At 67.0% G+C, this 113,224-nt stretch carries 102 protein-coding genes and 2 riboswitches (1 of these 104 running past the window's edge); of the genes, 66 read left to right on the top strand and 36 right to left on the bottom strand.

Features of this window, described 5'->3' with window-relative positions:
- Positions 1-807 carry the 5' end (the start) of a poly-beta-1,6-N-acetyl-D-glucosamine N-deacetylase PgaB gene (gene pgaB, locus ACSFBM_RS22805; protein WP_435486405.1) on the bottom strand. It extends 1,245 nt beyond the left edge of the window, so only the first 807 of its 2,052 coding nucleotides appear in the window; it begins with the start codon at positions 805-807; the stop codon falls past the left edge of the window.
- An 8-nt stretch (positions 808-815) separates the two neighbouring features.
- Positions 816-3,251 (bottom strand): poly-beta-1,6 N-acetyl-D-glucosamine export porin PgaA, encoded by a 2,436-nt coding sequence (gene pgaA, locus ACSFBM_RS22800; protein ID WP_435486404.1) that lies wholly within the window; start codon positions 3,249-3,251, stop codon positions 816-818.
- A 453-nt stretch (positions 3,252-3,704) separates the two neighbouring features.
- On the opposite strand from pgaA, the gene ACSFBM_RS22795 reads away from it, so the two are divergent.
- Positions 3,705-4,532, top strand: coding sequence for a creatininase family protein (locus tag ACSFBM_RS22795; protein WP_435486403.1), 828 nt, complete (start codon positions 3,705-3,707; stop codon positions 4,530-4,532).
- Here ACSFBM_RS22795 and ACSFBM_RS22790 read toward each other — a convergent pair.
- Genes ACSFBM_RS22790 through ACSFBM_RS22745 form a run of 10 tightly spaced genes read right to left on the bottom strand, consistent with a single transcriptional unit; the run spans position 4,529 to position 12,830 of the window.
- Entirely contained in the window at positions 4,529-5,497 is a 969-nt protein-coding gene (locus tag ACSFBM_RS22790; protein ID WP_435486402.1) for a threonine dehydratase, read from the bottom strand. The two genes, ACSFBM_RS22795 and ACSFBM_RS22790, sit on opposite strands and share 4 nt — an antisense overlap.
- A 19-nt stretch (positions 5,498-5,516) precedes the next feature.
- Positions 5,517-6,149, bottom strand: a complete 633-nt coding sequence (locus ACSFBM_RS22785) for a LysE family translocator (RefSeq protein ID WP_435486401.1) — start codon at positions 6,147-6,149, stop codon at positions 5,517-5,519.
- A gap of 2 nt (positions 6,150-6,151) precedes the next feature.
- Positions 6,152-6,844 carry a VOC family protein gene (locus ACSFBM_RS22780; RefSeq protein ID WP_435486400.1) on the bottom strand — a complete coding sequence of 231 codons (693 nt, stop codon included), beginning with the start codon at positions 6,842-6,844 and terminating at the stop codon, positions 6,152-6,154.
- Between the two features lie 26 nt (positions 6,845-6,870).
- Positions 6,871-7,794, bottom strand: coding sequence for a PhzF family phenazine biosynthesis protein (locus tag ACSFBM_RS22775; protein ID WP_435486399.1), 924 nt, complete (start codon positions 7,792-7,794; stop codon positions 6,871-6,873).
- A gap of 5 nt (positions 7,795-7,799) precedes the next feature.
- Complete coding sequence (locus ACSFBM_RS22770) at positions 7,800-8,441, bottom strand: glutathione S-transferase family protein (RefSeq protein ID WP_435486398.1); 642 nt, start codon at positions 8,439-8,441, stop codon at positions 7,800-7,802.
- A 29-nt stretch (positions 8,442-8,470) separates the two neighbouring features.
- Positions 8,471-9,304 (bottom strand): PhzF family phenazine biosynthesis protein, encoded by an 834-nt coding sequence (locus ACSFBM_RS22765; protein ID WP_435486397.1) that lies wholly within the window; start codon positions 9,302-9,304, stop codon positions 8,471-8,473.
- A 13-nt stretch (positions 9,305-9,317) separates the two neighbouring features.
- Entirely contained in the window at positions 9,318-9,956 is a 639-nt protein-coding gene (locus tag ACSFBM_RS22760) for a LysE family translocator (protein ID WP_435486396.1), read from the bottom strand.
- Positions 9,957-9,996: 40 nt separating this feature from the next.
- The gene (locus ACSFBM_RS22755) at positions 9,997-11,199 is read right to left on the bottom strand and encodes an aminotransferase-like domain-containing protein (RefSeq protein WP_435486395.1); all 1,203 of its coding nucleotides are present in this window, start codon (positions 11,197-11,199) and stop codon (positions 9,997-9,999) included.
- A 51-nt stretch (positions 11,200-11,250) separates the two neighbouring features.
- Positions 11,251-12,234 carry a DMT family transporter gene (locus ACSFBM_RS22750; protein ID WP_435486394.1) on the bottom strand — a complete coding sequence of 328 codons (984 nt, stop codon included), beginning with the start codon at positions 12,232-12,234 and terminating at the stop codon, positions 11,251-11,253.
- Complete coding sequence (locus ACSFBM_RS22745; RefSeq protein ID WP_435486393.1) at positions 12,231-12,830, bottom strand: LysE family translocator; 600 nt, start codon at positions 12,828-12,830, stop codon at positions 12,231-12,233. The genes ACSFBM_RS22750 and ACSFBM_RS22745 overlap by 4 nt, the downstream gene beginning before the upstream one ends.
- Positions 12,831-12,964: 134 nt before the next feature.
- Here ACSFBM_RS22745 and ACSFBM_RS22740 point away from each other — a divergent pair, with 134 nt between their 5' ends.
- The 4 genes from ACSFBM_RS22740 (at position 12,965) to ACSFBM_RS22725 (ending at position 18,162) form a co-directional block, all read left to right on the top strand.
- On the top strand, positions 12,965-14,410 hold the full coding sequence (locus ACSFBM_RS22740) for an aminotransferase-like domain-containing protein (RefSeq protein ID WP_435486392.1): 1,446 nt from the start codon (positions 12,965-12,967) through the stop codon (positions 14,408-14,410).
- A 69-nt stretch (positions 14,411-14,479) separates the two neighbouring features.
- Positions 14,480-15,220, top strand: a complete 741-nt coding sequence (locus ACSFBM_RS22735) for a PhaM family polyhydroxyalkanoate granule multifunctional regulatory protein (RefSeq protein WP_435486391.1) — start codon at positions 14,480-14,482, stop codon at positions 15,218-15,220.
- A gap of 45 nt (positions 15,221-15,265) precedes the next feature.
- Positions 15,266-16,546, top strand: a complete 1,281-nt coding sequence (locus ACSFBM_RS22730) for an FIST signal transduction protein (protein ID WP_435437888.1) — start codon at positions 15,266-15,268, stop codon at positions 16,544-16,546.
- A gap of 209 nt (positions 16,547-16,755) precedes the next feature.
- A complete protein-coding gene (locus tag ACSFBM_RS22725; RefSeq protein ID WP_435486390.1) occupies positions 16,756-18,162 on the top strand; it encodes an RtcB family protein in 1,407 nt (468 codons plus the stop codon).
- Between the two features lie 19 nt (positions 18,163-18,181).
- Here the strand turns inward: ACSFBM_RS22725 and ACSFBM_RS22720 are convergent, their stop codons facing one another.
- A complete protein-coding gene (locus ACSFBM_RS22720) occupies positions 18,182-19,489 on the bottom strand; it encodes a D-amino acid dehydrogenase (protein WP_435486389.1) in 1,308 nt (435 codons plus the stop codon).
- A gap of 92 nt (positions 19,490-19,581) precedes the next feature.
- Positions 19,582-19,697, bottom strand: a riboswitch (glycine riboswitch).
- Positions 19,698-19,704: 7 nt separating this feature from the next.
- Positions 19,705-19,800: riboswitch (glycine riboswitch) on the bottom strand.
- Positions 19,801-19,913: 113 nt separating this feature from the next.
- On the opposite strand from ACSFBM_RS22720, the gene rfbB reads away from it, so the two are divergent.
- From rfbB to ACSFBM_RS22625, 19 genes are read left to right on the top strand one after another with little or no spacing between them, the layout of a single operon-like run.
- Complete coding sequence (gene rfbB / locus ACSFBM_RS22715) at positions 19,914-20,993, top strand: dTDP-glucose 4,6-dehydratase (RefSeq protein ID WP_435486388.1); 1,080 nt, start codon at positions 19,914-19,916, stop codon at positions 20,991-20,993.
- Positions 20,990-21,880 (top strand): dTDP-4-dehydrorhamnose reductase, encoded by an 891-nt coding sequence (gene rfbD / locus ACSFBM_RS22710; RefSeq protein ID WP_435486387.1) that lies wholly within the window; start codon positions 20,990-20,992, stop codon positions 21,878-21,880. The genes rfbB and rfbD overlap by 4 nt, the downstream gene beginning before the upstream one ends.
- A gap of 27 nt (positions 21,881-21,907) precedes the next feature.
- The gene (gene rfbA / locus ACSFBM_RS22705) at positions 21,908-22,804 is read left to right on the top strand and encodes a glucose-1-phosphate thymidylyltransferase RfbA (RefSeq protein ID WP_435486386.1); all 897 of its coding nucleotides are present in this window, start codon (positions 21,908-21,910) and stop codon (positions 22,802-22,804) included.
- Positions 22,801-24,150 (top strand): glycosyltransferase family 2 protein, encoded by a 1,350-nt coding sequence (locus ACSFBM_RS22700; RefSeq protein ID WP_435486385.1) that lies wholly within the window; start codon positions 22,801-22,803, stop codon positions 24,148-24,150. The genes rfbA and ACSFBM_RS22700 overlap by 4 nt, the downstream gene beginning before the upstream one ends.
- Positions 24,151-24,178: 28 nt before the next feature.
- On the top strand, positions 24,179-24,952 hold the full coding sequence (gene rfbF / locus ACSFBM_RS22695) for a glucose-1-phosphate cytidylyltransferase (RefSeq protein WP_435486384.1): 774 nt from the start codon (positions 24,179-24,181) through the stop codon (positions 24,950-24,952).
- Positions 24,949-26,019, top strand: coding sequence for a CDP-glucose 4,6-dehydratase (rfbG, locus tag ACSFBM_RS22690; protein ID WP_435486383.1), 1,071 nt, complete (start codon positions 24,949-24,951; stop codon positions 26,017-26,019). The genes rfbF and rfbG overlap by 4 nt, the downstream gene beginning before the upstream one ends.
- On the top strand, positions 26,006-26,560 hold the full coding sequence (gene rfbC / locus ACSFBM_RS22685; RefSeq protein ID WP_435486382.1) for a dTDP-4-dehydrorhamnose 3,5-epimerase: 555 nt from the start codon (positions 26,006-26,008) through the stop codon (positions 26,558-26,560). The genes rfbG and rfbC (ACSFBM_RS22685) overlap by 14 nt, the downstream gene beginning before the upstream one ends.
- Before the next feature lies 1 nt (position 26,561).
- Entirely contained in the window at positions 26,562-27,788 is a 1,227-nt protein-coding gene (locus ACSFBM_RS22680) for a methyltransferase domain-containing protein (RefSeq protein WP_435486463.1), read from the top strand.
- Positions 27,785-28,639, top strand: coding sequence for an NAD-dependent epimerase/dehydratase family protein (locus ACSFBM_RS22675; RefSeq protein WP_435486381.1), 855 nt, complete (start codon positions 27,785-27,787; stop codon positions 28,637-28,639). The genes ACSFBM_RS22680 and ACSFBM_RS22675 overlap by 4 nt, the downstream gene beginning before the upstream one ends.
- Positions 28,629-29,690, top strand: coding sequence for a class I SAM-dependent methyltransferase (locus ACSFBM_RS22670; protein WP_435486380.1), 1,062 nt, complete (start codon positions 28,629-28,631; stop codon positions 29,688-29,690). The genes ACSFBM_RS22675 and ACSFBM_RS22670 overlap by 11 nt, the downstream gene beginning before the upstream one ends.
- The gene (locus ACSFBM_RS22665) at positions 29,687-30,427 is read left to right on the top strand and encodes a cephalosporin hydroxylase family protein (RefSeq protein ID WP_435486379.1); all 741 of its coding nucleotides are present in this window, start codon (positions 29,687-29,689) and stop codon (positions 30,425-30,427) included. The genes ACSFBM_RS22670 and ACSFBM_RS22665 overlap by 4 nt, the downstream gene beginning before the upstream one ends.
- A 23-nt stretch (positions 30,428-30,450) precedes the next feature.
- Positions 30,451-30,993 (top strand): dTDP-4-dehydrorhamnose 3,5-epimerase, encoded by a 543-nt coding sequence (gene rfbC / locus ACSFBM_RS22660; protein ID WP_435486378.1) that lies wholly within the window; start codon positions 30,451-30,453, stop codon positions 30,991-30,993.
- Positions 30,994-31,010: 17 nt separating this feature from the next.
- Positions 31,011-32,474, top strand: a complete 1,464-nt coding sequence (locus ACSFBM_RS22655; RefSeq protein ID WP_435486377.1) for a UbiA family prenyltransferase — start codon at positions 31,011-31,013, stop codon at positions 32,472-32,474.
- Positions 32,471-33,793 (top strand): FAD-binding protein, encoded by a 1,323-nt coding sequence (locus tag ACSFBM_RS22650; protein ID WP_435486376.1) that lies wholly within the window; start codon positions 32,471-32,473, stop codon positions 33,791-33,793. The genes ACSFBM_RS22655 and ACSFBM_RS22650 overlap by 4 nt, the downstream gene beginning before the upstream one ends.
- A 10-nt stretch (positions 33,794-33,803) precedes the next feature.
- Positions 33,804-34,553 (top strand): SDR family oxidoreductase, encoded by a 750-nt coding sequence (locus ACSFBM_RS22645; protein WP_435486375.1) that lies wholly within the window; start codon positions 33,804-33,806, stop codon positions 34,551-34,553.
- A 17-nt stretch (positions 34,554-34,570) separates the two neighbouring features.
- A complete protein-coding gene (locus ACSFBM_RS22640; protein ID WP_435486374.1) occupies positions 34,571-36,601 on the top strand; it encodes a hypothetical protein in 2,031 nt (676 codons plus the stop codon).
- Between the two features lie 33 nt (positions 36,602-36,634).
- Positions 36,635-37,564, top strand: coding sequence for an NAD-dependent epimerase/dehydratase family protein (locus ACSFBM_RS22635; RefSeq protein ID WP_435486373.1), 930 nt, complete (start codon positions 36,635-36,637; stop codon positions 37,562-37,564).
- Between the two features lies 1 nt (position 37,565).
- Positions 37,566-38,900 (top strand): NAD(P)/FAD-dependent oxidoreductase, encoded by a 1,335-nt coding sequence (locus tag ACSFBM_RS22630; protein WP_435486372.1) that lies wholly within the window; start codon positions 37,566-37,568, stop codon positions 38,898-38,900.
- Positions 38,897-39,298, top strand: coding sequence for a GtrA family protein (locus ACSFBM_RS22625; RefSeq protein WP_435486371.1), 402 nt, complete (start codon positions 38,897-38,899; stop codon positions 39,296-39,298). Before ACSFBM_RS22630 ends, ACSFBM_RS22625 begins: the two co-directional genes overlap by 4 nt.
- Here the strand turns inward: ACSFBM_RS22625 and ACSFBM_RS22620 are convergent.
- From ACSFBM_RS22620 to ACSFBM_RS22605, 4 genes are all read right to left on the bottom strand, one after another.
- On the bottom strand, positions 39,291-40,169 hold the full coding sequence (locus tag ACSFBM_RS22620; protein ID WP_435486370.1) for an NAD-dependent epimerase/dehydratase family protein: 879 nt from the start codon (positions 40,167-40,169) through the stop codon (positions 39,291-39,293). The genes ACSFBM_RS22625 and ACSFBM_RS22620 overlap by 8 nt on opposite strands.
- Positions 40,166-41,203, bottom strand: a complete 1,038-nt coding sequence (gene gmd, locus ACSFBM_RS22615) for a GDP-mannose 4,6-dehydratase (protein WP_435486369.1) — start codon at positions 41,201-41,203, stop codon at positions 40,166-40,168. Before gmd ends, ACSFBM_RS22620 begins: the two co-directional genes overlap by 4 nt.
- Before the next feature lie 67 nt (positions 41,204-41,270).
- Complete coding sequence (locus ACSFBM_RS22610; protein WP_435486368.1) at positions 41,271-45,026, bottom strand: glycosyltransferase; 3,756 nt, start codon at positions 45,024-45,026, stop codon at positions 41,271-41,273.
- Positions 45,026-46,324 carry an FkbM family methyltransferase gene (locus tag ACSFBM_RS22605; RefSeq protein ID WP_435486367.1) on the bottom strand — a complete coding sequence of 433 codons (1,299 nt, stop codon included), beginning with the start codon at positions 46,322-46,324 and terminating at the stop codon, positions 45,026-45,028. The genes ACSFBM_RS22610 and ACSFBM_RS22605 overlap by 1 nt, the downstream gene beginning before the upstream one ends.
- Positions 46,325-46,548: 224 nt before the next feature.
- On the opposite strand from ACSFBM_RS22605, the gene ACSFBM_RS22600 reads away from it, so the two are divergent.
- Positions 46,549-48,645: a glycosyltransferase family 4 protein gene (locus ACSFBM_RS22600; protein ID WP_435486366.1), complete on the top strand. Its 2,097-nt coding sequence runs from the start codon at positions 46,549-46,551 to the stop codon at positions 48,643-48,645.
- A 30-nt stretch (positions 48,646-48,675) separates the two neighbouring features.
- On the opposite strand, the gene ACSFBM_RS22595 is transcribed toward ACSFBM_RS22600, so the two are convergent.
- From ACSFBM_RS22595 to ACSFBM_RS22585, 3 genes are read right to left on the bottom strand one after another with little or no spacing between them, the layout of a single operon-like run.
- Positions 48,676-49,377, bottom strand: coding sequence for an ABC transporter ATP-binding protein (locus ACSFBM_RS22595; protein ID WP_435486365.1), 702 nt, complete (start codon positions 49,375-49,377; stop codon positions 48,676-48,678).
- A 3-nt stretch (positions 49,378-49,380) separates the two neighbouring features.
- Positions 49,381-50,184 carry an ABC transporter permease gene (locus tag ACSFBM_RS22590; RefSeq protein ID WP_435486364.1) on the bottom strand — a complete coding sequence of 268 codons (804 nt, stop codon included), beginning with the start codon at positions 50,182-50,184 and terminating at the stop codon, positions 49,381-49,383.
- The gene (locus ACSFBM_RS22585; RefSeq protein ID WP_435437911.1) at positions 50,181-51,599 is read right to left on the bottom strand and encodes a mannose-1-phosphate guanylyltransferase/mannose-6-phosphate isomerase; all 1,419 of its coding nucleotides are present in this window, start codon (positions 51,597-51,599) and stop codon (positions 50,181-50,183) included. The genes ACSFBM_RS22590 and ACSFBM_RS22585 overlap by 4 nt, the downstream gene beginning before the upstream one ends.
- Before the next feature lie 213 nt (positions 51,600-51,812).
- On the opposite strand from ACSFBM_RS22585, the gene ACSFBM_RS22580 reads away from it, so the two are divergent.
- Positions 51,813-53,675 carry a glycosyltransferase family 2 protein gene (locus tag ACSFBM_RS22580; RefSeq protein ID WP_435486363.1) on the top strand — a complete coding sequence of 621 codons (1,863 nt, stop codon included), beginning with the start codon at positions 51,813-51,815 and terminating at the stop codon, positions 53,673-53,675.
- Positions 53,675-54,658, top strand: a complete 984-nt coding sequence (locus ACSFBM_RS22575) for a glycosyltransferase family 2 protein (RefSeq protein ID WP_435486362.1) — start codon at positions 53,675-53,677, stop codon at positions 54,656-54,658. The genes ACSFBM_RS22580 and ACSFBM_RS22575 overlap by 1 nt, the downstream gene beginning before the upstream one ends.
- Here the strand turns inward: ACSFBM_RS22575 and ACSFBM_RS22570 are convergent, their stop codons facing one another.
- Complete coding sequence (locus ACSFBM_RS22570; protein WP_435486361.1) at positions 54,659-55,417, bottom strand: glycosyltransferase family 2 protein; 759 nt, start codon at positions 55,415-55,417, stop codon at positions 54,659-54,661. It lies immediately after the preceding gene.
- A 45-nt stretch (positions 55,418-55,462) separates the two neighbouring features.
- Between ACSFBM_RS22570 and ACSFBM_RS22565 the strand changes: the two genes are divergently transcribed.
- The 3 genes from ACSFBM_RS22565 (at position 55,463) to slmA (ending at position 58,251) form a co-directional block, all read left to right on the top strand.
- Positions 55,463-56,560, top strand: coding sequence for a glycosyltransferase family 4 protein (locus ACSFBM_RS22565; RefSeq protein WP_435486360.1), 1,098 nt, complete (start codon positions 55,463-55,465; stop codon positions 56,558-56,560).
- A gap of 59 nt (positions 56,561-56,619) precedes the next feature.
- Positions 56,620-57,513 (top strand): acetylglutamate kinase, encoded by an 894-nt coding sequence (gene argB, locus ACSFBM_RS22560; protein WP_435486359.1) that lies wholly within the window; start codon positions 56,620-56,622, stop codon positions 57,511-57,513.
- 87 nt (positions 57,514-57,600) lie between these two features.
- Complete coding sequence (gene slmA, locus ACSFBM_RS22555; RefSeq protein ID WP_435437917.1) at positions 57,601-58,251, top strand: nucleoid occlusion factor SlmA; 651 nt, start codon at positions 57,601-57,603, stop codon at positions 58,249-58,251.
- A gap of 117 nt (positions 58,252-58,368) precedes the next feature.
- Here slmA and ACSFBM_RS22550 read toward each other — a convergent pair whose 3' ends face one another.
- The 8 genes from ACSFBM_RS22550 to ACSFBM_RS22515 all read right to left on the bottom strand — a co-directional run bounded on the left by ACSFBM_RS22550 (position 58,369) and on the right by ACSFBM_RS22515 (position 67,344).
- Positions 58,369-59,430, bottom strand: coding sequence for a malate/lactate/ureidoglycolate dehydrogenase (locus ACSFBM_RS22550; RefSeq protein WP_435486358.1), 1,062 nt, complete (start codon positions 59,428-59,430; stop codon positions 58,369-58,371).
- A 3-nt stretch (positions 59,431-59,433) separates the two neighbouring features.
- Positions 59,434-60,375, bottom strand: a complete 942-nt coding sequence (locus ACSFBM_RS22545) for an SMP-30/gluconolactonase/LRE family protein (RefSeq protein WP_435486357.1) — start codon at positions 60,373-60,375, stop codon at positions 59,434-59,436.
- Positions 60,376-60,412: 37 nt separating this feature from the next.
- Positions 60,413-61,408, bottom strand: a complete 996-nt coding sequence (locus tag ACSFBM_RS22540) for an ABC transporter permease (RefSeq protein WP_435486356.1) — start codon at positions 61,406-61,408, stop codon at positions 60,413-60,415.
- On the bottom strand, positions 61,405-62,358 hold the full coding sequence (locus ACSFBM_RS22535) for an ABC transporter permease (protein ID WP_435486462.1): 954 nt from the start codon (positions 62,356-62,358) through the stop codon (positions 61,405-61,407). Before ACSFBM_RS22535 ends, ACSFBM_RS22540 begins: the two co-directional genes overlap by 4 nt.
- Positions 62,359-62,369: 11 nt before the next feature.
- Positions 62,370-63,881, bottom strand: a complete 1,512-nt coding sequence (locus ACSFBM_RS22530) for a sugar ABC transporter ATP-binding protein (RefSeq protein WP_435486355.1) — start codon at positions 63,879-63,881, stop codon at positions 62,370-62,372.
- 6 nt (positions 63,882-63,887) lie between these two features.
- Positions 63,888-64,916: an ABC transporter substrate-binding protein gene (locus ACSFBM_RS22525; RefSeq protein ID WP_435486354.1), complete on the bottom strand. Its 1,029-nt coding sequence runs from the start codon at positions 64,914-64,916 to the stop codon at positions 63,888-63,890.
- A 128-nt stretch (positions 64,917-65,044) separates the two neighbouring features.
- Positions 65,045-66,571 carry a UxaA family hydrolase gene (locus ACSFBM_RS22520; RefSeq protein ID WP_435486353.1) on the bottom strand — a complete coding sequence of 509 codons (1,527 nt, stop codon included), beginning with the start codon at positions 66,569-66,571 and terminating at the stop codon, positions 65,045-65,047.
- 35 nt (positions 66,572-66,606) lie between these two features.
- Entirely contained in the window at positions 66,607-67,344 is a 738-nt protein-coding gene (locus ACSFBM_RS22515) for a FadR/GntR family transcriptional regulator (protein ID WP_435486352.1), read from the bottom strand.
- A gap of 150 nt (positions 67,345-67,494) precedes the next feature.
- Between ACSFBM_RS22515 and ACSFBM_RS22510 the strand changes: the two genes are divergently transcribed.
- The 17 genes from ACSFBM_RS22510 (at position 67,495) to ACSFBM_RS22430 (ending at position 84,883) form a co-directional block, all read left to right on the top strand.
- The gene (locus tag ACSFBM_RS22510) at positions 67,495-68,229 is read left to right on the top strand and encodes an SDR family oxidoreductase (protein WP_435437925.1); all 735 of its coding nucleotides are present in this window, start codon (positions 67,495-67,497) and stop codon (positions 68,227-68,229) included.
- The gene (locus tag ACSFBM_RS22505; RefSeq protein WP_435486351.1) at positions 68,226-68,972 is read left to right on the top strand and encodes an SDR family NAD(P)-dependent oxidoreductase; all 747 of its coding nucleotides are present in this window, start codon (positions 68,226-68,228) and stop codon (positions 68,970-68,972) included. Before ACSFBM_RS22510 ends, ACSFBM_RS22505 begins: the two co-directional genes overlap by 4 nt.
- Positions 68,973-68,999: 27 nt before the next feature.
- Entirely contained in the window at positions 69,000-69,848 is an 849-nt protein-coding gene (locus ACSFBM_RS22500) for a fumarylacetoacetate hydrolase family protein (protein WP_435486350.1), read from the top strand.
- Positions 69,849-69,966: 118 nt separating this feature from the next.
- Positions 69,967-70,749, top strand: coding sequence for a GntR family transcriptional regulator (locus ACSFBM_RS22495; protein WP_435486349.1), 783 nt, complete (start codon positions 69,967-69,969; stop codon positions 70,747-70,749).
- A gap of 20 nt (positions 70,750-70,769) precedes the next feature.
- Entirely contained in the window at positions 70,770-71,972 is a 1,203-nt protein-coding gene (locus ACSFBM_RS22490) for an ABC transporter substrate-binding protein (RefSeq protein ID WP_435486348.1), read from the top strand.
- 150 nt (positions 71,973-72,122) lie between these two features.
- Complete coding sequence (locus ACSFBM_RS22485; RefSeq protein WP_435437930.1) at positions 72,123-72,995, top strand: branched-chain amino acid ABC transporter permease; 873 nt, start codon at positions 72,123-72,125, stop codon at positions 72,993-72,995.
- On the top strand, positions 72,992-73,972 hold the full coding sequence (locus ACSFBM_RS22480; protein WP_435486347.1) for a branched-chain amino acid ABC transporter permease: 981 nt from the start codon (positions 72,992-72,994) through the stop codon (positions 73,970-73,972). Before ACSFBM_RS22485 ends, ACSFBM_RS22480 begins: the two co-directional genes overlap by 4 nt.
- Entirely contained in the window at positions 73,965-74,735 is a 771-nt protein-coding gene (locus ACSFBM_RS22475; RefSeq protein WP_435486346.1) for an ABC transporter ATP-binding protein, read from the top strand. Before ACSFBM_RS22480 ends, ACSFBM_RS22475 begins: the two co-directional genes overlap by 8 nt.
- Positions 74,732-75,442, top strand: a complete 711-nt coding sequence (locus ACSFBM_RS22470) for an ABC transporter ATP-binding protein (protein WP_435437933.1) — start codon at positions 74,732-74,734, stop codon at positions 75,440-75,442. The genes ACSFBM_RS22475 and ACSFBM_RS22470 overlap by 4 nt, the downstream gene beginning before the upstream one ends.
- A gap of 32 nt (positions 75,443-75,474) precedes the next feature.
- Entirely contained in the window at positions 75,475-76,440 is a 966-nt protein-coding gene (locus ACSFBM_RS22465; protein WP_435486345.1) for a tripartite tricarboxylate transporter substrate binding protein, read from the top strand.
- Entirely contained in the window at positions 76,437-77,735 is a 1,299-nt protein-coding gene (locus ACSFBM_RS22460; RefSeq protein WP_435486344.1) for a 3-isopropylmalate dehydratase large subunit, read from the top strand. The genes ACSFBM_RS22465 and ACSFBM_RS22460 overlap by 4 nt, the downstream gene beginning before the upstream one ends.
- Positions 77,732-78,253, top strand: coding sequence for a LeuD/DmdB family oxidoreductase small subunit (locus tag ACSFBM_RS22455; RefSeq protein WP_435486343.1), 522 nt, complete (start codon positions 77,732-77,734; stop codon positions 78,251-78,253). Before ACSFBM_RS22460 ends, ACSFBM_RS22455 begins: the two co-directional genes overlap by 4 nt.
- Positions 78,246-79,943: a hydantoinase B/oxoprolinase family protein gene (locus ACSFBM_RS22450; protein WP_435486342.1), complete on the top strand. Its 1,698-nt coding sequence runs from the start codon at positions 78,246-78,248 to the stop codon at positions 79,941-79,943. Before ACSFBM_RS22455 ends, ACSFBM_RS22450 begins: the two co-directional genes overlap by 8 nt.
- Positions 79,940-81,994 carry a hydantoinase/oxoprolinase family protein gene (locus ACSFBM_RS22445; protein ID WP_435486341.1) on the top strand — a complete coding sequence of 685 codons (2,055 nt, stop codon included), beginning with the start codon at positions 79,940-79,942 and terminating at the stop codon, positions 81,992-81,994. The genes ACSFBM_RS22450 and ACSFBM_RS22445 overlap by 4 nt, the downstream gene beginning before the upstream one ends.
- Positions 81,991-82,614, top strand: coding sequence for a cysteine hydrolase family protein (locus tag ACSFBM_RS22440; protein ID WP_435486340.1), 624 nt, complete (start codon positions 81,991-81,993; stop codon positions 82,612-82,614). Before ACSFBM_RS22445 ends, ACSFBM_RS22440 begins: the two co-directional genes overlap by 4 nt.
- Positions 82,611-84,023, top strand: a complete 1,413-nt coding sequence (locus tag ACSFBM_RS22435; protein ID WP_435486339.1) for an FAD-dependent oxidoreductase — start codon at positions 82,611-82,613, stop codon at positions 84,021-84,023. Before ACSFBM_RS22440 ends, ACSFBM_RS22435 begins: the two co-directional genes overlap by 4 nt.
- A complete protein-coding gene (locus tag ACSFBM_RS22430; RefSeq protein WP_435486338.1) occupies positions 84,020-84,883 on the top strand; it encodes an isocitrate lyase/PEP mutase family protein in 864 nt (287 codons plus the stop codon). The genes ACSFBM_RS22435 and ACSFBM_RS22430 overlap by 4 nt, the downstream gene beginning before the upstream one ends.
- Before the next feature lie 9 nt (positions 84,884-84,892).
- Here ACSFBM_RS22430 and ACSFBM_RS22425 read toward each other — a convergent pair whose 3' ends face one another.
- Entirely contained in the window at positions 84,893-85,780 is an 888-nt protein-coding gene (locus ACSFBM_RS22425; protein WP_435486337.1) for a LysR family transcriptional regulator, read from the bottom strand.
- Between the two features lie 109 nt (positions 85,781-85,889).
- Here ACSFBM_RS22425 and ACSFBM_RS22420 point away from each other — a divergent pair, with 109 nt between their 5' ends.
- From ACSFBM_RS22420 to ACSFBM_RS22370, 11 genes are all read left to right on the top strand, one after another.
- Positions 85,890-86,648, top strand: a complete 759-nt coding sequence (locus ACSFBM_RS22420; RefSeq protein WP_435486336.1) for an SDR family oxidoreductase — start codon at positions 85,890-85,892, stop codon at positions 86,646-86,648.
- A 153-nt stretch (positions 86,649-86,801) separates the two neighbouring features.
- Positions 86,802-87,497, top strand: coding sequence for a TetR/AcrR family transcriptional regulator (locus ACSFBM_RS22415; protein ID WP_435437944.1), 696 nt, complete (start codon positions 86,802-86,804; stop codon positions 87,495-87,497).
- A gap of 76 nt (positions 87,498-87,573) precedes the next feature.
- Positions 87,574-89,370 (top strand): acyl-CoA dehydrogenase C-terminal domain-containing protein, encoded by a 1,797-nt coding sequence (locus ACSFBM_RS22410; RefSeq protein WP_435486335.1) that lies wholly within the window; start codon positions 87,574-87,576, stop codon positions 89,368-89,370.
- Between the two features lie 60 nt (positions 89,371-89,430).
- The gene (locus ACSFBM_RS22405; RefSeq protein ID WP_435486334.1) at positions 89,431-89,865 is read left to right on the top strand and encodes a DUF2147 domain-containing protein; all 435 of its coding nucleotides are present in this window, start codon (positions 89,431-89,433) and stop codon (positions 89,863-89,865) included.
- 121 nt (positions 89,866-89,986) lie between these two features.
- Complete coding sequence (locus tag ACSFBM_RS22400; RefSeq protein WP_435486333.1) at positions 89,987-92,386, top strand: 3-hydroxyacyl-CoA dehydrogenase/enoyl-CoA hydratase family protein; 2,400 nt, start codon at positions 89,987-89,989, stop codon at positions 92,384-92,386.
- A 61-nt stretch (positions 92,387-92,447) separates the two neighbouring features.
- Positions 92,448-92,867: an endonuclease domain-containing protein gene (locus ACSFBM_RS22395; RefSeq protein WP_435486332.1), complete on the top strand. Its 420-nt coding sequence runs from the start codon at positions 92,448-92,450 to the stop codon at positions 92,865-92,867.
- Complete coding sequence (locus ACSFBM_RS22390) at positions 92,864-94,066, top strand: acetyl-CoA C-acyltransferase (RefSeq protein ID WP_435486331.1); 1,203 nt, start codon at positions 92,864-92,866, stop codon at positions 94,064-94,066. The genes ACSFBM_RS22395 and ACSFBM_RS22390 overlap by 4 nt, the downstream gene beginning before the upstream one ends.
- A 46-nt stretch (positions 94,067-94,112) precedes the next feature.
- Positions 94,113-94,943, top strand: coding sequence for an acyl-CoA thioesterase (locus ACSFBM_RS22385; RefSeq protein ID WP_435486330.1), 831 nt, complete (start codon positions 94,113-94,115; stop codon positions 94,941-94,943).
- A gap of 5 nt (positions 94,944-94,948) precedes the next feature.
- Positions 94,949-95,695, top strand: a complete 747-nt coding sequence (locus tag ACSFBM_RS22380; protein ID WP_435486329.1) for an SDR family oxidoreductase — start codon at positions 94,949-94,951, stop codon at positions 95,693-95,695.
- Between the two features lie 23 nt (positions 95,696-95,718).
- Positions 95,719-96,315, top strand: a complete 597-nt coding sequence (locus ACSFBM_RS22375; RefSeq protein ID WP_435486328.1) for a 2-hydroxychromene-2-carboxylate isomerase — start codon at positions 95,719-95,721, stop codon at positions 96,313-96,315.
- A 37-nt stretch (positions 96,316-96,352) separates the two neighbouring features.
- Positions 96,353-97,117 (top strand): enoyl-CoA hydratase, encoded by a 765-nt coding sequence (locus ACSFBM_RS22370; RefSeq protein WP_435486327.1) that lies wholly within the window; start codon positions 96,353-96,355, stop codon positions 97,115-97,117.
- A 176-nt stretch (positions 97,118-97,293) separates the two neighbouring features.
- Here ACSFBM_RS22370 and ACSFBM_RS22365 read toward each other — a convergent pair whose 3' ends face one another.
- Positions 97,294-97,722 (bottom strand): acyl-CoA thioesterase, encoded by a 429-nt coding sequence (locus ACSFBM_RS22365; protein WP_435486326.1) that lies wholly within the window; start codon positions 97,720-97,722, stop codon positions 97,294-97,296.
- A gap of 41 nt (positions 97,723-97,763) precedes the next feature.
- Here ACSFBM_RS22365 and ACSFBM_RS22360 point away from each other — a divergent pair, with 41 nt between their 5' ends.
- Together ACSFBM_RS22360 and ACSFBM_RS22355 are read left to right on the top strand one after the other, a co-directional pair.
- Entirely contained in the window at positions 97,764-99,605 is a 1,842-nt protein-coding gene (locus ACSFBM_RS22360) for an ABCB family ABC transporter ATP-binding protein/permease (protein ID WP_435486325.1), read from the top strand.
- A gap of 151 nt (positions 99,606-99,756) precedes the next feature.
- The gene (locus ACSFBM_RS22355) at positions 99,757-100,695 is read left to right on the top strand and encodes a 2-hydroxyacid dehydrogenase (RefSeq protein ID WP_435486324.1); all 939 of its coding nucleotides are present in this window, start codon (positions 99,757-99,759) and stop codon (positions 100,693-100,695) included.
- Between the two features lie 169 nt (positions 100,696-100,864).
- On the opposite strand, the gene ACSFBM_RS22350 is transcribed toward ACSFBM_RS22355, so the two are convergent.
- Positions 100,865-102,310: an amidase gene (locus ACSFBM_RS22350; RefSeq protein ID WP_435486323.1), complete on the bottom strand. Its 1,446-nt coding sequence runs from the start codon at positions 102,308-102,310 to the stop codon at positions 100,865-100,867.
- Positions 102,311-102,370: 60 nt separating this feature from the next.
- Here ACSFBM_RS22350 and ACSFBM_RS22345 point away from each other — a divergent pair, with 60 nt between their 5' ends.
- From ACSFBM_RS22345 to ACSFBM_RS22320, 6 genes are all read left to right on the top strand, one after another.
- The gene (locus ACSFBM_RS22345) at positions 102,371-103,378 is read left to right on the top strand and encodes a LysR substrate-binding domain-containing protein (RefSeq protein WP_435486322.1); all 1,008 of its coding nucleotides are present in this window, start codon (positions 102,371-102,373) and stop codon (positions 103,376-103,378) included.
- Positions 103,379-103,555: 177 nt separating this feature from the next.
- Entirely contained in the window at positions 103,556-105,046 is a 1,491-nt protein-coding gene (locus ACSFBM_RS22340) for an aspartate ammonia-lyase (RefSeq protein ID WP_435486321.1), read from the top strand.
- Positions 105,047-105,215: 169 nt separating this feature from the next.
- On the top strand, positions 105,216-106,115 hold the full coding sequence (locus ACSFBM_RS22335) for an amino acid ABC transporter substrate-binding protein (RefSeq protein ID WP_435486320.1): 900 nt from the start codon (positions 105,216-105,218) through the stop codon (positions 106,113-106,115).
- A 93-nt stretch (positions 106,116-106,208) separates the two neighbouring features.
- A complete protein-coding gene (locus tag ACSFBM_RS22330) occupies positions 106,209-106,940 on the top strand; it encodes an amino acid ABC transporter permease (protein WP_435486319.1) in 732 nt (243 codons plus the stop codon).
- A gap of 1 nt (position 106,941) precedes the next feature.
- Positions 106,942-107,631 carry an amino acid ABC transporter permease gene (locus tag ACSFBM_RS22325; protein ID WP_435486318.1) on the top strand — a complete coding sequence of 230 codons (690 nt, stop codon included), beginning with the start codon at positions 106,942-106,944 and terminating at the stop codon, positions 107,629-107,631.
- 39 nt (positions 107,632-107,670) lie between these two features.
- Complete coding sequence (locus tag ACSFBM_RS22320; protein ID WP_435486461.1) at positions 107,671-108,408, top strand: amino acid ABC transporter ATP-binding protein; 738 nt, start codon at positions 107,671-107,673, stop codon at positions 108,406-108,408.
- Between the two features lie 71 nt (positions 108,409-108,479).
- Here the strand turns inward: ACSFBM_RS22320 and ACSFBM_RS22315 are convergent, their stop codons facing one another.
- The 4 genes from ACSFBM_RS22315 to ACSFBM_RS22300 all read right to left on the bottom strand — a co-directional run bounded on the left by ACSFBM_RS22315 (position 108,480) and on the right by ACSFBM_RS22300 (position 112,442).
- Positions 108,480-109,418, bottom strand: coding sequence for a nucleoside hydrolase (locus ACSFBM_RS22315; protein ID WP_435486317.1), 939 nt, complete (start codon positions 109,416-109,418; stop codon positions 108,480-108,482).
- Between the two features lie 49 nt (positions 109,419-109,467).
- Positions 109,468-110,505, bottom strand: coding sequence for a DctP family TRAP transporter solute-binding subunit (locus tag ACSFBM_RS22310; RefSeq protein ID WP_435486316.1), 1,038 nt, complete (start codon positions 110,503-110,505; stop codon positions 109,468-109,470).
- A gap of 69 nt (positions 110,506-110,574) precedes the next feature.
- On the bottom strand, positions 110,575-111,873 hold the full coding sequence (locus ACSFBM_RS22305) for a TRAP transporter large permease (RefSeq protein WP_435486315.1): 1,299 nt from the start codon (positions 111,871-111,873) through the stop codon (positions 110,575-110,577).
- On the bottom strand, positions 111,870-112,442 hold the full coding sequence (locus ACSFBM_RS22300) for a TRAP transporter small permease (protein ID WP_435437966.1): 573 nt from the start codon (positions 112,440-112,442) through the stop codon (positions 111,870-111,872). Before ACSFBM_RS22300 ends, ACSFBM_RS22305 begins: the two co-directional genes overlap by 4 nt.
- Positions 112,443-113,224: the final 782 nt, after the last annotated feature.

The following is a 113,224-nucleotide window of genomic DNA, read 5'->3' as shown; positions in this document are numbered from 1 at the left end:
CAGCGTGAAGGTGATGGGCATGCCCGCGCGCTCGGAGGCCTTCAGCGCCGCGGTGTTGTAGGCGCCGTAGGGCCACACGGTGGCGCGCACCTTGGCGCCGGTGCGCGCTTCGATGATCTCGCGGCTGCGGCGCAGGTCGGTCTCCACGCGGCGTGCGTACGCGTCGTCGCTTTCGTAGCGGCCGGTGGCGTTGTCGTAGCGGTGCGTGGCGGCCGAAGGCAGCAGGTTGCCCTGCGGGTTGGCGGCGATGCCGGTGTGCATCGCATCGGTGTGGCTCGCGAACTCGACCAGACCCGAGCGCGCCATCTCGGCGGCTTCGGACCACAGCAGGAAGTTCTCGCGCGGCGCGGGCTTGTCGCCCCAGTGCACCAGCTGGCCTGCGGGTACGTCGAGCCAGCTGGTCACCAGCGCCATCAGCGCCGGGTAGTTGTAGCGCTTGAGCAGCGGAAACACCTTGGTGTAGGCGCTGCGGTAGCCGTCGTCGAAGGTCAGCAGCACGGCCTGGGCCGGCAGCGGCTTGCCGCCGGCGCGCGCGTCGACGATCTGCTGCAGGCTCACCGGCCGGTAGCCGCTGTGCTCGAGCCAGGCGAACACCTCGGCGAAGGTGCGTTCGTCCACGGCGGTCTCGTCGGGCGAGTCCGCAAAGGTGGCGCGCACGTTGGTGCGCACGTCGTGGAAGGACAGCACGCGAAAGGTGAGGCCGTCGCTGGGGTCGGCCGGCGGCAGCGGCTGTGCCGGCGCGGGCAGCGCCACGGCCAGCAGCAGCCCCAGCAAGGCGGTGCGCCACAGGGAAAGGAAGTTCTTCATCGTTCGCATCACGGCAGGGGCATCGAGAGGTTCAGGAAGACGCCGCGCTGTCGCTCGCGCACGCCGTCGTAGGGATGGCTGGAAATGCTCAGGCCGTAGCGCAGCGTGAGCTTGGGGCTGAGCTCCCAGCGGTGCTCGTAGCGCAGGCTCCACAGCGGCCCGCTGCCGAAGCCGGCCTGCCGGTAGGTGCCGCCGCTCAGCCCCACCACCTGGAAGAACTGACGGTCGTCGCGCTTCCAGTTGAGCCATTGCGCGCGCACGCCGAGCTCGGTGCTGCTGTCGCTCGACGGGTTGAAGTAGGGCGCGTCGACGGCGCGCCCGCGGCCGGCGGCGGTGGTCAGCTGGGTCTCGAGCTGGAAGGCCGGCGTGCTGATCCAGCGCTCGCGCCAGCCCAGTTCCAGGCCGTTGCGCACGTTGCCGTCGCTGAAGTCCATGCGCTGGTACTGCAGGTCGAAGCGGCGCGACTCGTTCACCACGTAGCCCACGCTCGCGCCGGTCTCGCGCGCGCCGATGCGGGCCACGCGCGCCTTCCACGGCAGCTCCTTGCTGTCGCCGTCGTAGGTGGCCGACAGCCGCCAGGCATCGCTGGCGCGGTAGTCCACGCGGCCCGCCACGCTGTTCTGGTAGGGGCCGCCGTTGGAATGCTGCAGCGCGCCTTCGGCCAGCCAGGGGCCGCGCTGCCAGGCCAGGCCCAGCCCGCCGCGTGCCCAGTTGGCGTTGCCGATGTCGGTGTTGCCGCGGCCGAGCGACTGGTCGTAGAACAGCCGCCATTCGTCGTTGACGAGGCCGGAGCTGAGCCGGCTGTCGACGCGCCATTCGCGGCTTGCAATGGCCGCGCCGCCGCGCGAGGCTTCGGCATCGACGTCCAGCCGGGGCCCGGTGATGGCGCGCCGCTTGCGCTCCATCTCGCGCACCTCGGCCGTGTCGGGTGCGTCGGCCATCACCGATTCGGCCCGGCGGCGGGCCTCGGCGAATTCGTCGGCGTCGAGCAGGGCTTCCACGTGGCCGGTGCGCGCGCTGATGTCTTCGGGGTGGTCGGCCGCCAGCGCCTCGAAGCGCGCCACGGCGGCCTCGGGGTGCTCGCGCATCCGCTCGGTGAGCGCCGCGCCGTAGGCGTAGCCGGCGTTCAGCGGCGCCTCGCGCGTCAGCACGTCGAACTGCTGTTCTGCCAGCGCATGCCGGTCGCTGTACAGCGTGAGCAGGCCGCGCAGGCCGCTCACGTCGCTGTACTGCTCGTTGGGGCGGCGCGCTTCGGGCGCCAGCCGCAGGTAGGTCGGGGTGGCGCCTTCGAGCCGCGCGAGCAGCGCCTGTGCGTCGTCGAAGCGGCCGGTGTCCTGGTAGGCGTACACCAGGCCGAAGTACAGAGGGTCGGGCATGGGCAGGTCGTCCCCGCCCTTGCTCACCGCCGCCTCGAACAACGGCACGGCCTCGGCCGAGCGGCGCTCCTGCGCATAGGCGCGGGCCGCGGCGCCCAGGCCGTAGAACGGCAGTTCGGTGCCGGCGGCGCGCATCGACTCGTACAGCGCGATGGTGTCGGCGGGCCGGCCGCGCTCGACCAGCGCCAGCAGGCGGTCGCTCAGCAGCCGCACGCGCAGGGCGCGCCAGGCCGGCGCATCCGCGGGGTCGGCCTTCAGGGCGGCCGCATCGGCGCGGGCCAGTGCGGCTTCTTGAGCGGCCAGCACGCGGTCGAGTGCAACCACGCGTTCCGCGCCCAGGCGCTGGTCGCGTTCCTGGATGGCCCAGCGCAACTGCTGGCCCAAGGCCTCCTGCTGCAGCGTGGACAGCGCCAGCGGCGAGAAGCTGCCGGGCGTGGCGCGCTCCGCCGCTTCGGCGTCGTCGGAGGCGCTCGATGCGGCGCCGCTGCCGGCGAGCAGAAAGTCGGCCTCGCGGCGCAGGTCGGGGCGCTCGGGCCGCAGGGCGCCGGCTTCGGTGTAGGCGGCCAGGGCCTGCAGCGGGTCGTTGTCGGCGCGGGCCACGGCGGCGCGCAGTTCCAGCAGCGAGACGCGGTCGTCGATCTGCTTCGAGGGCTGTGCGGCCAGGGCGGTATAGATCGCCTTCGCCCCCGCGATGTCGCCGCTGTCGAGCCGCCAGTAGGCCTCGTGGATGCGCGGCTCGCGGGCGTCGGGCTGCCGTGCGCGCCAGAGCTTGACGGTGTCGCCCTGCAGCGAAGGATCCTTCGTGCGCCGGGCGGCCACGGTGAGCGGGCCCAGCGCGTAGTCGCTCAGCCCTGCGGGCGGGAACCGGCGCGCCAGCGCCACGGCTTCGGCGAACTGCCCGTCGGCGACCGCCACGACGACGGCGTCGGACGCGGCGCGCCGCCGTTCGGCCTCGCCCAGCGGCGATGCGAGCCATGCCTCGAGCTGCTGCAGCGCCTGTGCCGGTGTCACGCGGCCTTCGCGGCGCGCGGCGATCAGCGCATCGTGGCGTTGCGGGCTGTAGGCCATCGTGCTCGCGTCGGACGCGGGCGCCTGGGTGACCGAAGGCTGCGCAAGGGCCGCCGACGTGTCGAGGGCCAGGACGCAAACGATGGGGAATCCTCGTGCTGCTTTGGCGAGGCGATGAGACAACGACCCTGCGGGTGCCGATTGGCGCCCGAACGTGACCGTGCCTCCAGCTTTTTTCTGGATATGCACACTGCTCCCTTGAACCGCATCTCTCATGCGGCGAAATGCCTGCATGAAAGCCGAACTACCGTGCGGATCGATGCCGCAAGCTGGTAGTTCTTAAAAAGTGACTCTGGAAAGGACTCTATGGAGAATGGTTAACAAACGCAAACCTTAGTACCAGGTTCTCGTTATAAACGTGAACATGTTTACGTTTTCGGCGTGGTCAGGCCGCCGCCATGTCAGACAAAGGCGTTCGGAACGCACGCCCGGGGAGCCCACTAAGATCGCGCGATGAACGCTACTTCGGCTTCCTTTCCCCGCTTCTGGTCGCAGCTCACCACGCGCGACTTCGCGTCGCTCGACGCGGCGGCCACGGTCGCGGTGCTGCCGCTGGGCGCGACCGAGCAGCACGGCCCGCACCTGCCGCTGGGCGTGGACACGGTGCTGGCCGACGGCATCGTCGCGGCCGCGCTGCCGCTGCTGCCGGCCGAATTGCCGGTGCTGTTCCTGCCGACCCAGCAGATCGGGCTGAGCCCGGAGCACGCGCGCTTCGCGGGCACGCTCACGCTGTCGGCCGAGACGCTCATCCGTGTATGGAACGAAATCGGCGCGGGCGTGGCGCGCGCCGGGGTGAAGAAGCTGGTGCTGTTCAACGCGCACGGCGGCCATGTGGGCGCGATGGACATCGTGGCGCGCGAGCTTCGCGCGGCGCACGGGCTCATCGTCTACAGCGTGAGCTGGTTCAACCTGCCGCTGGGCGACGCGAACGCGCGGTTCAGCGCGCAGGAGCATCGCTTCGGCGTGCACGCGGGCGAGATCGAGACCTCGATGATGCTGGCGCTCACGCCGCAGCTGGTGCGCATGGGCGAGGCGAAAAACTTCGGTTCGACTTCGCAGCAGCGCGCGGCCGACTACGCGATCCTTGGCAACGGCAAGAGCGCCAAGCTCGGCTGGGCCATGGAGGACTACAACGCGCACGGCGCCGCAGGCAATGCGGCCGCTGCGACGGCCGAGAGCGGCCAGGTCGTGATCGATGCGGCCGCGCAGCAACTGGCGCTGCTGCTGGCGGAGGTGTCGCGCTTGCCGCTGAGCACGGCCAATACGGGGCCGCTGCCTTAGGCGGCGCCCCTCAGCACCCCGGCGAACATGTCCGAGTCGACATTCCCGCCACTCACGCTGATACCCACCGTCTTGCCGCGCCAGCGCTCCTGCTGCTGAAGTGCGGCCGCCAGCGCCGCGGCCCCCGCGCCCTCGGCCACGTTGTGCGTGTCGCTGAAGAGGATGCGCATCGCGTTGGCGATCTCGTCGTCGGTGACCGTGACCACGTCGTCGGCCTCACGCAGGATCACCTCCACGGACTCGGGCACCGGCGTGCGGCACGCCATGCCGTCGGCCAGCCGCGTGGTGACCGGCGCTTCCACCGGCTTGCCGGAGCGAAAGGAATCGCGGTACGCCGTGGCATGGGCGGACACCACGCCGATGAGCCTGGTCGACACGCCGCAGTGCGCGCGCGCGGCCGCCGCCGCGGCAAAGCCCGAACCCAGGCCGATCGGCACGAACAGCACGTCGGGCGGCGTGCCCGACAGCGCATCGAAAAATTCGACATACGCCGTCGACACCCCGCGCACCAGCTCGCGGTGGAACGAGGGCACGCGGTGCAACCCGTCGCGTTCGGCCAGCAAGCCCGCATGTTCGGACGCCGCCTGGAAGTCGTCGCCGTGCTCGACCAGCGTCACGCCCAGCGCGCGCATCGCGGCGTTCTTTTCGGTCGAGTTGCCGTGCGGCACCACGATGGTCGCGGCCAGCCCGTGGCGCCGCGTGGCGAAGCCGACCGACTGGCCGTGGTTGCCGCGCGTGGCGCTGACCGCATGGCGCACCTCGGGATGCTCGCGCGCCAGCGTTTCGAAGTACGTCAGGCCGCCGCGGATCTTGAAGGCGCCGGCCGGCGTGTGGTTCTCGTGCTTGGCCCACACCGTGGCGCCCAGGCGCTGCGACAGCAGCGGCCAGGCGTACTGCGGCGTCGGGGGCATGGCGGCGTGCACGGTGCGCTGTGCGGCTTCGATGTCTTCGCGGGTGAATTTCACGGGGGCCCTTGTTCGATGTTCACTTGCGCTCGGTGAGCGCCACGCGCACGGCCAATGCGGCGAGCACGCTGCCCATCACATAGCGCTGCGCGCGCAGCCAGCCCGCGCTTTGCGACAGCACCGCCGTGATGCTCGCGGCGCCGAGGATCATTGCCGTGTTGACCGCGGCGCTGGTCGCCATCTGCGCCACGCCCAGCTGCATGCTCTGCAAGAGCACCGAGCCGCGCTCGGGGTGGATGAACTGCGGAAAGAACGACAGGTAGAACATCGCCACCTTCGGGTTCAGCAGGTTCGTGAGAAAGCCCATGCGAAACAGCCTGGCCGGCGGGTCGGCCGGCAGCACGCGCGCCTCGAAGGGCGCATTGCCGCCGGGCTTCACCGCCTGCCATGCGAGCCACAGCAGGTAGGCCGCGCCGGCCAGGCGGATCGCGTCGAAGGCCAGCGGCACCGCCAGCAACAGCGCGGTGAGCCCGAGCGCGGCGGCGAACAGGTGCACCAGGAACGCCGTCAGCACGCCGCCCAGCGAGATGAGCCCGGCGCGGCGGCCCTGGATCAGCGTGCGCGAGACGCAATAGATCATGTTCGGCCCCGGCGTGAGCGCCAGCAGCAGCGAGGCCAGGGCGAACCAGGCGATTTCGGTGAGGCTCAGCATGGTCAGAGTCCTTTGGATTCGAGCGTGACGGGGCCGCGTGGCGTGTCGAGCACGGCAATGAGGTTCGGCGGGCCGGCATCCACCGGCATGGCTGCCATGCCCACGGCCGACAGGGCGGCCGCCAGCGCCGGCGCGCGCGGATGCACGGCGCGCAGCGCACGCATTGCCAGGCCGGACTTCGGCATGGCGTCGGTCGGATGCACCGGCCCCCACTGAATGAGCGTGGGCAGCGCCCCGTAGAACAGCCGCTGGCCGTCGTCGCGCACCGTGATCTGCCATTCGAGCCGGCCGGCCGGCGTGTCGCGCGAGGCCTCGAGCAGCGTGCCGCGGTCGATGTGCGCATGCTCCTCGTGCGCCAGTGCGCGCGCGGCGGCCTGCGCGTCGGGCACCCGGGCCACGAAGTGAATCAGCCGGGGTCCGCGCTGCGCGAGCCCGGCCTGCAGCGCGGCGTCGTCCAGGTCGAACCAGCGGTGCGTCTTGGGGCGCGAGGGCTGCTTGCCCGGCTCGATGGCGATGATTTCGAGGTAGGCCGCCGGAAAGTCGTCGCTCGCGATGTTCAGCAGGCGGTTGTGCGTGCCCATCAGCGGGTGCGTGCCGCCCGGCCCGGGCGCGACGCCGAGCGTGGCTTCGCACCAGGCCACGCCCTCGTCGAGCGAGGCGGCGGCAATCACGAGGTGGTCGAGTTGCGCGTGCATGGCGTGGTGGTCTCCTTTTGGCGGGGCTACAGCGTGACGTGGCCGTCGACGCAGGTCACGGCGTCGCCGCCGACCCAGATCTTTCCGGCGGCGTCGCGCTCGATGTACACGCGGCCCGCGCGGCCCAGGCACTGGCCCTGCGCGGCCAGGTAGCGCTCGGGCATGTGGCCGTCGGCGATCAGCCATTCGGCCAGGCTCGCGTTGAGGCTGCCGGTCACGGGGTCTTCCTGCACGCCGACGGGTTCGGCGAAGGCGCGCACTTCCAGGTCGATCTTCGCGCCGTCGTCGTTCGGCGTGGCGGGCCGGTTGCCGAAGGCGCGCGCCTCGCGGTTCGAACGGCCGATGAGCAGCGCGGTGTCGTGCGCCGCGGGCACGCCCGCCACGCCGGCCTTCACGCCCAGCTCCTTGAGCGCACGGTGGTCGGGCTGCAGCGCCAGCACGGCGTCGGCGTCGTTGACCAACAGGCCGAACCAGACCGGGCCGTTGTCGAGCACCTGCGCAGCGACGATCTGCTGCGCCTTCAGGCCCAGCGCGCCCGCCACCTTGGCCAGCAGCGCGGGGCTCGGTGCGCTGCGCTTGAGCGGCGGCGCGGCGAAGGCCAGGCGAGCGCCGTCGCGCCGCAGCGGCACCAGCCCGGCGCCGCACTGCTGCACCACCTGGCCGGCCGCCTTGGGCTTGCCGCCGGCCTGCAGCCACGCATGGCAGCTGCCGATGGTCGGGTGGCCGGCAAAGGGCAGCTCGCCGCCGGGCGTGAAGATGCGCACGCGGTAGTCGGCGGCGGGGTCGGTCGGCGGCAGCAGGAAGGTGGTCTCGGACAGGTTGGTCCACTGCGCGAAGCGCTGCATGGCCTCGTCGCCGAGGTCCTGGCCGTCGATCACCACGGCGAGCGGGTTGCCGTAGTACGCGGTGGCGGTGAAGACGTCGACTTGCTTGAAGGGGCGGGATTTCATCGGATTCATTCGAGAGGCAGGTCGAGCACGCCGCGCGCGCCCGGACGGGAAAGCAGGTCGGCGTACCAGCGCTCGACGTTCGGCCAGGCCGGCCGGCGGTATTCGGCGGCCGGCAGGCCGAACCAGCGGTGCGCCTCGCAGCCGAGCGGAAAGTCGGCCATGGTGAAGCTGTCGCCGCCCATGTAGGCGTGCTTGCCGAGGTGCGCGTCGAGCATCGCGAACAGCGCCTCGCTCTCGCGCACCGACGCATCGATGAGCGCGTTCTGGCGCTCCGAAGGCGGCGTGCGCACCCACTGGATGAAGGCGTCGCGGCTCGCGCGGTTGAGCGTGGTCTGCTGCCAGTCCATCCAGCGCTCGGCGGCGAAGCGCGCGGGCAGCTCGCTCGGGTAGAAGCTGCCGTGCGAGTGCCTGGCGCAGAGGTAGCGCACGATCACGTTCGACTCCCACAGCGTCACGCGCTCGGCGCCTTCGCCGTCGTCGATGGTGGGCACCATGGCGTTCGGATTGAGCGCCAGGTATTCGGGCGTCTGCAGCACGCCGAACCTGCCGCCGGCCTCGGTGCGCTGGAAGTCGAGCCCGAGCTCCTGCGCGCACCACACCACCTTGCGGACATTGATCGAGCTGATGCGGCCCCAGATATTGAGCATGGTCGTGGTTCTTTCGTTGATTCTTCGGTTCACGCCGCCATGAGCCGCGCGGTGCCCGACACGCGGACCGAGCTGCCCGTGGCGGGCGCGATGTCGGCATGCAGCTTCGACAGCATGCCCATGTCCTCGCCCTGCACCACGTCGATGGCGCCGCCGTGCGGCCAGCCGATGTCGCGCAGGTAGCCTGCCAGCGCGGCGGTGGCCGCGCCGGTCGCGGGGTCTTCGTGGACGCCGCCGGAGGCGAAGGGGTTGCGGGTGTGGAACCGCTGCGCCGTCTCGGCGTGGAGCAGCAGCACGGTCGTGAGGCCGGCGCCGTTCATCAGCGCGCGCCCGGCTTCCAGTTCGTAGTGCATGGCCGACAGCAGGGCCCGGCTGTTCAAGGCCAGCACCAGGTGATCGGCACCCGCGTGCGCGACGGCCGGCGCAATGCGAGGGTCCAGGTCGCCGGCCGCGTAGCCGAACAGGGCCAGCGCGTCGGACACCAGCGCGGGCGCCGCAGCCGCGCTGCGCGTGGGTGGCGACTGCAATGCCGCGGCCACGAGCTTGCCGTTGCGCCGGCCTTCGACGGTGATCCGCGCATGGTTGAGTGCCAGCGCGAACACGCCGTCGCCGTGCTGCAGCGCGAGCGCGGCGCCCAATGCGATCGTCGCGTGGCCGCAGAACGGCACCTCGGACTGCGGCGAGAAGTAGCGCACGCGCCAGCCGTCGGCGGTGCGGGCCGCGAACGCGGTCTCCGAGAAGCCGACTTCCGCGGCGACGGCCTGCATCCGTGCCGCGTCGGGCAATGCGTCGCCGATGACGACGCCGGCGGGGTTGCCGCCCGTCTCGCCGTCGGAGAAGGCTGCGATCTTCAGGACATTCATGAGGGTGTCTTTCTCAGCGCGGCGCGGGCCGGTCGAGGAACAGCAGCCGCACGGCCAGGCCCAGCATCACGGCGGCCAGCAGGCTGCTCTGCAACCGCGCCGCGCCGGGACGGCGCTGCAGCCAGCGGCCGACCTGGCCGCTGCATGCGCCCAGCAAGGTGTTGAAGGCCAGCGCGGCCAGCGACAGCACCACGCCCAGCTGCACCAGCTGCAGCGGCACGCTGCCGTGCGCGGGGTCGACGAACTGCGGCAGGAAGACCATGAAGAACAGCAGCGCCTTCGGGTTGACCAGGTTGTTCAGCAGCGCCATGCGCACGATGCGGCCAAACCCTGCCGGCTGCGCCTGCGCGCCCATGCGCAGACCGCCACCGCTTCGCAGGGCCTGTACCGCCAGCCACACCAGGTACAGCGCGCCCGCATAGCGCAGCACGTCGAACGAGGGCGGCCACGCGGCCACCAGCGCGGTCACGCCCGTGGCCGCGAACAGCGTGTGCACCAGGTCGGCCGCCGAGATGCCCAGCGCCGCCGCAAAGCCGCCGCGCGGGCCATGGGCCACGCCGTGCGAGAGCACGAAGGCCATGTTCGGGCCCGGCGACAAGAATAGCGCCAGCACGGCGAGCAGGAAGAGCGAGAGCGTGGCGAGGCCGATCAAGGAAGGCTCCTGGTGGGAGGGGGTAGGGTGGGCGGCTGCCTCAGATCTGCGCGGCCGCCAGCGTCTTGTCGCCGAGCAGCACCAGCTCTTCGCGCAGCGTTTGCGCCAGCGCGGCGATGGCGATGTCGATCTGCTCGACGCTGGCCGTCACGAACGACAGGCGCAGCGTGCGCGGATCGCCTTCGCCCGCGTAGAACGGCGCGCCCGGCACGAAGGCCACGTTGCGTTCCACCGCCTTGGGCAGCAGCGTGACGGTGTCGATGCCCTCGGGCAGGCGCGCCCACAGGAACATGCCGCCCTTGGGGGCGTTGAACTTCACGTCCAGGCCGGCCATCTCGCGCTTGAGCGCGGCGATCATCGCGTCGCGCTGGCTCTTGTACAGCGCGCGGATGGTGGGCACGTGGCGGTCCAGAAAGCCGTCCTTCATCACCGAGGACACCATGCGCTGCGTGAAGATCGGCGTGTGCAGGTCGACGGCCTGCTTGGCCTGCAGCAGCTTCGGGTAGATGGACTTGGGCGCCACCAGGAAGCCCAGGCGCAGGCCGGGTGCCAGCACCTTGGAGAACGAGCCCAGGTAGATCACGCCTTCGGGGTTGCGCGCGGCCAGCGGCAGCGGCGGGGCTTCGTCGAACCAGAGTTCGCCGTAGGGGTTGTCCTCGACGATCGGCAAATCGGCTGCAGCGGCGGCTGCCGACACGGCGGCGCGGCGCTCCTCGGTCATGGTGCGGCCGGTGGGGTTCTGGAAGTTGGGCAGCAGGTAGACGAAGCGCGCGTCGCGGGCCTTGGCGACCAGGTCTTCGACGATCACGCCGTCGTCGTCGCTGGCCACGCCCACGGGGTTCGGCTCCATCGGGCCGAAGGCCTGCAGCGCGCCCAGGTAGGTGGGCGTCTCGACCAGAACCTTGCTGCCCGGATCGATCAGCACCTTGGCCACGAGGTCGAGGCCCTGCTGCGAGCCGGTGGTGATGAGCACCTGCGAGGCATCGACGTCCCACGGCAGCATGTCGGCCACGGCCTGGCGCAGCGGCGCGTAGCCTTCGCTGGCGGCGTACTGCAGGGCAGCCTGGCCGTCGGTGTGCAGCACTTCGGCGCAGGCGTCGGCAAAGGCCTGGATGGGGAAGGTCTTGGGCGAGGGCAGGCCGCCGGCCAGGCTGATGATGCCGGGGCGCTCGGTGACCTTCAGGATTTCACGCAGCACCGAGGGATTCATCTTGGCGGCACGTGCGGCGAGTTTCCAGTTCATGGGGTTCTTTCAGGCGGTGAGGTGAGATTCGAATGAGAGGGTACAGGCGGATCAGCGTCCGTGCGGGCCGGCCTCGCCGGCGGCGGCTGGCGCTATTTTCGGCGCGGCGGCCTTCATGGGGTTGGCCGCGTTCGCCGGCTGCGACAGCCGCTTGCCGACCACCACCGTGGCCACCACGGCGACGGCGAAGCCCAGCGTCACCAGGTCCAGCGGCTCGCCCAGGATCGGGATCGACGCGAGGATCGACAGAAAGGGCTGCAGCAGCTGCGTCTGGCTCACGCGCAGCGCGCCGCCCAGGGCCAGGCCGCGGTACCAGGCGAAGAAGCCGATCCACATCGAGAACATGCCCACGTACACGAAGCCCAGCCACGACGCCGTGGCGATGGGTTGCGTCGGCCACAGCGCCAGCGTGGCCGGCAGCGTGAAGGGCAGCGCCATCACGCAGACCCAGCAGATCACGCGCTCGGCGCCCAGCGAGGGCGTGACCTGCGCGCCATAGATGTAGCCGAACGATGCGGCGATGACGGCGCCCACCAGCAGCAGGTCGGCCCACTCGAAGCCGAAGCCGTGCCCCGTCTGGCTCGCGCGCAGCACCGAGAACACCACCACCAGCAGGCTGCCCGCGACGGCGCACAGCCAGAAGCCGAGCCGCGCGCGCTGGTGCAGCACCCAGGCCGCGACCGCGGCCGTGACCAGCGGCAGCAGCGCCGTCACCACCGCCGCATGGCTGGCCGTGACCACGCGCAGCGCATAGGCCAGCAGGAGCGGAAAGCCGATGCAGTTGCCCAGCACCGCGATGCCCAGCGACTTCCACTGGTGCGGGGCCGGACGCCGCGAGCGCGTGACCAGCAGGAACACGGCCGACAGCAAGCCCGCCAGCGCCGCGCGACCGAGCGTGACGAACCACGGCGACAGCTGCGGTGCGTCCTGCGTGCCGGTGGCCAGGCGCGTCATCGGCAGCGTGACGGCGAACATGGCCACACCGACCACGCCGAGCCACATGCCCAGCGTCTCGTCCCTGATGTCGAGCTTCATACGCGCACCATCCACCACGCCGTGAGCACCAGCACCAGCCCCATCGCGCGGTTGAACCACAGCAGCCGCGCGCCCCTGGCCAGCCAGTCGCGCAGCAGCGCGCCGACCAGCGCATAGGTGAAGTTGCTGGTGAAGGCGAAGAAGAGCATCACCGGCGCCACGATGGCGAAGCGGCCCAGCGCGTCGGGCTGGCCGGCGATCCAGCCCGCCACCAGCGTGAGCGCCAGCAGCCAGGCCTTGATGTTCACGAACTGCAGCATCACACCCTGGCCGAAACCCACCGACAGGCTGGCGCCATCGGCCTTGCCGAGCGTGGCGCTGCCGCTGAGCTTGTAGGCCAGCCACAGCAGGTAGCCGATGCCCAGCACCTTGATGGCCACGCGCAACGGGGGCACCGCCACCACCAGCGCGCCGATGCCCGCGGCGCACAGCGCCAGCAGCAGGGTCCAGCCGACCGGCACCGCCACGATGAAGCGCATGGCGCGCGGCAGGCCGCCGTTGGCGGCCAGGGCGGTGGACAGCGTGGTGTTGGGTCCGGGCGAGAAACTCATCGCCGTGGCCAGCACCAGCAGCGCGGTGAATTCTTGCCAGTTCATGGCACACACTCTAAACTTCAGACCATTACAGTGCCAATACAGATGATCGAACAATCCCGGAATCTGTATTGGTCAATCCTTCGACACAGCGCCCCTTCAAGAGAGACGGCGCTCCTGCCGCGAGTGAACCACGCATGCTGACACGCACCTCCACCCAGTCGCTGACCAGCCAGCTCGCCGACCGCCTGGCCGAGCGCATCCGCACCCGGCTGCTGCCGCCCGGCGCCCGCCTGCCCTCGGTGCGCGAATGCGCGCGGCAGCAGGGCGTGAGCCCGTACACGGTGGTGGCGGCCTACGACCAGTTGCTGGCGCAGGGGCTGGTCGAGGCCCGCCGGCAACGCGGCTTCTATGTGCGGGACTCGGCACCCGTACAGGACGGCCGCCCGGGCAACGGCCCGGACGCCGGCACCGTGAACGGCATGCCCGCCGCGATGGCCGTGCAGATGATGGCCTCGCGCGTGCCGGCCGACGCCAGCTCGCTGATCCGCAGCATGTTCCACCGTCCGAGCGACAAGCCGCAGCCGGGCATGGGCGTGTTCCCGCCGGACTGGATGGCGTCGACCTTCATGCCCACCGCCGTGCGGCGCATGACCAGCACGGCCGTGCTGCAGGAGCTGTCGCTGCAGTACGGAGAGCCTGCGGGCGACATGGCGCTGCGGCGCAGCCTGTCGCAGAAGCTGGTGGGCATCAACGTGCCGGCCTCGCCCGAGCAGATCGTGACCACCATCGGTGCCACGCATGCGCTGGACATCGTGAGCCGCACGCTGCTGCGCGCGGGCGACCCGGTGATGGTGGAGGAGCCGGGCTGGGCGCTGGAGTTCGCGCGGCTGGAGGCGCTGGGCATGCGCATCCTGCCGGTGCCGCGGCGCGCCGACGGGCCCGACCTGGAGGTGATGGCGCAGTACTGCAGGCTGCACAGTCCCAAGCTCTTCGTCAGCGTGAGCGTGCTGCACAACCCCACGGGCTACAGCCTCACGCCCGGCAGCGCGCACCGCGTGCTGCAACTGGCCAACGAGCACGACTTCCACATCGTCGAGGACGACACCTACAGCCACCTCGCGCCCGAGCACGCCACGCGCCTGAGCGCGCTCGACGGGCTGCAGCGCACCATCTACGTGAGCGGCTTCGCGAAGATCCTGGCGCCCAACTGGCGCATCGGCTTCCTGGCCGCGGCGCCCGCGCTGAAGGAGCGGCTGCTGGAGACCAAGCTGCTGGCCACGCTGACCTCGCCCACGCTGTTCGAGCGGGCGCTGTCGTGGTGCATCGACCAGGGGCAACTGCGGCGCCACGCCGAGCGCATGCGCGTCCGGCTGGACGGTGCGCGCAGCCGGTCGGTGAAGCTCGCGATGTCGCACGGCTGCACCTTCGCGTCGGAGCCGGCGGGGCTGTTCGGCTGGGTCGATACCGGGGTGGACACAGATGCGCTCACGCAACGCATGCTCGACCAGGGCTATCTGCTGGCGCCGGGGTCGCTGTTCCATGCGCGCCGGCCGCCGAGCACCATGATGCGGATCAACTTCGCGACCTCGCAGGACGCGACGTTCTGGAAGGTGTTCAGCAAGGTGCGCGGCGAACTCTGACGGGCGCGAAAAGCCCGGGGCCTTGGAGTAAGCTGGCAACACAAGAAAACCCAGCCTGGAGACCCCCCAATGAGCAACGCCAACAAGCCCTTCGACTTCAGCCAGTTCGTCCCCGGCTTCGACTTCCTGAAGAACCTTGCCGGGGGGGCGGCCGCAGGGGCCGGCGCCGGCGCGGTGCCCGGCATTCCGAGCCTGGCGAGCTGGGTGGCGCCCACGCTGAGCGTGGAAGAGGTCGACAAGCGCATCCAGGAACTCAAGACCGTGCAGTACTGGCTCGAGCAGAACGGCCATGCGCTCAAGGCCACGATCCAGGCGCTCGAGGTGCAGAAGATGACCCTGTCGACGCTGCGCGGCATGAACGTGCGCATGGAAGACATCGCCAGCGCCTTCACCAAGCAGGCCGCCGCGATGGCGCCGGCGGCTGCAGCCGGTGCCGCTGGTGCAACCGCCTCGGCACCCGAGCCCGAAGAGGCGGAAGAAGCTGAAGCCGAATCACCCGGGGAAGAAGCCTCGGCACCGGCGAAGTCGCGCGCCAGGCCAAAGGCCGGCAATGCCGGCGTGGTCGACCCCATGCAGTGGTGGGGCGCGCTCACCGAGCAGTTCCAGCAGATCGCCAGCACGGCGCTGCAGGACGCGGCGCAGCTCAAGGTGCCGGCCATGGCCCAGCCGCTGGCCGATGCCGTCAAGGCGATGGGCGCGCCGGCCGCGCGCAAGCCCGCCGCCGCAAAGAAGGCGGCCGCAAGCAAGGCCCCGGCCGCCAAAAAGAAGCCCGCCACCGCCGCCCGCAAGCGAACCTCCGCGCGGCGCTGACGTCATACACGGATATTTTTTGAAGAGAACGGGTCGGCACGCATCATGAAGTTGTTTCCCTCCGGTCATGCCACCCATCCGCAGTGGCGCATGGCAGCCGGCCTCGTGCTGGCGCAGTTGCGCGCACAGATGGCCCTTCCCGACTACGCGTCGGCGCCCACCCTGGGGCTGCTCTACATCACCGACCACTACGCCACCGACGCGCAGGACATCCTCGACCACCTGAGCGCCGAGCTGCCCGAGGTGACCGACTGGTCGGGCACGGTCGGCATCGGCGTGTCGGCCAACAACGCCGAGTACTTCGACGAACCCGGCATCAGCCTGATGCTGTGCGCGCTGCCGAGCGACCAGTACCGCGTGTTCTCGGGCGTGGCGCCGCTGGGCAACTCCGAGATGAGCGGCTTCGAGGCGCACACGGCGCTGGTGCATGCCGACCCCGCCACGCCCGACCTGACCGAACTCATCGGCGAGATGGCCGGGCGCACCGACACCGGCTACCTGTTCGGCGGGCTGTCGTCGGGCCGCCACGGCTCGCTGCAGTTCGCCATCGGCGGCAACGGCAACATCCGCGGGCACGGCGCGGCGGGCGGCGTGTTTTCGGGCGGGATGTCGGGCGTGGTGTTCGGCGAGGGCGTGCGGGTGGTGTCGCGCGTCACGCAGGGCTGCCAGCCGCTGCGCTCGGGCGCGGTGCGCGAGCGCGAGATCACCGAGGCCGACGGCAACCTGCTGCTCAGGCTCGACGGCGAACCCGCGCTCGACGTGCTGCTGGCCGACCTGCAGGTGTCGCTCGAGCGTCCGCAGGAGGCCATCGACGCGGTGCGCAACACGCTGGTGGGGCTGGCCGACGCGGGCAGCGACGGCATCCGCCGCACCGGCGACCTGGGCGCCGACGTGCTGGTGCGCCACATCATCGGCCTGGACCCCACGCGGCGCGGCATCGCCATTGCCGACACGGCCGAGGCCGGCATGCGCCTGACCTTCTGCCGCCGCAACGCGCAGGCCGCGCGGGCCGACCTGATGCGCATCTGCGCCGAAATCCGCGAAGAGCTGGAACCTGAAGAGCAGACGCTGGCCACCGCGCGCGCCGTGGCCGCAGGCGAGGCCGAGGCCGCGCCCCACCCGGCGCGGCGCATTGCCGGGGCGGTGTATGTGAGCTGCTCCGGACGCGGCGGGCCGCACTTCGGCGCGCCGGGCGCGGAGCTGCAGATCGTGCGCCATGCGCTGGGCGATGTGCCGCTGGTCGGGTTCTTCGCGGCGGGCGAAATTGCCCGCCACCATCTGTATGGCTACACCGGTGTGCTGACGGTGTTCACCAGCAACGACTGATTCGCCTCGACAGGCGACGTGCGAAAAAACGACGGGCGGGTTTCCGGCGGCGGCATGCCTCGCTAGAATCCGCCCGCTTTCTTGAATCTCTGCTGCTGCAAGAAAGAGCCAGCCGCGCGTCCCTGAACGCGCGGTCGATCTCTTTCGCCTTGCCACGCGACGTGGGCCGGGCTGGAAACCGACACGGTTTCCGCAATGGAACAGCAGCCATGAGGAACCCTCATTTCACTCGGCTCCAGCGCGCCTTTTCGCGCGCGGGCATTGCCGTCGATTACCGCGACGGCGTCTACCGCCTGCACAACGAGACTTCGCAGGCCACGGTGCTCCTGCCGCCCAGCCTCCCGCTGGAGGAAAAGGCGGTGAAGCAATTGCTGGCCTTTGCCAGCGTGCGTTCGCCCGACGGCGAACAGGGCGTGTGCAAGGCCTGCGCGACGCCGGACTTTCATCCGGGCTCCATCGCGCCGGTCGGCAGCGTCGTCGCGACCGACGCCGACTTCGTCATTCCCGCCGCGGTGGGCACGGACATCAACTGCGGCATGCGGCTGCTGACCACCGGCCTCACGCTGGACCAGGTGGCGCCGCACAAGACGCGGCTCATAGAGCGGCTCACACGCAGTCTGCTCGACAACGGACGAGACGTGCCGGTGCACACGATGGCGTTCAAGGCGCTGTTCGACGTGGGGCCGTCGGCGTTCCTGGAAGCTGTGCAGGACGGCGGGTTGTGGTCTTCGTGCGACCGTGACCGGATGCAGGCCGAGATCGACGCCTGCATCGGCCTTGCGAGCTTCGGCGGCAGCGCGCGGCATGCGCCCGAGGCCTACACCGGCGCCCGCCACGAGGTGTTCCGCGACCCATGCCTCGGCACGCCGGGCAGCGGCAATCATTTCGTGGAACTGCAGGTGGTCGACCAAGTGATGGACCGGCACGCGGCCTACCGCGCGGGCCTGAAGGCGGGCGAGGTGGTCGTGATGATCCACAGCGGCTCGCGCGATATCGGCTTTCATGTGGGTGGCCGCTGGATGGACCGCGCCCGCAACGAATGGCCCAAGGGCCTGCGTCATCCCAAGAGCGGCCTGTACGGCCTGTCAGGGCCGTTGGCGCAGGAGTACCTGGAGGCGATGGGCGTGGCCGCGCGCTATGCGTGGGCCAACCGGGTCGTGCTGGCCGAACTGGTGCGCAAGGACTTCGCGGAACTGCTCGGTGCCACGGCGTCGAGGCTCGTGGTCGACGTGCCGCACAACGTGGTGCTGTGCGAGCACGGCATGAACATCCACCGCAAGGGCGCGACGCCGGCGCACGAGGGCGACTTGGCGCTCATTCCAGGGTCGATGGGCGACCACTCGTACCTGGCGACCGGGCTGGGCCATGAGGACTGGCTGTGGTCGTGCAGCCACGGCGCCGGGCGGCGCATCCGGCGGCAGGAAGTGCGCGCGATGCGCCCGGCGCCCGGCGACGACAACGCCAACTGGCAATGCGTGACCCTGCGCGATGAACGCAGGATCGAGGAGGCGCCGCATGCCTACAAACCCATCGGCGCCGTGATCGACGCGCAGGAGCACGCAGGGCTGATCCGCTGCGCCGTGCGGCTCAAGCCCTGGGTCACATTCAAGGCATGAGCGGGGGCGCGATGGCCGGTCAGCCCAATGCGGGTTGCGCAATGCGCAGCCCGGGCGCAGGCATGCCGGTGAACGCGAAGTCAACCTCGGGCGCCAGCCCGCTCACGATGCGCGCGATCGACTTGCCCGAGCCGCAGGCGTGCGTCCAGCCGAGCGTGCCGTGGCCGGTGTTGAGAAACAGGTTCGGCAGCTTGGTCTTGCCGATCAGCGGCACGTTGCTCGGCGTGGCGGGGCGCAGGCCGGTCCAGAACTGCGCCTGCGTGGTGTCGCCGGCGCCGGGGAACAGTTCTTCGACGCGACGCACGATGGCTTCGCAGCGCACCGGGTTCAGGTCGCGGTCGTAGCCATTGAGCTCGGCCGTGCCGGCAATGCGCAGGCGGTCCCCGGACTCCGACGTGTAGCGCGAGAACACCAGCTTGAACTCGTCGTCGGTCAGCGAGACCTGGTGGGCCTTGGACGCGTCCTTCACGGGCAGCGTCACCGAGTAGCCCTTGGCCGGGTAGATCGGCAGCCGGATGCCCAGCGGCGCGGCCAGCAGCGGGCTCAGCGAGCCCATCGCCATGACGAAGGAGTCGCCGCGGATGCGCTGGAAGCGGCCCTCGTGGTCGGTCACCTCGACGTGGTCGATCTGGCCGCCGGCTTCGCGCAGCGCGGTGACGGTGTGGCTCATGAGGAACTTCACGCCGGCCGCGGCCGCCAGCTTGGAGAGCTCGCGTGCGAAGCGGTTGGCGTCGCCCGATTCGTCTTCGGCCGTGAAGGTGGCGCCCGCCAGCTTGGGCCGGATGTGCGCGAGGGCGGGCTCGATCTTCACCGCCTCGTCGGCCGAGATGACCTGGCGCTCGCAGCCCAGGGCACGCATCTGCTCGGCGGGGGCGAGGGCGCCGTCGAACTCCTTCTGCGTTGTGTAGAAGTGCAGGATGCCCTGCGTGCGCTGGTCGTAGTCGATGCGCGTGTCGCGGCGCAACTGTTGCAAGGTGTCGCGGCTGTAGGTGCCCAGGCGCACGATCTGCTCGATGTTGTGGCGGGTGCGCGCGGGCGTGCATTCACGCAGAAACTGCAGGCCCCAGAGCCATTGGCGCATGTCGGCGCGGATGCGAAACAGCAGTGGGGCGTCTTCCTTGCCCAGCCATTGCAGCACCTTGAGCGGCGCGCCGGGGTTGGCCCAGGGTTCGGCATGGCTGACGGAAATCTGGCCGCCGTTGGCAAAGCTGGTTTCGGCGGCCGGGGTGGCCTGCCGGTCGATCACGGTCACTTCGTGGCCGAGTTGCTGGAGGTAGTAAGCCGAAGTCACGCCGAGCAGGCCGGCGCCAAGAACGATCACGCGCATTTCAAGTACCTTTTGAGGTTGGAGCGCTTGAACGACGGGCGTGGTGTGCTATTGAATCAATAGCAGGCAACCGGACGGCCGTGGTCCAAGTTGCCGCTCCCCCTGTCCTCGGTACCTGAGAGATTCACCCGATGCGCCCGCAGCGGGTTTGCTCCTTCGGTGCATCACGGCCACGCGAGGTGGGTGATGGCTCTCCAGACGGCGTTTCAGTTGGTGCAGTACAGACCCCTTGTTCGGGCCGACCTGAGCGTTTATGGGAGTTTGCGCCTTCGGTAGGGCCACCGGGTGGCCCGCTCTCCTGCAGTGGGGCGATTGTAGGCGGGGCTTGCCCGAGCGCCAACCCCGGTTTTGGTTCGTGGGGCCAATGGGATAATCATCTGTTGATTCGCCAGAGGGCGATCGTTTCACCTCAACAGGGGACTTCATGATCCTGGTAACCGGCGGCGCGGGCTTCATTGGCGCCAATTTCGTACTCGACTGGATCGCGCAGAGCGATGAACCGGTCGTGAACCTCGACAAGCTCACGTACGCGGGCAACCTCGAGACGCTCGCCTCGCTCAAGGGCAACACGAATCACATCTTCGTTCAGGGCGACATCGGCGACAGCGCGCTGCTCGACCGCCTGCTGGCCGAGCACAAGCCGCGCGCCGTGGTCAACTTTGCGGCCGAATCGCACGTGGACCGCTCCATTCACGGCCCCGAAGACTTCGTGCAGACCAACGTGCTCGGCACCTTCCGCCTGCTCGAATCCGTGCGCGGCTTCTGGAGCGCGCTGCCGGCCGACCAGAAAAGCGCCTTCCGCTTCCTGCACGTGTCGACCGACGAGGTCTACGGCTCGCTCTCCAAGACCGACCCCGCCTTCACCGAAGAGAACAAGTACGAGCCCAACAGCCCGTACTCGGCCAGCAAGGCCGCCAGCGACCACCTCGTGCGCGCCTGGCACCACACCTACGGGCTGCCGGTGGTCACCACCAATTGCTCGAACAACTACGGTCCGTTCCACTTTCCCGAGAAGCTCATTCCGCTGATGATCGTCAACGCGCTGGCCGGCAAGCCGCTGCCCGTGTACGGCGACGGCATGCAGGTGCGCGACTGGCTCTACGTGAAGGACCACTGCAGCGCCATCCGCCGCGTGCTCGAAGCGGGCAAGCTCGGCGAAACGTACAACGTGGGCGGCTGGAACGAGAAGCCCAACATCGAGATCGTCAACACCGTGTGCGCGCTGCTCGACGAACTGAGCCCCAAGGCCGGCGGCAAGCCCTACAAGGAACAGATCACCTACGTCACCGACCGCCCCGGCCACGACCGCCGCTATGCCATCGACGCGCGCAAGCTGGAGCGCGAACTCGGCTGGAAGCCCGCCGAGACCTTCGATTCCGGCATTCGCAAGACCGTCGAGTGGTACCTCGCGAACAGCGAATGGGTGCGCAACGTGCAAAGCGGGGCCTACCGCGAGTGGGTCGAAAAGCAGTACGACGCCGCACCGGCAAAGGCCGCGGCATGAAGCTGCTGCTGCTGGGCAAGGGCGGGCAGGTGGGTTGGGAACTGCAGCGCAGCCTGGCGCCGCTGGGTGAGCTGGTGGCGCTCGATTTCGACAGCACCGACTTTCATGCCGACTTCAGCCGCCCCGAGCAACTGGCAGACACGGTGCTCAAGGTGCGCCCCGACGTGATCGTCAATGCGGCGGCACACACGGCCGTCGACAAGGCCGAGAGCGAGCCCGAGTTCGCGCGCAAGCTCAACGCCACCTCGCCCGGCGTGGTGGCCGAGGCGGCGCAGCAGATCGGCGCGCTGATGGTGCATTACTCGACCGACTATGTCTTCGACGGCAGCGGCAGCGCGCCCTGGAAGGAAGACGACGCGACCGGCCCGCTGAGCGTGTACGGCCAGACCAAGCTCGAGGGCGAGCAACTGGTGGCCCAGCACTGCGCAAAGCACCTGATCTTTCGCACGAGCTGGGTGTACGCGGCGCGCGGCGGCAACTTCGCCAAGACCATGCTGCGGCTGGCGAAGGAGCGCGACAAGCTCACGGTCATCGACGACCAGTTCGGCGCGCCCACGGGTGCCGAGCTACTGGCCGACGTCACGGCGCACGCCATCCGGGCGACGCTGCAGGACCCCACGAAAGCCGGTCTCTATCACGCGATTGCCGGCGGCGAAACCACATGGCACGGCTATGCGCGCTTCGTGCTCGGCCTGGCGCAGCAGGCCGGCGTCGACCTCAAGGCCGGCCCCGATGCCGTCGAGGCCGTGCCGACCAGCGCCTTCCCGACCCCGGCGAAGCGCCCGCACAACTCGCGCCTGGACACCACCAAGCTGCAGACCACCTTTGGCCTGCGCCTGCCCCCCTGGCAGGACGGCGTTGCGCGCATGCTGCGCGAAACGCTCTGACGCGTGAATTCACACGAGAAGAAAAGCATGACCACGACGACTCAACGCAAGGGCATCATCCTGGCCGGCGGCTCGGGCACCCGCCTGCATCCCGCAACCCTGGCGCTCAGCAAGCAGCTGCTGCCCGTGTATGACAAGCCGATGATCTACTACCCGCTCAGCACGCTGATGCTGGGCGGCATGCGCGACATCCTGATCATCAGCACGCCGCAAGATACGCCGCGCTTCCAGCAATTGCTGGGCGACGGGAGCCAGTGGGGCATCAACCTGCAGTACGCAGTGCAGCCGAGCCCGGACGGCCTGGCGCAGGCCTTTCTCATCGGCGACAAGTTCGTGGGCAACTCGCCGAGCGCACTGGTGCTGGGCGACAACATCTTCTACGGCCACGATCTCGTGAACCTGCTTGCCGACGCCGACAAGAAGCCGTCGGGCGCCACCGTGTTCGCGTACCACGTGCAGGACCCGGAGCGCTACGGCGTGGTCGCGTTCGACGCCAAGGGCAAGGCCAGCAGCATCGAAGAGAAGCCCTTGAAGCCCAAGAGCAGCTACGCTGTCACCGGCCTCTACTTCTACGACAACCAGGTGGTGGACATCGCCAAGGCCGTGAAGCCGAGCGCGCGCGGCGAGCTGGAGATCACCGCCGTCAACCAGGCGTACCTCGAGCTGGACCAACTGAACGTGCAGATCATGCAGCGCGGCTACGCATGGCTGGACACGGGCACGCACGACAGCCTGCTGGAAGCGGGCCAGTTCATTGCGACGCTGGAGCATCGGCAGGGGTTGAAGATTGCGTGCCCCGAGGAAATCTCCTGGCGCAATGGGTTCATCGACAGCGCCCAGCTCGAGAAGCTCGCTGCGCCGCTTGAGAAGAGCGGATATGGCAGGTACTTGAAGCGTCTGTTGAACGACAAGGTGCTCTCGTGAGCCCCAAAGAATCGGGCGCTGAGACTTCATATAACAAGATCACCGTCGTCATTCCGACGTTCAATCGGAGGGGCAAGCTGCAGAAGGCGGTTGAAAGCGTTCTGCAGGAGCGACGCGTGCCGATCGAAGTGCACATTTTCGACAATGCATCGACCGATGAAACAGAGGCATATGCACTTGCCTTGGTAGCTGAGGAGCCTCGCGTCAGATATTTGCGGCACCCAGAGAATATCGGTGCGACCGGCAACTACCAGCATGCCCTATCGAGCATTTCGACCGCCTATTTTGTGCCGTTGGCAGATGACGACTGGCTGTTGCCGGATTTTCTGCATGACTCCTACAAAATTCTTGAAGCGCATCGTGAGGCGGGGGCCGCCGTATTCGTGACTGAGGCGCGGGATGAATCTGGCGCACTTCTCCAGACTTATCCTGCGCCCCTCGACAAGTTGCACTTTGGTTTGTTGCAGCCCCGCGAACACCTGACCGATTGGATGACGCATCTCCACTACGGATGGAGCTCTGTCCTCTGGCGCAGAGAAGCCTTGGCGAGTGTGGGGCACCCGTATCTATGTACGGGACTGCCGAGCGATGTTGATTTTCAGGTGCAGATTTTTTGTAAATATCCGGTCTATCTGTGCGAACGGTCGGGCGCTGTCTATTCGATTCACCCTGATCAAGCCAGTCGCGATTTTGACGTTTCTCACATCCATTCCTGGGCTTTGTTGTTTCAGCGATTGGATCGAGAGATCAGCCGGCGAAAGGTCTTCACGCTTGAGGAATATCTGCCGCTTCGGAAGCTGCTTGAGGAGCGGTACCGAGGTGCTTGGCGAGCACCTGCAAAAAATGAGTTGTCTGCCAAGGAGCGAAGCTCTATTGCGTCGGCTGTTGGGTTCCGACTCGGCGATTGGGACACCGCTTTTTCATTGTTTGATGCTGGGCGAGTCGAGTTCACCTCGATAGGCAGCGATGTGTTCCGGCTTCCAACCGCCGGTCGCAAAATGCCAATTCAACTGGCGGGCACAGCGGACAATTCTGCAGACTTGGTCGAACCTGCTATTGCCTGGATGAAGTTGGCCGTCCAGAACGCGGAGCTTCTCGAGCAAGAGATTGGCGCGGCCGCACAGAAACAATCGGACATGCATGCAGAGCTTTCGCAGGAGATCCTTCGATTGTCACGACTGCATGACGAGTTGGTTGCAGAGCTTTCTGCGTCCAGAAATCGAGAGAGCGCCGCTTTCTCAAAGTTCCAGGGAGCCGAACAGGGGCGCTTGGTAGCCGAGCGGGTGTTGAACGAGTTGAATGGACGTTTCTTTGTAAAAGTCGCAAAGAAGCTGGGTCTTCTTTAGTTACAGGAATGCAAAGGGCCTTAATCGCATGAAAGCAGTCATTCTGGCGGGTGGCCTAGGTACGCGCATTTCCGAAGAGACGCACCTCAAGCCGAAGCCCATGATCGAGATCGGTGCAAAGCCCATGCTGTGGCACATCATGAAGCTGTATTCGGCCTACGGAATTCACGACTTCATCATCTGCTGTGGCTACAAGGGCTACGTCATCAAAGAGTACTTCGCCAACTACTTCCTGCACATGTCTGACGTGACTTTCGACATGCGCAGCAACGAAATGCACGTTCATCAGCGCAAGGCCGAACCCTGGAAGGTCACGCTGGTCGATACCGGGGACGAGACCATGACGGGCGGGCGCCTGAAGCGGGTCGGCGAGTATCTCAAAGAGGAGGAGGCGTTCTGCTTCACCTATGGCGACGGCGTGGCCGATCTGCGCATCGACAAGCTGATCGACTTTCATCGCGCCCACGGGCGCCTGGCCACGGTCACCGCGGTGCAGCCCGCCGGGCGCTACGGCGCGATCGAACGCGATGGCGATGTCGTGCGGGGATTCATCGAGAAGCCGCGCGGCGACGGCGGCTGGATCAACGGCGGGTTCTTCGTTTTGTCGCCCCGATGCCTCGACTACATCGAAGGCGACCAGACCAGTTGGGAAGGGCTGCCGCTTGCCCGGATCGCCGGGGAGGGCCAACTGATGGCCTTCGAACACGCCGGCTTCTGGCAGCCGATGGACACGCTGCGCGACAAGAACCACCTGGAGCAGCTCTGGGCGGGCCATTCGGCGCCGTGGAAGGTGTGGCCGTGACCCCCTCGTTCTGGCAGGGCCGCCGCGTGCTGGTGACCGGGCATACCGGCTTCAAGGGAGGCTGGCTGGCGTTATGGCTGCATACGCTAGGCGCCGAAGTCCACGGGTTCTCGCTGCCGCCGCCGACGCCAACCAACCTGTTCACGCAGGCGCGCATTGCCGAGTTGCTGCAGGGTCACGTGATTGCGGATGTGCGCGACGGTCAGGCGCTCAAGCAAGCCGTTTGCGAGGCCGTGCCGGAGATCGTTTTTCATCTGGCGGCGCAGCCGCTGGTGCGGTACTCGTACCAGGAGCCGGTCGAGACCTATGCCACCAACGTGATGGGCACCGTCAATCTGCTGGAGGCTGTCCGCGCCTGCGAGGGCGTGCGCGCGGTCGTGAACGTCACGACCGACAAGTGCTACGACAACCGCGAGTGGCTGTGGGGCTACCGGGAGAGCGAAGCGCTCGGCGGGGCCGACCCCTATTCGAGCAGCAAGGCGTGCGCCGAGCTGGTGACGGCTGCCTACCGGACTTCTTTCCTCGCGCAGGCCGGCGTGGCGGTCGCCACGGCACGGGCCGGCAACGTGATCGGCGGCGGCGACTGGGCCGACGATCGACTCGTTCCCGATTTCTTTCGCGCTCTCCAGGCACAACGTGGGCTCGATGTGCGTTATGCCGGAGCCATCCGGCCCTGGCAGCATGTACTGGAGCCGCTCTCGGGTTATCTGATGCTGGCCGAGCGCCTCGTCCAGGGCGACGCCCTGGCGGCCTCCGCCTGGAACTTCGGCCCCGCCGACGAGGACGCCATTCCCGTGCGCCAGCTCCTGGACCGCCTGGTCGGCAAGGTGCCAGGCTCGCAGTGGCGGGAAACGCATGCCAGGACCGTGCACGAGGCCGGCTACCTCAAGCTCGACAGCAGCAGGGCACGCAGCGAACTGGGATGGCGCCCCCGTTGGAGGCTCGACGAGGCGCTCGACAGGATCGTCGAATGGGATCGCGCCTGGCGGGCGGGTGAAGACATGCAGGCGGTCAGCCTGGGGCAGATTGCGGCGCACGAACGCGGGGCAGCGCATGCAGAGGTTTGACGTCACCGCCACCCGCCTCGACGGGCTCAAGCTGATCCGGCGACACAAGCTGGAAGACTCGCGCGGGTTCTTCAGCCGCTTCTTCTGTGCCGAGGAACTGGCCTCCGCGGGGTTTTCGCAGCCGGTCTCTCAGATGAATCACACCTTGACGCACCGGCGCGGATCGGTGCGCGGGCTTCACTTCCAGTACCCGCCGCATGCCGAAGACAAGCTGGTGAGTTGCCTGCGCGGCAAGGTCTTCGACGTTGCGGTCGATCTGCGCAGGGATTCGCCGACCTTCCTGGCCTGGCACGCCGAAGAATTGAGCGCCGAGAACGCGCACAGCCTGTTCATCCCCAAGGGATTCGCACACGGCTTCCAGACACTCGCCGACGACACCGAATTGCTGTATTTGCACACCACTCCCTACGTACAAGGCGCCGAAGGCGGGCTGAATCCCGCCGACCCCGCGCTTGCCATCGCCTGGCCGCTCGCGTTCGCAGACCTGTCCGCACGCGATGCCGCGCACCCTTTCATCCCTTCCGATTTCCGCGGTGTCTGACATGAAGTGCCGCCATTGCCACGCAGAACTGTCGCTGCAACTCATGGACCTGGGCTCGTCCCCGCCTTCGAATGCATATCTGGGCGCCGCGCAACTTGCGGCACCGGAAAAGTGGTATCCGTTGCGCGTGCTCGCCTGTTCCCAATGCTGGCTCGTACAGACTGAGGACTACGCGCACTACGCGGAGCTCTTCTCCAGTGACTACGCCTACTTCAGTTCTTATTCGACGAGCTGGCTCGCGCACAGCAAGCGCTACGTCGATGAGGTCGTACGGCGTTTTGCACTGTCGCCAGCATCGCACGTGGTCGAGGTCGCTGCCAACGACGGCTACCTGCTGCAGTATGTGCAGCAGGCCGGTATCCCCTGCACAGGCATCGAACCGACGGCCAGCACGGCGCGCGCCGCGCGCGAGAAAGGCCTGAGCGTGGTCGAGGCGTTCTTCGGCGTGGCACTGGCCCGGCAACTGATTGCCGAGGGCAAGGCCGCGGACCTGATCGCCGCCAACAACGTACTGGCCCACGTGCCGGACATCAACGACTTCGTGGCCGGCTTTGCCCTGTTGCTGAAGCCGCACGGCGTGGCCACCTTCGAGTTTCCGCACCTGATGCGGCTGGTGGCCGACTGCCAGTTCGACACCATCTATCACGAGCATTTTTCCTACCTGTCCCTGAGCGCGGTGCATCGTCTGCTCGAGGCCAATGGCTTGTGCGTCTTCGACGTCGAGGAACTCGCCACGCATGGCGGCAGCCTGCGGGTGTTCGCACAACGTCGCGACACGGGCGAGCGCGCGGTCGAGGCGGCCGTCGCGCGCCTGCTGGCCGTCGAATCGGACGCCGGACTGACGACCCCGGCTTACTACCAGGGCTTCCAGTCGCGGGCCGACGACGTGCGCGACGGCATCGTCACCTTCTTGATCGAGGCGCGCAGGGCAGGCAAGCGTGTTGGTGCCTATGGCGCGGCGGCCAAGGGCAACACCTTGCTCAACTACGCCGGCATTCGGCCCGGCCTGCTGCCCTGGGTCGTCGACAGGAATCCCGCCAAGCAGGGCCAGTACATGCCCGGCAGCCGCATTCCGATCGTGGACGAGGCGCGCCTTCAGCGCGAAAAACCCGACTACGTGCTGATCCTTCCCTGGAACCTCAAGGCGGAAGTGATGAGCCAATTGGCCTACATCCGCGAGTGGGGTGGGCAGTTCGTCTGCGCTGTGCCCGGCCTGGAAGTCCTATGAAGGTCGCAGTCACCGGTGCCAGCGGTTTCATCGGCCGGCACGTGGTTCGCCGGTTGTCCCTGCTGCCCGGCGTCCAGGTCGTCGCCGTGTCGAGGCGGGACGCGGGCGCCTGGCTGCCGAAGGGCGTCGCGCATGTGGCGGCCGAAATGAGCGCCGCTTCCGAAGGCGCCTTCGAATGGTTGGGGCGGCCCGACGCGCTCATTCATCTGGCGTGGAGCGGCCTGCCGAACTACCAATCGCGGCATCATTTCGACACGCACCTGGGCGAGCAGTACCGGTTTCTCGAACAGCTCGTGAAGTCCGGGCTGTCGACGCTGGTGTGTGCCGGCACTTGCTTCGAGTACGGCATGCAATCCGGCGAGCTCGACGAATCGCTTCCGACGGATCCTCGCAACCCCTACGGCTTCGCGAAGGATGCATTGCGTCGGGAACTCGAGTTCCTGGCCGCGGACAGCCAGGTGCGCCTGACGTGGGCGCGGCTGTTCTACATGTACGGCGACGGGCAGGCGCCGGGCGCGTTGTACACCCAGTTCATGGCGGCCGCCGGGCGCGGCGATGCCGAGTTCCGGATGTCCGGCGGCGAGCAGTTGCGCGACTTCCTGCCCGTGGCTGACGTGGCGCAGCACCTCGTGGCCCTGGCCCTCGGTCACGCGGCGCACGGGATCGTCAATGTCTGTTCGGGTCGGCCCACTTCGGTGCGCTCGCTGGTCGAGGGCTGGCGCGACTCCCTTGGCTCGCCGATCAGGCTCGCCCTGGGGCATTTCCCCTACCCAAGCTACGAGCCGATGGCTTTCTGGGGCAGCAATGCCAAACTGATTCGACTGACCCGGGAGGCGGCCGATGCATCGTGAACTCTTGCGCATCGAGGGCCTGCCCGTCCTGCAGAACCGCGTGTTCGACAGCGTCGAGGCGGGCATCGCCTCGACCCGGGGCGACATGGTCCTGGTGCGGGATGATGTCACGGGGCTTGTCTTCAACGAGGCATTCGACCCAGCGCTGTTGACCTATGACGCCGACTACCAGAACGAGCAGGCTTGCTCGTCGGTCTTCCGGGAGCACCTGGACGCCGTGCTGGCCATCATCAGGCGTCACTTCCAGACGCCGTCGCTGATCGAAGTCGGATGCGGCAAGGGCTACTTTCTCAACCACCTGCGTGAAGCCGGCTATGACGCGACCGGCATCGACCCCGCCTTCGAGGGCGAGAGTCCGCATGTCGTTGCCGCGCCCTTCTCCCGAGCGCTCGGGCTGTCCGCGGACGCCATCGTGCTTCGCCATGTGCTCGAGCACATTCCGCGACCCTTCGAATTCCTGAAGGAGATCGCCGATGCCAATGGGGGGCAGGGCAAGATATACATCGAGGTGCCGTGCTTCGACTGGATCTGCCGGCACGGTGCCTGGTTCGACATCTTCTACGAGCACGTCAACTACTTTGGCGCAACTGACTTCGAGAGGATGTTCGAATGCGTCCATGAGGCGGGACACGTGTTCGGCGGCCAGTACCTCTATGTCGTTGCAGATCTTGCATCATTGCGGCAGGCGGTAGCGGCGCCGCGAGGGTCCATCGCGTTGCCGACCGACTTCATGGCCGGTGTCGAACAGAGCAAGGCCCTTGCGCTCGCCGATTCCGGGCCCATGGCGATCTGGGGCGCCTCTTCCAAGGGCGTCATCTTTTCCCACCACCTTCGCGCAGCGGGCGTGGAATTCGACGTGGCGGTCGATATCAACCCTGTCAAGCAAGGCAAGTACATGGCCGGCACGGGGCTGGCCATCGTCTCTCCCGATCGCGCGCTCGAGTCGCTGCCGCCGGGCGCGCTCGTGTTCGTGATGAACTCCAATTATTTCGAAGAAATCGTGACGCAGTCCCGCGGCAGATTTCGACTCGCAAAGGTAGACCAAAAATGACGTTTGACGAAGAAGTAGCCGCGCGCGTTGCGGCCAACGAAACCAATTCGACCTTGCAGGCGGACGCCAAAGCGCTGATCGGCTCCTCCATCCGCGCGGGCTATTCCTACAACTTCTCGTGGATGGGGCGCCCCATCATCCAGTATCCGCAGGACATCGTGGCGATGCAGGAACTGATCTGGCGTGTGCAGCCCGACCTGATCATCGAGACCGGCATTGCACACGGCGGTTCGCTGATCTTCTCGGCGGCGATGTTGGAGCTGAATGCGGCGTGCGGCGGGCCGGCCGATGCGCGGGTGCTGGGCATCGACATCGACATCCGCTCGCACAATCGCGAGGCGATCGAGGCGCATCCGATGATGAAGCGCATTTCCATGATCGAAGGCTCAAGCATCGCGCAGGACGTGATCGACAAGGTCAAGGCCGCGGCTTCGGGCAAGCGCTCCGTCCTGGTCTGCCTGGACAGCAACCACACCCATGCCCACGTGCTCGACGAGTTGCGCGCGTATGCCCCCTTGGTGAGTGTCGGCAGCTATTGCGTCGTGTTCGACACCATCGTGGAAGACCTGCCCGACAGCCTGTTTCCCGACCGCCCGTGGGGACCCGGCGACAATCCGAAGACAGCGGTTCACGAATTCCTCAAAACGCATTCGCATGCGTTCGAGATCGACCGGGCCATCGACAACAAGCTTCTCGTCAGCGTGGCCCCGGACGGCTACCTTCGACGCGTGGCGTGACCCATTTGAGTTTTGGACAAATCATGAAAGCAACACCGACTGCAATACCTGACGTGCTGGTCATCGAGCCCAAGGTCTTCGGTGACGCGCGGGGCTTCTTCTTCGAGAGTTTCAACGGCAAGGCCTTCGATGAAGCCGTTGGTCAACACGTCGAGTTCGTCCAGGACAACCATTCGCGCTCGGCCAAGGGCGTGCTGCGTGGGCTTCACTATCAGATCCAGCAGCCGCAAGGCAAGCTCGTGCGTGTCGTACGCGGGGCGGTGTTCGATGTCGCGGTCGATATCCGCAGGTCGTCTCCGACCTTCGGGCGCTGGGTGGGCGTGGAGCTGACGGACGAAAACCACAAGCAGCTCTGGGTGCCTGCCGGCTTTGCCCATGCGTTCCTGGTGTTGAGCGACACGGCCGAGTTTCTCTACAAGACCACCGATTACTACGCGCCAGCGCACGAGCGCTGCATTGCGTGGAACGACCCGACCTTGAACATCGCCTGGCCCGACATGTCCCCTCAACTGTCCGCCAAGGATGCCGCCGGCGTTTCGCTGGACAAGGCCGATCTGTTCCCATGAGTGCGTTTGAGCAAACGATGAGCCTGGGCGATGCGCGATCGGGCCGTGCCACTGTGGGGCGCCGGGTCATCGCGGTCGACCTCGACGGAACGCTGATTCGATCGGACCTGCTGATCGAGAGCGTCTTCCTGATGCTGCGCTACCAGCCCCTGCTGTTCCTGAAGGCGCTGTTCTGGCTACTGAAGGGAAAAGCCTACTTCAAGCGGCGCGTCGCCGACGTGGCAACGCCAGTCATCGCCACGCTTCCCTACAACAAGCCCCTGATGGCCTGGCTCAAGAGCCAGAAGGCCCTGGGCGACGTGCACCTGGTGCTTGCAACGGCTTCCGACGCGCGGCTTGCACGCCAGGTGGCCGACTATCTGGGCATCTTCGACGAGGTGCTCGGCACCGAGGCGAAGAACCTTGCTTCTGCGCACAAGCGGGATGCCCTGGTTTCCCGCTACGGTGAACAGCGCTTCGAATACGTCGGCAACTCGACCGCCGACCTGGACGTCTGGCGTTCCGCGAGCGCCGCCCACGTAGTGAACCCCGAGTTCAACGTGTTGGCGCGCGCGCGCCGTCTGGGACGCTTGGGCGAGGTGTTCGACGATCGCGTGGGGTACCTGCGTGTGTTGCGCAAGGCGCTACGGCTGCACCAATGGGCCAAGAACCTTCTCGTGTTCGTGCCCTTGCTGGCAACGCACAAGCTTAGCCACTGGCAACTGCTGGGCGATGGCGTGCTCGCGTTCCTGTGCTTCGGTGCCTGTGCCTCCAGCGTGTACTTGCTGAACGACCTGCTCGACCTCAAGGACGACCGCAGGCACCGCACCAAGTGCAATCGCCCGCTGGCAGCCGGAACATTCCCGGTTTTTCACGCCATGCTCTGGATGCCCGCGTTGCTGGTGTTCGCGTTCGGTGCGGCGTTGCTGTGGCTGCCGGCGAGGTTCGCGCTGGTTCTCGGGGTGTACTACTTCCTGACGCTTGCGTATTCACTCTGGATCAAGCGCGTTGTCATGCTCGACGTGGTCACGCTGGCGATGCTGTACACGGTGCGCGTCGTCGCCGGCGCCGCGGCGATCGTCGCGCCCTTGACGTTCTGGATCCTGGCGTTCTGCATCTTCATGTTCCTGAGCCTGGCCTTCGTCAAGCGGTACACCGAGCTCTATGAGGCCAGGGAGCAAGGACGGGGCGATGCCGCTCCGGGGCGAGGCTACGAGGTCCAGGATTTCGAGCTTCTGGCGTCCCTGGGCGGGTCGTCGGGGTATCTGTCGGTGCTCGTGCTCGCCCTCTACATCAACGACGTGGCCTCGCAGCACCTGTATGGGCATCCGAAGGTGCTGTGGGTGGCGTGCCCGCTGCTGTTGTTCTGGTTGAGCCGGGTCTGGCTGATCGCGCACCGGGGGCGCATGAACGACGACCCTATCGTCTTCGCACTGCGTGACCGTGTCAGCCGCTGGATCGGCATTGCGTTCGCCACCACTTTTGTCGCGGCCGCATTTTGAACTCGTCCGCACGCCTGTCGTGGGGGCGGTATCCCTACCACCCGCAAACGGCGCACGCCGTTCATTGGCCATCCGAGGTTGAGGGCGCGGCCGCATCCGCGCTGGCGCAAGGCAACGGTGGCACGCTCGCGTTCGGAATGGGGCGCAGCTATGGCGACTCCTGCATGGCGGAGTCGGACCATGTCGTGGCGACAGCGGGCATGGACCGCGTGATCGCGGCGGACTGGGCAACCGGCGTGGTTGCTGCGCAGGCCGGTCTCACGCTGGGAGCGCTCATCGACATCGCGCTGCCTCGGGGCTGGTTCCTGCCGGTCACACCGGGGACCAAGTTCGTCACGCTCGGCGGCGCCGTGGCCAACGATGTGCACGGCAAGAATCACCATGTGATGGGCACCTTCGGTTGCCATGTCAGGCGGCTGGCGTTGTTCAGGACGCAGGAAGGGGTCGTCGATTGCTCGCCGCAGGACAACGCCGAGTTGTTTCGTGCGAGCGTCGGGGGGCTGGGCCTGACCGGCATCGTGCTGTCGGTTGAAATCCAGCTGCGTCGCGTGCCCTCTGCCTACATGGCGCAGCGCTCAATCAAGTTCGGTGGACTGGACGAGTTTTTCGACCTGTCCGAGCAGCTCGATGCGCAGCACGAATATGCCGTGGCCTGGGTCGATTGCCTGGCCGCCGGCCGGCAGGCGGGCCGAGGGCATTACATTGTGGGCGACCATGCACAGGAAGGTGGCTTGCAGGTCGCTCCCGCGAAGCCCAAGAGCATGCCGGTCGATCCTCCCGTGTCGCTGGTCAATGCGGCGAGCCTGCGGATCTTCAACACGCTCTACTACCACCGGCAGCAAGCCCGGCAGGTCCACGCGACGGTCGGCTACGACCCGTTCTTCTACCCGCTCGACAAGCTGCTGCACTGGAACCGGATGTACGGGCGAGCCGGGTTCCAACAATACCAGTGCGTCGTGCCGTTCGCCAGTTCACGGGACGCGATTCGTGCGGTGCTCGCAGAAATTGCGCGCAGCGGCAGCGGATCTTTTCTCGCTGTGCTCAAGCGGTGCGGCGATGTGCCGTCGCCCGGACTTTTGTCCTTCCCCTTGCCGGGCGTCTCGCTGGCGCTCGACTTTGCGCAGCGCGACATTGCCAACGCACGGTTGTTCGCCAAGCTCGATGCGTTGATTCACGAGGCCGGAGGGCGCCTCTACCCGGCGAAGGACGCGCACATGAGCGCGGCGCATTTTCAGCAAGCCTACCCGGCCTGGCCCCAAGTCGAAGCGCTCCGCGACCCCCATCTGAAATCGCGGTTCTGGAACCGCGTAACCCCCTGAGACCCATTCCATGTCAACAAAAAAGAAGATCCTCATCGTCGGTGCGACCTCCGGTATCGCCGAGGCCGTGGCGCGGCAATATGCGGCCGAAGGCTGCACCTTTGCGCTTGTGGCGCGCTCGGAGGCGAAGCTCGGGGTCATCGCAGGCGACCTGACCGCCCGCGGCGCCACAGGGGTGTTCCGCTACGTGTGGGACGCGGCCGAGCCAAAGCAGTTTCCCGATGTCGTCGAGCGCGTATGGCGCGACCTCGGCGAGGTCGACGTGGCGCTGATTGCCCACGGCACGCTGCCTGATCAGGCGCGTGCGGCGGTGGACCTCGACTACGCCATCGAGCAGTTCCGCACCAACGGCGAAAGCGCGATCGTCTGCATGCTCTCGCTGGCGCCTCGGTTCGAAGCGCAAGGAACGGGCACGCTGGCCGTGATCGGCTCCGTGGCCGGTGATCGCGGCCGGCCGAGCAACTTCCTCTACGGCGCCGCAAAGAGCAGCGTGGAGGCCTTTGCTTCAGGCATGCGGGGGAAGCTTTTCAAGCGCGGCGTCAACCTGTTGCTGATCAAGCCTGGCTTCGTTGCCACGCCCATGACGGCCGGGCTCGACCTGCCCAAGAAGCTGACCGCGACGCCGGAGCGTGTGGCCCGGACGATTGTCGATGCGGTGAGCGCAAGGAAGGCCGTCATCTATGTGCCGTGGTTCTGGCAAATCATCATGACGATCATCAAGTCGATTCCGACATTTATTTTCAAGAAACTTGCGCTGTAAGGGTGAGGGATGACCTGATGAGTGAGTCAATTCGAGGCAATTCTGCGGCCCGTGTCGAATGGCGATATTGGTGGATCGTATTTTTTGCCGTTTTTGCGATCGTCCTGGCAACTGCGGCTGGCTTCGTCTTCGGCCCCTACAGGCTGGAGGCGGGCGACTTCGCGGCCAATGCGCTGAACATCATCCGCGCCAAGAGTTTCCATGAGATCTACGGGAACTACTCGAGATGGCTGTTCAACCATCCGGGCCCGTTCTTCTTCTATGTATATGCCTTTGGCGAGATGGTGCTGGTCGACCTCTTGCACCTCGTTCCTTCGCCGCATCAGGCGCACGTGTTCGTCGGCATCATTCTCCAGAGCGGATTTATTGCGAGTTCGGTCGCCATTTCATTGTTTCTGGTGCGCGACAAGAGAATTCTTCTTGCATGGATTCTGGTGGCCTGCCTGGGCGCGGGCATCGGCTACATCGCGGTATCGAGCATCTGGGCGCCGCATGTGCTGTTCGGCCCCTATCTGCTGCTCCTCATTTCCTCGGCGGCGCTGAGCCTGGGCTGGTTCCGCTTCCTGCCCGTGTGCGTCTTCTGTGTCTGCGTCCTGTGCCACGGGCACATCGCACAGCCGGTCCTGACGTTCCCTGTTTTTCTTGCCGCAATCCTGAGCTTTGCATGGGTGGCTAAGACGCGGCAGGTGATCGATCCTGCGTGGACTTCCGGCCGCAAGCGCGCAGGGGGTTTTGCTGCCTCGTTCGTGATCGTGGGCATCTTCCTGATTCCCATCATCATCGACCTGACCCGTTGCCCGGATTGCAACGCCGTGCGAGTCCTGGCATACATGAAGTCGAACCATGGTCAGACGCCCAATTTCAACCAGGCGATGAACTATGTTGCTTCCTATTTCATCTTCGACAGAAAGCCCGAGTGGCTGGACACAGCCCGAGACGTGAAGCTGGGCAGCCTCAAGGTTCTTTTCGAGCTGCTCATGGTCGCAGCCGCACTCGTGCTTCCGACGAAGTGGCTGCTGAATCTGAAGACATCGAGGGTCGAGCTCCAGCGGTTGGCGCTGTTCTGCATTCTGGCGCTGGCGTTCTCGACGCTGTGGGCGCTTCGGATCACGGGGCCGCTCTACGAGTTCAACTCCTTCTTCGTGTACTCGATCGCCGGCCTGCTGGGGTTGCTGGTTGTCTACTGCCTCATCGCACGGTTGTCTCGCCCAGTGTTGCTGGTTTTTTCGCTTCTCTGGATTGCGACCGCCTTTTTCATCGTGCCGCGGTACAACGCGAACTTCGAGGTTTTCAGCAAGCACTCGACGATGCTGGGCGGCAGCGAGCCGGTTCATCTTGAAAAGCCCGGCAGCCGGATCACCATCAACCAGATCGATGGACAGGATTGGGGCATCAATACCGGTTTGGCCGTGCGCTTGGCCCGATCGAATGTTCCCTACTTCGTGCCGAACGACTGGACCTATGTCTTCGGCCGGGGAACCGGCTACACCGAAGAGCTATTGAGAAACAAGAACAACTCGATGGAAATCTGGACCGCTAAGGTGGACCATCTTCCCTCCGAGTTCACCGAGAGCGACTATTGCCGGATCCATGACGATTCGCCGATCCTGGACACCCGCGGCGAGATCGAAAAATTCAATCCGCTGAAAGCGAAATGCGAAATCGCTGCTGCACCGTCCGTGCGTCCCGGCAAGCCCGACGAATGGGAATGGCTGTCCGCCAACATGATCGCATTGCAATTCAAGTCGAAGAGCGCATCGAAGCCGGTCGATCTGAGCTTTGAGGTCTTCCCTTATCTGGGCAACGGAAAGATCAAGTCGCAGCACGTGGATGTGCTTGTCAATGGCGAGGAAATCGCCAGCGAGGAAGTTTCAGGTCCGGGCGTGGTGCACGTGAGCGTCGCCCCGACGCTGTGGAACAGATCTCCCATCACGACCGTCGTGCTGAAGCTCGATGGAAAGCAGTCGCCCAAGGAGCTGGGTCTTTCCGGCGACGACCGACGCCTCTCCATCGGATTGCTCGGCGTTGGCGTTCGCTACGCGCAATAGCATGTGCCTCATTTTGTTTGTTAGGGTTTCGGTATGAAAATAATTCTTCCTGGAGGGGCCGGTCTCGTCGGGCAAAACCTGGTTGCCCGCCTGAATCGCGAAAAATTCACGCAGATCGTGGTACTGGACAAGCACCGTCCCAACCTTGAGGTGCTGGCGCGCGCGCATCCCGACGTGGTTGCGGAGTACGCGGATGTTTCCAAGCGCGGCGACTGGCTTGCGCATTTCGAGGGCGCCGACGTGGTGGTCATGCTGCAAGCGCAGATCGGCGGCATCGACTACCAGGAATTCGTGGACAACAACGTGACCTCCACGAAGCTCATCCTCGAAGCCATCGAGAAGAACAAGGTTCCCCAGCTGGTCCATATCAGCTCGTCGGTGGTGGAGTCCGTGGCCGACGATTTCTATACCCGGAGCAAGAAGGACCAGGAGCGCATGGTCCTGGACAGCGGCATCGAATGTCCGATCCTGCGACCGACCCTGATGTTCGGGTGGTTCGATCGAAAGCATCTTGGATGGCTGTCGCGTTTCATGGCAAAGGTGCCCGTGTTTCCCGTGCCGGGAAACGGCAGATTCATGCGTCAGCCGCTGTACGTCGGCGATTTCTGTAACGTGATCATCAGCTGCATCGAAAACAACGTCCGCAGCGGGATCTTCAACATCACCGGGCATCAGCAGGTCGACTACATCGACATCATTCGCGTGATCAAGCGCGCCACCAAGGCGAAGGCCCGGATCGTCAAGATTCCCTATGGCCTGTTCTACGGCTTGCTGTGGACCTGGTCGTTGTTCGATCGCAATCCGCCGTTCACCACACAGCAGCTCCAGGCCTTGGTGGCGCGCGACGAGTTCGAGGTCATTGACTGGCCCGGAATCTTCGGTGTGCGCAGCACGCCGTTCAACGAGGCTGTCGAAGAGACCTTCAATCATCCGGTCTACAGCAAGATCGCACTGGAGTTCTGACGTGACGGAATCGAACCTTGTCGCTCCGGGCTCGCCGCGCGGCCAACGCATCGCCGTTTTGGGAGCCGGCCCCATGGGCTTGGCCGTCGCCTATCAACTGTCCCTCGACGGGCATCGGCCCGTCGTGTTTGAAGCCGACGACCGTGTCGGCGGGATGACCGCGGCCTTTGACTTCGGCGGGCTGCAGATTGAGCGCTACTACCATTTCCATTGCACCTCGGACACGGCCTTTTTCCAAGTGCTCGAAGAACTCGGCCTCTCCTCGAAGATGCGCTGGGTGGCCACGAAGATGGGCTACTGGTACCAGAACCGGCTTCAGCCATGGGGAAATCCGATGGCCTTGCTGACGTTCAAGGGCTTGGGGCTGGTCGCCAAGTTCCGCTACGGCCTGCACGCTTTTCTTTCAACCAAGCGAAACGACTGGAAGCCGCTCGATCACGTCGAGGCCACCGGCTGGATCAAGCGGTGGGTCGGCGCCGAAGCCTATGAGGTGCTGTGGAAGCGCCTGTTCGACTACAAGTTCTACGAGCACAGCTCCAACCTGTCGGCCGCTTGGATCTGGAGCCGCATTCGCCGCATCGGGCGCTCCCGCTACAGCCTGTTCAAGGAAAAGCTCGGCTACCTGGACGGTGGATCGCAAACATTGCTGGATGCGCTGAAGGCTGCGATCGAGGCCAAGGGCGGCGAGGTCCGTCTTGCGTCCCCGGCCTCCAAGGTGGTGATCGAAGATGGCGCCGTGAGGGGGGTGCAAACGGCGACGGGGATGGAGGCCTTCGACAAGGTTGTCAGTACCGTTCCCTTGCCCTATGTGCCGCGCCTGATGCCGGAGCTGCCGGCGCAGACGCTGCAAGCTTTTGCCGCGCTGAAGAACATCGCTGTGGTCTGCGTCATCGCCAAGCTGCGCAAGCCCCTGACCGAGAATTTCTGGCTCAACATCAACGATCCCGAGATGGACATCCCGGGGTTGGTCGAGTACAGCAATTTGCGGCCGCTGGACCCTCATGTCCTGTACGTTCCGTTCTACATGCCGGGCGAGCATCCGAAGTTCCAGGATGCTGACGAAGTCTTCCTGGCCAAGGTTCGCCGGTATTGCCTGAAGATCAATCCGGCACTGACAGAAGACGACTTCATCGACATGCGCGCCAGCCGCTACCGTTACGCGCAGCCGATCTGTGACCCGGGCTATCTGGACCGCCTTCCGCCTGCCGCCTTGCCGGTACATGGATTGTGGGTGGCGGATACGTCGTACTACTACCCGGAAGATCGAGGCATTTCGGAGAGCATCGGCTTCGGACGTGAACTGGCGAAGTCGGCCGCGGCCGCGCAAACCCGATGAAGAGCGCGTTGCTGACGCCGCAGTTCCTCCGGTTTCTCATGGCCGGCGGCATTGCCGCCGCCGCCAATTACGGGTCGCGCTTCCTGTTCAGCCTTTGGTTGGGCTATGGCACGGCCATTGTCCTGGCCTACTTGGTGGGGATGGTGGTCGCCTTCGTGCTCATGCGCCAGCATGTGTTCGACGCTCAGAAGAGCGCGCTCGGCCCGCAGATCATGAAGTTCGTCGGCGTGAACGTGCTCGCTGTGCTGCAGACGCTGGCGATCAGCCTCGTCCTTGCCCGCTGGGTGCTTCCGAGGCTGGGCATCGTCGAGCACGCCGAAGCCGTGGCGCACCTGATCGGTGTTCTCGTGCCGGTCGTCACGAGCTACTTCGGCCACCGGATGCTGACGTTCAAATAGCCTTGCCGGACCCCGCCGCCTGCAGCATTCGCTGAAGCGTTTCCTCCAGCGGCGGACTGAGCAGCGTGACGCCGTGCGCTGCAAAGAGTGCCTGCAGCTTCGTCGCACTGCCGCAAAGTCGATGCACTTCATTGGCCCGAACGAACGCGGGATTCACCTCGATGCGCGGCGTGTATCCCGTCAGGCGTGCAAAGGTGTCGATGACGAAACGCAGTGCATAGGGCTGGCCGGAGCAGATGTTGTAGGTTTCGCCGGGCTCGCCGTGCGAAAGCAGCAGCAGGTACGCGTCACAGACCATTCGCACATCGTTGAACTCCCGCTCCACGTTCAGGTTGCCTAATGCGATGGAAGGCTCGCGGGCCGCGAAGTGCATCGCAAGCTTGGGGATCAGGAAATGGTCGTCCTGGCCGGGGCCCGTGTAGTTGAACGGGCGCGTGATCACCAGATCCAGCCGGTCTGCATACGTCCGCGCCATGTACTCCATGGCGAGCTTGCTCATGCCGTAGTGGTTGACGGGTGCCGGTGCGTGCGTCTCGCCGATGGGCGACTCGGCCGAGTTGCCGTAGATGTTGGCGCTGCTGGCCAGCAGCACGCGCCGCGGGCGAACCGGCAGCCGCAACAGAGCGTTGAGCAGGTTGGTCGTGCCGATCACGTTGACGGCATAGAACGCTTCGTCGTGGGCATGGCCGACGAAACTGATCGCGGCAAGATGCACGACGGCATCCGGCGCGGTCTCCAGGACTTCGTCGCGCAGGGCGTCCGCGTTCGTCAGGTTGGCCTGCAGCGCGACCACGGTGTGGCCAGCCGCGGTCGCATGCTCGGCAAACAGGCGACCGGTGAACCCTTCCGCCCCGGTCAGCAGGATCTTCAAAACGAGAAGCCCTGGGCGTTGCGTCGCAGATCGGCCTCGACCATCATCTGGCACAGTTGTTCCAGCGTGGTGGCCGGTGCCCAGCCCAGCTTGGCCTTGGCCTTGGCGGGGTCGCCGATGAGCAGTTCGACTTCTGCCGGCCGGTAGAACTTGGGATTCACGCGCATCATGGTCTTGCCGGTGGCGGTGTCGACCGCGATCTCGGATTCCGCGGCGCCCTTGAACTCGACGTTGATGCCCGCGCCCTTGAATGCGAGGGTGACGAAGTCGCGCACGGTCTCGGTGCGATTGGTGGCCAGCACGAAGGTGTCGGGCTCGTCGGCCTGCAGCATGCGCCACATGCCTTCGACGTATTCCTTGGCAAAGCCCCAGTCTCGCTTTGCGTCGAGGTTGCCGAGCTCGAGCACGTCGAGCTTGCCGAGCTTGATCTTGGCGACGCTGTCGGTGATCTTGCGAGTGACGAACTCGCGGCCGCGCAGCGGGCTCTCGTGATTGAACAGGATGCCGCTGGCGCCGAAGATGTCGTAGCTCTCGCGGTAGTTGATCGTCATCCAGTGTGCGTAGAGCTTCGCCACGCCGTAGGGGCTGCGCGGATAGAACGGCGTGCTCTCGATCTGTGGAATGGCCTGCACCTTGCCGAACATCTCGGAGGTCGATGCCTGATAGAAGCGGATCTTGGGGTTGACCAAGCGAATGGCTTCCAGCAGGTGCAGCGCGCCGACGCCGGTGATCTGCGCGGTCGCCGCCGGCTGGTTGAAGCTCACGCCGACGAAGCTCTGCGCGGCGAGGTTGTAGACCTCGCCAGGATCCGCATCCTTGATCAGTGCGATCGAGCTGCCTAGATCCGTCAGGTCGTATTCCACGAGGTGAAGGTCGGGATTGTTCTGGATGCCGAGCTCTTCAATGCGCCAGAAATTGACGGAGCTCGTGCGGCGGTAGGTTCCATAGACCACGTAGCCCTTGGCCAGCAGCAGTTCCGCCAGGTAGGCACCGTCCTGGCCTGTGATGCCTGTTACAACAGCGCGCTTTTTCATCGGAGTCCTCTTTCCTTTTCTAGCTGAATGACGGGGTGGCGCATGCGCAGCACACCTCGGGTTGAAATCAATCGGGCCGCAACAGTGCGGTCCGGGGGCAAGACGGGTCGAAGAGAGCCGTCTTGAACTGTTCTGCACTCTGTTGCCAGGTCAGGAACCGCATTGTCTCCGAGCGCGGATGCTGGCCCAGCTTGAACAGTTCGAGCCAACGCATGACGGCGGCCGCAATGTCTTCGCCCTTCGTGCCGTCGAAGTAGAACGCATGGCCTGCCGCGACTTCCCTGAAGACAGGCAGATCCCTCGCGAGAATCGGCAGCTTGTGCATCGCGGCTTCGATCAACGGCAACCCGAAACCCTCGCCCTCGGAGGCCAGGATCAGGCAGGCGCTGTCGTCGTAGAGCCGCTCCAGGTATTCGTCGCTGACCCCTTCAAGCCAGAACAGCAGTCGGCCCCGCTGTGCATGCTGCTCCAGCCGTTCGACGACTTCTTCGACCATCCAGCCCTTCTTGCCCACGATCACGAGGTTGACGTCGATGCCGTTGCGCCATAGTTGCTCGAACGCGTCGAGCGTTTGCGCATGCCCCTTGCGGGGCTCGACCGTGCCGACCATCAAGAAGGCCGGCGCCGCCGCGATCTGGGCCAGCGTCGACTTGGCCGCGAGCGGCAGGCCGCTCGTCGGCAACGAGTACGCAATGTCCGCGCCCAGGTGGAAAGCCCGGACCTTCAGGCCTGCCTCGATGCGTTCGGGCGCATGCTCGCGAGCCCATGCCGTGAATTCGTCCGCGACGGCATTGGAAATCGCGAGAACACCATCGCTCTGGGCAACGACCTTCAACCAGCGCTCGTGCACCGACTTGGCGTCCTGGACGAATCGGTGGCTCAACAAGACGGGCAAGAGGTCGTACACGACGAACTCGACGCGCACACCCTGCTGCCTTAGAGCCTTGTAGAAGTCGGCCTGCTCCGGAACGATGTGCGGTTGCAGGTCCAGACCCACAAAAACGTCGCCATCGCGCACGTCGATGGGCGCGTCATCGAGGCCCTGGGTCGGGCAGCCGAGAAAACGCAGCGAGAATTTTCGTGCGTAGTTGTAGCCAGGCTCGCCCTTCAGGGCATAGACCGGCTCGATTCGATAGCTCTCGGGCGGGCTGTCGAACAGCGAGCGGAGCAATGACCTCACCAGCCGCTGAATGCCGCTTTGCCAGTCGCGCTGCACGAGCTCCGACACGTCAACAAAGAGTTGGCGCTTCGCGGCCGCCAACGGCAGCGCGCGCGCAATGCTCTTCGCGGCTTCAGCAATGCCGTCGCCGGACAACGAAGGGTCCGCCGCAATCGACTTGATCAGCCCCGGGCGCGCGTATTGCGCGCGCGATGCGAACAACTCGATCGCCTGGGCATACTGCCGGGCGCAATCGGCCGGCGCATGCGTCGTGCGGATCAGTTCCTTGCCCTTCGCTCCGAGGGCACGCGCGGTGGCGGGCGATTGACGCAGGTCTTCCAATGCTTGGATCAGCGTGTCGTCGCTGAACTCTTCGGGCAGCATCACGACTGCATCGGACGGCAGGTACGCCATCGATCCGTTGGCGTTGACCACCGTGGCAACGCCCCGGCCCAATGCGTCCAGCACCGCGGCCGAGGTTTCTCCGCGCGACAGCGTCCGCAGCTGAACTGCGACGTCCGTCGAGCTCAGGTAGCGCTGGAATGTCTCGGAGTCGACCCAGCCGGTGATGCTCACCTGGGCGGCCCGGTCGCGGCCTGCAACGACCTGTTCCAGCTGCACGCCGTAGGCGCCTTTGTCGTTCTCTCCGACGAACACGAGCCGGCACCGGGGATCCGTGGCCAACGACGACTGCAACCACGCGTCGAGCAGGCGGTGATTCAACTTGGTCGGCCCGAGCAGGCCGAAGGCGCAAACCAGGAACTGGTCGTCCTCCAGACCCAGTTCCTTGCGTGCACGAAGTCTGGCCTCGTCGATCGATTCAGGCATCACGCGCAGCAGTGGAATCAGCGTCCAGTTGTCCGTGCTCTTGCTACCGAACCATTGCCGCCCGAGCTCCAGCGAGTAGGGCGAATGAACGATGACCCCCGAAGCGAGCCGCAGCACGTCGAAGTTGCAGGGGTACTTGAAGATCACGTCCGCCGTGTCTGCGGCCTTCGCACGCTCGGCGACGGCCCCGTAACCATGGGATTCGTAGAGTGCACGCGTCCAGGCAAACGCTTCGCCTCCGACGTTCTCCCTGTGTGCCTGGATTCCGCTCAGATAAAAATCGTGCAGGACGACGGTTCCGGGAATCTCTTCCAGCAGCGAGAACATGTGCTGGTGAAACTCAGAATTTCCGAAGTGGTAGAGCACCCGGTCGAAGATGCAGGCGTTGTTGCGAAACCATTGGACGCTGCGCAGCGGAAATGACTCGTTCAGTTCGCGCTTGTCGACGGCCTTGAGGTCGCTCACCAGTTCGATGTCGTAGAACTTGGCCAACTCGGGCAATAGCTCGGCGCTGTAGTTCGAGATGCCGCTGCGTTCGGGCGGCAACGGCGACACATACGCCAGGCGGGGGCGCGCCGCGTCGGCTCGCGTGCCAGTGGCGCCGGCCTTGGCGGTGCGCGCCGACTCGTGAAGCTGTTCGAAGGCCTGCAGCGCGCGCCGCGCCGATTCGTCCCACGAGAACTTCTTGCTTTGAACCGCGCCGTGCTCGACCAGTACGCGTCGAAATGCGTCGTCGCCCAGCACTTGCGCCATCTTGGCGGCGATGGCCTTGTCGTCTCTTGGGTCGAACATCGCGTCGTCCCGCCCGATGACTTCGGGCAGGCTGGACGTGTTGGCGCCGATTACGGGCGCACCGCACAACATCGCCTCGAGCGCCGGCAGGCCGAACCCTTCGTGCCACGACGGAAAAACGAACAGCGTGCACAGGTTGTAGAGGTCGACCAGATCTTCTTCCGGTACAAAACCCGTGACCGCGACATCGCCTTCTGTCAGCCCTTGCTGGTGGGCGAGTGCCATCAATGCCTTGCGGTCCTCGGGCCGCGCCGAGCACACCACGGCAAGCTGGTGTCCGGAGCGCATTGCCGCAGGGAGCAGTGCAAAGGCCCGGATCAGACCTTCGATGTTCTTGCGATGGTCGATGCCGCCGGTGTACATCACGAACGGCTTGAGAAGGCGGTATCGGGCACGCAATGCCTGCGCGCGCTCGGGCGCGAGGTCGATCTTGCGGAAATGGTCGCCTGCGGCGGTGGACACATTGACGCAGCGTGCCGCATCCAGGCCCAGGTGGGACAGGCCTTCTTGCCTCGACGACTCCGAAATGGCGAGCCAGAGGTTCGCCCTGCGCATTGCCTCCACCTTGCCCATGTACCAGTCGCGCATGACCGGGTTGTCGAGGTAGGGGTGCGGGTTGATCAGCGGGATGAGGTCGTAGAGCGTGACTGCCGTGGGCGTGCGCGCGAAGCGGCCCACGCTGGTGACCGTGGCGTCGCCCAGGCCTTCGAACAGGCTCGACACGTGCACCGCATCCGGATTTAGGCTGGCTAAAAATGCTTCGTGAAGTTTCTCGTCGGCGAGAACCTCGCTCGGCGTGCGGGCGCCCGCGCCCGACTGCGCGGCCGGATACCAGACCTTGATGTTCGCCGGATCGAGGAGGCCGTTGAAGGCGGCCCTTATGTCGTCCACCGCTTCCGGGAAGCGCCCATTTAAAGCAAGCAGAAGCTCGTGCTTTCCCATCTGCCGCGCCATCGACTGCGCGAGGGACAAGGAGTAGCGTCCGATGCCGCGGTGTCTATTGCCGGAGGATTGCGCACCCTGAAGGTCAATGAGGATTCGCATCAGGCATGCCCCGATCGCTGCTGGCTTTGACGCAGCTGCCGGTACACCAAGGCAGTGTCGGGTGACATGGACAGCGGTCTGTCCGGCGGCCCCTGCGATGCGGAGGCGGGCGGTGGTGCGAGCATGGCCTGCAGGCGCCGCCTCAGCGGCGGGACACAGCTCAAGGCGAGTATTGCCGCGCGCTTGAGCTGAGGATGGCGACCGACCGTGATCGCGACAACGCGAAGGGTGGTCTTGATGCGGCGCTTGACGCCGCTGGTGATGCGGCCTTCCATTGCCGCCGAAGCCAGCCGTCGCAGCGGCGTCGTCGCTGCTTGGAGCGCACGCGCTTCGGCGTCGCGGGCCCGCTCGTTCGCATGGGTGGCATTGGCTTCGGCGATGGTGGCCCGCGCTTCGGCCTGGACGGTACGCATCGCAACTTCGTGGGCCCGATTCCTTGCATCCTCGAGCGCGGAGTGTGCGCGTTGGAGCTCGGCGCCGGCTTTCAGCTCGATTTGCGTCCGTTCGGCGCGCTCGGCCTCGAGTTGCGCCGCACACACGCGCAGTTCTTCCTTTTGGCGCGCGATGAGGCCGTTGCACCAGGTCCCGGATTGCCCGCTGAGTTCGGCGTAGTCGAACACGTTGGGCGGAATCTTCAGTGCGGGCAGCAGATCGGCATGTTCCGCAGCCACGTAGAAGCGATTGAGGCCGTCAAAGTAGGCGAACAGGTAGTCGGCATCGACCAGAATACGTTCGGCGCCGTCATGGCGCAGCTCGTTCGACATTGGCACTGTGGCCTCGACGACGATGATCCAGGGACGCAGCGTCTTGCTGTCCCAGCCTCGAAGGACCTCTTCCTCCAGTCCTTCCACATCTATCTTCAGCCAATGCACGTCGCGACCGTCCAGCGATGCCAAAGCGGTCTTCATTGGCAGCATGGGCGTCGGTACTGTCGTGTACGCGAAGCCATGCTCGGCCCGATGGACGTCGGCATAGGCTTTCACACCCGTGCTGAGACCCGTATCCTCGATCACGTGAAGGTCAAGCATGCCCGCTGTGTCGGAAAGCGCGAGTTGCAAGACGATCTCGTCCGGCCTGTCTTGCCTGAGCAATTCCGCATAGTGCGGAACAGGTTCGACATGCACGCCGCGCCACCCCCGCTGATAAAAGGCCTTGCTGACGGAGTCCACCACGGGGTGCTGGGCGCCGATGTCCACGTAGACGCCCACGGGCACATGCTTCAGCGCTCGCCATAGCATGACGTCCTCGAAATTCTGCGCGTACGAAGTGAAAGCCTTGGGGCTGTTGTCTTGAGTCATTTGCGACTTGCGGCGGAGCCGATGGTCCTCCCGGTGAAATGCACGCTTTCGCGTATCTCACCATTTTACGAGGCGAAATCAGGGGATTCTTGGCATGATGGCCGCACTCGAAAAAGACCCCATGATGAAGTTACGTTTGCCAGTGAAAGTGCCTTACCGCCATGCGAAGGCTTGATTTATTGCGCCGAGCGGCGCGGAAGGTCCCGAAGGCGGCCTACTGGCTGATGACACCGTGGCGCATGCCGGAGCGGATGCGGTTTCTTCGGGAACGCGCTGCCCGCGACGCCAGGGCGCATTCGCTGAAGTTGTTGCTCGATGAAGAACGTTCACGCCAGGAGGCCGCGCGGCAGGCTGGCAGTGGGGCGCGGGTCGCCGCCCTCGATTTCTACGACCCCGACGACGTCCTCGATGCCGCGGGTTTGCCTTCGGAGAGGGTTTTCTGGCCGCCTGCGCAAGCCAGTTCGGTCGTGGACCGCCCGAGCGCGGCGCGTTTCTGGGTCGATACGCTTCGCAGGCGCAAGGATCTTCGCGACCGCTTTCCCCTGGCGTTCTCCGCGCCAGCCGGCAACGGCCTTAGCGAATGGTTGCGCAGCCCGGACGGGCAGGAAGACCTGGCGTTGACGCCCGAAGGGGCGCAGCAACTGGTTGCACTTCTTTCCGAAGACTTTGCCGAACGGGCGAGGCAGTTCTTCCTGACAAGCGACGAGGTTCGCGCGGTCTTGCCTCATGGGCTGCTGCCGCCGGGCCGGCGCGGTCTCTTCCGCTGGTTCATGCAGCACGTGCTGGAGGCCGGCGACCTGGCGCTCGAGGAAGTCTGGTGGCTGTTCCTGCAGGCGCAGGAGAACCCGCAAGGCGAGTTGGTGCGGGCCTTCCTGTTCACGCCGCAATGGCAGCAGGATTTCCCCGATGCGCTGACAGTCTTCGGCTGGTCCCGGTTCTCGGACTGGGTTGCGGCTGCCTATGGCGTCGACCGTGTCCCGACGAGTTCGGCCGAGGTCGGGTTTGCGCAGCCTGCGCTGCAAGTGCGCATCGGCTATCTGGCGCAGGCGACATGGCGGCATGCGCATCCCGATGCGCTCTCCGATGTGGCGGCGGCCCGGGCATTGCTCGAGTGGCTTGCGTCCGGTGCGCAGGCATCGTTGGCAGCGGAGGCGCACTCATGGTGCGCCGCGCTCGACATCGATGCGCTGGCCCCCGAATTGCTCGACGATGGCGTCAATATCATCGGCCATTTCTGCTATCCGTCGGGGTTGCGCGTTTCCGTGGAGGCCATGACCGAGGCGCTGGGCTTGGCAGGCATCCGGACGTCGTTGCGAGACGTCCGCACGGACGCGCGAGATGACCCTCGCCATGTGCGCTTCGATGGCCTTGAGTCCAGCGACATCACGATCATCCATGTGCAGCCCGAGCCCTTCTTTGAAAGGGCCTACGCCAGGGCGGACCTGGCGCAGCGCACGCCGCGGACCTACCGTATCGCCTACTGGTACTGGGAATTCGATTCGATACCGCAGGAATGGTGCACCCACGCCGATCAGGTCGACGAGGTGTGGACGGCCACGGAGTTCATCGCGAAGGGCCTGCGCGAGCGGCTCTCTGTGCCAGTACGAACGCTGTTCCCTGGCGTCACCCTGGCGCCGTTCCAGGCGCGCGACCGCGCGTACTTCAACCTAGACGAGAACCGATTTACCTTCCTCTTTACTTTTCACATGGTGAGCGTGATGGAGCGCAAGAACCCGCTTGGGCTCGTTCGCGCGTTCAAGATGGCGTTTCGGGGCGATGAGTCCGTGACGCTGGTGTTGAAGACATCTTTCGGAGACCGGTACCCCGTGCAGTTCCAGGAACTGCGCGACGCGGCAGCCGATTCACCGACAATCAGGATCATCGACGAGGTGCTCAGCTCCGACGAGGTGCTTTCGTTGATGAACGCGTGCGATGCGTACGTCTCGCTCCATCGCAGCGAAGGACTCGGGCTGACCATGGCCGAAGCGATGCTGATGGGCAAGCCCGTGATCGCGACGGCCTTCTCGGGCAACATGGATTTCATGAACGACGAAAACAGCCTTCTGGTGCCTTACGAGCGGGTGAGGGTCGGCCGGCCGATCCCGCCGTACGACGCCGACATGGAGTGGGCCGAACCGTCGGTCGAACACGCGGCCCGGTTGATGCGTCGCCTTTACGACGACCCGCAATGGGCGCGCAAGATCGGGGCGCGCGGCAGGCAGAGCGCCGAAGTCAATCTGTCGCTCGACACGGCGGGTCGCCGCATGGCCGAGCGCGTCGATGAAATCAGGACGCTGCTGCGGTGTGCGCCACGCGCGTAGCGGAACGCCGCGGCAACCGCCAGCCTGCAGCTATCGTTCGACGATCCGCCCGTGCTCCATATGGATCACCCGGTTGCATTCCTTTGCGATGAGCTCCGGCGAGTGCGAGGCGAGTACAAGAATGCCGGACTTGGCCACCACGTCTTTCATGCGCTTTTCCGCTTTCTCCGTGAAGGCAGCGTCACCAACCGAAAGCCATTCGTCCATCAGCAGGATGTCGGCCTCGACGCTGGTCGAGATGGAGAACGCCAATCGCATCATCATGCCGGTGGAATATGTGCGGACGGGCATGTTGACGTATTCGCCCAGCCCGCTGAATTCGCAGATATCGGGCGTCAGGCGATCAACTTCTTTCTTGCTCATGCCCATGACAAGTCCGCGCAGCATGATGTTTTCGATGCCCGTCGCATCCATCTCGATACCGAGCGATGGATCGATCAAGCTCGCAACGGTTCCTTGCCGCGCGAACTCTCCCGACGACGGCTCGTAGACGCCTGCCAGCGTGCGCAGCAAGGTCGACTTGCCCGCGCCGTTATGACCCACCAAACCTAGCCGGTCGCCGCTCTTGAGTTCAAGGTTGATGCCGCTCAGCGCTTGCACAACCGTCACGCCCGTCTCCTTGCCGAAGCGTCCTCCAGTGACGGATGAGGCAAGCGTCTTTTTGAGCGAATTAGCACCTGCGCCGTAGATCGGGAAGTTGACTGCGACGTTTTTGAGTGAAATGAATGCCATGGATCAGAGCCAGTAAACGACGCGACGGCGGTATTTCGTAAACAGAAGGGCGCCTGCGGCGAGGCAGAGCACCGTCCAGAACAGGATGCCCAGCCAACTGTGAATGTGCGCAACGCCACCCATCAGTGGCGTGCGAAGCAGGTCCAGCATCTGTGCAAACGGGTTCCACAGTACGTACTTGGCACGGCCAGGAAGGCTCTCGGGCAGCCAGAACACCGGCGTCAGGAACATCAGCATCTGCATCACACTCGTGACGATCTGCGTGACGTCGCGGTAACGCGTGCAGATCAGCCCCAGCAACAGTCCCAGCGCATGTGCGTTGATGATCAGGATGGCAAATGCCGGCAGAACGAGCAGCACCGACCAGGACAGCGAAATGCCAGCCCAGATCGCCACCGGGATGTAGAGCACGATCTGGTGGGCAAACTGGATCAAATTGCGTGCCAGGCTGCGCCAGACAAACAGGCTGATGGGAAAGTAGCCCTGCTTCAGATAATTGGACGACCCGACGAAGGCATTGCAAGCGTCCGTCACGATGCTGGAAAAAAACCCCCAGAAGATGATGCCCAGCGCAAGATGGGGAAAAAATCTGGAAAGTTCGGTGCCGAAAAGCGAGCTATACAGCGGGCCCATGCCGCCGATCATTACGCCCATGCTCAAGGTGAGCCACATCGGTCCTAGCATTGAGCGTCGATAGCGCAACACGATGTCGAACCAGGCGAGGGTCCACCAGATGTCCGTTCGGCGAGTGCCTTCCCACCAGTCAGATAGCGCGCTTCGATGAAGATTGGAGTGAACTTGACTCATGTACGTCCGTAAGTGTCTGCGAGGCGGACGATGTCGTCTTCGCCAAGGTAGCCGCCGCACTGGACTTCGATGAGCACAAGCTCTTCGTCCCCGGTGTTCGTGAGGCGGTGTTTTTCTTTCAGGGGGATATAGCGGTACTGACCAGGAAGGGTCTCGTGCTCGACTTCACCGATCTGCACGATGCCCCGACCTTGTACCACCACCCAATGCTCTGCGCGCTGGTGGTGATATTGAAGCGAGAGTGCCTCGCCCGGGCGGACAGTGATGCGCTTTACCTTGTAGCCTTCTTCTTCCTTGAGCGAAGCATAAGTGCCCCACGGGCGGTGAACCACCGGAGGCAGGTGCACGGTGTCGTGCTTGCGGGCCTTGAGCACGTCGACGACCTTTTTTACCTTCTGCGCGCTGTCCTTGTGCAGTACGAGCAGTGCGTCGGGCGTGTCGACGATCACCAGGTCGTGAACGCCCACGGTGGCAACGACCTTGGGGCCGTAGCTCTCGACCTGCACGTGCGTACCGGTGGTGTCGAGCGCGACAACGTCGTCGGGCAGGGTGTTGCCGCTGGCGTCCGGGATCAGGGCGTTGGCGACCGCGGGCCAGGAGCCGACGTCGCTCCAGCTGAACTTGGCTGGAACCACGTGCACATTGGAGGCCCGTTCCAGCACCGCGTAGTCGATGCTGATGTCGGGTTGGAGGCCGAATGTATGCATGTCGAAATTCACGGAGGTGCCGGACTCGCTGGCCGTTTCCAGCGCGTGCCTTGCTGCCCGGATCACATCAGGGGCATGCGCCTCGAGCGCCGCGATGATGGTGTCCGCCGTGAAGGCGAACATGCCGCTGTTCCAGTAGTAGCGGCCCGTGGCCAGGTACTGCTGGGCTGTTTCGAGGTCGGGTTTCTCGACGAAGCGCTTCACGCCCTGGCTCTCGCGCGAGACATGCTCGACCTCGATGTAGCCGAAGCCGGTGTCCGGGCTCGTGGGGCTCACGCCGAACACCACCAGCTTTCCCTCCTGCGCCAGGCGGAAGGCTTCGCTCGCGCTGGCCACGAAGGCGTGCACGTCCGGCACGAGGTGGTCGGCGGACAGAACCAGCATCACCGTGTCGCCGCTGAACTGCCGCGCGCACTGCAGCGCGGCCAAAGCGATGGCCGGGCCGGTGTTGCGGCCCTTCGGCTCGAGCAGAAAGGTCGTCGTGGGCGGGTCGCTCATCTGCTGGAGGACGTCCCGGGTCAGGAACAGATGGTCCTTGTTTGTGACGACCATCAGGTCGCCGGTGCCGCAGGCCTGGCCCCGTTCGACGGCTTGCTGGAGCAAGGTGGAGTCGCCGATCTTCATGAACGGCTTGGGAAAGGCTTGGCGCGAGGCAGGCCAGAGCCTGGAGCCGGCGCCTCCCGACAGCACCACTGAGAGAAGCCTCATCGTTGTTCCTTTTACTTTTCAACCAGCCAATTTTACGGGCAGCCCTCTTCGGCCGGTCGCAGGGGTGAAAAGGCCGCCGCTGACCGTCGTGGTCGCCGGTTGCGAAGATAATCCCCTCCCGCGCGGCCAGCGGCGCACTGTTTCGGCGCCGCCCCGTTTTTTTCCGGAAATCCCCACAGGCTCCGCCTCATCCGCTTCGCGGGTGCGCTATCTATGAAATCTGTCTATCGATTCATCCTCGGCTTGGCCGGACTTTGGCAAGGCCCCGGACTGATGGGGCGCGTCCAGCGGGCATGGCGAATGTTCAAGAAGTCGGGATGGGCGGGCATTCGGTGGGAACTGGGCCGACGCTTCGGCGGCTACAACGATTACTCAAAGTGGGTGCGCCGCTACGACACGCTGACCCCCGAGATTCGCGACCGCATCGTGCAGCGCGTGGCCGCCCTGAAAGAGCAGCCCCTGATCTCCGTCGTGATGCCCACGTACAACCCCAACCCCGGGTGGCTGCGCGAGGCCATCGAGTCGGTGCGCGCCCAGATCTACCCGAACTGGGAGCTCTGCATCGCCGACGACGCGTCGCCCTCGGCCGAGGTGCGCGACGTCCTCAAGTCGTACAGCGAGAGCGACCCGCGCATCAAGGTCTTTTTCCGCCCGAAGAACGGGCACATTTCGGCCGCGTCCAACAGCGCGCTGGAACTGGTGTCGGGCCCCTGGGTGGCGCTCATGGACCACGACGACCTGCTGCCCGCCGACGCGCTGTTCTGGGTGGCCGACTGCATCGCAGCGAACCCCGGCGTGCAGCTGATCTACTCGGACGAGGACAAGGCCGACGAAAGCGGCTTCCGCTTCGGCCCTTACTTCAAGTCCGACTGGAACGTCGATCTCTTTCGCTCGCAGAACATGTTCAGCCACCTGGGCGTGCTGTCGACCGAACTGATGCGTTCGGTCGGGGGCTTCCGCGTGGGCATGGAAGGCTCGCAGGACTGGGACCTGGTGCTGCGTTGCATGGAGCGCATCGATGCCGGGCAGATCCGCCACATTCCGCGCGTGCTGTACCACTGGCGCGTGCACAGCGAGAGCACGGCGCGCTCGATGAGCGCCAAGCCGTATGCGGCCCTCGCGGGCGAGCGGGCGCTGAACGAGCACTTCCAGCGCACCGGCGTGCGCGCCACGGCCGAGCACCTCGACTTCGGCTATCGCGTGCGTTACGCCTTGCCCGATGTCTTGCCGCTGGTTTCAGTGATCATTCCCACGCGCAATGCGCTGCAACTCACGCGCCAGTGCGTCGAGTCGATTCTTTCGAAGACCACCTACTCGAACTACGAAATCATCATCGTCGACAACGGCTCCGACGACCCGGCCACGCTGGCCTGGTTCAAGCAGATTGCCGCTGAAAGGCCGAACGTGCGCGTGCTGCGCGACGATCGCGATTTCAACTATTCGGCGCTGAACAACGGCGCGGTTCCCTCGGCCAAGGGCGAGCTGCTGGCGCTGGTCAACAACGACATCGAGGTCATCACGCCGGACTGGCTGAGCGAGATGGTGAGCCTGGCCGTGCAGCCGGGCGTGGGCGCGGTGGGCGCGCGGCTGTGGTACCCCAACAAGACGCTGCAGCACGCCGGCGTGATCCTGGGCATTGGCGGCATCGCCGCGCACGCGCACCGCGGCATGCCGGTCGGCCGCGAAGGTTACGCAGGCCGTGCCGCGCTGATCCAGTCGTTCTCTGCCGTCACGGCGGCCTGCCTGGTGATCCAGAAGCAGCATTACCTGGCGGTGGGCGGGCTGGACGAGGTGAACCTGAGGGAGTCGTTCAACGACATCGATTTCTGCCTGCGCCTGCGCGAAGCCGGTCTGCGCAATGTCTGGACGCCGTACGCCGAACTCTTCCACTACGAGTCGGCGACGCGTTCGAAGAACATGTCCCCGAAACGGCAGGCGCAGTTCCAGGAAGAGTCCGCCTACATGCACAAGCGCTGGGGCGACCTCCTGCAGAACGACCCCGCCTACAGCCCCAATCTCATGCTGGCCCGCGAGGACTTCAGTTACGCCTGGCCGCCCCGCCTCGCGCCGGTCTGATGGCCCTGGACGTGTCCGTCGCGCTGTGCACCCGCAACGGCGCGCGCTACCTCCCCGAGCAGGTTCGCAGCATCTGCGCGCAGACGCCGCTGCCGCGGGAGATCGTGCTGTCCGACGACGGCTCCACCGACGGCACCGTGGCCGTGGTGCGCGACACCCTCGTGCAATGCGGCGTGGCCGACCAGGTCGCGCTGCGCGTGTTCAGCAACGTGCCGCCGCTGGGCGTCACGCGCAATTTCGAGCAGGCCGTGAGCGCCTGCAGCCATGAACTCATCGCCCTGTGCGACCAGGACGACGTGTGGCACCCCGGCCGGCTCGCGCGCATGGTGGCGCAGTTCGAGGCGCGTCCCGACCTGCTGCTGCTGCACACCGATGCGCGCCTGGTCGACGCCGAACTGAAACCCCTGGGCTCCACGCTGTTCCATGCGCTGGAGGTGCAGCCCGCCGAGCTGGCGGCCATCGCCGGCGGCGACGCCTTCGGCGTGCTGCTGCGGCGCAACCTCGCGACGGGCGCCACCACGGTGTTCCGCAAGACCTTGCTCGAGGCGGCGCTGCCGTTCGCGCCCGAGTGGGTGCACGACGAATGGCTGGCCGCGGTGGCGTCGGCCGTCGGGCGCATGGACGTGCTGCCCGAGCCGACCATCGACTACCGTCAGCACGCCAGCAACCAGATCGGCGCCCGGCGGCTCACGCTGTCCGAGAAGGTGGCCAAGGCCTTTGCCGAACGCGGCGACAAGCATGTGGCTCGCCTGCGCCGGGCCGAGGCCCTGCTGCAGCGCCTGCAGCGGCTCGGTGGGCGTGTGCCGGCCAGGTACCTGGACGCACAGCAAGCCAAGGTCGCGCACCAGCGGTTCAGGGCGCAGCTCCCGGCGGCGCGGCCCTTGCGCCTGCTGCCGATCCTGCTGGAGGCGGCGCGCGGCCGCTATGCGCGCTTCGGCCGCGGCGGGCATGCCATCGCGCAGGACCTGCTCGAGCGCGGCTGACTAGCGGCGCAGCTTCCAGTACCGCCAGAACGACCCCGACAGCCACACCTTCAGCAGGCTGGTGACGTGCCAGTACAGGTACTTCTTGCTCCGGTGGCTGTCGCGTTGCGCGTCGTGCCGGGCCACCAGATCTTCGCCCACCTGCAGTTTCCAGCCTGCGAGCCGGGTGCGCGCGCAGATGTCGAAATCTTCGCCGTACATGAAAAAGCGCTCGTCGAAGCCGCCGACCTGCCGGTAGGCCTCGCTGCGAAACAGCATGAACAGCCCCGGAATCCACGCCGGCACCCTTGGCCGCACGTAGCCGGGCTTCTTGCGCCCGACGATCTCGAAGGGTGTGAGCAGCGCCCGGTGCGGCTCCGGCCCGGCCTTGCCGGGCTCCAGGATGCGCGGCGTCAGCAGCCCGGCGTCGGCCGCGGCCTGGGCGAGCAGGGGCGTCAGCACGTCGCTGTCGAGGCGGATGTCGGGGTTGAGCACCAGGAACCACGGACTGGTGCAGCGCGCGAAGGCCTGGTTGTGGTTGGCGCCGAAGCCCTTGGGGCTTGCGTTCGTGATGCGCTCCACCTCGAAACCCCAGCTCCGCCCCGCGAGCAGGTCAGGCTCCGGAATGTTCTGCGTGAGCAAGACCTTGGCGATGGTGGCGCGGCAATGCCGCTCCAGTTGATCGAGCAGCGGCAGCACCAGCGCAAGCTGGCCGTGGCTGACGATTGAAATGGTGATCGGAGGAAACGGAAGGGGGAAGGGGGAGGGGGGCGTGGGCATGGTCTAATTTCGCTCGGGAATTCTAGGGTTCCCCAACCCCCACACATGATTGCTCTGATCGTCATCAGTTTCTTCGTCGCCGCCTTCTCGGTCCAGGTGTTCATGCGCCGCGCGCGCAGGCATGCCCGCATCTACGGCGCCGACATGCCCCAACGCTTCCACAAGGGCCACGTGCCGCGCCTGGGCGGTGCGGGCATCCTGCTGGGCATGGGCGTGGCCTGGCTGGCGGCCGGCATCACCGGCACCGACCCGTTCAACGTGTCGTGGCCCGTGAAGACTTCGATGCTCACGCTGCTGTGCATCCTGCCCGCCGTGCTGGGCGGCATCGTCGAAGACATCACCCAGAAGGTCAAGGTGCGCTATCGGCTCGGGCTGACCATCGGCTCGGCGCTGCTGGTGTGCTGGCTGCTGGGGCTGGGCGTGGCGCGCACCGGCTTCGAGATCGTCGACGGCTGGCTGGTGATGATTCCCTTCGCCACCGTGCTGTTCGCGGTGCTCGCCATCGGCGGCCTGCCGCACGCCTTCAACATCATCGACGGCTACAACGGCCTGGCGGGCACGGTCGCCGTGCTGGTGTGCCTGGCCATCTCCCACGTGGCGCTGCAGGTGGGCGACCGGCAACTGGCGGCCATGATGGTCTGCCTGGTCGGCGCCACCATGGGCTTCCTGGTGTGGAACTACCCGCGCGGCAAGATCTTCGCCGGCGACGGCGGCGCCTACGTCTGGGGCATGGTGATTGCCGTGGCCGTGGTCATGCTGGTGCAGCGCCACCGCGTGGTCTCGCCCTGGTTCCCGATGCTGTTGCTGATCTACCCGGTGTGGGAGACGCTGTTTTCCATCTACCGCAAGCTGGCGCGCGGCCAGTCGCCCGGCACGGCCGACGCGCTGCATTTCCACCAGCTGATCTTCCGGCGCATCGTGCGCGTGGCGCTGGCCGATGACGAGGCCCGCCAGCTGCTGGCCCGCAACAACCGCACCTCGCCCTACCTCTGGATGTTCGCCGCCATGTCGGTGGTGCCGGCTGTGCTGTTCTGGAACAACACGCTCGTGCTGATGTTCTTCTGCCTGCTGTTTGTCACGACCTATGTGGGTGCGTACCTCATGATCGTGCGCTTCAAGGTGCCCCGCTGGCTGCGCCCCTGACAGCCTGCGCCTTGCGAGAATTCCCCCTCATCGTCCAACGCTTCGGAGCCTGACCGCCCATGACCGACCCCGTCCTCAACATTCCCCCGCGCGACAAGGCCGAGATCCTGGCCCAGGCGTTGCCGTACATCCGCAAGTTCCACGGCAAGACCATCGTCATCAAGTACGGCGGCAATGCCATGACCGACCCCGCGCTGCAGGCCGACTTTGCCGAAGACGTGGTGCTGCTCAAGCTGGTCGGCATGAACCCGGTGGTGGTGCACGGCGGCGGGCCGCAGATCGAGGCGGCGCTGAACAAGCTGGGCAAGAAGGGCAGCTTCGTGCAGGGCATGCGCGTGACCGATGCCGAGACCATGGAAGTCGTCGAATGGGTGCTGGCCGGCGAGGTGCAGCAGGACATCGTGGGCCTGATCAACCAGGCCGGCGGCAAGGCCGTGGGCCTCACGGGGCGCGACGGCGGCCTGATTCGCGCGCAGAAGCTCAAGCTGGCCGACCGCACCGACCCCGCCGTGCTCCACGACGTGGGCCAGGTCGGCGACATCGTCTCCATCGACCCCAGCGTGGTGAAGGCGCTGCAGGACGACGCCTTCATTCCCGTGGTCAGCCCCATCGGCTTCGGCGAGGACAACGAGAGCTACAACATCAACGCCGACGTCGTGGCCGGCAAGCTCGCTACCGTGCTCAAGGCCGAGAAGCTCATGCTGCTGACCAACACGCCCGGCGTGCTCGACAAGAACGGCAAGCTGCTCACCAACCTGAGCGCGCGCGAAATCGACGACCTGTTCGCCGACGGCACCATCTCGGGCGGCATGCTGCCCAAGATCGAGGGCGCCCTGGACGCGGCCAAGAGCGGCGTGAATGCGGTGCACATCATCGACGGCCGCGTGCCGCACGCGATGCTGCTCGAGATCCTGACCGACCAGGCCTACGGGACGATGATCCGGGCCCGCTGAGCCCCAGGTCGCGTGCAAGAAACGCAGAGGGCGCGCGCTCACTGCGCTGTGCGAGAATCAATTGATTACATCTTTGCACGCGCTCCCATGCAGAACGAAGAGACGACCAGTGCTCCCGGCGTAGAGACCCCTGCAGACCCGCCCACCCCCCCGGCGCGCAAGCGCCCGAAACCGGGTGAGCGGCGCGTGCAGATCCTGCAGGCGCTGGCCGCCATGCTTGAGCAGCCCGGCGCCGAGCGGGTCACCACCGCGGCGCTGGCCGCGCGGCTCGAGGTGAGCGAGGCGGCGCTGTACCGCCACTTCGCCAGCAAGGCCCAGATGTTCGAGGGGCTCATCGATTTCATCGAGCAGAGCGTCTTCACCCTGGTCAACCAGATCCTCGAGCGCGAGGGTGCCACCGGCGCCCAGCAGGCCGGCCGCATTCTCACGCTGCTGGTCCAGTTCGCCGAGCGCAACCCCGGAATGACCCGCGTCATGGTGGGCGATGCGCTGGTCTACGAGAACGAACGCCTGCAGCAGCGCATGAACCAGTTCTTCGACAAGATCGAAGCCACCTTGCGCCAGGTGCTGCGCGGCGCGGCCGCCGCCGAAGGCTCGGCCACGCCCAGCGTCGATGCGCAGGTCCGCGCGGCGGCGCTCACCGCCTTCGTGGTGGGGCAGCTGCAGCGCTTTGCGCGTTCGGGCTTCCGGCGCGCCCCGTCCGAACACCTCGAAGCGACGATTGCGCTGATCGTCTGAGGTGTTTTTCCCTCCCCTTGCGGGGGAGGGCGCGGGTGGGGGCCAGCGGCCCTCCGAAGGGCGCGCTCTGGCTGCCCCCATCCCAACCTTCCCCCAGAGGGGGAAGGAGCAAGACCTTCAGGCCGTGACCGTGACACCCACCGTGGCCCCCGCCGCAACAATCTCCCCCCACGTCGCGTCGTCCACCCAGATCCCGTCCTTGCGCCGCGCCGCACGCGCCTTGCGCTCCGGCTCGCCCGCAAGCTGCACCTCGTCGAAGCCCTGTCCCGGCGGGCTCTGGCGCAGCCACTCGACGAACTCGCGCGCCTCCTGTTCGAACGACGCTTGCGTGCCCAACCGCTCGGGGTCGATCAGCACGCTCAGCATCCCGTTGAGCACCGTGCGCGACGTGTCCGCCGGCCGGTGCCAGGTGCCCCCGCCCGACAGCGCACCGCCCAGCAGCTCGCACGCCACCGCCATGCCGTAGCCCTTGTGCTCGCCGAAGGTCATGAGCGCGCCGAAGAGCCCGTTGCCCTGCGGCACCACCACCACGCCCGGGTCGTTGGTGGGCGCGCCGTTCTCGTCGATCAGGTAGCCGTCGGGCACCCGCTCGCCCTTGTTGTGGGCCACGCGCATCTTTCCCTGCGCCACGCGGCTGGTCGCGTAGTCGAGCACGAAGGGGTCGGCGCCCGCCAGCGGAATGCCGATGCAGCACGGGTTGGTGCCGAAGCGCCCGTCGCCGCCGCCCCAGGGCGCCACCACCGGGCGTGACAGCACGTTGACGAAGTGCAGGGCCACCAGCCCCTGCGCCGTCGCCATCTCGGCGAAGTGCCCGATGCGCCCCAGGTGGTGCGCGTGCGAGAGCGTGAAGATGCAGCTGCCGTGCTGCCTGGCGCGCGCAATGCCCAGCTCCATGGCCTGCACGCCGACGATCTGTCCGTAGCCGTGCTGGCCGTCCAGGCCCATCATCGTGCCGATGTCGAGGTTCACGCGCACGGCGGCGTTGGGCTTCAGCCCGCCTTCGGCCACCGCATCGACATAGCGCGGCAGCATGCCCACGCCGTGCGAGTCGTGGCCGCTCAGGTTGGCCAGCACCAGGTTGGCCGCCACCTGCTGCGCTTCGGCGGGCGAACTGCCGGCGGCTTCGAGGATGCGGGTGACGGTGGCTTGCAGGCTGTCGGCCGGCAGTGTTCTGGACATGGATCAGACTCCCTTCGCGTTCAAGGTGATGGCATAGAGCGACGAGGTCGCACAGATGAAAAGGCGGTTGAGCTTCGGCCCGCCGAAGCACACATTGGCCACGCGCTCCGGCACGAGGATCTTGCCCAGCAAGGTGCCGTCGGGGTGGTAGGCGTGCACGCCGTCCGCCGCGCTGGTCCAGATGCGGCCCTCGGTGTCGAGCCGGAAGCCGTCGAACAGGCCGTTCGTGCATTCCGCAAACACCTCGCCGCCACTCAGGGAGCGCCCGTCAGCACCCACCTTGAACCTGCGGATGTGCCGCGGCCCGTCCGCCGCATGGCTGGCGCCCGTGTCGGCGATGTACAGCAGCGACTCGTCGGGCGAGAACGCCAGCCCGTTGGGCTTGACGAAGTCGTCGGTCATGCGCGCGACCTCGCCGCTCGCGGGGTCGATGCGGTAGACATGGCAGGCGCCGATCTCGCTGTCGGCGCGCAGGCCTTCGTAGTCCGACAGGATGCCGTAGCTCGGGTCGGTGAACCACACGCCGCCGTCCGAATGCACCACCACGTCGTTCGGCGAGTTCAACCGCTTGCCCTGCCAGTGCGAGGCCAGCACGGTGATGGTGCCGTCGTGCTCGGTGCGCGTCACCCGGCGCGTGAGGTGCTCGCAGCTCACGAGGCGGCCCTGGCGGTCCACCGTGTGGCCGTTGGTGTTGTTGGCCGGCGCGCGGAACACGCCCACCGTGCCGTTGACCTCGTCGTAGCGCAGCATGCGGTTGTTCGGAATGTCCGACCACACCAGCGTGCGGTGCGCGCCGAACCACGCGGGGCCTTCGCACCAGCGCGCGCCGGTCCACAGGCGCTCCAGGCGCTCGGGGCCGGGAATGCAGCCTTTGAAGCGCGGGTCGAGCTGTTCGAAACCGGTGCCGTCCAGAAAGCCGAAGGGGAGGTCTTGGCGGTTGGCCATGGGTGTTGTCTTCCTTGGGTGAGATGTGGGTGCGGCCTCAGCGCCTGGGGCGCGAGCTCGCCAGCACGATGACCGCGATGATGATGACGCCGGTCAGCAGCGTGCGCAGCCCCGGCCCGGCGCCGACGGCGTTGAGCAACGCCACCAGCAGGAACATGAACATGGCCGCGCCCCAGATGCCCGGCACGCTCGGCCGCCCGCCCGCCACCGCCGTGCCGCCGATGACGACCACCGCGATGGTCATCAGCAGGTACTCGGCGCCCTGGTCGAGCGAGTTGCCGCCCGAGAAGCCCGCGATCAGCGCGCCCGTGAAGCCCGCGAGCGCGGCGCAGATCACATAGGCCAGCAGCCGCGTGCGCTCCACCCGCAGGCCCGCGAGCTGCGCGGCGCGGCGGTTCTGGCCCACCGCGGCAATCGAGCGGCCCAGCACCGTGCGCTCCAGCATCACCGCGATCAGCACGGTGACCACCACGGCCACCAGCGCCACCAGCGGCACGCCGAGGATTCGCTGGGCCATCAGGTCGGAGAACAGCGCCGGCGGCTTCACCTTGAGCCCGCGCCCGAAGTTGATGGCCACCGACATCACGATCAGCGAGGCCGCCAGCGTGGCAATGATCGGCGGAATGCGCAGCAGCCGGATCAGCCCGAAGTTGAACAGGCCCACGCCCGCCCCGACGGCCGTGGCCGCCAGCAGCCCCGGCACCAGCATCGCGTTGTTGCCGTCCATGACGATCATCGCGGCCGCGCCCGACAGCGCGATGGTCGAGGGAATCGACAGGTCCGCATTGCCCGGCCCCACGCTGATCACCAGCATCTGCCCCAGCGACACCAGCACCGTGAAGGCCGAGAAAGCGAGTGCCGCGGCCAGCAGGTCGCCCGAGCCCTGGCCGTGGGCGCTCCACACCGTGGCGGCCCAGGCGAGCACGGCCGCCACGCAGGAGCCCAGCCAGGGGCGGTTGCCGGCGAGTCTTTTGAAGCGCTGCCAACGCGGCGCCGTCACCGGCGGGGCCAGGGTCTCGTTCGCCGCGCTCATCGCTTGCCTCCCACCAGGTCGATGGCCGCGCGCAGGCCCAGCACGGCCACCAGGATCAGGCCCTGCATGCCCACCTGCCAGTCCGGCGCGATGTTCAGGAAGGTCAGGAACGAGGCCGCCAGCGTCACCGTGAGCGCACCGATCACCGCGCCCACCGGCGCCACCTTGCCGCCCGCGAACTCGGCGCCGCCGAGGATCGCCGCGGCAATGGCCACCAGCGTGTAGCGCGAGGCGATGTTGGCGTCGGCCGAGGTGGCCTGGCCTACGAGCATGAGCCCGGCGCACACGCCGAACACGCCGGCAATCGCATACACGCCGGCGCGCACGCGCACCATGTTCCAGCCCGCGCGCGCAATCGCGCCCGGGTTGCCGCCCAGCCCGCGCACCAGCGTGCCGAAGGCGCTGCGGGTGATGAGCAGATGGCCCACGATGGCCGTGACGATGGCCATCCAGATGGGCATCGGCAGGAGCGGCGTGCGCCAGCTCATGGCGCCGCGCAGCCACTCGGGCGCCGTGCCGCCCGGCGTGGGCAGCAACAGCACCGCGCAGCCCAGCCACACGAACGACAGCCCCAGCGTGACCACGATCGACGGCAACTGCCGCGCCTCGATCACCGCGCCCGCCAGCGCATACACGCCGACGGCCGCCGCCAGCGCCAGCACCGCGAGCCACGGCTGCGTGGGCATCAGCGTGGCGCCGATGCAGGCGACCAGCGACACGAACGGCCCGATCGACAGGTCGAGGTCGCTCACCGCCAGGATCATCATCTGCGCCAGCGTGGCGAACATCACCGGAATGGCCAGGTTCAGCAGCAGGTTGATGCCGAAGTAGGACATGGCGCGCGGCTGCTTCAGGAACACCGCCGCCAGCAGCAGCGCGAGCGCCACGGCGGGCAGCAGCGCATGCAGCATCGCCGTGCGTTGCGCGGGGCTTGCCGCGCGGCGTGTCATGGCACCGGCGCTCATGCCGCGGCCTCCTCGAATGAAAGTGCCACCACGCGCTCCTCGCTGATGTCGTCGCCGGCCAGCTCGCCGACCACGCGCCCGTTGCTGAACACATAGACGCGGTCGCAGTGGTGCAGTTCGTCGAACTCGGTCGTGTACCAGACGAAGGTGCGGCCCCGGTGCGCCTCGTCGCGGATCAGCGCGTACACGTCGCGCTTGGTGCCCACGTCCACGCCGCGCATCGGGTCGTCCATCAGGATGACCGGCGCGCTCGAGCCCAGCGCGCGCGCAAACAGCACCTTCTGCTGGTTGCCGCCCGAGAGCGAGCCGATGGGCAGGTTCATGTCGGGCGTGACCAGGCCCAGCCGCTGGCGCCACTGCTGCGCCTGCTCCTGCTCGCGCTTCAGGTCGATCAGCGGGCTGCGCGCGCGCAGTTGCGCGAGCCAGCCCACCGTCATGTTGCGCGCGATGGACCAGAGCGTGAACACGCCGTCGGTCTGCCGGTCGCCGGCCACGAAGGCGGTGCCGCCTTCGACGCGCATCGCGTCCTTGTCGTCGTACGTGTGCTGCGAGGCTTGCTGCAACGCCAGCAGGATCGCGGTCTGGCCATGCCCGGCCAATCCTGCGAGGCCGATGATTTCCCCGCGCGCTGCCCGCAGCGCCATGCCACGCTGCGGCGAGGCCTGCACCTGCACCACGGCCTGCACGTCGCCGGCTTCGCGCCGGCGCGCCGTCGATGCGTCGGAAGACGGCGCATCCCTGGCCACCGCCTGGCCCATTGCCGTCACCAGCCGCTCGCGGTCGGTCTCGGCGGTCGGCGTGGCCTGCACCACCTGCCCGTCGCGCATCACCACCAGCCGGTCGGTCACCGCGAAGATCTCGCGCAGCTTGTGCGTGATCAGCACGCAGGTCTTGCCCTCGGCCACGAAGCTGCGGATGTAGGCCAGCAGCTGCGCGGCGGCCTGTCCGTCGAGCGAGGACGTCGGCTCGTCGAGGATCATCAGTTCCAGCGGCTGCGCGCCGGGTGTGAATGCGCGCGCCACCTCCACAATCTGCCGCTTGCCGATGGGCAGTTCGCCCACCACGTCGTCGGCCCGCAGGCCGTGCCCCGGAAAGATGCGGTCCAGCGAGGCCATCAACTGCGCACCCGCGCGCTTGCGCCACGCCCATTCGGCCGACTGCGGCTGCGCGATGCGCATGTTCTCCGCCAGCGTGAGGTTGTCGCACAGCGACAGCTCCTGGAACACGCAGCGCAGCCCCCAGCGCCGTGCTTCGCGCAGGCTCCATGCGGCGCTGTCCGCGGGCCTGCCTGCGAAGTGCAGCGCCCCCCGATCGGGTGCGAGCGCACCGCACAGCACGTTGACGAGTGTCGACTTGCCCGCGCCGTTGTGTCCCACGAGGCCGACGCATTCACCGCGCCGCAATTGCAGATCGACCCCGCGCAGTGCCTGCACGGCCCCGAAGGACCGCGCCGCGCCGCGCACCTCGACCAGCACCTCACCCGGTGGCTGTTGCGATGGGTTTGGCATCGCTGCTTACTTGGCTTTGGCGATGAAGTCGATCACTTCCTTCTGCGAGTACTCGACGTTCACCACGCTGCCGACCTCGGTGTTCTTCACGGCGTCGTCGAGCGTCTCCTGCGTCACCACGCTGATCGGCAACTTCATGTCCTTGGGCACCTTCGCGCCCGACAGGATCTGCTGCGCCACCCAGAACGCGAAGGTCGACGCGCCCGGCGCGATGCTGGCCGACATGGTCTGGTACTTGTTGGCGTCGCGCTGTTCCTTCCACCACGCCAGTTCGTCCTGCCGGTTGCCCATGAAGATCACCGGTGTCGGGCGTCCTGCCGCCTTGAAGGCCTGCGCCACGCCGTAGCCGTCGCCGCCCTGCGTGGCCACCGCCGTCACGGGCGGCAGCGTCGAGAGAATGGCCGACACCTCTTTCTGCGCCACCGTCTGCGTCCAGTTGCCGTGCACCGAGCCGACGATCTTGTATTCGGGCCGCTTGGCCACGGCGGCGGTGATGCCCTGGTGGATCTCGTCGTCCACGAACACGCCCGCGATGCCGCGCACTTCGAGCAGGTTGCCCTTGATGCCGCGGCTGGCGAAGTAGTCGATCTGCATCGCGCCGAGCTGCTTGAAGTCCACCGCGATGCGGTAGGCGCAGGGCTCGTTCACGATGCCGTCGAACGACACCACCACGATGCCCGCATCGCAGGCCTGCTTCACCGCGCCGTTCAGCGCCGTGGGCGAGGCCGCGTTGATCACGATGGCGTCGAAGCCCTGCAGGATCATGTTCTGGATCTGCGCGGCCTGCTCGGTGGCCTGGTTCTCCGACGTGGTGAAGCTGGGCGCCTGTGCCACCACGCCCTTGGCGACCGCGTCCTTCGTGACCTTGTCCCAGCTCTTGAGCATGGCCTGCCGCCACGAGTTGCCGGCGAAGTTGTTCGACAGCGCGATCTTCTTGGCCTTGGTGTCGGCCGCGTGCGCGGGGAGGTGCAGTGCGGCGGCGCCCAGAACGAGGGCTGCAGCCAGTGCGGTAGACGAGAGTCGGATCTTCTTCATGGCGTTGTCCTTGGTTTTCCGAACCCGCTGTCCCGGATCCGGTTGTCTCCTGCGGATGCCCCTGGTGCGATGCCGCGCCGGTCAGTGCGGCGGCATCGGGGCGCTGTGTCCTGTGTGGTGGGTGTCGGCTACATCACCGCGCCGACCTGCCACGGAACGAACTCGTTCTGCCCGTAGCCGTGCTGCTCGCTCTTCGAATGCGCGCCCGACGCGGTCGCGAGCACCATTTCGAAGATGCGCTGGCCCATCTCCTGGATCGAGGCCGTGCCGTCCACGATCTCGCCGCAGTTGATGTCCATGTCCTCTTCCTGCCGCTGCCACAGCGCCGAGTTGGTCGCCAGCTTGAGCGAAGGCGAGGGCGCGCAGCCGTAGGCCGAGCCGCGCCCCGTGGTGAAGCAGATGAGGTTGGCGCCGCCGGCCACCTGGCCCGTGGCGCTCACCGGGTCGTATCCCGGCGTGTCCATGTAGACGAAGCCGTGCGCGGTCACGGGCTCCGCGTATTCGTACACCGCCTCCAGGTTGCTGGTGCCGCCCTTGGCGACCGCGCCCAGCGATTTCTCCAGGATGGTGGTCAGGCCGCCCGCCTTGTTGCCCGGCGAGGGGTTGTTGTTCATCTCGCCCTGGTTGATCTCGGTGTAGTGCTCCCACCACTTGATGCGGTCCACCAGCTTCTGGCCCACCTCGCGCTTCACCGCGCGCCGCGTGAGCAGATGCTCGGCGCCGTACACCTCGGGCGTTTCGCTGAGGATGGCCGTGCCGCCGTGCGCCACCAGCAGGTCGACCGCCGCGCCCAGCGCCGGGTTGGCGCTGATGCCCGAGTAGCCGTCGGAGCCGCCGCACTGCAGCCCGATGGTGATGTGCGCCGCGCTGCACGGCTCGCGCTTCACCGCATTGGCGCGCGGCAGCATCTCGTTGATGAGCGCCACGCCCTTCTCGACCGTCTTGCGCGTGCCGCCCGTGTCCTGGATGTTGAAGGTGCGGAAGTTCTCGCCCTCGGCCAGGTGGCCGGTCGCCAGCCAGGCGTTGATCTGGTTGGCTTCGCAGCCCAGCCCCACCACCAGCACGCCCGCGAAGTTCGGGTGCGTGGCATAGCCCGTGAGCGTGCGCGCCAGGATCTGCAGCCCCAAGCCCTCTGTGTCCATGCCGCAGCCGGTGCCGTGGGTCAGCGCGACGATGCCGTCGACGTTGGGAAACGCCGCGAGCGCCTGCGGGTTGGTCTTGCGCGAGAAGTGGTCGGCAATGGCGCGCGCGGCCGTGGCCGAGCAGTTCACGCTGGTCAGCACGCCGATGTAGTTGCGCGTGGCCACGCGCCCGTCGGCGCGCTTGATGCCCATGAAGGTGGCCTCGCGCTTCGCGGGCGCGGGCTTCACGTCGGCGCCGAAGGCGTAGTCGCGTTCGAAGTCGCCTTTGTCGGGGCCCATGTCCAGGTTCTGCGTGTGCACATGCTCGCCCGCGGCGATGGGCCTGCTCGCGAAACCGATGATCTGGTTGTAGCGGCGCACCGGCTCTCCGGGGGCGATGGCGCGCATGGCGACCTTGTGGCCCGGCGGAATCAGGCCGCGCACGGCCACGCCTTCGATGGCGGTGCCGCCGAGCAGCTGGGCGCGCGCGATGACGACGTCGTCGGCGGGGTGGAGTCGGATGTAGGGGGTCATGGGGGTGGCTGGCTTGTGATGGCTGGCGGTATGTGTCAAGAAGCTTTGGCGCGGCGCCAGCTCGCGCTGAATCTTTGGTGGAACTTGTCCATGTGCTGGTGCATGGCGTCGCGTGCCGCCGCGGGGTCGCGCGCCGCGATCGCGTCGAGGATGGCTTCGTGCTCGCCGATGGCGGCCTGCCACGAGGTCATGGTCTCGAAGTAGTCGATCATCCGGGCGAAGATCGGCCCGTGCCGCGACTCCCAGAAGCCCTGCACCGTCTCGGTCAGCACCACGTTGTCGCAGGCGTTGACGATGGCCAGGTGGAAGGCGCGGTCGCCTTCGTGCGGCACCTCGTTGCGCGCGGCCATGTCGCGCATGGTCCGGATGGCGCGGCGCATGGCGTCCACGTCCTTGCGCTTGCCGTGCTGCGCGGCCGTGGCGGCGGTCTCGCCTTCGACCAGGCGGCGCGCGCGAATGATCTCCAGCGGACCCCATTCGGCACCGGCACCGGCGCCGTTCGCGCCGTTCGCACCGTTCACGACCGGGGCCGTGCGGTGCGAACGGTCGAGCACGTACACACCCGAGCCGGTGCGTATCTCGACCCAGCCCTCCACCTCCAGCGCAATGAGCGCCTCGCGCACCGAAGGCCGGCTCACGCCCAGTTGCTTGGCCAGGTCGCGCTCGGCGGGAATGCGCGCGCCCACGGCGAACTCGCCCTTGCCGATGAGCACGCGCAGCTGTTCGGCAATCTGGCGGTACAGGCGCTGGGGTTCGAGGGTCTGGATCGGCACGGGAGCGAATGAAGCGAAAGGAAGAACGAATAAGGGCAGGGGGCCCGGCTTAAGGGTTGTCCTGAATTGGACAAGTGGTAAGGCCAATTCAGAATACGATACCCCGCCCGCGCCACCATCGGGCCTAACCCGAAGAACGAGGAGACACCGATGAGACTGAAGGGAAAGACCGCACTGGTCACCGCCGCAGGCCAGGGCATCGGCCATGCCAGCGTGCTCGCCATGGCGGCCGAGGGCGCGCAGGTGTGGGCCACCGACGTCAACGAGACGCTGCTGGCGCGCTACGCCGGCATGCCCAACGTCACCGCGCTCAAGCTCGACGTGCTCGACAAGGCCGCCATCGGCGCGCTGGTGGCCAAGCTGCCCGCGCTCGACATCCTCTTCAACTGCGCCGGCGTGGTGCACAACGGCACCATCGAGCAGGCCACCGACGACGACCTGCTGTTCGCCTTCAGCCTCAACGTGCGCGCGCAGATGTGGACCATCCAGGCCGTGCTGCCCGGCATGCTGGCGGCGGGGCGCGGCAGCATCATCAACATGGCGAGCGTGTGCTCCAGCATGAAGGGGCTGCCCAACCGCTTCGTCTACGGCACCACCAAGGCGGCCGTGCTGGGCCTTACCAAGAGCGTCGCGGCCGACTACGTGGCCAGGGGCATCCGCTGCAATGCGGTGTGTCCGGGCACGGTCGACACGCCCTCGCTGGGGGACCGCATCAACGCCAATGCCGACCCCGACGCGGCACGCCGGGCCTTCATCGCGCGCCAGCCCATGGGCCGGCTCGCGCAGGCCGAGGAAATCGCGCCGGTGGTGGTGTTCCTTGCCAGCGACGAATCCGTCTTCGCCACCGGACAGGCCTTCACCGTCGACGGCGGCATCACGATATGAACCAGCTCGACTTCGCGGGCCGCCATGCGGTGGTCACCGGCGGCGCCACGGGGCTCGGTTTCGGCATTGCGCAGCGGCTGATCGCTTCGGGCGGCAGCGTCACGCTGTGGGACCGCGACGAGGCCGCCGCGAACCAGGCCGCACTGTCGCTGGGCGACAAGGCCTTCGCGCTGAAGGTCGACGTGGCGCAGCAGCCCTCGGTCGCCAAGGCCGTGGCCGCCACGCTGGGACATGCGCCACGCATCGACGCGCTGGTCAACAGCGCGGGCATCACCGGGCCCAACACCAGGCTGTGGGACTACCCGGTGGACGACTGGCGCCAGGTGATGGACGTCAACATCAACGGCGTGTTCCTGTGCTGCCGCGAGGTGGTCGCGCAGATGCGCAAGCAAAACTATGGCCGCATCGTCAACATCGCCTCGGTCGCCGGAAAAGACGGCAACCCCAATGCCAGCGCCTACAGCGCGAGCAAGGCGGCCGTCATCGGCCTCACCAAGTCGCTGGGCAAGGAACTCGCCGACACGGACATCCGCGTGAACTGCGTGACGCCCGCGGCGGTAAAGACGGCCATCTTCGAGCAGATGTCGCCCGAGCACATCGCCTTCATGCTGTCGAAGATTCCCATGGGCCGTTTCGGCACGGTGGAGGAGGTGGCCGCGATGGTCGGCTGGCTCTGCACCGAAGATTGTTCTTTTTCCACCGGCGCGGTGTTCGACCTGTCCGGTGGGCGCTCCACGTATTAGTTCAAACCAATGCACTGAAAGGAAAGCATGAAACTCGTCCGCTACGGCAACCCCGGCAAGGAAAAGCCCGGCCTCATCGACCAGGACGGCAGGCTGCGCGACCTGAGCGCCATCGTCAAGGACATCGGCCCCGAGCAACTCGGCGACGCCGCCATCGCCAAGCTGCGCAAGACCAAGCTCGACAAGCTGCCCCTGGTGCGCGGCAAGCCGCGCCTGGGCAGCCCCGTGGCCAACGTCGGCAAGTTCATCGCCATCGGCCTGAACTACGCGGACCACGCGGCCGAGTCCGGCCTGCCGGTGCCCAAGGAGCCCGTGGTCTTCATGAAGGCCAACAGCTGCATCCAGGGCCCGAACGACCCGGTGATGCTGCCCAAGGGCTCGGTCAAGTCCGACTGGGAAGTCGAGCTCGGCGTGGTCATCGGCACGCGCGCACGCTACGTGTCGCAAAAGAGTGCGCTCGACTACGTGGCCGGCTACTGCACCATCAACGACATCAGCGAGCGCGAGTACCAGATCGAGCGCGGCGGCACCTGGGACAAGGGCAAGGGCTGCGACACCTTCGGCCCGCTGGGCCCCTGGCTGGTGACGCGCGACGAGATCGAGAACCCGCAAAAGCTCGCGATGTGGCTCGACCTGAACGGCCAGCGCGTGCAAACGGGCAGCACCAAGACCATGATCTTCAGCGTGGCCAAGATCGTGAGCTACGTGAGCCAGTTCATGACGCTGATGCCCGGCGACGTCATCACCACCGGCACGCCGCCCGGCGTGGGCATGGGCATGAAGCCGCCGCTGTTCCTGAAGAAGGGCGACGTGATGACGCTGGGCATCGAGGGCCTGGGCGAGCAGCGCCAGGAAGTGGTGCCGTTCAAGCTCTGACGGGGCACCGGCCTTCCCCCGTCTTCCAAGGGCGCCTGCGGGCGCCCTTTCTGTTGGCGCTTCAAATGTCCCATTGACAGAACATTGAAACTGCAAAAACATCAAAGGCATGTCGCAAATGCCTTTGCCGAAATACCACCAGATCTACCTGGTGCTGCGCGAGCAGTTGCACGAGGGGCGTTTTGCCGAAGGGCTGCCGGGTGAACTCGCGCTCATGGCGCAGTTCAACGTGGCGCGCGTCACGGTGCGCCGCGCGCTCGAGCAGCTGGCCTCCGAAGGCCTGATCGAGCGCAACCCCGGGCGTCGCACGCGCGCGCTGCCGCCCCCGGTGCTCGGCGACGGTCCCAGCGGCAAGAGCATGGAGCGCGCCAATCTGCGCGGCCTGCTCGAGAACCTGGTCACCATGGGCCTGCACACCTCCGTCAAGGTGATCGACGTGGCGACCATCACCGCGTCCACGCAGGTGGCCGAGGCGCTGCAGCTGAAGCTCGGCGACCCGGTCCAGAAGGCCGTGCGCGTGCGTTCCACCAAGGAAGGCCCGCTTTCGCACATCACCACCTACGTGCCCGACACCATCGCGCGCCGCTTCGGGCGGCGCGAGCTGTCGAAGAAGCCCATCCTGGTGCTGCTCGAGGAATCGGGCGTCAAGGTGGGCAGGGCGCACCAGACCATCTCGGCCCGCCTGGCCGACAACGTGCTTGCACAGCACCTGGACGTGTCCGTCGGTTCGGCCCTGCTCGCGGTGCGCCGCCTCATCTACGACGAAGACGAGCGGCCCGTGCAGTGGCTGCACGGCCTCTACCGCCCCGACCGCTACACCTACGAAATGCAGCTCTCCCGCGTGGGCAGCATCGACGCCAAGGTGTGGGTCAGCAAAGACGTGTCAGCCCAGTTCAACTGAAGAAAAAGGAAAGCCTCACCATGCAGAACCGCCGTCGTTTCGTGTCGCAGTCGGCCGCCCTGGCCACCGCTGTCGCCTTCCCGCTCGTGGCTGGTGCGCAGCCCAAGACCGTCAAGGTCGGTGTGCTGCACCCGGTCACCGGTGCGCTGGCCTATTCGGGCCAGCAGTGCCGCCTGGGTGCGCTCATGGCCATCGAGGACATCAACGCGGCGGGCGGCATCAAGTCGCTGGGCGGCGCGAAGCTCGAGGCCCTGCTGGGCGACGCGCAGTCGCAGCCGCAGGCCGGCGCCGCCGAGGTCGAGAAGATGAACGAGGCCGGCGTGTCGGCCATCGTGGGCGCCTTCGCCTCGGCCATCTGCCTGGCCACCACGCAGGCCGCGGCCAAGTACAACCTGCCGCACGTGGTCGACGTGGGCGTGGCCGACCAGATCGTCGAGCGCGGCCTGAAGAACACCTTCCGCTTCGGCCCCGGCTACAAGAAGTCGACCGAGGTCGCCATTGCCAACCTGCTGGTGCTCAACAAGGCCGCGGGCAGCCCCGCCAAGACCGTGATGATCATCCACGAGGAGTCGCTCTTCGGTGCCGGCACCGCGCAGCTGCTGTCGCGCGAACTGCCGGGCTACGGCTTCGAGGTGAAGGAGGTGGTGAAGCACGCCAACCCCACGCGCGACTTCAACAACATCGTGCTGCGCATGAAGTCGGTCAACCCCGACATCGTGATTCCGGCCAACTACTACAACGAATATGCGCTGCTGGTGCGCACCATGCAGCAGCAGAAGGTGGTGCCCAAGGCCATCTTCTCGGTGCTGGGCGGCGCCGCGTCGAGCTACAAGTTCGTGAAGGAATTTCCGGACGCGGCCAACGGCATCATCGACTGCAACCACTGGTTCAACCCGAAGGACAAGCGCTCGCAGGAACTGCGCAAGCGCGTGGAAGCCAAGGGCCAGTTCTTCAGCTACGAGGTCTTCATGACCTACACCTCGATGTGGCTGCTGGCCGATGCCATCGAGCGCGCCAAGTCGACGGAGCGCGCCGCCATCATCGACGCGCTGGAGAAGAGCACCTTCTCGAATCACATCATGCCGTACGGCCCGACCAGGTTCGTCAACGGACAGAACGAGGGCGCGCAGCCGCTGATGACGCAGGTGGTGAAGAACGACATCAAGGTGATCATTCCGCGCGACTACCGCGAAGTCGACCCGATCTTCCCGCTCAAGACCTGAGCGAGTGTTGGACGCAACGGTGGCGAGCCCCGCGAAAGGCGAGCACTGCAGGGCAGCCCGAAGGGCCGGCGCAGTGCGGTCGCATGGCCCGCTCCGCATGCCGGGCGGACTTCCTGAGAAGCGCTGCGACAGCACGAGACAACCCAGCCAATGCTAGACATCAACATCCTCTTCCCCTCGGTCCTCAACGGACTGACCACAGGCGCCGTGTACGCCCTGATTGCCGTGGGCCTCACGCTGATCTACGGCGTGCTGCACATCATCAACTTCGCCCACGGCGCCAGCCTGATGCTGGCCCTCTACGTCGTCTACTTCCTCAAGGAGCGCCTGGGCATCGACCCCTACATGGCGCTGCCCATCGCCATCCTGGGCATGTTCGCGCTCGGCTATGCGCTGCAGCGCGTCGTCATCAACCGCGCGGGCCACGGCAAGGACGAGAACATCCTGCTCGCCACGCTCGGCATTTCCATCGTCATGGAGAACCTCGCGCTGCTGTTCTTCAAGTCGGACACCCGCAGCATCGACACCGCCTATTCGCTGAGCACCGTCGCCATCGGACCCGCCATGATCGCCGTGCCCAAGCTCATCGCCTTCGCCGGTGCGCTCGCGGTGTCGGGCATCCTGTTCTGGATCATGGGCCGCACCGACCTCGGCCGCGCCATCCGCGCCGTGGCCAAGGAGAAAGAGGGCGCCAAGCTCATGGGCATCGACGTCGACCATGTGTATGCCATGAGCTTCGGCATCGGCCTGGCGTGCCTCGGCGCGGCGGCGTGCTTCCTGCTGCCCGCGTACTACGTCAACCCCCAGGTCGGCGGCGGCTTCGTGCTCGTGGCCTTCACCATCGTCGTGCTCGGCGGCATGGGCAGCTTCGTGGGCGCGCTCATCGGCGGCCTGCTCGTGGGCGTGGTCGAGTCGCTCGGCGGCCTCTACCTGGGCGAGTCGCTCGGCCAGATCGGCATCTTCGCCATCTTCATCGGCGTCGTGCTGTTCCGCCCGCAGGGCATGTTCGGAGCCAAGGCATGAACGCGGGAACGAAACAGCTCGCGGGCATCGCGCTCTTCGCCGTGGTCATCGGCTGCGTGCCCCTGGTCACGAAGTCGGGCGTCATGCTCAACTTCGTGATGATGGCGCTGTACGCCACCCTCATCGCGCAGGCCTGGAACATCCTCGGCGGCTTCGGCGGGCAGTTCTCGTTCGGGCATGCGCTGTTCTTCGGCACCGGTGCCTACATCCAGGCCATCGCGCAACTGCAGGGCGGCATCAACCCGTGGGTCGCGCTGCCGATGGCCGTGGCCGGCGCCGCGCTGGTGGGCCTGTTCGTCGGCGCGCTTACCTTCCGCTACGGCCTGAAGGGCTCGTATTTCGCGCTCGTCACGCTGGCCTTCGCCGAAGTGTTCCGCATCGTCGCGACCTCGGTGCCGTTCACCGGCGGCGGCGTCGGGCTCATGGTGCCGCTGCGCGAATCGGTCGGCAACATGCAGTTCTCCTCGCGCGCGGGCTACCTGTGGCTGGTGCTCGCCATGGTCGTCGTCGCGCTGCTGGTCACCTGGTGGCTGCGCAACGGCCGCTTCGGCGCCTACCTGCAGGCCGTGCGCGACAACGAAGATGCCGCGCGCGCCGTGGGCGTGAACCCGTTCCGCGTCAAGCTCGCGGCCATCGGCATCTCGGCGGCCTTCATGGGCGCGGCCGGCGGGTTCTACGTGCAGGTGTTCCAGTACATAGATGCAGGCATCGCCTACGGCTCGGTCACCTCGGTCGAGGCGCTGGTCGCGGCCATCGTGGGCGGCATGGGCACGCTGTGGGGGCCGGTGCTCGGCGCGGCGGTGCTGCACCTGCTGTCGGACTTCACGCGCAACCTGTTCGGCGAACTGCCGGGCATCAACATGGTCATCTACGGCACCGTGCTCGTGCTCATCGTGATCTTCCTGCCGCGCGGTGTCGCGGGCCTGGGGCTCTCGGTGCGGCAGCTGTGGAATGCCAAGGGAGGCAAGCATGACTGAGCCTCTCCTGAAACTCGACGGCGTCTCGCGCTCCTTCGGCGGCCTGAAGGCCGTGCAGAACGTGAGCCTGGCCGTGCAGCAGGGCAGCCTCACGGCGCTGATCGGGCCGAACGGCGCGGGCAAGACCACGCTGTTCGCGCTGATGTCGGGCTTTCTGAAGCCCGACGCCGGCACCGTGCGCTTCGCCGGCCAGGACATCACCGGCCGCGAGCCGCACCGCAACGCCGTGCTCGGCATGACGCGCACCTTCCAGATCGTGAAGCCCTTCGCCGCGCAGACCGTGCGCGAGAACATCGCCGTGGGCGCGCACCTGCATGTGCGCAACCGCGCCGAAGCCCTGCAGAACGCCGAGGCCGTCGCGCAACGCGTGGGCCTCGCGCCGCAGCTCGACAAGCCCGCGTCCGACCTCACCGTGGCCGGGCGCAAGCGCCTCGAACTCGCCCGCGCGCTCGCCACGCGGCCCCGCCTGCTGCTGCTCGACGAAGTGCTCGCAGGCCTCAACCCGCAGGAGATCGCCGAGATGATGCCGGTGGTGCGCGGCATTGCCGACAGCGGCGTGACCGTGCTGATGATCGAACACGTGATGCAGGCCGTGATGAACCTGGCCGAGCATGTGTGGGTGCTGGCGCAGGGCCAGCTCATTGCCGAGGGCAACCCGGCGCAGGTGACTTCCGACGACCGGGTGGTCGAGGCGTACCTGGGACACGGCACGGCGGCGCGCCTGCGCAAGGCCGCGGCAGCAGCGTCGGGAGCCCAGGCATGAGCGCGTTGCTGGACATTCAAGGCCTGCGCGGCGGCTACGGCCGCGTGGAAGTGCTGCGCGGCGTCGACCTGCAGGTCAACGCCGGCGAAATGGTCGCGCTGCTGGGCAGCAACGGCGCGGGCAAGTCGACCCTCAACAAGATGGTCTGCGGCCTCGTGCCGGCCTGGAGCGGCACCGTGCGCTTCGACGGCAAGGACCTCACCGGCGCGCACTACCGCGACGTGGTCAAGGCCGGCCTCATCCAGGTGCCCGAAGGCCGCAAGGTGTTCCCCAACCTCAGCGTGCTGGAGAACCTGGAGCTGGGCTCCTTCACCCGCGCCCGCGAGCGACGCGCGGCCAACGTCGAGAAGATGTTCCACATCTTCCCGCGCCTGCGCGAGCGCATCGCGCAGCACGCCGGCACCATGAGCGGCGGCGAGCAGCAGATGCTGGCCATCGCACGCGGGCTCATGGCCGAGCCGGTGCTGCTGATCCTCGACGAGCCCTCGCTGGGCCTTTCGCCGCTGCTGGTGGAAGAGATGTTCACGCTCATCCGCACGCTGCGCGACGGCGGCCTGGCGGTGCTGCTGGTCGAGCAGAACGTGGGCCAGTCGCTGGAAATTGCCGACCGCGCCTACGTGCTGGAGAACGGCAGCGTGCGCTTCTCGGGCAAGCCCGACGCGCTGCTGGGCAGCGACGAACTGCGGCGCGCCTACCTGGGGCTGTGAGCCCCGCGACAAAAACAAGGAGACCTTCCCCGATGAAACGCCGTGACATCCTCATCGCGCCCCCCGCGCTGGCCGCATTGGCCTTCGCTGCCGGCGCCCGCGCGCAGATCGGCGGCGCGCCGGTGCGCATCCTCGTCGGCGCGCCCGCCGGCGGCTCGACCGACACGCTGGCCCGCTCGCTGGCCGTCAGCATGGGCCCCGCGCTGGGCCGCACCGTCATCGTCGAGAACAAGCCCGGTGCCGGCGGCAACATCGCCGCCGACGCGGTCGCCAAGGCCGCGCCCGACGGCCACACGCTGCTGCTGAGCTTCACCAGCCATGCCATCAACGCCACGCTGTACCCGAGCCTGCCCTTCGACCCGGTGAAGGACTTCACCGCGCTCACTTGCGTGGCCACCTCGCCGTCGATCCTGGTGGCCAACCCTAGCCTGCCGGTGAAGGACGTGCGCGAACTCATCGCGCTGGCCAAGGCCAAGCCGGGCCAGCTCAACTTCGCCATCGGCGCGGTGGGCTCGTCGCTGCACATGGCGGGCGAAGACTTCAAGATGCAGTCGGGCGTGGACATCGTGAACATCCCCTACAAGGGCACCGCGCCCGCCGTGCAGGACCTGCTCGCGGGCCAGGTGCAGCTGATGTTCGCGGCGGTGGGCAACGTCAAGGCCCACATCCAGGCCGGCAAGCTCAAGGCGCTGGGCGTGACCACCGCGAAGCGCCTGCCCGCGTTCCCCGACGTGCCGGCCATCGCCGAGGCCTTGCCGGGCTACGAGTCGAGCGCATGGTTCGGCCTGTTCGGCCCGGCACGCCTGCCCGCGGACGTGGCGCGCAAGCTCGGCGACGCGGCGCGCCATGCGCTGCAGCAGCCCGACATGCGCAAGCGGCTGGAGACCGAAGGCGCGATTCCGGTCGGCAACTCGCCCGAGCAGTTCGCGGCGTTCGTGCAGAGCGAGATCCCGCGCTGGGCCAAGGTCGTGAAGTTCTCGGGAGCCAAGCCGGAATGAGCGCTTTCGCAACGAACCCCACGCCGGAGCACCTGCCGGCCCAGACGCTGGCGCAGAAGCTCATCGCGCGCGCCAGCGGCCGCGACCATGTGGCCGTGGGCGAGATCGTGACCTGCGACGTCGACCTTGCGATGTTCCACGACTCCTCGGGCCCGCGCCGCCTGAAGCCCATGCTCGAAGAGCTGGGCGCGCAGATATGGGACCGCTCGCGCATCGTGCTCGTGATGGACCACTACGTGCCCGAGCGCGACGACGACTCGCGCCGCATCGTGCGCATCGCGCGCGACTGGGCACGCGACCAGCAGCTGCCGCATGTGTACGACAGCCAGGGCATCTGCCACGTGGTGGTGCCGCAGCACGGCCACATCCGCCCCGGCATGCTGTGCGTGGGCGGCGATTCGCACTCGCCCACGGGCGGCGCTTTTGGCGCCTACATGTTCGGCGTGGGCAGCACCGAGATGCTCGGCGTGGTCGTCACCGGCGAGATCTGGCTGCGCGTGCCCGAGACCATCCGCATGTGGTGGGACGGCGCATTGCCCGCGGGCGTGACCGCCAAGGACATGATGCTGCACATGATCGGGCGCTTCGGCATGAACGGCGGGCGCTACCAGGCGGTCGAGTTCGCGGGGCCGGCCGTCAAGGCGCTGTCGATGCAGGAGCGCATGACGCTGTCGAACATGAGCGCCGAGCTGGGCGCGCAGGCCGGGCTGATCGCGCCCGACGAGACCACCGCAGCCTTTCTGGCGACCGCGGGTGCGCCGCGCGCGGACATGGCGCGCTGGTTCACCGACGAGGCCGCCGACTTCACGCGCCACCGCTTCGACGCCGCCACGCTGGAGCCGCACATCGCCGCACCGCACAGCCCGGCCAATTCGCACGGTGTGAGCCGCTATGCGGGCATGCACGTGGACGTGGCCTACATCGGCGCATGCACCGGCGCCAAGCTCGACGACCTGCGCGCCGCGGCCCAGGTGCTGCGCGGGCACAAGGTGGCGGCGGGCATCCGCCTGATCGTCGCGCCCGCCAGCCTGCAGGACCAGGAGCAGGCGCGCGCAGAGGGCGTGCTGCAGGTGCTGATGGACGCGGGCGCCGAGCTGTTCCCGACCGCGTGCGGCGCCTGCTCGGGCTATGGCGATCCGATGGGCGACGACATCACCGTCATCTCGACCACGGCGCGCAACTTCAAGGGCCGCATGGGCTCGCCGAGCGCGCAGGTGTACCTGGGCTCGCCCTACACGGTGGCGGCTGCGGCGCTGCGCGGCCAGGTGACCGATCCGCGCGAGGTGCTGCAATGAGCGTGACACGCGCCACCCACCGCGTCTGGCGCCTGGGCGCGGACATCGACACCGACCTGCTCGCGCCGGGCCATGCCATGAAGCACGGCATCGACATCATCGCGAAGCACTGCCTCGAAGCCATCCGCCCCGACTTCGCCGCCGGCGTGCAGCGCGGCGACGTGCTGGTGGCCGGGCCCAACTTCGGCATCGGCTCCTCGCGCGAGCAGGCCGCCGCCGTGCTGGTGCACCTGGGCGTGGCGGCTGTCGTCGCGCCTTCGTACAGCGGCCTGTACTTTCGCAACGCCTTCAACGTGGGCCTGCTGCTGCTGACCTGCGCCGAGGCCGAGACGCTGAACGAGGGCGAGCAGATCGCCCTCGACACCACGGCACCCGAGATCGTTGCACCCGGCAGGCGGCGCCTGGCCTGCGAGCCGGTGCCGCCATTCCTCATGGACATGGTCCGCGCCGGCGGGCTGTTGAACCAGCTGCGCCAGCGCTCCGGCCGCCCCGCCTTCAAGAAAGCCCCCGATGCCTGATCCTTCTTCCGCCGCAACACTCGACCCCGTCACGCTCGCCGTGCTGCGCGGCCGCCTCGAACAGGTGGCCGACGAGATGGACGCCACGCTCTACCGCAGCGCGTTCAACCCCATCATTGCCGAGGCGCACGACGCCTGCCACGGCCTGTACGACGCCACGACCGGCGACACGCTGGTGCAGGGCAAGTCGGGCCTGCCGGTGTTCGTGGGCGCCATGGCCTTCGCCGTGCGCGCCACCGCCAAGGCCGCCGAGCCGCGCGGCGGCATGAAGGATGGCGACATCTGGATCAGCAACGACGCCTACGACGGCGGCACGCACGCCAACGACTTCAAGCTGGTGAAGCCCTTCTTCCGCAACGGCAAGCTCTACTGCCACATGGCCTCGGCCGCGCACTGGCACGACGTGGGCGGCGCGGTGCCCGGCAACTACAACCCCGCGGCCACCGAGTGCTGGCAGGAGGCGGTGCAGATTCCGCCGGTGCGCATCGTGCGCAACGGCGTGCTCGACGCCGACGTGCTGGCCATCCTGCAGGCCAACACGCGCCTGCCCGACAGCCTGTGGGGCGACCTGAACGGCCAGCTCGCCGCGCTGGAGCTCGGCGAGAAGCGGCTGAACGGCCTGCTCGACGAGTACGGCGACGACCTGGTGCTGAACGCGCTGAGCGAGCTGCGCACCCGCGCGCTGCGCCTGATGCGCTCGCACATCGCCTCGCTGCCCGACGGGCGCTACAGCTTCGACGACGTGCTGGACAACGACGGCATCGTCAACGAGCCGCTCGCCATCGCGCTGGACATGACGGTGGCCGGCGACCGGCTGACGCTCGACTTCTCGCGCACCTCGCCGCAGTGCGCGGGGCCGGTGAACATCTCGCGCGCCACCGCCATCGCGGCCTGCTACGTCGCACTCAAGCACCTGTTCCCCGACGTGCCCGCGAATGCGGGTGTGCTCGATGCGGTGGACTTCGTCATTCCCGACAAGCTCGTCATCAGCTGCGAGCGCCCGCGCCCGGTCGGCGGCTACACCGAGACCATCCTGCGCATGATCGACGTGATCTTCAGCGCCGCCGCGCAGGCCGACCCCACCCGCGCCGTGGCGCAGGCCTACGGCACCATCAATGCGCTGTCGATCGCGGGCCACCGCAGCGACAAGGGCCGCGAAGGCCAGCGCTGGGTGATGTTCAGCTTCTTCGGCGGCGGCCACGGCGGGCACTCGGGCGGCGACGGGCTGTCGCACGGCAACGCGCCGATCTCGACCGCGACCATTCCGCCGCTCGAGATTCTCGAAGCCGCCTACCCGGTGCGCTTCACCGAATGGTCGCTGCGCGCCGACTCCGGCGGCGACGGCCAGCACCGCGGCGGCCTGGGCGCCGTCTATGAAATCGAACTGCTCGAGAAGGACGCCGAGGTGTTCGTCTTCGGCGAGCGCGGCACCTCGCCGCCCAAGGGCATCGCGGGCGGCGGCCCGGGCGCGGTCAACGTGTTCAGCTACGAGAACGCGGGCGAGTGGCACACACCGCCCATGGTGTCGAAGATGCGCGGCATCACGCTGGCGCGCGGCGAGCGCGTGCGGCTGGAAACACCCGGCGGCGGCGGCTGGGGCCATGGCGCCCAGCGCAACCCGGCGCAGCGCGAGGCCGACGTGGCGATGGGCTACGTGAACACCGACAGCAAGAAGAAAGCCTCCGAATGACTTCCCCTGCCAAATCCCTTGTCGTCGGCGTCGATGTCGGCGGCACCTTCACCGACCTGTTCGTGCTCGACGAAGCCAACGGCACCGCGCGCATCGTCAAGGTGCCTTCCACCCGCGGCGAGGAAGCGCGCGGCTTCATGAACGGCGTGGCCCGCGTGGCCGACTCGGCCGCCGACATCTCGACCATCGTGCACGGCACCACGGTGGGTACCAACGCGCTGCTGGAGCGCAAGGTGGCGCGCACCGGCATCATCACCACGCGCGGCTTCCGCGACGTGCTCGAGATGCGCCGGCGCGACCGGCCCGAGACCTGGGGCCTGCGCGGCAGCTTCAAGCCCGTGGTGCCGCGCGACCTGCGCCGCGAGGTGGACGAGCGCGTGCTGGCCGACGGCACGCTGCACACGGCGGTCGACCTCGACCAGGTGCGCGCCGAGGCACGCTTGCTGCTCGAAGCCGGCTGCGAGGCGGTGTGCGTGTTCTTCATCAACACCTACGCCAACCCCGAGAACGAGCGCCTGGCCGTGGCCGCGGTGCGCGAGCTGTGGCCCAACCCGCACGTGACCTCGGCCAGCGAGGTGCTGCCCGAGATCCGCGAGTTCGAGCGCTGCTCGACCGCCACGCTCAACGCCGCGCTGCAGCCGGTGGTGGGCAGCTACCTGGGCCGGCTGGAGAGCGACCTGCGCGCGCAGGGCTTCGCCGGCGAGCTGCTGGTGGTGCAGAGCAACGGCGGCGTGATGTCGCGCCAGACCGCCAGCGACCTGCCGGTGCGCACCGCGCTGTCGGGCCCGGCGGCGGGCGTGATCGCCTGCGCGGCCATTGCGCGCGCGGCGGGCTTTCCGAACGCGATCACGGGCGACATGGGCGGAACGTCTTTCGACGTGTCGCTGGTGGCCAACGGCGAGGCCGCGCTGGCGGCGCAGACCGCCATCGAGTTCGGCATGGTGATCCGCTCGCCCATGATCCAGATCGAGACCATCGGCGCCGGCGGCGGCTCCATTGCGTCGGTGGATGCGAGCGGCATGCTGCAGGTCGGCCCGGAGTCGGCGGGCAGCGTGCCCGGCCCGGCCTGCTATGGGCGCGGCAACATGCGCCCGACGGTGACCGACGCCAACGTGCTGCTGGGGCGCATCGCGGCGGACCGTCCGCTGGGCGGCGGGCTGCTCGCCGCGCTGGACGCAGAGAAGTCGCGCCAGGCGATCGAGGAACATGTGGCGCGCCCGCTGGGGCTTGATGTGTACGCGGCGGCCGAAGCGATTCTTACCGTGGCCAATGCGCGCATGGCCGGTGCCATCCGCCTCGTCTCCATCGAGCGCGGGCACGACCCGCGCCGCTTCGCCTACATGCCCTTCGGCGGCGGCGGCGCGCTGCATGTGTGCGCCATGATGCGCGAGGTGGGCGTGGCCACGGGCATCGTGCCGCGCTACCCCGGCGTGACCTCTGCGCTGGGCTGCGTGATCGCCGACATGCGCCACGACGCGGTGCAGACCCTCAACAAGCCGCTGGCCGAGCTCGATGTGGCCGATGTGCAGCGCCGCATCGACGCGCTGGCCGCCAGCTGCCAGCAGCGGCTCGATTCTTCGGGCGTGCGCTTCGACGAGGTGAAGCAGGTCGTCGCGCTCGACATGCTCTATGCCGGCCAGACGCACACGCTGCCGGTGGTGCTGGCCGATGCGGGCAAGGCGCCGCTCACGGCCGCCTCGATTCGCTCGGCCTTCGAAGCCGCCTACACGGCAGCCTTCGGCCGCGTGCTCGACGGCATCGCCATCCGCGTGATGAACCTGCGCTATGCGCGCATCGGCGTGCGGCCCAAGTTCGACCTGAAGGTGCTCGCACCCGAAGGCGAGGGCAGCACCGCGCCGCTGGGCACGCAGCGCGTGTTCCATCAGGGCCAGTGGCACGACGCGGTGCGCCATGCACGGCTCGAACTGCCCGTGGCCGCGCGCATCGACGGGCCCGCGATCCTGGAGCAGGCCGACACCACCGTGTGGCTGGAACCCGGCTTCCATGCCGAGGTCGATGCGCACGGCAACCTGCTGGTGAGGCCGTCGTGAGCGAAGGCGCGAAGGTGATCGCGGCGAAGACGGCGCTGGTCGTCATCGACCTGCAGAACGACTTTCTCGATGCCAAGGGCGCCTATGCGCGCGGCGGCGACACCAATCCGCCGGCCTTGCTGCTGCCCGAGCGCGTGGCCGCCGTGGCGCGCGCGCTGAAGGCGGCGGGCGGGCTGGTCGTCGCCAGCCAGTTCACGCTGTGGCCCGATGCGAAGGGCGAGCCGATGGTGTCGCCGCACCTGAAGGCGCTGCGCCCGTACCTGGCGAAGGGCGACTTCGCGCCCGGCAGCTGGGGCCAGGCCAATGTCGATGCGCTGGCGGGCCTGGTCGACGTGACGGTGAGCAAGGTCGCGTACTCGGCCTTCTTCAACACCCAGCTCGACTGGGTGTTGCGCCGCGCGGGCATAGCCACCGTGGCGGTCTGCGGCATCGTCACCAACGGCGGCGTGGCCAGCACGGTGCGCGATGCGCACATGCGCGACTACCGCACGCTGGTGCTGGGCGACGGCTGCGCGGCCTTCGGCGAGGAGCGCCACAACATCTCGCTGGCCGACATGCGCAACGTGGCCGAGGTCACGAACTGCCAGCCCTTCATCGATTCGATCGATTCGCTCGCATGACGCAACCCGTGCGAACCATTCGCCGCGCGGCCTCGGTCGAGGCCGACATGCATGTGGCGGTGGCCATCGTCGGCGGAGGCGCCTGCGGGCTCACCGCCGCGCTGATGCTGGCCGATGCCGGCGTCGACTGCGTGGTGCTCGAACGCGATGCGCTGCCGAGCGGATCGACCGCGCTGTCCTCGGGCTTCATTCCCGCGCCGGGCACGCGCACGCAGCGCGCGCACGGCGTGGCCGGCGACAGCGCGGCGCGCTTCGGGGCCGACATCCAGGCCAAGGCGCACGGCCGTGCGGCACCGGCGCTGGTCGAGGCCTATGCCGCCGCCATCGGCCCTGCGCTCGATGCGCTGCAGGAGCGGCACGGCCTCGCATGGATGCTGCTCGACGGCTTTCTCTACCCCGGCCACAGCGTGCACCGCATGCACGCGCTGCCGCAGAAGACCGGCGCCGCGTTGATGGCCGCGCTGCAGGCCGCAGTGGAGGCCGCCGGCGTCCCCGTGCTCACGCAGGCGGTGGTCGACACGCTGGTGCTCGACGACGAAGACCGCGTGATCGGCATCGACTACCTGCGCCCCGACGGCCGGCACGAGACGCTGGGCTGCGACGCGCTGCTGCTTGCCTGCAACGGCTTCGGCGGCAACACGCAGATGGTGCGCACGCTGCTGCCCGAGATGGCCGAGGCCACCTTCGGCGGGCATGTGGGCAACGACGGCAGCGCCATCCTCTGGGGCGAAGCGCTGGGTGCGCAACTGCGCGACCTGGGTGGCTACCAGGGGCACGGCTCTTGGGTCACGCCGCAGGGCGCATTGATGTCGTGGGCCGTGATGATGGAAGGCGGCGTGCAGCTCAACAGCGAAGGCCGTCGCTTCCATGACGAAACGCAGGGCTACTCGGAGGCTGCGGTGCACGTGCTGGCGCAGCCCGGCGGCATTGCGTGGAACGTGTTCGACACGCCCTTGCTCGCGCTGGCGCGCGGCTTTCCCGATTTCTGCGAGGCCGAGGCGGCGGGCGCGCTGCGCCGCTGCGACTCGGTGGCCGCGCTGGCCGACTGCATCGGCTGCGAGCGCGCGGTGCTGCAGGCCACGCTCGATGCGATGCGCGGTGGCACGCCGGGCGCCGACGGCCGCGTGTTCGCACGCGGCCTCGACGCGCCGTACTTCGCCGTCAAGGTGACCGGCGCGCTCTTCCACACCCAGGGCGGCCTGGCCACCGCGCCCGACATGCGCGTGCTGCGGCAAGACGGCACGCCGCTGCCCAACCTGCTCGCGGCGGGCGGCGCGGCGGGCGGCGTCTCGGGCGACGCGGTGTGGGGCTATCTCTCCGGCAACGGCCTGCTGAGCGCCGTGGCCGGCGGGTACATCGCGGCGCACACGGCTGCCGCGTTCATTCGATCCAAGGAGGCGTCCGCATGACGACCGACAACTTCAAGACCCGGCTGGCGCGCAACGACATCGTGCTCGCGCCGGGCGTGTACGACGCGCTGAGCGCGCTGGTGGCCGAGCAGGCCGGCTTCGAGGCGCTGTACCTCTCGGGCGCATCGATCGCCTACACGCGGCTGGGCCGCTCCGACATCGGCCTGACCACCTTCACCGAGGTGGCCGACACGCTCGCGCGCATCACCGAGCGCGTGAACCTGCCGGTGATCGTCGATGCCGACACCGGCTTCGGCAACGCGCTGAACACGCAGCGCACGGTGCGCGGCTTCGAACGCGCGGGCGCGGCCATGGTGCAGATCGAGGACCAGACCTTTCCCAAGCGCTGCGGCCACCTCGACGGCAAGGCCGTGGTGCCCGAGCGCGAGATGGTCGGCAAGCTCAAGGCCGCGCTGGACGCGCGCGCCTCGAGCGACACGCTGATCCTCGCGCGCACCGACGCGGTGGCGGTCGAAGGGCTGGAGGCCGCGCTCGACCGCGCCGAGGCCTACCTCGAATGCGGCGTGGACGCGCTCTTCATCGAGGCACTGCGCTCGCCCGCGCAGATGGATGCGGCGTGCCAGCGATTCGGCGACCGCGTGCCGCTGCTGGCCAACATGGTCGAAGGCGGCAAGACGCCGATCCAGGATGCCGATGCGCTGCAGAAGCACGGCTTTCGCATCGCCATCTTCCCGGGCGGCACGGCGCGTGCGGTGGTGCACACGCTGCAGGGCTACTACGCGAGCCTGCACCAGCACCGCACCACGCAGCCATGGCGGCCCCAGATGCTGGACTTCGATGCGCTCAACGAAGTGATCGGCACGCCCGAGCTGATGCGCACCGGCCAGAAGTACGACTGACGACGCGGCTCAGCGCAACGCGCGGACCAGCGCGTCGTACACCAGCCGCACACGCGCCGGCACCGGCGCGCGCTGCGAGCGGTAGACATGGATGGGCCAGGGCTCGGGCGCCTCGGCCTCCAGCACCGGGACCAGCGCGCCCGACTGCAGCAGCGGCTCGGCCAGCGGCCCCACGAGCTGGCCGAAGCCGATGCCCGCCAGCACCGCCGCGCATTCCGCATCGACGTCGTCGGTGACGAAGGACGGCGCGGCGATCGGCACCTGCCGCCCCTTGCTGAAGAACCACGACCACGGGCGGCCCGAGCTGCGGTCCATCAGCGCGGTGAGCGGAAAGCCGGGCAGCGCATCGAGGCTCTTCGGAATGCCGGTGCGCTCGATCAGCGCCGGCGCGGCCACCACGTAGAGGCGCATCTTGCCGACGGTGCGCGCGACGAAGCGCGCATCGCGGATGGGGCCTGCCCGCACCCCGATGTCGATCTGCTCGTCGACCACGTCGGCATGGGTCTCCGACAGCCTCAGGTCGAGCACCAGGCCGGGATGCTCGGCCAGCATCGGCGCCAGCACCTGCGGGATCAGCCGGCGGCCGAACACGTTGGGCGCCGTGACCCGCACCGTGCCCGCGTGCTGCGACAGCGCGCGCCGGTCGGTGCGGTGGAACAGCGCGTCGACGCCGCCCACCGCGGCACGCGCGCGCTGTGCGAGCTGCCGGCCGAAATCGGTGAGCTGCACGCCGCGCGTGCTGCGGTGAAACAGCGGCTCGCCCAGTTCTTCTTCCAGCTCGCGCACCGCACGCGTCACCACCTGCGGCGACACGGACAGGCGCACGGCGGCCTCGCGGAAGTTGGCGGCATCGGCAGCGGTGAAGAAGACGCGCAGGGCTTCGAGGCGGTTGGACATGGAGTGTTCCTTGTTGAGGAATTCTGAAGTCGCCAGAGTTTCATTTACTGGAACGCGTGGATTTTCCACACTGTATGCACTTCTTCAACACACCCGAAAGGAATTTCCCATGACATCCGTTCAAGACAACATCAAGGGCAAGGTCGCCATCGTCACCGGCGCGAGCAGCGGCATCGGCGAATCCATGGCGCGGCACCTGGCCGCGCGCGGCGCCAAAGTGGTGCTGGCCGCGCGCCGCACCGAGCGCCTCGACAAGGTGGTCGCCGAGATCCGCGAGGCCGGCGGCGAAGCCATTGCCGTGGCCACCGACGTGGCGAAGCGCGCCGACCTCGACAAGCTGGCCGTGGCCACGGTCGAGGCCTTCGGCCGCATCGACGTGCTGGTCAACAACGCGGGCGTGATGCCGCTGTCGCCCATCGAGAAGCTCAAGGTCGACGAGTGGGACCGCACCATCGACGTCAACATCAAGGGCGTGCTGTACGGCATTGCCGCGGTGCTGCCGCGCATGCAGGCGCAGGGCAGCGGCCACATCCTGAACGTGGCGTCCATCGCCGGGTTCAAGGTGTTCACGCCCATCGGCACGGTGTACAGCGCGACCAAGCATGCGGTGCGCGCCATCTCCGAAGGGCTGCGCATCGAAATGGGCAACAGCGGCGTGCGCGTGACCACCGTGTCGCCCGGCGCGGTCGAGTCGGAGCTGAAGTTCGGCAGCAGCGATGCCGACAGCGCGGCCGGCGTGCAGGCGTTCTACGAAGCCAACCAGATCCCGGCCGACGCGGTGGCGCGTGCCGTGGTCTACGCGGTGGAGCAGCCGGCGAACGTGGACATCAACGAAGTGGTGGTGCGACCGGTGTCGCAGGAGTTCTGAGTCGCACGGTCGCCGACATGACCGAGGGAAGGGGCCGATTGCGGCCCTTTTCGTTTCAATTAACCTTCAACAACTGAAGGTTTCTGGAAGCCGAAACCTCGAAGTCCCTGCAAAATAGAACGACCGTTCGTTTTTTTGTCTGGGATTTCCACGATGACCGCCACCGCCGCTCCCGCCAAGCCCGCCCGCGCCGCCCAGAAGGGCCAGCAGACCAAGGCTGTCATCGTCGATGCCGCGCTGGCGCTGGCCGCGCAGATCGGCCTGGAAGGCCTGTCGATCGGCGCCGTGGCCGAGATCACCAAGATGAGCAAGTCGGGCGTCTTCGCCCACTTCGGCTCGCGCGAGGAACTGCAGATCTCGGTGGTGCGCGAATACCACGCGCGCTTCGAACAAGAGGTGTTCTTCCCCGCCTTGAAGGCGCCGCGCGGCCTGCCGCGGCTGCGCGCCATGTTCGCCAACTGGATGAAGCGCACCTCGACCGAAATCGACTCGGGCTGCATCTACATCAGCGGCGCCTCCGAATTCGACGACCGTCCGGGGCCGGTGCGCGACGCGCTGGTCGAGTCGGTCAGCATCTGGCAGGCCGCCGTGCTGCGCGCCATCGTGCAGTCGAAAAGTGAAGGCCACCTGCGCGCCGACGCCGACGAGCGCCAGGTGGGTTTCGAGATCCACGGCCTGATCCTCGCGCTGCACTACGAGGCGCGCTTTCTCCAGGTGCCCGGCTCCATCGGCCGCGCCAACGTCGGTTTCGACAACATCCTCGCGCGCAGCGCGACCCCCGAGGCCCCCAAGCCGGAGGCTGCCACCGCAGCCGCACCCGCGGGCCGCCGCTTGAAGACCGTGCGCTGACACGCGCGCGGCTCGTCCCGCTTTCACGTTTCTGTTTTTTCTTTTTTCTATCTAGCTTCGACCAGGAGAGTTCCGGATGCCTACCTACACCCCCCCCGTTCGCGACATGCAGTTCGTGCTGCACGAAATGCTCAACGTCGCCGAGGAACTCAAGGCGCTGCCGGCCCATGCCGAGACCGATGCCGACACCATCAACGCGGTGATCGAAGAGGCCGGCAAGTTCGCCGCCGAAGTGACCTTTCCGTTGAACATCAGCGGCGACGAAGAAGGCTGCGTGCTCGACAAGGCCACCCATGAAGTGACCACCCCCAAGGGCTTCAAGGCCGCCTACGCCAAGTACGTGGAAGGCGGCTGGCCTGCGCTGTCGTGCGACCCGGCCTTCGGCGGCCAGGGCCTGCCGTTCGTGGTGAACCAGTGCCTGTTCGAAATGCTCAACAGCGCCAACCAGGCCTGGACCATGTACCCCGGCCTGTCGCACGGCGCGTACGAAGCGCTGGTGGCCCACGGCACCGAAGAACAGAAGAAGACCTACCTGCCCAAGCTCACGAGCGGCGAGTGGACCGGCACCATGTGCCTGACCGAACCCCATTGCGGCACCGACCTGGGCCTCTTGCGCACCAAGGCCGAGCCGCAGGCCGACGGCACCTACCGCATCACCGGCAGCAAGATCTTCATTTCGGCCGGCGAGCACGACATGACGGACAACATCATTCACCTGGTGCTGGCCCGCCTGCCGGACGCGCCCAAGGGGAGCAAGGGCATCAGCCTGTTCGTGGTGCCCAAGTTCCACGTCAAGGCCGACGGCTCGCTGGGCGGGCGCAACCCGATCTTCTGCGCCGGCCTGGAGCACAAGATGGGCATCCACGGCAACGCCACCGCGCAGATCGTGATCGAAGGCGCCACCGGCACGCTGGTGGGCGAGCCCAACAAGGGCCTGGCCGCCATGTTCGTGATGATGAACGCGGCTCGTCTGGGCGTGGGCAACCAGTCGCTGGGCCTGACCGAAGTGGCCTACCAGAACGCCCTGGCCTACGCCAAGGACCGCACGCAGATGCGTTCGCTGTCGGGCGTGAAGGCCAAGGACAAGGAAGCCGACCCCATCATCGTGCACCCCGACGTGCGCAAGATGCTGCTCACCGCCAAGGCCTATGCCGAAGGCGGCCGCGCGCTGCAGATCTTCTGCACGCTGCTGCTCGACAAGGAACACAACCACCCCGACGAGAAAGTGCGCAAGGACTCGGGCGAACTGGTCGCGCTGCTCACGCCCATCGTGAAGGCCTTCATCACCGACAACGGCCACATCGCGACCAACGCGTGCATGCAGGTGTTCGGCGGCCACGGCTTCATCAAGGAATGGGGCATGGAGCAGTTCGTGCGGGACAACCGCATCAACATGATCTATGAAGGCACCAACACCATCCAGTCGCTGGACCTGCTGGGCCGCAAGGTGCTGGGCAACAACGGCGCGTCGCTGAAGAAGTTCGGCAAGCTCGTCGCGAAGCTGGTGGAAGAAGAGGGCGTGAACGAGAAGATGGCCGAGTTCATCAACCCGATTGCCATGCTGGGCGACCAGCTCACCAAGTTCACCACCGAGATCGGCTTCAAGGGCTTCCAGAACCCCGACGAAGTGGGCGCCGCCGCGGTGGACTACCTGCGCGTGGCCGGCCACTTCGTGTTCGGCTACCTGTTCGCACGCATGGCGCAGGTCGCGTTGCGCGAAATCGCCGCCGGCAACACCGACCCGTTCTACGTGGCCAAGCTGCAGACCGCGCGCTTCTACTTCGCCAAGCTGTTCCCCGAGACCGCGACGCTGATGCGCACCGCGCGCGCCGGCAGCAAGGTGCTGATGGACACCGACGCGGCATTGGCCTGAGGCCGGCCTCTTGCCCTTTTTGCCCTTTCGCCCTTTCCTTCACCTCTGCGGGAGACACGCATGAAAACAACATTCGCAGCCGTTCTGTTCGCCGTCACGGCGGCCTCTGCCATGGCCCAGTCCACGCCCGTGGGCGTGTGGCGCAACGTGGACGACAAGACCGGCGAGGTCAAGGCCGAGATCAGCATCGCCGAGACCAACGGCGCGCTGCTCGGTCGCATCGAGAAGGCACTGGGCAAGGACGCCAAGCCCGGCGCCACCTGCGACGAATGCAGCGACGACCGCAAGGGCAAGCCCATGGTCGGCCTGGACATCATCCGTGGCGGCAAGAAGGCCGAGGGCAAGGACGTCTGGGAAGGCGGCAAGATCCTCGACCCCGAGAACGGCAAGGAATACCGCGCCAGCTTCACGCCCGTCGACGGCGGCAAGAAGCTCGAAGTGCGCGGCTATCTGGGCCCGTTCTGGCGCACCCAAACCTGGAACCGTGTTCCTTGACCCACCCCCGTAGCTGCTCACTTCGTGTGGCAGCCTCCCCCTCAAGGGGGCAACACCAGCGGCCCGGCAAAGCCGGTTCCGCGGTGTTCCCCGAACTGATTCAGAACTTCGAAACTCCGCTATGTCCCGATTTCAAGTGAAGAAGGTCGCCGTGCTCGGCGCCGGCGTGATGGGCGCGCAGATTGCGGCCCACCTCGTCAACGTGCGCGTGCCTGTCGTGCTGTTCGACTTGGCCGCAAAAGAAGGCCCGAAGAACGGCATCGTCACGCGCGCCATCGACAACCTCAAGAAGCTCAAGCCCGCGCCGCTCGGCGACGTGGCCGATGCCGTGTTGATCGAGCAGGCCAACTACGAGGACGACCTCGCCAAGCTCGGCGAGTGCGATCTCATCATCGAAGCCATTGCCGAGCGCATGGACTGGAAGCTCGATCTCTACAAGAAGATCGCGCCGCACGTCGCCAGGCATTCGATCCTGGCCTCCAACACCTCGGGCCTGTCGATCACCAAGTTGAGCGAGGCATTGCCTGAGGCGCTGAAGCCGCGCTTCTGCGGCATTCACTTCTTCAACCCGCCGCGCTACATGTTCCTGGTGGAGCTGATCAACACGCCCACCACGCAGCCGCAGGTGCTCGACGACCTCGAGGCCTTCGTCACCAGCACGCTGGGCAAGGGCGTGGTGCGCGCGCACGACACGCCCAACTTCATCGCCAACCGCGTCGGCATCGCCGGCATGCTGGCCACGCTGAAGGAAGTCGAGAAGTTCGGCCTCACGCCCGACGTGGTGGACGACCTCACCGGCAAGAAGCTGGGCCGCGCGAGCTCTGGCACTTTCCGCACGGCCGACGTGGTGGGGCTGGACACCATGGCCCACGTCGTGAAGACGCTGCAAGACACCCTGAACGCCGAGACCGATCCGTTCTACGCCAACTTTGCGACGCCGCCGGTGCTCGCCAAGCTGCTCGAGCTGGGCAACCTGGGCCAGAAGACCAAGGCCGGCTTCTTCAAGAAGGTCGGCCGCGACATCCTGCGCTTCGACCTGAAGAGCGGCGAGTACGTGCCCGCCGGCGCCAAGGCCGACGAGGTGTACGGCCGCATGCTGAAGAAGCCTGCGGGCGAACGCCTGAAGCTCTTGCGCGAGAGCGAAGGACCGCAAGGCCAGTTCCTCTGGGCCATCCTGCGCGACGGCTTCCACTACGCCGCCGTGCACCTGGCCGAGATCGCCGAGAGCGCGCGCGACATCGACTTCGCGATGCGCTGGGGCTTCGGCATGAAGCAGGGCCCGTTCGAACTCTGGCAGGAAGCAGGCTGGGCACAGGTTGCCAAGTGGATTCAGGAAGACATCGACGCGGGCAAGGCGCTGAGCACGGTGCCGCTGCCCAAGTGGGTGTTCGAAGGCGCGGTTGCCAAGGCCGGTGGCGTGCACACGCCCGAAGGTTCATGGAGCGCGCTGCAAGGCCGGTTCATCCCGCAGCGCAAGCTGCCGGTGCACGACCGCCAGCTGTTCCCCGAGAGCGTGCTGGGCGCGAACGCGGCCGATGCCAACAAGGCCGGCACCACGATCAGCGACGAAGGCGACGTGCGCGTGTGGACGCTGGACGGCGAGGTGCTCATCGCGAGCATCCATTCGAAGATGCACGCCATCAGCCCCGACGTGGCCGAGGCGCTGGGCGCCGCGGTCGAGCTGGCCGAGGCCGAGTACAAGGGCCTGGTGATCTGGTCGCCCGATGAGATGTTCTCCGTCGGCGCCGACCTGCAGGCGATGCTGCCGGCCTTCGTGGTCGCGGGCATCGGCGCGGTCGAGGGCGCGGAGGAAGAGCTGCAGAACGTGATGCTCAAGATCCGCTACGCCAGCGTGCCGGTGGTGTCGGCCGTGCGCGGCCTGGCGCTGGGCGGCGGCTGCGAGCTGGCGGTGTATTCGTCCAGGCGCGTGGCGGCGATGGAAAGCTACATCGGCCTGGTCGAAGTGGGCGTGGGCCTGATCCCCGGTGCGGGCGGGCTGACCTACATCGCACGCCGCGCGGCGGAGAACGCATCGGCTTCCACGGGCACCGACCTGCTGCCGTTCCTCACGGAAGGCTTTACTGCCGCCGCCATGGCGAAGGTGGGCACGGGCGCGCTCGATTCGAAGAAGCTGGGCTACCTGCTCGACAGCGACGTGATCGTGCCGAACAAGGACGAGCTCCTTTACGTGGCGTTGCAGCAGGCCAGGGCGATGGCCGATGCCGGCTACCGCGCACCGCTTCGCCGCAGCTTCCGCGTGGCGGGGCGCAGCGGGGCGGCCACGATCAAGGGGCAGCTGGTGAACATGCGCGACGGCGGGTTCATCAGTGCGCACGACTTCCACATTGCAAGCCTGATCGCGGGTGTGGTCACCGGGGGCGACGTCGATGCGGGTTCGCTCGTGACCGAGGAATACCTGATGACGCTGGAACGCAAGGCGTTCTGCTCGCTGATCGTGCATCCGAAGACGCAGGAGCGGATCATGGGGATGCTGAGTACGGGGAAGCCTGTACGGAACTGACCTGCATTTCTCCTTCCCCTTCCGGGGGAAGGCAGGGATGGGGGCTCTCCAACCAAGCACGATGCGAAACCAGTCCACGCCCAATGCCCGTGCAAACGCACAGGTGCTGCGTCGCGAGATGACCGACTCGGAGCGCAAGCTCTGGGGCGGTCTGCGCGCGGAGCAATTGGGCGTGAAGTTTCGGCGCCAGCATCCGCTGGGCGGCTACATCGCCGACTTCGCGTGCCTTGCGCCGAAGCTGATCGTCGAACTCGACGGCTCCCAGCACCAAGCGCAGCAAGGTTACGACGCGCGACGTGACGCATTTTTCCGCGCGCAGGGTTTCGACGTGCTGCGCTTTGCATCGAACGATCCGTTCACCAATCTTGATGGGGTTCGCCAGGCCATAGCCAACCGGCTTGTCGAGTTGACGCCGCAGGCCCCCATCCCAGCCTTCCCCCGGAGGGGGAAGGAGCAAGAAAATCCAGGAGCTTCTTCATGAGCAGCAAACAAGTCCAAGACGCCTACATCGTCTCCGCCACCCGCACCCCCATCGGCAAGTCGCATCGCGGCTTCTTCCGCAACTACCGCCCCGACGACCTGCTCGCGACCACGCTCAGGGCCGCGCTCGCCGCGGTCCCCAGCCTCGACCCCAAGGCCATCGAGGACATCATCTGCGGCTGCGCCATTCCCGAGTCGCAGCAGGGCCTGAACGTCGCGCGCATCGGCGCGGTGCTCGCCGGCCTGCCGACCAGCGTGGGCGGCATCACCGTCAACCGCTTCTGCGCCTCGGGCCTCTCGGCCGTGCAGATGGCGGCCGACCGCATCCGCGTGGGCGAAGCCGACGTGATGATCGCCGCCGGCGTCGAGAGCATGAGCATGGTGCCCATGATGGGCAACTCGCCTTCGCTGTCGCCCGCCATCTTCGAACGCGAAGGCGACGTGGGCATCGCCTACGGCATGGGCCTCACGGCCGAGAAGGTCGCGCAGCAGTGGAAGGTGAGCCGCGAAGCCCAGGACGCGTTCGCGCTCGCCTCGCACCAGAAGGCACTGGCCGCGCAGAAGGCCGGCAAGTTCGCCGACGAGATCACGCCCATCGAAGTGACCGACCGCACGCCGAACCTGGAGACCGGCGAGTCGGTCGCCAAGACCCGCACCGTGAGCCTCGACGAAGGCGCGCGCCCCGACACCAGCATCGAAGGCCTGGCCAAGCTGCGCACCGTGTTCGCCGCGCGCGGCACCGTGACGGCCGGCAACAGCTCGCAGACCTCCGACGGCGCGGGCGCGCTGATCCTGGCGAGCGAGAAGGCCGTCAAGCAATACGGCCTCACGCCGCTCGCGCGCTTCGTGAGCTTCGCCAGCAAGGGCGTGCCGCCGCACATCATGGGCATCGGCCCGATCGAGGCGATTCCGGCCGCGCTGCGCTACGCGGGCCTGAAGCACGAGGACATCGACTGGTTCGAGCTCAACGAGGCCTTCGCCGCGCAGTCGCTGGCGGTCATCCAAACGCTGGGGCTCGACCCGTCGAAGGTCAACCCGATGGGCGGCGCCATTGCGCTGGGCCACCCGCTGGGCGCGACCGGTGCTATCCGCTCGGCGACAGTCGTGCACGCGCTGCGTCGCGAGAATCTGAAGTACGGCATGGTCACGATGTGCGTGGGCATGGGCCAGGGCGCTGCGGGCATCTTCGAGCGCGTCTGACAGCCCAGGTCGTTTTGCCGTGCAGCCGTCGCAGGAGACAACACAGATGACAGCGCATCCGTTCGACAAGGCCCTCGCGATTCACCACAGCGACATCCGCGTGGGCCACTTCACGGGCATGACCAGCCCCGACTACTGGAACATGGTCGGGCCCTTCGGCGGCACCACGGCGGCGCTGGTGCTGCAGGCGGTGCTGAAGCACCCGGACCTGCTCGGTGCGCCGATCGCGCTCACGGTCAACTACGCGGCGGCGCTGGAAGCCGGTGCGTTCGACATCCAGGCCACGGCCGTGCGCACCAACCGCTCGACGCAGCACTGGACGGTGCAGATCACCCAGGCGGGCCCGAGCGGCGCGCCGAACATGACGACCACCGCCACGGTGATCACCGCGGTGCGCCGCGAGACCTGGGGCGAGAACGACCTGCCGATGCCCGCCGTGCCCAAGCCCGAGGCGGTCGAGCGCATCACCATCGGTCCGTCGGGTGTGGCGTGGATCGGCCATTACGAGATGCGCCCGATCAGCGGCGGCATTCCGGCCCGGTGGGACGGCAGCGGCCACCACAGCGAAAGCCGGCTCTGGCTGCGCGACGCCCAGCCCAGGCCGCTGGACTTCACGTCGCTCGCGGCCATGAGCGACCTGTTCTACCCGCGCGTGTGGCTGCGCCGCGCCAAGCCGGTGCCGGCGGGCACGGTGTCCATCACCACCTACTTCCATGCCAGCGCGGCACAGCTGGCCGAGGTCGGCACGGGCTACCTGCTGGGCAGCGCCACGGGGCAGCAGTTCAGCAACGGCTTCTTCGACCAGGCCGCGCAGCTGTGGAGCGAAAGCGGCGCATTGCTCGCCACCTCGAACCAGATCGTCTACTACAAGGAATGACCGCCATGTCGCTGACGAAAGCCGTACTCGTCGTCGGCGCCGGCGACGCCACCGGCGGCGCCATTGCCCGCCGCTTCGCGCGCGAGGGCTATGCCACCTGCGTCACGCGGCGCAGCCTCGACAAGCTGCAGCCGCTGGTGGCGCAGATCGAGGCCGACGGCGGCAGGGCGCACGCCTTCGCCTGCGACGCGCGCAAGGAGGAGGACGTGGTGGCGCTGGTCGAGCAGATCGAGGCGACCATCGGGCCGATCGAGGTGATGGTGTTCAACATCGGCGCGAACGTGCCCGAGAGCATCCTCACGGAGACCGCGCGCAAGTATTTCAAGGTGTGGGAGATGGCCTGTTTCTCGGGTTTTCTCAACGGCCGCGAAGTGGCCCGGCGCATGGTGGCGCGTGAACTGCCCAAGGGCGGCCACCGCGGCACGATCATCTTCACGGGCGCCACGGCGTCGCTGCGCGGCGCGGCCAACTTCGGCGCGTTCTCTGGCGCCAAGATGGCCTTGCGCGCGCTCGCGCAGTCGATGGCGCGCGAGCTGGGTCCGCAGGGCATCCACGTGGCGCACGTGGTGGTCGACGGCGCCATCGACACCGAGTTCATCCGCAGCAACTTTCCTGAGCGCTATGCGCTGAAGGAAGACGACGGCATCCTGAACCCCGAACACATCGCCGACGCCTACTGGATGCTGCATTCGCAGCCGCGCGATGCGTGGACGCACGAGCTCGACCTGCGGCCCTGGTCCGAGAAGTTCTGAAGACCCCAGGAAGGAGACAACCCATGACCAGATCCGTCGACTTCTATTTCGACTTCGGCAGCCCCGCCGCCTACCTGGCGGCCACCCAACTGCCCCATGTGTGCGCCGACACCGGTGCCGAACTGGTGTGGAAGCCCATGCTGCTGGGCGGCGTGTTCCAGGCCACGGGCAACCATTCGCCCGCCGAGATCAAGCCCAAGGGCCCGTACATGACCGCCGACCTGCAGCGCTTTGCCAGGCGCTACGGCGTGCCCTACGTGCACAACCCCTTCTTCCCCATCAACACCTTGCTGCTGATGCGCGGCGCCACCGGCATCCAGATGACCGAGCCCGCGCGCTTCGGCGCCTATGTGGATGCCGTCTATCACGCGATGTGGGTCGAGCCGCAGAACCTCAACGACCCCGCCATCGTCGGCGCCGTCTTGCAGAATGCAGGCTTCGACGCCGCCGGCCTGCTTGCGCTGGCCGGTGCGCAGGACACCAAGGACCGCCTCAAGGCCGTCACCCAGGAGGCCGTGGACCGCGGCGTGTTCGGCGCGCCGACCATGTTCGTCGGCACCGAGATGTTCTGGGGCCAGGACCGGCTCGATTTCGTGCGCGAAGCACTGGCAGCCGCCTGACCGCGGCAACGCCCCTTTTTACCCAAGGACCAATCCCATGAGCGACATCCTCGTCCACACCGAAGCCGGTGTGATGACCCTCACCTTCAACCGCCTCGACAAGAAGAACTCGATCACCAGCAGCATGTACGCCGAACTGGCCGACGCGCTGGCCACGGCCGAGGGCGACGCGGCCGTGCGCTGCGTGCTGATCCAGGGCGACCCGACGATCTTCAGCGCCGGCAACGACATCGGCGACTTCCTGAACGCTCCGCCGTCGACGCAGGAGTCGCCCGTGTTCCGCTTCCTGCGCGGCATTGCGACCTTTCCCAAGCCGATCGTCGCCTCCGTGTGCGGCCCGGCCGTGGGCATCGGCACCACGATGCTGTTTCATTGCGACCTGGTCTATGCGGGCGACAACGCAGCCTTCTCGATGCCTTTCGTGAACCTGGGCCTGTGCCCCGAGGCCGCATCGAGCCTGCTGGTGCCGCAGATGCTGGGCTACCACCGCGCGGCCGAGGCGCTGCTGCTGGGCGAACCCTTCATGGCCGAGGCTGCGCTCGAAGTGGGCCTGGTCAACCGTGTGGTGCCGCCGACCGAGGCGAACGCCATTGCGCAAACGCAGGCGCGCAAGCTCGCGGCCAAGCCGCTGAGCGCGCTGATCGAGACCAAGCGCCTGCTGAAGAAGTCGCAGATGCCCGCCGTGCTCGAACGCATGGGCGAGGAGGGCGCGAGCTTCGGGCGCATGCTGCGCGAACCGGCTGCCAAGGAGGCATTCGGTGCGTTCATGGAGAAGCGCAAGCCGGATTTCTCGAAGGTCTGACGCGCGCTGCAGGCCGGTGCGGGCACGCTGCCCAACGTTCAGTTTTCAAAGGGAAAAACGCCCCTAACGCGCGTCCAGCCTGCGAACGATGCTACTGAAAAAATAGCATCTGACGCGATAAGGCGGTGCACGTCCGGCTTGCCGGCGGGAGCCCCGGGCGTTCCGGGCGCCTGCAGTTAACCGGCCGACTTCTCGATGGGACGCGGGCGGCCGTTGTCGTCGATGGCCACGTAGGTGAAGGTGGCCTGCGTCACCTTGATGTATTCGCCCTGGGCCCGGAAGCGCTCGGCGAACACCTCCACCGTGACCGTGACCGACGTGCGCCCGATGCGCACCAGCTTCGAATAGAACGACAGGATGTCGCCCAGGCGCACCGGCTGCTTGAAGATGAACTCGTTCACCGCCACCGTGGCCATGCGGCCCTTGGCGTGACGCGCCGGAATCACCGAGCCGGCCAGGTCGCACTGCGCCATGACCCAGCCGCCGAAGATGTCGCCGTTGGCGTTGCAGTCGGCCGGCATCGGGATGACCTTGAGCACCAGCTCCATGTCGGTGGGCAGGCTCTTGAGGGTGGCGGCAGCGGCGGCGCTGGAAGTGTCTGACATGGGCACAATCTGGAACAAACAAGCAACCACGATTGTCCTCCATGCGCCGAAGCGGCGAAGCCCTCCCCCCCACACACACCGTCTCCGGCCACCCGCCGGAGCGCAGCGACCGTTCCGACTGGGCGACGCTGCGCCGCCTGTTTCCCTACCTCTGGCAGTACAAATGGCGGGTGGCCGCCGCGCTGGCCTTCATGGTGGGCGCCAAGGTGGCCAACGTGGGCGTGCCGGTGCTGCTGAAGAACCTGGTCGACACCATGACGCCCAAGGCGGGCGCGCCCGACATGGCGCAGGCCCTGCTCATCGTGCCCATCGGCCTGCTGCTGGCCTACGGCCTGCTGCGCTTCTCGACCTCGCTGTTCGGAGAGCTGCGCGAGCTGATCTTCGCCAAGGCCACCGAAGGCACGGCGCGCCAGATTGCGCTGGAGGTGTTCCAGCACCTGCACTCGCTGAGCCTGCGCTTCCACCTGGAGCGCCAGACCGGCGGCATGACGCGCGACATCGAGCGCGGCACGCGCGGCGTGCACTCGCTGATCTCGATGTCGCTCTACAGCATCGTGCCCACCATCATCGAGCTGGTGCTGGTGCTCACCATATTGGGGGTGAAGTTCGACTCGCTGTTCGTCTGGATCACCGGGGCGGCGCTGGTGCTGTACATCGGCTTCACCGTCACGGTGACCGAGTGGCGCACGCAGTTCCGCAAGACCATGAACGAGCTCGACTCGGTGGCGCAGAGCCGCGCGGTCGACTCGCTCATCAACTACGAAACGGTCAAGTACTTCAACAACGAGGCGTTCGAGGCGAAGCGCTACGACGCCAGCCTGGACCGCTACCGCAAGGCCGCCATCAAGAGCCAGCGCACGCTGAGCATGCTCAACACCGGCCAGCAGGCGCTGATTGCCGTGAGCCTGGTGCTGATGCTGTGGCGCGCCACCTCGGGCGTGGTCGAGGGGCGCATGACGCTGGGCGACCTGGTGATGGTCAACGCCTTCATGATCCAGCTCTACATACCGCTGAACTTCCTGGGCGTGATCTACCGCGAGATCAAGCAGAGCCTGACCGACCTGGACAAGATGTTCGTGCTGATGGAGAAAGACCGCGAGGTGCGCGACGCACCGGGCGCGCAGCCGCTGGCCGGCACGGACTCCACCATCCGCTTCGAGGACGTGAGCTTTGCCTACGAACCCGCGCGCCCCATCCTGAAACACCTGAGCTTCGAGATCCCGGCCGGCAAGACGGTGGCCGTGGTGGGCCCCTCGGGCTCGGGCAAGTCCACGCTGGCGCGGCTGCTGTATCGCTTCTATGACGTGCAGCAGGGGCGCATCACCATCGGCGGCGAGGACATCCGCGAAGTCACGCAGGCCAGCGTGCGCCGCGCCATCGGCATCGTGCCGCAGGACACGGTGCTGTTCAACGACACGGTCGAATACAACATCGCCTACGGCCGCCCGGGGGCCACGCGCGAAGAGGTGGAGAACGCCGCGCGCGCCGCGCGCATCCACGACTTCATCTCGGCCACGCCCAAGGGCTACGACACCACCGTGGGCGAGCGCGGCCTGAAGCTGTCGGGCGGCGAGAAGCAGCGCGTGGCCATTGCGCGCACGCTGCTGAAAGACCCGCCGATCGTGATCTTCGACGAGGCCACCTCGGCGCTGGACTCGGCCAACGAGCGCGCCATTCAGTCGGAGCTCAAGAGCGCCGCGCAGGACAAGACCACGCTGGTCATCGCGCACCGCCTGTCGACGGTGGTCGACGCGCACGAGATCCTGGTGCTCGAGGCTGGGGTGATCGTCGAGCGCGGCACGCACGCCGACCTGCTCGCCAGGCAGGGCCGCTACGCCCAGATGTGGGCTTTGCAGAAGAGCGAAGCGGCTCCGATTCTTTAGGCTCGCCCCCAGGCTCCGCGCACTTCGCACTTCGTGTCGCTTCTCCTACCCCGTGCCGGGGGCAACACCCGAGGCCCGGCAAAGCCGCATCCTCGGTGTTCCACTGCGAGATATCCACGCCATTTTTTTGACATCGATTAGGAGTTCCCACGTGCCGACCAAGATTCCCCTGCTGGTGCTCAACAGCCTGTCGAGCGCCCACCAGGCCCAGATTGCCGAGGTCTACGACCTGACCTATGCCTTCGGCGCCGCCGAGCGCGCGGCCGCCATTGCCGATCACGGCAAGAAGTTTCGCGCGGTGCTGACCATCGGCGTGATCGGCATCACGCCCGAGGAAATCGCGGCCCTGCCCGCGGTGGAGCTGATCTGCTGCCTGGGCGCCGGCTATGAAGGCGTGCCGCTCGACGTCACGCGTGCGCGCGGCATCGTGACGGCCAACGGTGCCGGTACCAACGACGACTGCGTGGCCGACCACGCCATGGGCATGCTGATCAGCATCGTGCGCGGGTTCCGCAAGCTCGACCGGCTGTGCCGCGAAGGCGTGTGGCGCGAGGCCATCGAGCAGCCGGCGAACGTGTCGGGCAAGAAGCTGGGCATCCTGGGGCTGGGCACCATCGGCCAGAAGATCGCCCGGCGGGCGGCGGCGTTCGACATGGAGATCGGCTATCACAACCGCAAGCCGCGCGAGGGCGCCACGCACCGCTACTTCGACGACCTGAAGTCGCTGGCGGCGTGGGCCGACGTGCTGGTGCTGGTGGCGCCGGGCGGACCGGCGACGAAGCACATGGTCAACGCCGAAGTGCTCGACGCGCTGGGGCCGCAGGGTTACCTGGTGAGCATCGGGCGCGGCAGCGTGGTCGACACCGAGGCGCTGGCCGCGGCGCTGCGCGAGAACCGCATCGCGGGCGCGGGCGTCGACGTGTACGAGAGCGAACCGAAGCGGCCCGAGCCGCTGGTCGGGCTGGACAACGTGCTGCTCACGCCGCACGTGGCCGGCTGGTCGCCCGAGGCGACGCAGAAGTCGGTCGACCATTTCCTTGCGAACGCCGAAGGGCACTTCGCAGGGCGCGGCGTCGTCACGCCCGTCTGAGGTCTTGCGTCTTACCCCGGGAGGGAGGGAGCAAGTCAGGACATCGGGACATTGCAAGGCCGGTCTTGCTCCTTCCCCCTCTGGGGGAAGGCTGGGATGGGGGCGGGCAGGGCGCCCGGTGGATGCGCCGCGTGCCCCCACCCCGGCCCTCCCCCAGCGGGGGAGGGGGTCAAGCCAATGCAGGCGGGCGGTGCGACGCCCATCCGCACGCCTGGTCATACGCATGCCCCAGCCGCAGCACGTCCAGGTCCGCATGAATCGGCCCCGCGAGCTGCAGCCCCATCGGCAGCCCGCCCTCGCCGAACCCGGCGCGCACGTTCAGCGTCGGCAAGCCCGCCAGCGTGAACGGCGTCACGATCTCCATCCAGCGGTGGTAGGTGTCGCTCTTCACGCCGTCCACCTCGGCCGGCCAGTGCAGCTCGGCATCGAACGGAAACACCTGCGCGGTCGGCGCCACCACGAAGTCGAAGCGCTCGAACAGCTTGACGAACGCGCGGTACACGTTCGAGCGGTACAGCGAGGCCTGGTAGAGCGACGCCGCATCCAGGTGGCGGCTCTGTTCGATTTCCCATTGCGCCTCGGGCTTGAGCTGCGCGAACAGTGCGGGGTCGCTCAGGTAGGCGCCCAGCTTGCCGCCCACCAGCAACTGCCGCAGCCGCAGCCACGCGCTCCAGTTGTGCGCACGCGGCACGTCGAGCGTGCAGGGCTCGACCTCGCAGCCGATGGTGCGGAAGGTGTCGAGCGCCTTCTCGCCGAGTTCGCGGATGCCGGGCGCCAGCGGCAGGTCGGGCCAGATGCTGCCGAGCCAGCCGATGCGCAGGCCCTTGCCGTCGCCCTCCAGCCGCAGCGCGTCGGGCGAGGGCAGGGCCTGGGGCGACGACAGCGGCACGCGCGCGTCGAAGCCCGCCTGCACCGCCAGCAACCGCGCCGCGTCTTCCACCGTGCGCGCCATCGGGCCGTCGGTGGCCAGTTGCTGGAAGAACAGCTCGTCGTCGGGGTTGCCGGGCACGCGCCCGCGCGAGGGCCGCATGCCGATCACGTTGTTGAAGGCGGCCGGGTTGCGCAGCGAGCCCATCATGTCGCTGCCGTCCGCCACGGGCAGCATGCCCAGGGCCAGCGCCACCGCGGCGCCGCCGCTGCTGCCGCCCGCGCTGCGGTCCGGCGCCCAGGCGTTGCGCGTGATGCCGAACACCGGGTTGTAGGTGTGCGAGCCGAGCCCGAATTCGGGCGTGTTGGTCTTGCCGATGACCACCGCACCGGCCGCGCGGGCGCGCGCCACGTGCAGGCTGTCGGTGCGCGACGGCGAACGCGGCGACAGCGGCGAGCCCATCGAGGTCGGCAGGCCGGCGGCGTGGCTCAGGTCTTTCACGGCCAGCGGAAAACCGTGCATCCAGCCGCGGCGCTCGCCGCGCGCCAGCTCGGCGTCGCGCGCGTCGGCTTCGGCCAGCAGCAGCGCCGGATCGCGCAGCGACACGATGGCGTTGAAGCGCGGGTTCAGCGCCTCAATGCGGGCCAGCGAGGCCTGCATCACTTCGCGGCAGGACACGTCGCGCGATGCGATGCGGCGGGAAAGTTCGGTCGCCGTGAGGGCGAGCAGGTCGTCGGCAGAAGGCATGGCGAATGCGGAAAAAGGAGGGGCGTTCAGTATGGCGCGGCGCTCGCATAATCGTCACTCATGGAAACAAAGTGGCTAGAAGACTTCATCAGCCTGGCTGAAACCCGCAGCTTCAGCCGCTCGGCCCAGCTCCGGCACGTGACCCAGCCGGCGTTCTCGCGCCGTATCCAGGCGCTGGAGGGCTGGGCCGGCACTGACTTGGTCGACCGCAGCTCCTACCCCACGCGCCTCACGCCGGCGGGCCAGACGCTCTACAGCCAGGCCATCGAGATGCTGCAGTCGCTGCAGAGCACCCGCGCCATGCTGCGCGGCCACTCGGCGGCAGGGCAGGACGTGATCGAGATCGCCGTGCCGCACACGCTGGCCTTCACCTTCTTTCCCTCCTGGGTGACCAGCCTGCGCGAGCACTTCGGGCCGATCAAGAGCCGGCTCATCGCGCTCAACGTGCACGACGCGGTGCTGCGGCTGGTGGAAGGCAGCTGCGACCTGCTGATCGCCTATCACCACCCCTCGCAGCCGCTGCAGCTGGACGCCAACAAGTACGAGATGGTCAGCCTGGGCGAGGAAACCGTGGCCCCCTGGGTCAAGGCCGATGCCGACGGCGCGCCGCGCTACCGGTTGCCGGGCCGTCCCGGCCAGCCGCTGCCGTACCTGGGCTATGCGCCGGGCGCCTACCTGGGCCGCGTGGTCGACCAGCTGCTGAAGGAGTCGGGCACCGCCATCCACCTCGACCGGGTCTACGAGACCGACATGGCCGAGGGCCTGAAGGTGATGGCCCTCGAAGGCCACGGCATCGCCTTCCTGCCGCAGAGCGCGGTGCGCAAGGAAATCAAGGCACGCAAGCTGGTGAGCGCGCTGCCCCCGGAGATCGACAGCCTCGAGGCGACGATGGAAATCCGCGCCTACCGGGAGCGTCCCGGCGCCCCGGCGCCGGTGAAGACCGGCACCGGCCGCGCCGCCAAGACGGCCGCAGGCACCACGGCCACCACGGCCGCCACCGGCCTGCAGCCCAAGCGCACAGCCGACGCGCTGTGGTCGTACCTGGTCGGCACGCAGCCACCGGTCTGACGACCCACGGCATTGGTGCACTGCACAATCTATGAATGCCATGCATGAAGCACCCCGCATACGGCATTGGCGCCTCGGGCCGGGCACCACTACAGTCGCGGCAGCTTTTTCGCCGCTGTCACAAGCACATCTTCGGCACGCGTTCCACGCGTGCTTTTTTTTAGCCGGGGAACCTGTATGAACACAAATTTCAGGACCGAACGCGACTTCCTCGGCGAGAAGCAGATTCCTGCGGTCGCCTACTGGGGCGTGCACACGGCGCGGGCGGTCGAGAACTTCGCCATCTCCGGCACCCGCATCTCGGCCATGCCCGACCTGGTGCGGGCGCTGGCCTTCGTGAAGAAGGCCGCCACCCGCGCCAATGCCGACCTGGGCGCCATCGACCGCGACCGCGCCGCGGCCATCATCCTGGCTTGCGAGGACCTCATCGAAGGCAAGCTGCTCAACGAGTTCGTGGTCGACGTCATCCAGGGCGGGGCCGGCACCTCGACCAACATGAACGCCAACGAGGTCATCTGCAACCTCGCGCTGGAAAAGCTGGGCCACGAGAAGGGGCGCTACGACGTGCTCCACCCCAACGACCACGTGAACGCCTCGCAGAGCACCAACGACGTGTACCCCACGGCCGTGCGCCTGGCGCTGTGGTTCGCCATCGGGCGGCTGCTGGAGGCCATGGCGTCGCTGCGGCGCAGCTTCGAGGCCAAGGCGCTCGAATTCAAGGACGTCCTGAAGATCGGCCGCACCCAGCTGCAGGACGCCGTGCCCATGACGCTGGGCCAGGAGTTCCTGACCTACGCGATCATGATCGGCGAGGACGAGGCCCGCCTGGGCGAGGCACGTGCGCTCATCGAGGAAATCAACCTCGGCGCCACCGCCATCGGCACCGGCATCAACGCGCCGCACGGCTACGCCAACCTGGCCTGCCAGTACCTCGCCGAACAGACCGGCGTGCCGCTCAAGCAGGCGGCCAACCTCATCGAGGCCACGCAGGACACGGGCGCCTTCGTGCAGCTGTCGGGCGTGCTGAAACGCGTGGCCACCAAGCTCAGCAAGACCTGCAACGACCTGCGCCTGCTGTCCAGCGGCCCGCAGGCCGGCTTCGGCGAGATCCGCCTGCCGGCGCGCCAGGCGGGCTCGTCGATCATGCCGGGCAAGGTCAACCCCGTGATTCCGGAAGTCATGAACCAGGTGGCCTTCGAGGTCATCGGCAACGACATCACCGTGACCATGGCGTCGGAGGCCGGCCAGCTGCAGCTCAACGCCTTCGAGCCGATCATGGGCTGGAGCCTGTTCAAGAGCATCAAGCACCTGGCCAATGCCTGCGCCACGCTGCAGACCAACTGCGTCGAGGGCATCGAGGCCAACCGCGAGTTCCTGGCCAAGAGGGTGCGCGAGTCGGTCACGCTGGTCACCGCGCTCAACCCGCTCATCGGCTACGAGAAAGCTGCCCTCATCGCCAAGACCGCGCTGGCCACCGGCGGGCCGATCGACCTGGTCGCCGAGTCGCTGGGCATCATGACGCGCGCCGAGATGGAGGCACTGCTCGTGCCCGAGAACCTCACGCAGCCCGTGCGCCTGTCGGCGGCCCCGGTTCCGCCGGCGGCCGAACCCTCGGGTACCGCGCCCGGGGAAGCGCCCGGAACGGCGTCGGGCACAAAGGCTGCTTAGTGAAAGTCAGACAATGCCAGGAGGCAGGATCGCACCATGCCGACACGCGCATGCGCTTGCATGGTGCAGGGTAGGCGTCGATGCACCGGGTTGGTCCGGGTATCACGCAAAATGTGAGTGTCTAGAATTTCGTTGTATCTGTTTACGTCACCCTCAGGAGTTTTACCGTATGAAAAAACAAGTATTGGCATTGGCAATCGCGGCGCTGGCCGCCGGCGGCGCTCTGGCACAAGCCAATGACACCCTCGCCAAGATCAAGGCATCGGGCGTCATCACCGAAGGTGTGCGTGAATCCTCCGGCCTGTCGTACACGTTGGGCAACGGCCAGTACACCGGCTTCCACTACGACGTCTGCGCCAACATCATCAAGGACCTCGAGAAGGCCGCCGGCAAGAAGCTCGAAGTCAAGTACCAGCCCGTGACCTCGCAGAACCGCATTCCGCTGGTTCAGAACGGCACCGTGGACATCGAGTGCGGCTCGACCACCAACAACGCCACCCGCCAGAAGGACGTGGCTTTCGGCGTGACCACCTACGTCGAAGAAACCAAGATCATCGTCAAGGCCAACTCGGGCATCAACTCGCTGGCCGACCTGAAGGACAAGACGGTTGCCACCACCACCGGCACCACGCCGCTGCAGACCGTGCGCAAGCAAAAGCGCGCCGAGAACCTGACCTTCAAGGAGGTCTACGGCAAGGACCACTCCGACAGCTTCCTGCTGCTGGAAACCGGCCGTGCCGACGCCTTCGTGATGGACGGCTCGATCCTGGCTTCCCTGGCCGCCAAGTCGAAGGCCCCCAAGGACTACAAGATCCTGAACGACGTGCTGGCCGTGGAACCCATCGCCATCATGATCCGCAAGGACGACCCCGCCTTCAAGAAGGCCGTGGACGACAGCATCAAGGCGCAGGCCAAGTCGGGCGAGCTGACCAAGCTGTACGACAAGTGGTTCCTGAAGCCGATTCCCCCGGCCAACGTGACCATCAACCTGCCGCTGGGCGAAGCCACCAAGAACGCTTGGGCCAACCCGAACGACAAGCCGGCTGAAGAGTACGTCACCAAGGAATAAGCGGCGCGTCGCTGCATGAATGACGCCCACCTTTCGCGGTGGGCGTTTCTTTTCAAGGGACAGGTTTTCCAAGAGCTGAAGGAGTGAATGAACATGGGCAACTGGGATTGGCAGGTCTTCCTGCAAGACCCCGGGGGGGACTACCCGACTTACCTGCAATGGATGCTGTCGGCCTGGGGCTGGACGGTGTCGGTTGCGCTGCTGGCGCTGATCGTGGCGCTCGTGCTGGGCTCCCTCGTCGGCATCATCCGCACGCTGCCTGACAACCCATGGCTCGTGCGCCTGGGCAATGCGTGGGTGGAGCTGTTCCGCAACATCCCGTTGCTGGTGCAGATCTTCCTCTGGTACCACGTGATTCCGGCGATGGTCCCGGTGATGAAGGGCGTGCCCAGTTTCATCCTGGTGGTGCTGGCGCTGGGCTTCTTCACCTCGGCGCGTATCGCGGAGCAGGTGCGCTCGGGCATCCAGGCGCTGCCCAAGGGGCAACGCTACGCGGGCATGGCGGTGGGCTTCACCACGGTGCAGTACTACCGCTACGTGATCCTGCCGATGGCCTACCGCATCATCATCCCGCCGCTCACGAGCGAGACGATGAACATCTTCAAGAATTCTTCCGTCGCGTTCGCCGTGTCGGTCACCGAACTCACCATGTTCGCCATGCAGGCGCAGGAAGAAACCTCGCGCGGCATCGAGGTCTACCTTGCGGTGACGGCGTGCTACGTGGTGTCGGCCCTGATCATCAACCGCTTGATGGCCTTCATCGAGAAGAAGACCCGCGTGCCGGGCTTCATCGTCTCGGCCAGCGCCGGCGGCGGAGGACACTGACATGATGAATCTCGACCTGTCCTTCTACAACTGGGACGTCATCAGCAACTTCGTCGTGAAGGGCTTCTACTTCAGCATCATGCTGACGGTGGTGGCCACGATCGGCGGCGTGATCTTCGGCACCCTGCTGGCGCTCATGCGCCTGTCGGGCAAGAAGTGGCTCGACACCCCGGCCGCCATTTACGTCAACGGGATGCGCAGCATTCCGCTGGTGATGGTGATCCTGTGGTTCTTCCTGCTGGTGCCGGCGTCGTTCTACTCGCTGTTCGGCTCGGTGGGCTCCAACTACCGCTCCGAGATCTCGGCCGTGATCACCTTCGTCGCGTTCGAGGCCGCTTACTTCAGCGAGATCATGCGCGCGGGCATCCAGTCGATCCCGCGCGGCCAGGTGAACGCCGGCCAGGCGGTCGGCATGACCTACGGGCAGAACATGCGCCTGGTGGTGCTGCCGCAGGCCTTCCGCAACATGCTGCCGGTGCTGCTCACGCAGACCATCATCCTGTTCCAGGATACGTCGCTGGTCTACGCCATCGGTGCCTACGACATGCTCAAGGGCTTCGAAACCGCCGGCAAGAACTTCGGCCGTCCGATCGAGGCCTACCTGCTGGCCGCTGTCGTTTACTTTGTCATGTGCTACGCCCTTTCCTGGCTGGTGAAGCGCCTGCACAAGAAAATCGCCATCATTCGCTGACCTGAGTGCTGAACCGGAGAGAAACAAATGTCCGAAAAAATGATTGAAATCAAGAACGTATCGAAGTGGTACGGCCCGGTGCAGGTGCTCAACGATTGTTCGGTGAGCATCTCCAAGGGCGACGTGGTGGTGGTGTGCGGGCCTTCGGGCTCGGGCAAGTCCACCCTCATCAAGACCGTGAACGCGCTCGAGCCCTTCCAGAAGGGCGAGATCACCGTCAACGGCATTCCGCTGCACGACCCCAAGACCAACCTGCCCAAGCTGCGCTCCAAGGTCGGCATGGTGTTCCAGCACTTCGAGCTGTTCCCGCACCTGTCGGTGACCGAGAACCTCACGATCGCGCAGATCAAGGTGCTGGGCCGCACGCCCGACGAAGCCAAGACCCGCGGCCTGAAGATGCTCGACCGCGTGGGCCTGATGGCGCACAAGGACAAGTTCCCGGGCCAGCTGTCGGGCGGCCAGCAGCAGCGCGTGGCCATTGCGCGTGCGCTGTCGATGGACCCGATCGTGATGCTGTTCGACGAACCCACTTCGGCGCTCGACCCCGAAATGGTCGGCGAAGTGCTCGACGTGATGGTGGCCCTGGCCAAGGAAGGCATGACCATGATGGTGGTCACGCACGAAATGGCCTTCGCCCGCAAGGTGGCCAGCCGCGTGATCTTCATCGACGTGGGCGGCAAGATCCTGGAAGACTGCCCGAAGGACGAGTTCTTCAGCCACCCGGAGAACCGCCAGCCGCGCACCAAGGATTTCCTCAACAAGATCCTGCAGCACTGATTTCGCTGCGGCACACAAAACAAAGCCACGCTGTTCGCAGCGTGGCTTTTTTCATGGGCGCTCGCCGGTGTTCAGGGAAGCCGCGCGATGTGTTCCGTCAGCAGGTCGAAGAAGCCCTGCGCGTCGCCGTCGACGATCCAGTTCACGTTGGGTGTGCGGCGCAGGCTGCCGTACCAGTCGGCCACCGTCTGGCCGAAGCCCATGCCCTCGCGGCTGTCGATTTCCACGTGGATGCGCTTGCCGCGGAACAGCGAGGGCTGCAGCAGATAGGCGGTGACGGTGGCGTCGTGCACCGGCCCGCCGGGCATGTCGTAGTGCTTCATTTCCTGCGGCGCATAGGCGTCGAGGATGTCCGCGACGATGGCGCCGGCCCGGTTGCCCAGGCCGCGCAGCCGCGCGATGCGTTCGTCGCTCGTGAGGATCTTGTGCGTCACGTCCAGCGGCAGCATGGTGAGGGGTACGCCGCTCTGCAGCACCGCCTCGGCCGCGTGCGGGTCGGCGAACACGTTGAACTCCGCCGTGGGCGTGATGTTGCCGCCGTTGAAGTGCGCGCCGGCCATGAGCACCAGCTCGCGCAGGCCGCGCACGATGTCGGGCGCCTGTTCGAGCGCGAGCGCCAGGTTGGTCTGCGGGCCGAGCATGGCGAGCGTCACGCTGTTCTCCGGCGCCGCGCGCAGCATGCGAACCAGGTAGTCGACCGCGTGGCCTTCGCCCAGCGGCGCGGCGGGCTCGTACACGTCGACCCCCGTGAGGCCTTCCTTGCCGTGGATGTTGGCCGCGTAGATCGGCGTGCGCCGCAGGGGCCGCTCGGCGCCTGCGTAGACCGGAATGTCGGGCCGTCCGGCCCACTCGCAGGCCAGGCGCGCATTGCGCGAGGTCTTGGCCAGTGGAACGTTGCCGGCCACCGTGGTCAGCGCCTGAATGCCGAGTGCTTCAGGCGCCGCCATGGCGAACAGCAGCGCGATGACATCGTCCGCGCCGGGGTCCGTGTCGATGATCAGGGTGTGCATGGCGACATTGTCGCGGCCGACCCCGGTTCCCCGGCTTGCGCTTCGGCTGCTACTTCTTGCGCGCCGCGATCGCCTGCTCGGCCTTGGCCACCAGGTCGGCGCCCACGGTCGACTTCCACTTGTCGTACACCGGCCGCGTGGCCTTCACGAACGCGTCGCGCTCGGCCGGCGTGAGGCTGGTCACCGTCACGCCCATGCCGGCGATGTCCTTCAGCACGGGCTTGTCGGCTTCCACCAGGCCCTTGCGCGCGATGACGATTTCTTCCTTGCCCGCGTCGATGGCCGCTTGGCGCACGATGGCCTGGTCGGCCGGCGTCCACGAGGCCCAGATTTCCTTGTTGACCACGAACACCAGCGGGTCGGCCACGTAGCCCCAGGTGGTGACGAACTTCTGGCCCACGGTCTGCATCTTCAGCACCGTGAACAGGAACAGCGGGTTCTCCTGGCCGTCGACCGCGCCGCTGGCGAGCGCGGGCTGTGCGTCGGCCCAGCTCATCTGCGTGGGGTTGGCGCCCAGGGCGGTGAACATGTCGGAGTAGATGGGCGAGCCCACCACGCGGATCTTCATGCCCTTGATGTCGGCCGGCGACTTGATGGGCTTCTTCGAGTTGGTGATTTCGCGAAAGCCGTTCTCACCCCAGGCCAGCGGCACCACGCCGGCCTTCTCCAGCGTCTTGAACATGTCCTTGCCGACCTCGCCCTGCGTGAGCGCGTCGATGGCCGCGTAGTCGGGCATCAGGAAGGGCATGGAGAACAGGTTGAGCTGCTTGACCTGCGGCGACCAGTTGATGGTCGAGCCCACCGCCATGTCGATCACGCCCTGGCGCAGCGCGCTGAACTCGCGCGTCTGGTCGCCCTGGATCAGCGAAACGCCGGGGTACAGCTTGATGTTGATGCGCCCCTGGGTGCGCTCCTTCACCATGTCGGCCCAGATCTTCCCGGCCTGGCCCCACGGCGTGGGCGGGCCGAGCACCAGCGACATCTTGTATTCGGGCTTGTAGGCTGCCTGCGCCATGGCGCCGGTCGAGAACATGCCAAGGGCGGTGGCTGCGGCGGCAAGGCCGAGCAGGGTGCGGCGGAATTTCATGAAAGGTCTCCTTATTGTGTTGAACTGAACCGGGTACTGAAATCTTTGGCCGGGGCTGTCGGCCACGCGTCAATAGCCCAGCTTCCTCGGCAGCCACAAAGCCAGCTCGGGGAAGATGATGACCAGGACCATCACCACGAACATCGAGAACAGCATCCAGCCCACCCAGCGCACGGTTTCTTCCATGCGCACCTTGGCGATGCGGCAAGACACCATCAGGTTCACCGCGAGCGGCGGCGTGAACTGGCCCAGCGCCACCTTCAGCGTGAGGATCACGCCGAACCACACCGGGTCCCACTTGTAGTACTGCACGATGGGCAGCAGCAGCGGCACGAAGATCAGGAAGATCGACACGCCGTCCAGAAACATGCCCACGGTGATCAGCAGCAGGATCAGCAGCGACAGGATGCCGTACTCGCCCAGCCCCGAGTTCACGATGGCGCGCGTCACCGGGTCGATGATGCCCAGCGTCGACAGCGAGTACGCGAAGATGCCCGCGAGCGACACCACCAGCAGGATCACCGCCGACAGCTCGCCCGACTCCCGCAAGATGACGAACAGGTCGCGCACCTTGATCGTGCGGTGGATGCACATGCCCACGAACAGGCCGTAGAACACCGCCACCACCGCGGCTTCGGTCGGCGTGAACCAGCCCGCGCGCATGCCGCCCAAAATCAGCACCGGCGCGGCCAGCCCCCAGGTCGCTTCGCGAAAGCTCTTCCAGAACGGCGGGCGCGGCAGCGTCGATTCGAGCGCGCCCATCTTGTGCTTGCGGGCCAGCCACACGGCCGGAATCATCAGCGCCAGGCCGGCCATCACGCCGGGAATCATGCCGGCCGCGAACAGCGCCGGCACCGAGGCGCCCGGCACCAGCACCGAGTACACGATGAACGCGACCGACGGCGGAATCAGGATGTCCGTGGCCGCCGCGGCGCCCACCACGCTGGCCGAGAAGGCGGCCGGGTAGCCCGCGCGCGACATGGCCGCGATCATCACCGCGCCCACGGCCGCGGCATTGGCCGGCCCCGAGCCCGAGATGCCGCCCAGGAACATTGCCACCGCAATCGCCACCAGCGGCAGCATGCCGGGGCCGCGGCCCACGATGGCAATCGCGAAGTTGACCAGCCGCAGCGCCACGCCCGATCGGTCGAAGATGGAGCCGACCAGCACGAACATCGGAATGGCCAGCAGCGGGTATTTGCCCAGGCCCGCGTAGAAGTTCTGCGGCACGGCCAGCAGGCCGAACCACTGGGCGTCGCCGTTGGCCAGCGCGATGCAGGCGGCGCCTGCCAGGCCCAGCGCGGCGCCGATGGGCACACCCACCAGCATCATCGCGACGAAGGCGACAAAGAGCAGCGTGGCGATCACTTGGCGTCGCCCTTGCTGTCGGAGGCGTAGTTGGTCTTGCGGCCGCGGCGCACCATGAGGCCCACCGCGCGCAGCGCGATCGCATACGACACGATCGGCAGCCACATGGAGTACCACCAGGCCGGCAGCCCGATGCCCGGCGTGGTCTCCTCAAAGCGGTAGTCGTCCCACACCATGCGGATGCTGAGCGTGCCGATGAGCGTGAACAGAATGGCGATCATCAGCGCGCCGAACTGCGCCAGCCGCTTGCGCCGCGCCATGGAGCCGCTCTCCGAGAAGTACTCGATGCGAATGTGCCGGTCGCGCGCCACCGCCGCCGAGCCGGCCACCAGCGCCAGCATGATCATGAGGAACACCGAGAACTCTTCGGTCCACGCGAACGACGAATCAGTGAAGTAGCGCACCAGCACGTTGGCGAAGGTGATGAGCGCCAGCGCGCCCATGATGAGGACGGTGAGCCAGTCTTCGATGGCAAGGGGAACCTTGGTCGGTTCGTCGGCGGCTTCGATGTCGGGGGGGAGGGGGCTGGCGGCGTCCAGCGTGGGGCCGGACTCGGGTGGTGTTGTCATCGCAGAAGGTCAGTGAGGCAAGAACGCCATGTCACCGGGCGGACGCCGGGACGCGTTCCGTACACCTCGACAGGGAAACAGCCATCGATGCTAGGGGGTCGATGACCACTCATGCATCGGGGGTTTCCTTAGCTGGGTGGCTCTTTTCAGGGCGGCTTTCGGGGCGTGTGCGCAGGCCGCCGGGTACTCCCCTCCGCGAATGTCCCCCGGCCTGCGGCCTCCTCCTTTATTTCGCTGCGGGGAGCACCCGACGCCCTGCGCACGATGAGTGCGGCTGTGGGGTTGGTGGGTCGAGCGCTGCGGTGGATTGCAGATGGACGTGCGGGGGCGGACCACTGAGCTTTTGTTGGAGACGGGCGGTGGATAGGCCGCGGTCGACTTCGGAATGACTGCGTTCAATGTTCCCTTCAGGCTGAGTGCTGTCGTTCCGGCCTTGCGGTCCAACGACTGTTGCTCTCAGCTTCGGCCACTAGGTTGTTCTGGGGCCGAGAAGACGCGGCCCCTAGATCGGTCAATTTATGACTCATGTTCAGGACGCTTCTGACAAGATACGCCACAGGGCCCATCGCGAGTTTTGCTCTGGCGGCAGAGTAGCCGCTACGCGAGCGGAGAACTAACGGTTCCATCGCTCGTAACCTACCAACAGGAGACACCTTGTCTACTCAAGTCGACATTTGGACCACTGAACGCATTCGTAGCTTGACGAAGCCTGAGGTGCGTAACCTTCGCAGCAATGCCTTTGCGCGAGGAAACCAAGTTGTTGTGGAACGGTGCGATCAGGT

Source organism: Variovorax pasteuri (assembly GCF_051216435.1).
Taxonomy (GTDB): Bacteria; Pseudomonadota; Gammaproteobacteria; order Burkholderiales; family Burkholderiaceae_C; genus Variovorax.
The sequence above is the reverse complement of the archived record's forward strand: the minus strand, read 5'-3'. Positions and strand labels throughout refer to the sequence as shown.

Excerpts from the sequence above, each read along its gene's own strand:
- ACSFBM_RS22670 (WP_435486380.1), top strand. The coding sequence starts at position 28,629 with ATGCATCGTGAACTCTTGCGCATCGAGGGCCTGCCCGTCCTGCAGAAC.
- ACSFBM_RS22415 (WP_435437944.1), top strand. The coding sequence starts at position 86,802 with ATGACCGCCACCGCCGCTCCCGCCAAGCCCGCCCGCGCCGCCCAGAAG.
- pgaA (WP_435486404.1), bottom strand. The coding sequence starts at position 3,251 with ATGGCCTACAGCCCGCAACGCCACGATGCGCTGATCGCCGCGCGCCGC.
- ACSFBM_RS22335 (WP_435486320.1), top strand. The coding sequence starts at position 105,216 with ATGAAAAAACAAGTATTGGCATTGGCAATCGCGGCGCTGGCCGCCGGC.
- ACSFBM_RS22610 (WP_435486368.1), bottom strand. The coding sequence starts at position 45,026 with ATGCGAATCCTCATTGACCTTCAGGGTGCGCAATCCTCCGGCAATAGA.
- ACSFBM_RS22360 (WP_435486325.1), top strand. The coding sequence starts at position 97,764 with ATGCGCCGAAGCGGCGAAGCCCTCCCCCCCACACACACCGTCTCCGGC.
- ACSFBM_RS22775 (WP_435486399.1), bottom strand. The coding sequence starts at position 7,794 with ATGAAATCCCGCCCCTTCAAGCAAGTCGACGTCTTCACCGCCACCGCG.
- ACSFBM_RS22375 (WP_435486328.1), top strand. The coding sequence starts at position 95,719 with ATGACCAGATCCGTCGACTTCTATTTCGACTTCGGCAGCCCCGCCGCC.
- rfbB (WP_435486388.1), top strand. The coding sequence starts at position 19,914 with ATGATCCTGGTAACCGGCGGCGCGGGCTTCATTGGCGCCAATTTCGTA.
- ACSFBM_RS22530 (WP_435486355.1), bottom strand. The coding sequence starts at position 63,881 with ATGCCAAACCCATCGCAACAGCCACCGGGTGAGGTGCTGGTCGAGGTG.
- rfbF (WP_435486384.1), top strand. The coding sequence starts at position 24,179 with ATGAAAGCAGTCATTCTGGCGGGTGGCCTAGGTACGCGCATTTCCGAA.
- ACSFBM_RS22600 (WP_435486366.1), top strand. The coding sequence starts at position 46,549 with ATGACACCGTGGCGCATGCCGGAGCGGATGCGGTTTCTTCGGGAACGC.
- ACSFBM_RS22550 (WP_435486358.1), bottom strand. The coding sequence starts at position 59,430 with ATGTCCAGAACACTGCCGGCCGACAGCCTGCAAGCCACCGTCACCCGC.
- ACSFBM_RS22795 (WP_435486403.1), top strand. The coding sequence starts at position 3,705 with ATGAACGCTACTTCGGCTTCCTTTCCCCGCTTCTGGTCGCAGCTCACC.
- ACSFBM_RS22635 (WP_435486373.1), top strand. The coding sequence starts at position 36,635 with ATGAAAATAATTCTTCCTGGAGGGGCCGGTCTCGTCGGGCAAAACCTG.
- ACSFBM_RS22325 (WP_435486318.1), top strand. The coding sequence starts at position 106,942 with ATGATGAATCTCGACCTGTCCTTCTACAACTGGGACGTCATCAGCAAC.
- ACSFBM_RS22330 (WP_435486319.1), top strand. The coding sequence starts at position 106,209 with ATGGGCAACTGGGATTGGCAGGTCTTCCTGCAAGACCCCGGGGGGGAC.
- ACSFBM_RS22320 (WP_435486461.1), top strand. The coding sequence starts at position 107,671 with ATGATTGAAATCAAGAACGTATCGAAGTGGTACGGCCCGGTGCAGGTG.
- ACSFBM_RS22445 (WP_435486341.1), top strand. The coding sequence starts at position 79,940 with ATGACTTCCCCTGCCAAATCCCTTGTCGTCGGCGTCGATGTCGGCGGC.
- ACSFBM_RS22725 (WP_435486390.1), top strand. The coding sequence starts at position 16,756 with ATGAGGAACCCTCATTTCACTCGGCTCCAGCGCGCCTTTTCGCGCGCG.
- ACSFBM_RS22745 (WP_435486393.1), bottom strand. The coding sequence starts at position 12,830 with ATGAACTGGCAAGAATTCACCGCGCTGCTGGTGCTGGCCACGGCGATG.
- ACSFBM_RS22575 (WP_435486362.1), top strand. The coding sequence starts at position 53,675 with ATGGCCCTGGACGTGTCCGTCGCGCTGTGCACCCGCAACGGCGCGCGC.
- ACSFBM_RS22300 (WP_435437966.1), bottom strand. The coding sequence starts at position 112,442 with ATGACAACACCACCCGAGTCCGGCCCCACGCTGGACGCCGCCAGCCCC.
- ACSFBM_RS22720 (WP_435486389.1), bottom strand. The coding sequence starts at position 19,489 with ATGCGCGTGATCGTTCTTGGCGCCGGCCTGCTCGGCGTGACTTCGGCT.
- ACSFBM_RS22350 (WP_435486323.1), bottom strand. The coding sequence starts at position 102,310 with ATGCCTTCTGCCGACGACCTGCTCGCCCTCACGGCGACCGAACTTTCC.
- ACSFBM_RS22785 (WP_435486401.1), bottom strand. The coding sequence starts at position 6,149 with ATGCTGAGCCTCACCGAAATCGCCTGGTTCGCCCTGGCCTCGCTGCTG.
- ACSFBM_RS22780 (WP_435486400.1), bottom strand. The coding sequence starts at position 6,844 with ATGCACGCGCAACTCGACCACCTCGTGATTGCCGCCGCCTCGCTCGAC.
- ACSFBM_RS22465 (WP_435486345.1), top strand. The coding sequence starts at position 75,475 with ATGAAACGCCGTGACATCCTCATCGCGCCCCCCGCGCTGGCCGCATTG.
- ACSFBM_RS22385 (WP_435486330.1), top strand. The coding sequence starts at position 94,113 with ATGACAGCGCATCCGTTCGACAAGGCCCTCGCGATTCACCACAGCGAC.
- ACSFBM_RS22625 (WP_435486371.1), top strand. The coding sequence starts at position 38,897 with ATGAAGAGCGCGTTGCTGACGCCGCAGTTCCTCCGGTTTCTCATGGCC.
- rfbA (WP_435486386.1), top strand. The coding sequence starts at position 21,908 with ATGACCACGACGACTCAACGCAAGGGCATCATCCTGGCCGGCGGCTCG.
- ACSFBM_RS22755 (WP_435486395.1), bottom strand. The coding sequence starts at position 11,199 with ATGAACTGGAAACTCGCCGCACGTGCCGCCAAGATGAATCCCTCGGTG.
- ACSFBM_RS22735 (WP_435486391.1), top strand. The coding sequence starts at position 14,480 with ATGAGCAACGCCAACAAGCCCTTCGACTTCAGCCAGTTCGTCCCCGGC.
- ACSFBM_RS22475 (WP_435486346.1), top strand. The coding sequence starts at position 73,965 with ATGACTGAGCCTCTCCTGAAACTCGACGGCGTCTCGCGCTCCTTCGGC.
- rfbC (WP_435486382.1), top strand. The coding sequence starts at position 26,006 with ATGCAGAGGTTTGACGTCACCGCCACCCGCCTCGACGGGCTCAAGCTG.
- ACSFBM_RS22545 (WP_435486357.1), bottom strand. The coding sequence starts at position 60,375 with ATGGCCAACCGCCAAGACCTCCCCTTCGGCTTTCTGGACGGCACCGGT.
- ACSFBM_RS22460 (WP_435486344.1), top strand. The coding sequence starts at position 76,437 with ATGAGCGCTTTCGCAACGAACCCCACGCCGGAGCACCTGCCGGCCCAG.
- ACSFBM_RS22405 (WP_435486334.1), top strand. The coding sequence starts at position 89,431 with ATGAAAACAACATTCGCAGCCGTTCTGTTCGCCGTCACGGCGGCCTCT.
- ACSFBM_RS22365 (WP_435486326.1), bottom strand. The coding sequence starts at position 97,722 with ATGTCAGACACTTCCAGCGCCGCCGCTGCCGCCACCCTCAAGAGCCTG.
- ACSFBM_RS22740 (WP_435486392.1), top strand. The coding sequence starts at position 12,965 with ATGCTGACACGCACCTCCACCCAGTCGCTGACCAGCCAGCTCGCCGAC.
- ACSFBM_RS22310 (WP_435486316.1), bottom strand. The coding sequence starts at position 110,505 with ATGAAATTCCGCCGCACCCTGCTCGGCCTTGCCGCCGCAGCCACCGCC.
- ACSFBM_RS22455 (WP_435486343.1), top strand. The coding sequence starts at position 77,732 with ATGAGCGTGACACGCGCCACCCACCGCGTCTGGCGCCTGGGCGCGGAC.
- ACSFBM_RS22565 (WP_435486360.1), top strand. The coding sequence starts at position 55,463 with ATGATTGCTCTGATCGTCATCAGTTTCTTCGTCGCCGCCTTCTCGGTC.
- ACSFBM_RS22605 (WP_435486367.1), bottom strand. The coding sequence starts at position 46,324 with ATGACTCAAGACAACAGCCCCAAGGCTTTCACTTCGTACGCGCAGAAT.
- ACSFBM_RS22380 (WP_435486329.1), top strand. The coding sequence starts at position 94,949 with ATGTCGCTGACGAAAGCCGTACTCGTCGTCGGCGCCGGCGACGCCACC.
- ACSFBM_RS22470 (WP_435437933.1), top strand. The coding sequence starts at position 74,732 with ATGAGCGCGTTGCTGGACATTCAAGGCCTGCGCGGCGGCTACGGCCGC.
- ACSFBM_RS22765 (WP_435486397.1), bottom strand. The coding sequence starts at position 9,304 with ATGAATGTCCTGAAGATCGCAGCCTTCTCCGACGGCGAGACGGGCGGC.
- ACSFBM_RS22490 (WP_435486348.1), top strand. The coding sequence starts at position 70,770 with ATGCAGAACCGCCGTCGTTTCGTGTCGCAGTCGGCCGCCCTGGCCACC.
- ACSFBM_RS22370 (WP_435486327.1), top strand. The coding sequence starts at position 96,353 with ATGAGCGACATCCTCGTCCACACCGAAGCCGGTGTGATGACCCTCACC.
- ACSFBM_RS22675 (WP_435486381.1), top strand. The coding sequence starts at position 27,785 with ATGAAGGTCGCAGTCACCGGTGCCAGCGGTTTCATCGGCCGGCACGTG.
- ACSFBM_RS22640 (WP_435486374.1), top strand. The coding sequence starts at position 34,571 with ATGAGTGAGTCAATTCGAGGCAATTCTGCGGCCCGTGTCGAATGGCGA.
- ACSFBM_RS22730 (WP_435437888.1), top strand. The coding sequence starts at position 15,266 with ATGAAGTTGTTTCCCTCCGGTCATGCCACCCATCCGCAGTGGCGCATG.
- ACSFBM_RS22435 (WP_435486339.1), top strand. The coding sequence starts at position 82,611 with ATGACGCAACCCGTGCGAACCATTCGCCGCGCGGCCTCGGTCGAGGCC.
- ACSFBM_RS22340 (WP_435486321.1), top strand. The coding sequence starts at position 103,556 with ATGAACACAAATTTCAGGACCGAACGCGACTTCCTCGGCGAGAAGCAG.
- ACSFBM_RS22410 (WP_435486335.1), top strand. The coding sequence starts at position 87,574 with ATGCCTACCTACACCCCCCCCGTTCGCGACATGCAGTTCGTGCTGCAC.
- ACSFBM_RS22570 (WP_435486361.1), bottom strand. The coding sequence starts at position 55,417 with ATGCCCACGCCCCCCTCCCCCTTCCCCCTTCCGTTTCCTCCGATCACC.
- ACSFBM_RS22595 (WP_435486365.1), bottom strand. The coding sequence starts at position 49,377 with ATGGCATTCATTTCACTCAAAAACGTCGCAGTCAACTTCCCGATCTAC.
- ACSFBM_RS22395 (WP_435486332.1), top strand. The coding sequence starts at position 92,448 with ATGCGAAACCAGTCCACGCCCAATGCCCGTGCAAACGCACAGGTGCTG.
- ACSFBM_RS22540 (WP_435486356.1), bottom strand. The coding sequence starts at position 61,408 with ATGAGCGCGGCGAACGAGACCCTGGCCCCGCCGGTGACGGCGCCGCGT.
- ACSFBM_RS22485 (WP_435437930.1), top strand. The coding sequence starts at position 72,123 with ATGCTAGACATCAACATCCTCTTCCCCTCGGTCCTCAACGGACTGACC.
- ACSFBM_RS22585 (WP_435437911.1), bottom strand. The coding sequence starts at position 51,599 with ATGAGGCTTCTCTCAGTGGTGCTGTCGGGAGGCGCCGGCTCCAGGCTC.
- ACSFBM_RS22505 (WP_435486351.1), top strand. The coding sequence starts at position 68,226 with ATGAACCAGCTCGACTTCGCGGGCCGCCATGCGGTGGTCACCGGCGGC.
- ACSFBM_RS22500 (WP_435486350.1), top strand. The coding sequence starts at position 69,000 with ATGAAACTCGTCCGCTACGGCAACCCCGGCAAGGAAAAGCCCGGCCTC.
- ACSFBM_RS22495 (WP_435486349.1), top strand. The coding sequence starts at position 69,967 with ATGCCTTTGCCGAAATACCACCAGATCTACCTGGTGCTGCGCGAGCAG.
- ACSFBM_RS22425 (WP_435486337.1), bottom strand. The coding sequence starts at position 85,780 with ATGTCCAACCGCCTCGAAGCCCTGCGCGTCTTCTTCACCGCTGCCGAT.
- ACSFBM_RS22400 (WP_435486333.1), top strand. The coding sequence starts at position 89,987 with ATGTCCCGATTTCAAGTGAAGAAGGTCGCCGTGCTCGGCGCCGGCGTG.
- ACSFBM_RS22770 (WP_435486398.1), bottom strand. The coding sequence starts at position 8,441 with ATGCTCAATATCTGGGGCCGCATCAGCTCGATCAATGTCCGCAAGGTG.
- ACSFBM_RS22535 (WP_435486462.1), bottom strand. The coding sequence starts at position 62,358 with ATGACACGCCGCGCGGCAAGCCCCGCGCAACGCACGGCGATGCTGCAT.
- ACSFBM_RS22580 (WP_435486363.1), top strand. The coding sequence starts at position 51,813 with ATGAAATCTGTCTATCGATTCATCCTCGGCTTGGCCGGACTTTGGCAA.
- ACSFBM_RS22525 (WP_435486354.1), bottom strand. The coding sequence starts at position 64,916 with ATGAAGAAGATCCGACTCTCGTCTACCGCACTGGCTGCAGCCCTCGTT.
- ACSFBM_RS22345 (WP_435486322.1), top strand. The coding sequence starts at position 102,371 with ATGGAAACAAAGTGGCTAGAAGACTTCATCAGCCTGGCTGAAACCCGC.
- rfbC (WP_435486378.1), top strand. The coding sequence starts at position 30,451 with ATGAAAGCAACACCGACTGCAATACCTGACGTGCTGGTCATCGAGCCC.
- ACSFBM_RS22420 (WP_435486336.1), top strand. The coding sequence starts at position 85,890 with ATGACATCCGTTCAAGACAACATCAAGGGCAAGGTCGCCATCGTCACC.
- ACSFBM_RS22655 (WP_435486377.1), top strand. The coding sequence starts at position 31,011 with ATGAGCCTGGGCGATGCGCGATCGGGCCGTGCCACTGTGGGGCGCCGG.
- ACSFBM_RS22510 (WP_435437925.1), top strand. The coding sequence starts at position 67,495 with ATGAGACTGAAGGGAAAGACCGCACTGGTCACCGCCGCAGGCCAGGGC.
- rfbD (WP_435486387.1), top strand. The coding sequence starts at position 20,990 with ATGAAGCTGCTGCTGCTGGGCAAGGGCGGGCAGGTGGGTTGGGAACTG.
- ACSFBM_RS22665 (WP_435486379.1), top strand. The coding sequence starts at position 29,687 with ATGACGTTTGACGAAGAAGTAGCCGCGCGCGTTGCGGCCAACGAAACC.
- gmd (WP_435486369.1), bottom strand. The coding sequence starts at position 41,203 with ATGAAAAAGCGCGCTGTTGTAACAGGCATCACAGGCCAGGACGGTGCC.
- argB (WP_435486359.1), top strand. The coding sequence starts at position 56,620 with ATGACCGACCCCGTCCTCAACATTCCCCCGCGCGACAAGGCCGAGATC.
- ACSFBM_RS22680 (WP_435486463.1), top strand. The coding sequence starts at position 26,562 with ATGAAGTGCCGCCATTGCCACGCAGAACTGTCGCTGCAACTCATGGAC.
- ACSFBM_RS22520 (WP_435486353.1), bottom strand. The coding sequence starts at position 66,571 with ATGACCCCCTACATCCGACTCCACCCCGCCGACGACGTCGTCATCGCG.
- ACSFBM_RS22430 (WP_435486338.1), top strand. The coding sequence starts at position 84,020 with ATGACGACCGACAACTTCAAGACCCGGCTGGCGCGCAACGACATCGTG.
- ACSFBM_RS22750 (WP_435486394.1), bottom strand. The coding sequence starts at position 12,234 with ATGAAGCTCGACATCAGGGACGAGACGCTGGGCATGTGGCTCGGCGTG.
- ACSFBM_RS22480 (WP_435486347.1), top strand. The coding sequence starts at position 72,992 with ATGAACGCGGGAACGAAACAGCTCGCGGGCATCGCGCTCTTCGCCGTG.
- ACSFBM_RS22590 (WP_435486364.1), bottom strand. The coding sequence starts at position 50,184 with ATGAGTCAAGTTCACTCCAATCTTCATCGAAGCGCGCTATCTGACTGG.
- ACSFBM_RS22390 (WP_435486331.1), top strand. The coding sequence starts at position 92,864 with ATGAGCAGCAAACAAGTCCAAGACGCCTACATCGTCTCCGCCACCCGC.
- slmA (WP_435437917.1), top strand. The coding sequence starts at position 57,601 with ATGCAGAACGAAGAGACGACCAGTGCTCCCGGCGTAGAGACCCCTGCA.
- ACSFBM_RS22450 (WP_435486342.1), top strand. The coding sequence starts at position 78,246 with ATGCCTGATCCTTCTTCCGCCGCAACACTCGACCCCGTCACGCTCGCC.
- ACSFBM_RS22645 (WP_435486375.1), top strand. The coding sequence starts at position 33,804 with ATGTCAACAAAAAAGAAGATCCTCATCGTCGGTGCGACCTCCGGTATC.
- ACSFBM_RS22315 (WP_435486317.1), bottom strand. The coding sequence starts at position 109,418 with ATGCACACCCTGATCATCGACACGGACCCCGGCGCGGACGATGTCATC.